The organism is Cellulomonas phragmiteti (assembly GCF_016862775.1).
Classification (GTDB): domain Bacteria; phylum Actinomycetota; class Actinomycetes; order Actinomycetales; family Cellulomonadaceae; genus Cellulomonas; species Cellulomonas phragmiteti.
Window position 1 is genome coordinate 1 of record NZ_BONP01000010.1, and the last position, 113,497, is coordinate 113,497.

Sequence of the window (113,497 nt, forward strand, 5' to 3'; positions counted from 1 at the left end):
CCCGTGCAACCTGCGGCTGCTCTACCAGGGTCGTGACCCCAGCTCGGGTGGCGACTACGGCCGCCTGCCGTACCGGCCCGGCCTGCTGACGATGCAGCGCTAGTCCGCTCGGGCCGGCCTGCCCGGCCCGAGGACGCACGTCGGTCCGGCCGTCGCCCCCGGTGGGTGGCGGCCGGACCGACGGGACCGGGAACTCGGACCCGGGAGGGCCGGGCGGTGCGGGGGGCCGCCCGGTCCGACCCCTGCCCGGCGGCCCGGTGCCCGGGTCGCGCGCCCCGCCCGACGGGCGGGGGACGGCACCGTGAATCCTCGATGAACGTCCTGCCGGGATCACCCGGCCCGGGCCCGCGCCCCGGCCGCGGGCGCCACGATGGCCCCCGTGACCGACCGTCCGCTGCACCGCACCCCACCCGTCGCGCCTGCCGCCGCAGGCACCACCCGGGCAGCGGGGGACGTCCGATGAGCGAGCTCGCCGCCACGGTCGACGCCCCCGGGGCCCTGGGCGCAGGGGCCGGCACCGGCGCGGTGCCGGCGGTCGTCCCGCAGCGGCTGGGCGACGTCGCGGTCCCCGTGCGCTCCGTGGGGGCCGAGGACGCGATGGCCGACGTCGAGGTCCTGTTCCGTGCGTCGGCCTGCACGTCGATCGCGGTCCGGGACGACGGGCCCGGCCGGGTGGGGCTGCTCACGCGGCACCGCTTCACCGAGGCGATGAGCGGGCGGCTCGGCTACGGGCGCGCCATGCTGACCCACCGGCCCGCGGGCCAGGTCACCGACTGGACCCCGCTCGTGCTGGACGCGTCGACGACGGTCGTCGACGCCGCCCGTGTGGCCATGGCGCGTCCGGCGGACGTGCGGCACGACGACGTGCTGGTGCCCGGGCCGTCGTGGTCCGCCGTCAGCACCGCCGACCTCGTCTCCGCCCTGACCGCCGCGGTCGCCCACCGCGCCACGTGCGACCCGCTGACGGGCCTGCTGAGCCGGCCGCACCTGGTCGCGGCGGCCGCGCACTGGGCGGCGCAGGCGCTGCCCGGCACGCGGCGGCGGCTGCTGCTGGCCGCCGTCGACGTCGTGGGCATGGCCGACCTCAACGCGTCCTACGGCCTGGACTCCGGGGACGCGCTGCTGCGCGAGCTCGCGCGCCGGGTGGCGGGCACCGCGCCCCACGGGGCGGTCGTCGCCCGGCTCGACGGGGACGCGTTCGCGGTCCTCATGCTGCTGCCCGCCGTGTCCGAGGAGCGTGCGCAGGAGATCGTCGCGAGCGTCCGGGACCGGGTGCGCGGCGCGTGCGACGGGCTCGGTGCGGCGGTGCGCGTCGCTGTCACGGCCTCGATCGCGGGCTGGGCCGACACGGGCCTGCTGCTGCTCGAGGTGGAGCGGGAGCTGCGGGGCACGCGCTCAGCGCGGCCCGCCCCCGAGGCCGCGGCGCTGCGCTCCCGGCGCTGACGCGCCGACGTCAGGCGGGCCGGCCGCCGACCACGTCGGGCAGCGCCTCCGCGAGCGCCTGCGTGTCCGGGTGCTGCGGGTGCTGCAGGAGGTCGCGCAGCGGCCCTGACTCGACGATGGTGCCCTCGGCCAGGACGAGCACGTGGTCCGTGAGCCGCTCCAGGAGGCGGACGTCGTGGGACGCGACGAGCAGCCCGATGCCGTCGGTGCGCACGAGCGCGCGGATGTCGTCGGCGATCTCCTCGCGCATCGTCTGGTCGACGGCCGTCAGCGGCTCGTCGAGCAGCAGGAGGTCCGGGCGCGTGGCCAGGGCGCGGGCGATGGCGATGCGCTGGCGCTCGCCGCCGGACAGCGTCCCGACGCGCCGCGTGACGAACCGGATGGGCAGCCCGACCACGCCGAGCGCCGCCTCGACGTCGTTGTCGGTGGTCCGGCCGGCCTTGCGGGCCTCCTTGAACGCGTCGAGGATCGTCTCCTCCACGGTCCGCTGGATGTCGACGCCGGCGATGCCGTTCTGGTGCACGGTCCGCAGGCGGGCCTTGACGTCCTTGCGCCGCCGGCGGGGGGTCTTGCCGACGGGCACGCCGTCCAGGGTGACGTGCCCCTGACCGGGGCGCATGCCCCCGCCGAGGATCTCGACGAACGTCGACTTGCCGACGCCCGAGCGGCCGAGCAGGCCGATCGCGTCGCCGGGGCGCAGCGTGAGGTCGACACCCGCGAGCACGGGGGGTCCGCCGTACCCGGCCCAGACGTCGGTGGCCTCGAGGACTGCGGGGGTGCTGCTCATGCGTGCTCGTCTCGTCTCGTCGTGGGCGCCGTCCGGCGCTGCTGCGTGTCCCAACGTACGGGCAGGCCGGTCGGATCCCATGATCCGCTCCCGACGTGCGGGCCTGCCCTGTTAGCGTTCACACGCAACCCTTGAGCCCCGACGTCGTCGCGTCGGCGGGCCGCGGGGGTCGGGCGACGACGCCGGCACGGCTCGCCGCCCACCCGCGGTGCGCCGCGCCCCAGGAGGACCCCACCGTGCGAAGCGACACCCCGATCCGCTACGGCGGCGACTACAACCCCGAGCAGTGGCCGCAGGACGTGTGGGACGAGGACGTGCGCCTCATGCGCACCGCCCGCGTCACGACGGCCACGGTCGGGGTGTTCTCGTGGTCGCGCCTCGAGCCGCGGCCCGGCGAGTACGACTTCGCGTGGCTGGACGACGTGCTCGCCCGGCTGCACGCCGGGGGCGTCCGCGTCGTCCTGGCGACCGCGACCGCCTCGCCGCCGGCGTGGTTCTCCCAGCGGTACCCGGACTCGCTGCCGATCACGCAGGACGGCGTGCGCCTGGCCTTCGGGTCGCGGCAGCACTACTCGCCGTCGTCGCCCGACTACCTGCGGCACGCCCTGGCGCTCGTCGAGCAGGTCGCGTCCCGCTACGCGGACCACCCGGCGCTGGAGATGTGGCACGTCAACAACGAGTACGGCTGCCAGGTGTCGCGCTCGTACGACGCTCACAGCGCGGCCGCGTTCCGCACCTGGCTCGCGCGCCGGTACGGCGACGTCGAGGAGCTGAACCGCGCGTGGGGCACGGAGTTCTGGTCGCAGCGCTACGGGTCGTTCGACGAGGTCGGCGTGCCGTCCGCCGCGCCGGCGACCCGCAACCCGACGCAGGTGCTCGACTTCCACCGCTTCAGCTCGGACGCGATGCTCGCGCTGCACCGTGCGGAGGTCGAGGTCATCCGCCGGTACAGCCCCGACGTGCCGATCACCACCAACTTCATGGGCTTCTTCGAGGGTGCGGACTACTGGGCGTGGGCGCCGTACGTCGACGTCGTCAGCGACGACGCCTACCCCGACCCGGCCGACCCGGGCGCCTACGTGCGTCTCGCCGCGGAGCGTGACCTCGTGCGCGGGCTCGGCCAGGGGCGGCCCTGGCTGCTCATGGAGCAGTCGACCAGCGCGGTCAACTGGCGCGCCCGCAACGCGCCGCGTCCCCGCGGGCAGCACCGTGCGCAGTCCCTGCAGGCCGTCGGTCGCGGCGCGGACGGCGTCCTGCACTTCCAGTGGCGGCAGTCCGCGTCGGGCGCCGAGCGCTTCCACTCCGCGATGGTGCCGCACGCCGGGCCGGACTCGCGGGTCTTCCGGGACGTCGTCGCGCTGGGGGAGGAGCTGGCGGGGCTGACGGACCTGGTGGGCGCGCCGGTCCCGGCCCGGGTCGCGGTCGTCATGGACTGGGACTCCTGGTGGGCGCTCGAGCAGGGGGCGCTGCCCACCCGCGTGGAGTACGTCGAGCGGTTCTGCGACTGGTACGCCCCGTTCCTGCGCCGCGGGGTCACGGTCGACGTCGTCCGCGCGGGTGCCGACGTCACCGGCTACGACCTCGTCGTCGTGCCGGTGCAGCACGTGGCGCGCCGGGAGCACCTCGAGGCGCTCGACGCCTACGTCCGCGGGGGCGGTCACCTCGTCGTCACGTACGCGTCGGCCGTCGTCGACGAGGACCTGCGCATCTACCTGGGCGGGTACCTCGGCCCGCTGCAGGCCACGCTGGGCGTGCGCGTCGAGGAGCTCGCGCCGACCGCCGGCCCGGGCGGGTCGCCCGGGGGCGGGCTGCGCCTGGCAGGTGACCTGGTCGGCGACGCGACGCTGTGGCAGGACGTGCTGGTCGTGGACGACGCGCAGGTCGTCGCGACCTTCGCCGACGGGTACGCCGCCGGGGGTGCGGCGGTGACCCGGCGCGAGCACGGCCACGGGGTCGCCTGGTACGTCGGCACGCAGCCGTCGGCCGCGGTGCTGGACGCGCTCGCCGACCGTCTGCTGACGGAGGCGGGCGTGCCCGCGCTGCTCGCGGAGCCGGTCGTGGGGGTCGAGGCCGTCCGCCGCGGGGACCGCCTGGTCGTCGTCAACCACACCGACGCCCCGGTGACGCTCGACGTCGCGGGGCGGACGGTCGAGCTGGGCCCGCACGACGCCCGCGTGCTGCCCGCGACCTGACCGGCGACGGACGTGCGGGGGTGCCGTCGGCAGGCGACGGCACCCCCCGCACGGTCCGGGCGTCAGCGGCGGCGGGCCACCAGGACCGCGTCGCGGACCGTGACCTCCGCGCCGTCGTGGACGATCGCGCGCTCCAGGGTGCGCGGCTCGATCGACGCCCACTGCGCGGGGTCGAGGTCGGCCGCGATCTGCTCGGGCGTGTAGCCGAGCCGCGCGAGGTGCGGACGGGGGACCGGCCCGTCGAGGTCGGACAGGTCGTGGCCGACGACGAGCAGCGTGCCACCCGGCGCGACGGCGTCCGCGAGCCACCCCCAGCCGCGCCCGCTCTCGGCGTGCAGGTAGTGCGACGTGACCAGGTCGTACCGCGCGGGCGGGTCCCACGTCCGCAGGTCCGCCTCGACCCACGTCGCGACCAGGCCCCGGCGTGCGGCCTCCGCCGCGCCGCGGTCCAGCGCGGTCCGCGAGGCGTCGACGGCCGTCACCGTCCAGCCGCGCTCGGCGAGCCACACCGCGTCCCCGCCCTCGCCCGCGCCGGCGTCGAGCGCCGTGCCGGGGGTCAGGTGCGACGCGAGCTCGACGAGCGAGGCGTTGACCCGCCCGCTCCACAGCTGGTCGTGCGCGCGGTACCGCTGCTCCCACCAGGCCGGGTCGAGCTCGGCGTCGGCGGGGACGGTGTCGGTGCGGTGCTGGTGGTCGTGCACGTCGGTCTCCTGGTGGGGTGGGAGGGGCTGCTGCGGGGTGCTCAGGCGCCGGCGCGCGCGGCGGCGACGTCGGCGAGGACGAGGGCGGCGTTGACGTGGGCCCCGGCGAGGGACCCGGCGGCGATGCTCGAGGGCAGCGCGTGCTGCGGGCCGGTGACGTTGCCGGCGGCCCAGACGCCCGGCACGGACGTCACGCCGGTCGGGTCGACGGCGACGGCGCGGCCGACGTCCTCGCCCAGGAACTCCAGCGGGGTGGTCGCCAGGCCGAGACCGTCGACGACGACGTCGTCGAGCACCGCCCGCGAGCCGACGAACACCGCGTCGCAGGGCACCACGTCGCCGTCGGCCAGGACGAGCCCCGTCAGGGCGTCGTCCGCGGTCCGGACCTGCGCGACACGGCCGGCGACGACGCGCACGCCGCGGGCCGCGAGGTCGGCGTGCTCCTCGGTGCCCGGCTCGAGCGCGTCGTTCAGCAGGAGCGTGACGTCGGCGCTGAGCTGGCGGACCAGCAGCGCCATGTGGACGGCGCGGGGGCCGGTCGCGAGCACGGCGAGCGCCCGGTCCCGGACCTCCCAGCCGTGGCAGTAGGGGCAGTGCAGCGCGTCGCGTCCCCAGCGGTCGGCGAGCCCGGCCACGTCCGGCAGCGCGTCGCGCATGCCGGTCGCCAGCACGAGCCGGCGCGCCCGGTGGGTGCGGCCGTCGGCGGTGTCGACCTCGAACGCGGGCTCGTGCGGGGCGTCGTCCGTGCCGCCGGCGCCCACGGCGCGCGCCGCGACGACGCGCGCGTCGGCGACCTCCACGCCGTAGCGGGCGACCTCCGCGCGGCCGGTGGAGAGCAGCTCGCCGGGCGGGGTCCCGTCGCGCGTCAGCAGGTTGTGGGCGTGGGGGGAGGTGGCGTTGCGGGGCTCGCCCGCGTCGAGGACGCGCACGGTGCGGCGCGAGCGTCCCAGGCTCATCGCGGCGGCGAGCCCGGCGGCTCCCCCGCCGAGGACGAGGACGTCGACGGGCTCGGGGTCCACAGGGGTGATCGGCATGGTCCGAGCGTGCGCGATGTCGTGCCGTCTTGACAAGGGAGGTTGCCGCCATGGCAAATGGAGGCATGGACGACGACCTCGGTGCCGTGCTCGACACGGTCGGGCCTCGGCTGCGGGCGCTGCGCGAGCAGCGGGGGGCGACGCTCGCCGACGTGGGCGACGCCACCGGCATCTCCGTCAGCACGCTCTCGCGCCTCGAGTCGGGGCTGCGGCGCCCGACGCTGGAGCTGCTGCTGCCCCTGGCGCGGTTCCACGAGGTGACGATCGACGAGCTGGTCGACGTCCCGGTGGGCGACGACCCGCGCGTCCCGGCGCACCCGACCGTCCGGCACGGTGTCACGTACGTGCCACTGAGCCGACGTGGCGAGGGGCCGCGCGCGTTCCGGATGGTCTACCCGCCGCGCACCCCCGCCGAGGTCGGCGAGCCGCGGGTCCACGACGGGTACGAGTGGCTCTACGTCCTGAGCGGCACCCTGCGGCTGGTGCTCGGCGGGCGCACCCTCGACCTCGTCGGCGGCGAGGCGGCGGAGTTCGACACGCGCGTCCCGCACTGGCTGGGCAACGTCTCCGACGCCCCGGCCGAGGTGCTCGCGCTCTACGGCCCCCAGGGCGAGCGGATGCACGTGCGCGCGCGTCCGCGGCGGCGCGACGCCTGACCGCGCAGCCGGAGCAACCGGAGGGTTGCGCAGAACGCCGTCGCGTGCCAGGCTCATCTGCAACAACAGAGTTGCACCAAGGGAGATCGACATGAGCCACCACCAGAGCTCCGCCGTCGTCGTCGACGCCACCTCGAGCGTGACCCGCACCGTCCACGTCGCGGCGAGCCCCGCCCGCGTGTTCGAGGTCCTCACCCGGGACGACCTCGTCGCGCAGTGGTTCGGGCAGCGCGCCTCGCTGCCCGACCTGCGCGTCGGCGGCACCGGCACGCTGGGGTGGGACGGCCACGACGACGTCCCGCTGCGGATCGAGGCGTACGACCCGCCACGCCGCTTCGCGTTCGCCTGGCCGGGCTGCGGCGGTGAGCTGCGCGACGGCACCGACCTCACCGTGACGTTCACGCTCGAGCCCGACGGGGCCGGGACGGCGCTCACCGTCGTCGAGACCGGGTTCGAGCAGCTGGGCGACGACCGGCTGCGCGAGCTGGAGGACCACCGCGGCGGCTGGACCGCCGAGCTCGACGAGCTCGTCGAGCTGGTCGCCGGCGGGGTGGCGGTGTGACGTCGACGACCGGGACGGCGCAGGTGGTCGCGGTGTGCGCCGCCCTGGGCGACGCGACCCGGTGGCAGGTGCTCACCGAGGTCGGGCGCGGCGAGGCGTCCGCGTCGGCGCTCGCGGACCGGCTGCCGGTGAGCCGCCAGGCGATCGCCAAGCACCTCGCCGTGCTGGCCGAGGTCGGTCTGGTCGAGCCCGTGCGGGTCGGCCGCGAGGTGCGGTACCGGGCTGTCGGGGCGCGGCTCGGGCTGCTGGCCCGGACGCTCGACGCCGTCGGCGCCCGCTGGGACGAGCGCCTGGCTGCGATCGCCCGCCTCGCCGAGGCCGCGGACGACTGAGCCGCCGACGACTGACCCGGCGGCGGCGGGAGACCGCGTCGCGGCGTCGGCCCACCCCGCCGTCACGGCCTCGCCGGGGTGGGCCCGTGGGTGGTCCGTCCGGGATGTCCGGTCGCGACACGCGACGGTGACCTGGGCGTCGTCCGTGCGGCGTCGGCGGCAACCCGCGGGCAACGGCCGCGAAACGTCGCGCTGCGAACCTGCTCGGGCGCAGGGGGCGCCTGTCTCGGTCGCACCGGTCCGCCGGTGCGTGCCGTCCGCCCGGAAGGAACCACCGCCCCATGCGCGACCGCACCCCCGGGTCGGGACTGCCACGACGTGCCCTGCACGTCGTCGCCGCCGTCCTCGGCCTCACCCTCCTGACCGCGGCACCCGCCGCCGCCGCACCGTCCGTGGGCGAGGTCGCGCTCGGGGCGCCCGCGGGCCCCGTCGCCGCCGGGGCGACCGTGGACGTCCGGCTGGACCTGCGCGCGGTCGTCGACCTCTACGCGTACGAGGCCACCCTGACGTTCGACCCCGCGCTGCTCGCCTTCGAGGCCGTCACGTCCACGCCGGACGGCGGGTTCGACGACGTCGTCGCCGGCTCCGGGTCCGTCACGGTGCGGCACAGCCGCCTCGGCACGTCGCCCGGCCTCGACGGCGACGTCGCCCCCACCACGGTGCGCCTGCGCGCGCTCGCCGGCGGGACCGCGACCGTCACGCTGTCCGGGCTGACGCTCGTCGGTGCCGACGGGGTCACGGACGCCGCCGCGGACGTGACGTCCGTGGCCGTCGTGGTCACGCCCGCCCCGACGCCCACGCCCACCATACCCGCGCCGACCACACCCGCGCCGACCACACCCGCGCCGACCGCCACGCCCACCGCGGCCCCCACGACGTCGCCGGACCCGACCGCGACGCCCTCGGGCGGCGCGACGGCCGCTCCTGCCCCGACGCCCTCGCCGACGGCCGGCGCCGCTGCCCCGGGGACCGGTGCGCTCAGCGCGACCGGCGCCCAGGTCGGCGCGCTGCTCGCCGTGGCCCTCGGCGCGGTGGCGCTCGGCGCGTTCCTCGTGCGTCGCCGGACGGCGGCGACCCGATGAGCCGCGCAGGCGCCGCCCCGACCACCCCGACCCGCAGGAGCCGACCCGTGGACCGACCGCAGCTGCGCCGCAGCGTCACCGCCGTCACGGTGACGGGCGCCCTCGCCCTCGCCGGAGCCGTCGCGACGCCCGCGACGGCCACCCCGACCGCCCTGGCACGCACCGCCCCCGCGGCGGCGGGCGCCGCGTTCCTCACGCCGTACCTCACCGAGCTCGACCTCACGGGCGACCGTCAGGTCACCAACTCCGACCTCGACGTCGTCGCCGCGCACCTCGGGGCCACGTCCGGCTCGGCCGGGTGGTCGCAGGTCGCCGTCGCGGACGTGGACGGCGACGGCACGCTGACCCTGGCGGACCTCGTGGCGGTCTCCCAGCGCATGGTCTACGACGACGGGCCCTTCGAGCTGGTCGAGGCGAGCGTCCTGGACATGCAGGCCGCCATGAACGCGGGTGTCACGACGTCCGTCGCGCTCACCCAGGCCTACCTCGACCGCATCGCGGCCTACGACGACGCGCTCGTCGACACCGCGGCCGGCGGTCGCCCGCTGAGCTCGATCATCGCGGTGAGCGACGTCGCGCTCGCCGCCGCGGCCGCGGCGGACGCCGAGCGGGCCGCGCACGGCATGACGAGCCCGCTGCTGGGCGTGCCCGTGGCCGTGAAGGACAACTACGACACCGTCGACATGCCCACGACCGGCGGGTGCGGCTGCTGGCAGGACAACCGGACCACCACCGACGCGACGATGGTGGCGGGCCTGCGGGAGGCCGGCGCGGTCGTCCTCGCCAAGGCGGGGCTCGACGAGTTCGCGTACGGGTTCGTCTCGGAGTACTCGGCGGGCCTGCCCGTCGGCGCGACCGTGCGGATCGCCAGCCCCTACGCCACGTCGCGCAGCGCGGGCGGGTCCAGCGGCGGCACGGGTGCCGCGATCGCCGCGAACCTCGCGGGCATCGGGTTCGGGACCGACACCGGAGGCTCGATCCGGGTGCCGTCGTCGTACAACCAGCTCGTGGGCGTGCGGCCCACCGTCGGCCTCGCGAGCCGCGACGGGATCATCCCGCTCGCGCTCAGCCAGGACACCGGCGGGCCGATGACCCGCTCGGTGCTCGACGCGGCGGTCGCGCTCGACGCCGTCGTGGGCGTCGACGAGGCGGACCCGGTGACGTCCACCCAGGCCGGGCAGGTCCCCGAGTCGTACACGGCGTCGCTCGACGCCGACGCGCTGGACGGCGCCCGCATCGGGTACGTGCCCTCGATGATCGGCACCAACCGCACCACCGTGCGGCTGTGGGCGCAGACCCGTGCCGCGCTCGAGGCCCGCGGTGCCACGCTCGTCGAGGTGTCGTCGTCCCCGGCGTTCGAGGCCGTGCTGGCCGAGCCGAGCGGGAGCACCAACGAGTTCCGCCGGGACCTGGCCGCGTACGTCGAGCGGCACCTGGCCCCGCAGGTGCAGGCGCGCACCATCGAGGACATCCTCGCCGGCGGCCACTACGTGACGTCGCGCCGCAGCGTCTACGTGCAGCGGGCGGCCGTCACCGACGCGCAGTACGAGGCGTGGGCCGGCCCCGAGGGCTCGCACACGCGGGCGCTGGCGACCGGGCGCACCCTGGTCACGCAGCTGCTCGACGACCTCGACCTCGACGCGCTGGCCTACCCCAGCGGCACGCCCTACGGCACGCACAGCACCAACATGCGGCTGAGCCCCAACTCGGGCCTGCCGGCCGTCACCGTGCCGATGGGTCAGGCGACCGCCGAGGACGCGACGATCACGGGCGCCGGGGTCAACCTCGAGCTCGTCGGCCGCGCGTTCGACGAGGGCACGCTGCTGGGCCTCGCGTACGACTTCGAGCAGACCACGCGGGCCCGCACGTCGCCCGCGCTGTACGGCCCGCTCGGCTGACACCCCGCATTACCCCGCAGTACCACGCGGTACCACGCAGGACCACGCAGGACCACGACGACCCCCGACCGGGCACCCGGTCGGGGGTCGTCGTGCGAGCGGCGGCGGACCACAGTGCGGACGGGCCGGGGCGCGCCGTGCGGTCGCGCTAGGGTCGGCGGCGTCGTGACACGGGGTGCCGCATCCGCGGCTGAGATCACACCCGTCGAACCTGATCTAGGTCGCTCTAGCGAAGGGATGTCGCGCATGTCTCCCATGCGTCTGCCGCTGCACGCCCACCCGCACCGACGCCGGGGGCCCCTGCCCACCTGACGTCGCCGCGCCGCAGGACCCGCCCGTCGCGGCGCGTCCTCGACGCCGACCCCGCCCACCTCCCGGTCGCCCGCCGCGCCCGGTGCACCCGCACGCCTCCGGGCGGTCCGGTGCGCCGGTGTGCTGCCGACGCGCGCCCGGACCCCGGGCCGCCACCGCGCGCCCGCAACCCCGCGCCCGCCACCCCGCGCCCGCCACCCGGCGCCCCACCCCAGGAGATCCCGTGCCCCGCACCCGCCCGGCCCTCGCGGCCGTCCTGCTCACCACCCTCGCCCTCGCGGCCTGCGCCGACGGCCCCGGCACCGCTGCGGCGGACGAGCGGCCCGTCGTCCGGTTCGCGCTCGACTGGACCCCCAACACCAACCACACGGGCCTGGAGGTCGCGCTCGCGAAGGGCTGGTTCGACGACGCTGGGATCGACGTGCAGGTCCTGCCGTACACCGAGGCGCAGCCCGACGCGCTGATCGACGCCGGCGCCGCCGAGGCCGGCATCAGCTTCCACGACGCGTCGGTCCTCGCGCAGGCCGCCGGCGCCGACGTGGTCGCCGTGATGGCGCCGCTGCAGCACTGGGCGACGGCCATCGGGGTGCGCGCCGACGACCCGACGATCACCCGCCCGCGCGACCTCGACGGCCGCGTCTACGCGGGGTTCGGCGGCGTCGCCGAGGTGCCGCTCCTGCAGGAGGTCATCCGGGCCGACGGCGGGACGGGCGACTTCACGTCCGTGACCCTGGGGACCAGCGCCTACGCCGCGCTGTACGCCGGCGAGGCCGACTTCACCATCCCGTTCGTGGCGTGGGAGGGGCTCGAGGCCGAGCACGCCGGCACACCCCTGCGGTACTTCCGGTACACGGACCACGGCTTCCCCGACGCGTACGCGGTCCTCGTCGACGCGCGACGCTCGTGGGTCGAGGAGCAGCCGGACGTCGCCGCGGCCTTCGTCGACGCGCTGCGCCGCGGGTACGCGTACGCGGCCGACCACCCCGACGAGGCCGCGCAGCTGCTCCTCGACGCGCACCCGGACGCCTTCGCGGACGCCGCGATGGTGCGCGAGAGCCAGCGGCTGCTCGCCGCGGAGTACCTGCGGGCCGACGACGGCACGGTGGGCGGGATCGACGCGGCGCGCTTCGCCGGCTACGCCGACTTCCTGTTCGAGAGGGGTCTGCTGACCGGCCCGGACGGCGACCCCGTGACGGAGCGCCCCGACTGGGCGACGTTCCACACCGACCCGGGCACCGGCGGGACGCGGTGACGCGGGGTCCGGGGCGGGCGCTGCCCGTCGTCGCGGGGGCCGCCGCTCTGCTGGTGCTGTGGCAGGTGGTCGTCGCGGTCGGCGGGATCGCCCCCCGGCTGCTGCCGTCCCCCGCGCGCGTCGCGCAGCAGGCGTGGGCGCACCGGGAGGTGCTCGCGGCCCACGCGGGCGCGACGCTCACCGTGACCCTCGTCGGGTTCTCGGTGTCCGTGGCGGTCGCCGGCGTGCTGGCGGTCACGCTCGACCGGCTGCCGCGCCTGCGGGCGGGCGTGGTGCCGCTGCTCGTCGCGTCGCAGACCGTCCCCGTGCTCGTCGTCGCGCCGCTGCTGGTGCTGTGGTTCGGGTTCGGCCTGGCGCCCAAGGTGCTCGTGGTGACGCTCGTGACGTTCTTCCCGGTCGCGCTCGGGCTCGTCGAGGGGTTCGCCGCGGCCGGGCCGGGGGCGTCGGCGCTGCTGGCGACCATGGGGGCGAGCCGCTGGCAGGAGTTCGCGTACGTGCGGCTGCCCGCCGCGATGCCCCGGTTCTTCACCGCGCTGCGCATCGGTGTGACGTACGCGGTGGTCGGGGCCGTCGTCGCGGAGTACGCCGGCGCCGTGCACGGCCTGGGGACGTACATGACGATGCAGCGCGCCGCGTTCCGCACGGACCTCGTCCTGGCCGCCGTCGGGGTGTGCGCGGCGCTGACGCTCACGCTCTACGCGCTGACGTGCCTGGCCGAGCGGGTCGTCGTCCCCTGGGCCCGGCCGCGGCAGGTGCGTCATGGGTGACGCGCTGCTGGAGGTCCGCGACATGCACCTGGCCCTGCCCGCGCCCGGCGGGCCGAGGTCCGTGCTCGCGGGTGCCGACCTCGCGGTGCCGCGCGGCGCGTTCACGTGCGTCGTCGGGCCGTCCGGGTGCGGCAAGAGCACGCTGCTGGGCGTCGTGGCGGGGCTGCGCCGTCCGGACCGTGGGGCGGTGCTGCTCGACGGGCGCGACGTCACCGGCACCACCGGGCACGCCGCGTGGATGGCGCAGGACGACCTGCTGCTCGAGTGGCGCACCGTGCTCGACAACGTCGCGCTGGGCCTGCAGGTGCAGGGCGTGCGCCGCCGCGAGGCCCGCGCCCGGGTCCGGGACCTGCTCGACGAGTTCGGGCTCGCCGGCCACGTCGACGCCCGCCCGTCGGAGCTGTCCGGCGGGCTGCGGCAGCGCGCCGCGCTGGCCCGCACGGTCGCGCAGGGGCGGGAGCTGCTGCTGCTCGACGAGCCGTTCGGTGCGCTCGACGCGCTGACGCGTCTGCACCTGCAGCGCTGGCTCGCGGCGACGTGGGCGGCGCACCGGTGGACGGTCGTCATGGTGACGCACGACGTGCGCGAGGCCGTGACCCTCGCCGACGAGGTCGTGCGCCTGTCCGGGCAGCCTGCGCAGATCGCCGCGCGGTACCGCGTCGACGAGCCGCACCCGCGGCACCCCGCCGGGCTCGGTCCGGCGACGCGCCGGGTCGAGCAGGACGTGCTCACGGGCCTGGGCGTGCTCGGTGCCCCCGACGACGCGCCGGTGCCGGTCCCGTGACGGCGACGCACGGGGTGACGCGGCGCGCGCCGGCCGGGGCGGACCCGGTGGCCGCCGTCGCGGGCACCGCCGGGCGGTCGCGCGGGCGGCGCGACGGGTGGCGCGACGGGTGGCGGGGGTGGTGGAGCCTCGGGCTCGTCGTCGTCGCGTGGACCGTGGCCACGTCCGCCGGTGCCGTCGCGCCGCAGGTGCTGCCCGGCCCGGCCGCCGTGGCGCGGGCCGGCGCCGAGCTCGTCACCGCCGGGACGCTGCTGCCCGCGCTGGCGGTGAGCGTGGGGCGGCTCGCGGTCGGTGCGCTCCTCGGCACCGGTCTCGGCCTCGCGCTGGGGCTGCTGGCCGGGCTGACGCGCACCGGGCACGACGTCGTCGACCGGCCCGTCCAGGCGGTGCGCGCCGTGCCGTTCACGGCGCTGACCCCGCTGCTGGTCGTGTGGTGCGGGCTCGGCGAGACGCCCAAGGTGCTGCTCGTCGTCATCGCGACCGTCGTGCCCGTGTACGTCGCCACCGTGCAGGGCGTGCAGGGAGTCGACCCGCGCCTGCGGGAGCTCGCCGTCGCGCAGCACCTCGGACGCGGCGCGACACTGCGGCGCGTCGTGCTGCCCGGCGCGCTTCCCTCCGTGCTGGCCGGCGTGCGCCTCGCGCTCGGCACGGGCTGGGTCGCCGTGATCGTCGCGGAGCAGGTCGCGACCGACCGCGGCGTCGGCGCCCTGCTGGCCGACGCCCGCACGTGGGCGCGCACCGACGTCGTCCTGCTGTGCGTCGCCCTGTACGCCGTCCTCGGCCTGCTCACCGACGCCCTTATCCGCGCCACCGAGCAGCACGCCCTGCGCTGGCGCACCCCGCCCGCCCACCCCTGCCTCCCGAAGGAGCCCGCATGACCCCCACCCCCCGCACCCCCCGCACTCCCCGCACCCCCCGCGCCCCCCGCGTCGATCCCGCCGATCGTGCGGGGTTGCCGTCGCCGGACGACGGCAACCCCGCACGGTCCGCCCGTGCGAGCCGCCTGCGGCGGCGCGCGGGGGTCGTCGGTGCCGTCGTCGTCGCGCTCGCGGGGTGCGCCGCCGGCGGGAGCGCGTCGTCCGGCCCGGCCGACGCTCCCGGCACGGCCGACGCGCCGGGCGTGACCCTGCGCGTGGGGCCGCTGTCGACGCAGAACCTGCTGACCCTCGCCGTCGACGACGGCCTGGCGGCGGAGCACGTCGCCGCCGCCGGTGCGACCCTCGACGTGTCCGCGCCCTTCCCCGCGTTCGCGCCCGCCGCCGAGGCCCTGGCCGCCGGGCACGTCGACGTCGTCAGCGGCTCGACCACCGCGGTCGTCGCCGCGCTCGCGGGCGACCCGGACCTCGTCGTCGTGGCCGTCGAGCACGACGCCGGCGACACCCAGGGCATCGTCGCGCACGGTGCCGTCGCGGGCGACCTCGCCGACCTCGCCGGGCGGTCCGTCGCGGTGAACAAGGGCGGGACGGGGGAGTACCTGCTGCGGCTCGCGCTGCGCCGCGCGGGCCTGACCCCGGCGGACGTCCGCATCGAGTACCTGGGCCCGCCGGACGCCGCGAGCGCGTTCGCCGCCGGGCAGGTCGACGCGTGGGCGACGTGGGACCAGTACCTCGTCGGCGCGCAGGCGCTGCCCGGCGTGCGGACGCTCGCGCTGGCCCGTGACCTCGCGTCGGACAACCGGACCGTGCACGTGACGACCCGCGACGTGCTCGAGCGGCACCCGGCGGCCGTCGCCGCGCTGTACGCCGCGCTGGTTGCCGAGGCCGAGGCGCTGGCGGCCGACCCGGGCCGACGGGTCGCGGCCTACCGCGACGCGGGTGCGAGCGACGCGGTCGCGGCGGCCCTGGGCGAGCTGGCGCCGCCCACGGTCGGGCCCGCCGACGCGACGTTCGCCGCCGAGCTCGCGCGGGTCGCCGACCTGTACGCGGCCGAGGGGATGGTCCCGGCGCCGGTCGACGTGTCGGGTGCGGCCGTCGACGTCATGACGCTGCCCGCGGCCACGCCCGCCGCCCGGACGCGGCCCGCCGGGTGAGCGTGCGCGTGCGCGGCCTGCGCCGCGCGTTCGGGACCCGTGAGGTCCTCGGCGGCCTCGACCTCGATGTCGCCGCCGGGGCGTGCGTCGCCGTCGTCGGGCGCAGCGGCGGGGGCAAGTCCACCCTGCTGCGCGCGCTCGCGGGTCTCGACCCGCACGCGTCCGCGGACGTGCTCGACGTCGCGGGGCCGGCGGGCGTCGTGTTCCAGGAGCCGCGCCTGCTGCCGTGGGAGCCCGTCTGGCGCAACGTGCTGCTCGGTCCCGGCCCGCACCCCCGCAGGTCCGACCGCCCGCGCGCGGTCGAGGCGCTCGCCGAGGTCGGGCTGGTCGACCATGCCGACGCCTGGCCGCTGACCCTGTCCGGGGGAGAGGCGCAGCGCGTCGCGCTGGCCCGTGCGCTGGTGCGCCGGCCGCGGGTGCTGCTGCTCGACGAGCCGTTCGGCGCGCTGGACGCGCTGACGCGGCTCGCGGCGCACGCGCTGCTGCGCGACGTGCGGGCGGCTCGCCCCGTCGCGACGGTGCTGGTGACGCACGACGTCGACGAGGCGCTCGCGCTGGCGGACGAGGTCCGCGTGCTCGACGGCGGCCGGCTGGCGGCCGCCGTCGAGCCGGGCACGGCCGACGCGCGGGAGGTGCTGCTGGAGCGGCTCGGGGTGCCGCCCGGGATCAGAGGCCGGAGTCGCGCATCGTCCCGGTGACGCCGCCGTCGAGGTGCACGACGAGGCACTGCACGACGTCGTCGCCCTGCGCCCAGCCCTCCTCGGTGGGGGCCAGGTAGGAGTAGTCGAGCGCGGACTCCTCGTAGCTCATGCCGACGAAGGTCGCGAAGCCGTCGTAGCAGAACTGGTCGGCGTGCGTCGGGGTCTCGGTGTCGCCGGACTCCGCGAGCGCCAGGTCGGCCTGGTACTGCTCCTCGGTGAGGGTCGTCTCGGCGTAGATCTCCGCGTCGTGCAGCTCGCTGCAGGGGACGGTCGGCAGGGAGGAGAACTCCGACGCGTCCTCCGACGTCTCGAGGTAGTTGAGGCAGTCGCCAACCTGCAGCGAGAACACGTCCGCCTCGGCCGACGCGGTGATCTCACCGCCCGGCTCGTCGCGCTGCGCGGGCTCGGGGGTGTCACCGAGGACGGAGTCGAGGAGGGAGCCGCAGCCGGCGAGGGTCACCGCGAGGGTGACGGCCAGGGCGGGGGCGGCGAGGAGGCGGCGGGTGCGCAGGTTCACGGCGAGCAGTGAACCAGCACGGGGGGTCCCCGCGGGACCGTTTTGCGGCGACCTGGGGATGAAGACCTGTGAACGGGCTGTGTGGTGCGTCACCCCGGCCCCGGGCGTCAGCGTGCGGCGGGCTCCGGGGCCAGGTCGCGCAGCGCGGAGGCCACCTCGTCCCGGAACCCCGTCGACGACGCGACGGGCTCCGGGACGACGTCACGCATCGCGAACAGCCGGTCGACCGCGTCGGCGCCGGCGACCGCCTCCGCCAGGCGGTCGGCCAGCGGGTCGTCCAGCGCCACGGTGCGCCCGGCCACGACCAGCTCGCCCGCGGCCGCCGCCCGCACGTACGCGACCCACCCCGCCAGCGCGCGCGCCGCCGCGAGCGGCACCACACCGGCCGCGAGCCGGTCCGCGACCGTGCCCAGCAGCCGCACGGGCAGCTTCTGCGACCCGTCCGCCGCGACCTGCACGGTCGTGTGCCCGGTGCGCGGGTTGGCGAAGCGGTGGAGCACCTCGTCGCGGTACGCGGGAAGCTCCATGCCGTCCGGCGCCACGAGCGTGGGCAGCACGTCCTCGTCGACGAGCGCACGGGCCAGCGCCTCGAGGTCCGGGTCGGCGACGGCCTGCGCGATCGTCGCGTACCCGCGCAGCGCGCCGTGGTACGCCAGCGTCGAGTGCGTCGCGTTGAGCACGCGCAGCTTGGCGCGCTCGAACGGCGCGACGTCGTCGGTGAACGTCGCGCCCGCGCGCTCCCACGCCGGCCGCGGGCCGGCGAAGGAGTCCTCGACCACCCACTGGAGGAACGGCTCGCCGACGACCAGCCCGTCGTCGTGCAGGCCCAGCAGCGCGGCAGCCTCGGCGCGGTGCGCGTCGGTCGTGGCGGGCACGATGCGGTCGACCATCGTCGACGGGAACCGCACGCACGCCGCGACCCAGGCCGCGACGCCGTCGGACCCCGGCACCGCCGCGAGGGCGTCCTGCACGAGGCCGGCCAGCACCGCGCCGTTGTCGGTGAGGTTGTCGCAGCACACGACCGTCAGCGGCTCGCGCGACGTCCGGTGCCGGCGCACGAGCCCGCGCACGAGCATGCCGATGGGCGTGCGGGCGGCGGTGCCGTCGTCGCGGGTGAGCTCGGTGGTCGCGGCGCCGAGGTCGGCCGCCACGTCCGCGGCGGTGGTGTCGAGCCCGCCGCCGGGGGTGCGGCGGTACCCCTTCTCGGTCACGGTGAGGGTCACGACGTGCGTGGTGGGCGCGGCGAGCACGTCGAGCACGCGCGCGGTGTCGCGCCCGGGGAACGCGACGTCCCGCACCGAGCCGACGACGCGCAGCGACGAGGCCTCCGCGCCCGTCGTCAGCACGCCGTACAGGCCGTCCTGCGGCCCCAGCTGCTCGACCACGCGCGGGCTGCGCTGCGTCACGCCGAGCAGCCCCCACCCGGTGTCGCCGGCCGCCGCGGCGGCGTCCTCGGTGCACACGGCCTGGTGGGCGCGGTGGAAGGCGCCGATGCCGAGGTGCACCTGCCCGATCGTCAGGGCGGCCGGGTCGACCGCGGGCCCGCGGACCTCGGCGGGCAGACCGCGCGCGGCACGCTGCGCCCACGTGGCGGCGGACAGGCGGGGCAGGGTCATCGTGGCTCCGAGGTCTCGGGGGGCGGCGCGGTGGTGCCGCGCACCACGAGCTCGACGGGCAGGACGCTGTGGGGGACCTCGCCGCCCCGGGGGGCCAGGAGGAGGTCGACGGCGGTGCGCCCGAGCCGTGCCAGCGGCATCGCGACCGTCGTCAGCGACGGCGTCACGAGCGTGGCGACGGGGGCGTCGTCGAAGCCGACGACGGACAGGTCCGCGGGCACCCGGACGCCGCGCGTGCGCAGCCGGTCGAGCATCCCGAGCGCCATGAGGTCGTTGTGGGTGAGCACGGCGGTCGCGCCGCTGGCGACGGCGAGGTCCGCGGCCCCGACCCCGCCCGCGAACACGGGGGCGTGGGCGCCCAGGTCGACGACCTCGACGTCGAGGTCGAGGGCAGCCAGGCCGTCACGGCGCCGCGCGTCGGACCACGAGCCGCTCGGCCCGCCGGCGTACGCGACGCGCCGGTGCCCGAGCGCGTGCAGGTGCCGCACGGCCTGCCGCACCCCGTCGCGGTTGTCGACGACGACCGACGGCAGCCCGGCGCCCTCACGGTTGACCAGCAGCACGGGGCGCCCGTCGGCGGCCACGGCCGCGAGGTCGTCGCCGGACATGCGGGGCGAGCACAGCAGGACGCCGTCGGCCTGCCCGCCGAGCTGCGCGACGAGCTCCGCCTCGAGCACCGGGTCCTCCTCGGCGTCGGCGACGACGACCGCGTGCCCGGTGGCGCGGGCGCGGGCCTGCACGGCCTTGGCGACGGCCGAGAAGAACGGGTTGCCGAGGTCCGGCACGACGAGGCAGAGGTGGCCGCTGCGGCCGGTGATGAGCTCGCGCGCCGCGCGGTTGGGCCGGTAGCCGAGCTCGCGCGCCACGCGCCGGACGAGCTCGCGGCGCTCGGGGGCGACGAGGTCGGGTGCGGACAGGGCGCGCGACGCGGTGGCGGCGGACACGCCGGCGGCACGGGCGACGTCGCGCAGCGTGACGGCCATCGGTGCTCCTCGCCTCGGGGTGCCGGCGCGGTGGCGTCGGTGCCGGCCCGCCGCCCGGTCGGGAGTCCGACGAGCCCGTCGCGAGCATGCGATGAAAGCGATTTCAGCACGCTGCCGGCGTGCGGCGCAAGCGTCCCCGGGCGGCCTTGCATCCCTGCGGCCCGGGTGGCAGGGTCGCCCTGCAAACGTATTCACCGTGGTGGGCGACGTCGGTCGTCCGCACTGCGGGGGCGCACCGCAGCGCCGCCGCGGCCCGGCGCTGGAGGACTCCCATGCCCGACCCCGCAGCCGCTGCTCCCCGCTGGGCGCTGCACCCCGACCGTGCCCTGCCCGCCGACCCCGTGACGCGCCCGGTCGCCCGGCAGATCCTCGAGGCGACGCGGGACCTGCCGATCGTGTCGATGCACGGCCACGTCGACGCGGGCCTGCTCGCCCGCGACGAGCCCTTCGGCGACCCGGCCTCGCTGCTCGTCGTCCCCGACCACTACCTGGTCCGGATGCTCGTCTCGCAGGGCGTCCCGCACGACGCGCTCGGCGTCCCGCGGCGCGACGGGGGCGCGGTGGAGAGCGACCCGCGCGCCATCTGGCGGACGTTCGCGGCGCACTGGCACCTGTTCCGCGGGACGCCGACCCGCTTCTGGATGGAGCACGTGCTCGTCGAGGTGTTCGGCGTGACGCAGCGGCTGTCCGCGGCCACCGCGGACGCGGCGTACGACACGATCGCCGCGCGCCTGGCCGAGCCGGGCTTCCGCCCCCTCGCGCTGCTGGACCGCTTCGGCATCGAGATCATCGCCACGACGGACCCGGCGTCGGCCGACCTGGCCGACCACGCGGACCTGGCCGGGCGGGGCTGGGGCGAGCGCGTCGTGCCCACGTTCCGGCCCGACGCCGTGCTCCACGTCGACCGCCCCGGGTGGGCGCGGGACGTGGCGCTCCTGGGCGAGCGCGCCGGTGTGGAGATCGGCTCCTACCGGGACTTCGTGCAGGCCCTGGAGGCGCGCCGGTGGGCGTTCGTCACGGCCGGTGCCCGCGCGACGGACCACGGCCACGTGCTCGCCGACACCACGCCGCTGAGCGAGGCCGACGCGACCGCCGTCTTCGCCGCGGCGCTGCGCGGCGACGTCGAGCCCGCCGCGGCCCGCGCGTTCTCGGCGCACATGCTGTTCGAGATGGCGCGCATGTCCACGCAGGACGGCCTGGTCATGCAGCTGCACCCGGGCGCGCTGCGCGACCACGACCCGCACGTGGCGGCCTCGCGGGGGCACGACGTGGGCTACGACATCCCCGTCGTGACCGAGTACGTGCACGCGCTGCGCCCGCTCCTGGCGGCGTTCGGTCACCACCCCGGCCTGCGGCTGGTGCTGTTCACGCTCGACGAGGACACCTTCAGCCGTGAGCTCGCGCCGCTGGCCGGCGTCTACCCCGCCGTGCGCCTGGGCGCGCCGTGGTGGTTCCTCGACACCCCGGACGGCATGCGGCGCTTCCGCGAGGCGGTGACCGACACCGCGGGGTTCGCGAACACCACGGGGTTCGTCGACGACACGCGGGCGTTCTTCTCGATCCCGGCGCGGCACGAGCTGTCGCGACGGGTCGACGCGGGCTTCCTCGCGCGCCTCGTGGTCGAGCACCGGCTGGACCTCGACGAGGCGCTCGAGACGGCCGTCGACCTGGCCTACGGGCTGCCCCGCCGCGCGTACGCCCGGCCGGACGCCCGCGCCGCGCAGCAGGCGCCCGCCCCCGTCCGCCAGGAGGTCCGGCCGTGACCGACCACCCCACCGGCGCGACGAGCGTGCTCGACCGGCTCGCCGCCCACCGGCTCGTGCCCGTCGTGGTCATCGACGACGCCCAGGACGCCGACGCGCTCGGTGCCGCGCTCGTCGCGGGCGGGCTGCCCGTCGCCGAGGTCACGTTCCGCACCCCCGCTGCGGCCGACGCGATCCGCGTCCTGCGCGCCCGCGGGGACGTCCTGGTGGGCGCCGGCACCGTGCTGACGGCCGCGCAGGTCGACCAGGCCGTCGCGGCCGGCGCCGACTACGTCGTCTCGCCGGGCACCTCGCGCGCCGTCGTGGAGCGCTGCGCCGAGCACGGCGTCCTCGCGCTGCCCGGTGCGGTCACCGCGACCGAGGTGCAGGCCGCCCTCGAGCTCGGCGTCACGACCGTCAAGTTCTTCCCCGCCGGGGCGTCGGGCGGGGCGGCGGCCGTCGCCGCGCTCGCGGCCCCGTTCGGTGGCGTGCGCTTCGTCCCGACGGGTGGGATCGGTCCGGCGGACCTCGCCGACTACCTCGCCCTGCCGGCGGTCGCCGCCGTCGGGGGGTCGTGGATGGTCCCGCGCGACCTGGTGCGCGCGGGCGGCACCGCGGCGGTACGCACCCTCGTCGCCGACGCCGTCACCCTCGCCACGTCCCTGCGCCCCTGACACCCCCCGCAGCCCAGGCCCGCCCCCTAGGCCCCCGCCCCCTAGGCCCCCGCCCCCTAGGCCCCCGGGCCCGCCACCCCCGCAGCCCGTGAGAGTGCGATCCAGCCCCGTCCCGAGGAGCCCGCGATGCCCGACCTGGTGATCCGCCCCGCCACCGAGTGCCGCTACGACGCGGTCGCCCTCGGCGAGGTCATGCTGCGGCTCGACCCGGGGGAGGGACGCATCCGCACCGCCCGGCAGTTCCGCGCGTGGGAGGGCGGCGGCGAGTACAACGTCGCCCGCGGCCTGCGACGCGCCTTCGGGCTGCGGGCCGCGATCGTCACCGCGCTGGCCGACAACGAGATCGGCCTGCTCGTCGAGGACCTCATGCTGCAGGGCGGGCTCGACACGTCGTTCGTGCGCTGGGTGCCGTACGACGGCATCGGGCGCGAGGTCCGCAACGGCCTGAACTTCACCGAGCGCGGCTTCGGGGTGCGCGGGGCGATCGGGGTGTCCGACCGCGGGCACACCGCCGCGTCGCAGCTCGCGCCCGGCGACGTCGACTGGGAGCACCTGTTCGGCGAGCTGGGCGTGCGGTGGTTCCACACGGGCGGCATCTTCGCCGCGCTCTCGGACACCGCCGCCGCGACCGTGCTCGAGGCCGTCACCGTCGCCCGCCGGCACGGCGCCGTCGTCTCGTACGACCTCAACTACCGGCCCTCCCTCTGGAAGGCGACCGGCGGGCAGGCGCGCGCGCAGGAGGTCAACCGGGCGATCGCCCCGCACGTCGACGTCATGATCGGCAACGAGGAGGACTTCACGGCCTCGCTGGGCTTCGAGGTCGAGGGCGTCGACGAGCACCTCACCGACCTCGAGGTCGGCACGTTCGCCGCCATGATCGAGCGCGTCGCCGCCGCCTACCCGAACTTCCAGGTCATCGCGACGACGATGCGCACGGTCCGCTCCGCGTCGGTCAACGACTGGGGCGCCCTCGCGTGGTCCCGCGCGTCCGGCCTGGTCCAGGCCACCCACCGCCCCGGCCTGGAGATCCTCGACCGCGTCGGCGGCGGCGACTCGTTCGCGTCCGGCCTCGCCTACGGCCTGCTCGACGGGCAGCCGCTGGCCACCGCGGTCGAGTACGGGGCCGCGCACGGCGCGCTGGCCATGACGACCCCCGGCGACACGACCACCGCCACGCGTGCCGAGGTCCTGCGGCTCGCCGGCGGGGGAGGCGCCCGCGTCGACCGCTGACGCCGGGTGCGCCGGCCCGGCGGGCATGTCGTCCCACGGCTCCGGCGGCAGCGTGTGCAAGCATCGGCGACCATGCCGATCCACCCGCTGCTCGCCGACCTGCTGCCGACCGTGACGGACTGGGACTCGTGGGCCGCCGGGCTCGCACCGCTGACCGCCGGGTACCGGCTCCCGGACGTCCACGTCGAGGACCTCGCCGTCGACGGCCCGCACGGACCCGTCGCCGTCCGGCTGTACCGTCCGGCGCGCCGGCCGGAGTCGGGGGCGGGGCTGGTGTGGGCCCACGGCGGCGGGTTCGCCTACGGCGACCTCGACATGGCGGAGGCGCACGTGGTGTCCGCGGAGCTCGCGGCCCGGCACGGGATCGTCGTGGCGTCCGTCGGGTACCGCCTGGCGACGCCCGGCGCGGGCTACCCGATCCCGCTCGACGACGTGCACGCGGCGTGGACGTGGTGCGTCGACGCCGCCCCGTCCCTCGGGCTGGACCGCATCGGCATCGGCGGGGCGTCCGCGGGGGCCGCCCTCACCGGCGGCGTGGCCGTCCGGGTCCGGGACCGGGGCACGCGCGCCCCCGACGCCCTGCTGCTGGCCTACCCCGGCATGCACTTCCCGTCGCCCGCGCTGCCCGACGAGCAGGTCGACGACCTGCGGCGCCTGCCGCGCGGCATCCGGTTCCTGCCGGACGCGATGCTGTCCCTGACGCGCACGTACCTGGGCCGCCTGTCCGGGTTCCCCGCCGAGGCGATGGCGGGCAACGGCGACGTCGCAGGGCTGCCTCCGACGTCCGTGGTGCTCAGCGAGGTCGACGACCTGCGGCCCTCGGGGGAGGTGTTCGTGCTGCAGCTGCAGGACGCGGGCGTCCCCACGCGGGTGATGGTCGCGGCCGGCATGCTGCACGGCCACCTCGACATCCCGCCCGTCCCGGCGCTGCCGGCGGTCGGGGAGTCGATCGACTTCCTCGCGGCGGCGCTCGTCGACGGCTGACGGGCAGGGGGCCTCCCGCCGGCGGGTGGCGGCGTGCGACCCTCGGGCATGGCAGCAGCAGGGCTCGGGTACGGGCGCAGGGCCGCCGGGCGCCGGGCGATCGCGCTGGTCACGGCCGTGCTCGTGCTGGCGGGCTGCGGCGACGGCGGCGCCGGGCCCGTGCCGCCGGCCGTGATGACGCCGGGCCCGCTGCCGTCGTCCGTCGTGCTCGAGGTCGAGGTGGCCCAGGCGCGCACCGACCGCGTGGCGCGGGTCGTCGAGCTCCAGGTGCGCAACACCGGCCCCGTGGACGTGACCGTGACCCGGGCGCGCCTGACCAGCGACGTCGTCGCCGGGGTGTCCGCGGCGGGGCGGGAGGTCCCGGCCGGGCGCATGCGGCGGCTGCGCGTGCCGCTGGGGGCGGCGGTGTGCGCGGGCGGGACGGACGTGGACCCGCGGGCCCGCGTCGAGCTCGACGTGTCGACGGCGGACGGGGCCGGCGGCACCGTGGTCGTCACCCCGACCGACGAGACCGACGACCTGCGGCGCATCCACGGCGAGGACTGCGCCGCCGCCGCGGTCGGTGCCGGCCTGCGGGTCGCGCTCGCGGACGACCTGGCCGTGCGGGAGGTCGACGGGGTGCCCGTCGCGGACGTGACGCTGGTCCTCGAGGCCGTGCCCGGCGGGCCGCACGTGCGGCTGGTGTCGGTGCGGGCCACGACGCTGCTGCGGCCGTGGGGCGGCACCGGCCAGTGGGCCGTCGACGTGGGCTCGGCCGCGCTGCCGCCGGACGGCCGGCTCGTGCTGCCGACCGTGCCCGCGCGGTGCGACCTGCACGCGATCGCGGAGGACAAGCGCGGCACGGTGCTGGGCGTGCAGGCCGTGGTCGACGGCGCCGAGCAGCCGCTGTTCCACGTCGCGGCGTCCGACGCGCTGCGCGGCGCGCTGCACGCGTACGTCCTGGCGGCGTGCGGTCTGCCGGACGACGCGCGGACGGGCTGACGTCCCGGCGGGCGGTGCTCAGCGGGCGGGCGCGGTCTCGGCGAGGTTGCGGCGGCGCGGGCTGGGGCCGTCGGTGCTGGTGGTCGCCAGGAGGTCCTCGACGCCGACCATGTGCATGGCCATCCGCAGCCGCGCGCGGTCGGGGTCGCGTGCGGTGATCGCCGCGAGGATCGCGTCGTGCTCCTCGAAGGTGCGGTCGCCCGCGAGCTCGCGCATGTCGTCCCACACGCGGCGGCGCGCGTGCTTGCCGGCGAGCGCGTCGAGCAGCGCCGCGAGCACCGCGTTGCCCGAGGCGTCCGCGACCGCGCGGTGGAACGCGAGGTCGGCGGCGGCGAGGCGCGCCGGGTCGGTGCGGGGCTCGACGAGCGCCCGGGCCATGTCGTCCAGGGCGGCGCGGGCGCGCGCGACGTGTCCGTCGGCCAGGTGCAGGGCCGCGAGCCCGGCGGCCTCGGTCTCCAGCGTCGCGCGCACGGCGTGCAGCGAGGAGTGGTCGCCGGGCAGGTCCGCGAGGAACGCGACGGGGGTGAGCAGCGTCGAGGGGTCCAGGTCCGTCACGTACGTGCCGTCGCCGTGCCGGGCCTCGAGGATGCCGAGGACGACGAGGGCGCGCACGCCCTCGCGCAGGGAGCCGCGCGAGACGCCGAGCTCGGACGCCAGCTCCTTCTCGGCCGGCAGCCGGTCGCCCGGGCGCAGCCCGCCGTCGAGGATGAGGCGCTGGACGTCCTCGACGACGTCCTGGGTGCGTGACACGTGCTCGTCTCCGTCGTCGTCCGCGGCTGCGGTCGGGCTGGGGCGTGGCGGGTGTCAGCGCTCGGGGACGAGCGGCGGGATGCCGTAGGTCTCGACCGCGGTGCGCCCCATGACGCGGGCGACGGCGACCTCGTCCAGGCCGTCCAGGGTCGCGCGCAGCCCGCCCCAGACCTCGTGCCAGGACCCGTGCGCGTCGAGGGACGTCGGCCAGTCGCTGCCGGCCATCAGGCGGTCGGGGCCGAAGGTCGCCAGCGCGTGGTCGACGGCAGGGCGCACGTCGTCCACGGTCCAGCCGGGACCGGCGGCGCGTCCGAGGCCCGCGAGCTTCGCGACGACGTTGGGGGCCTCGGCGGCCGCGTCGAGCGCGTCGGTCCACGCCCGCCAGGTGGTGGTGTCGCCGGCGCGCAGCGCGGCGAGCGGCGGGGAGCCGAGGTGGTCGACGACGACCGTCAGCTTGGGGTGCCGGTCCGCGACGGTCGCGACGTGCCGGAGCAGCTCGGGGGTCGTGGCGGGCAGGTCGAGCACCAGGCGGCGCTCGGTGAGCAGCGTGAGGCCCTCGTCGACGCCGTCGCGGAGCAGCCACCGGGAGTCGGTCTCGCGGTCGACGTGGTGGCTCACGCCGACGATCGGCTCGACGCGCCAGTGGTCGAGCTGGACCGCGGCCTCGTCCGGGGTGTCCAGCGGCACCCAGGCCACCACGCCGAGCACGTGGGGCGAGCACAGCGCCTGGAAGAGCAGGTGCTCGCTGTCCGCGCGGTTGTCGGCGGACTGGACGAGCACCACGCCGTCCACGTGGTGCTCGTCCAGTGCGCCGCCGACGTCACGGACTCGGTAGGTGCGGTGCAGGAGGGAGGGGTCCTGCGACATCCACGGGTAATGGACCGACTCCGGGTCCCACACCTGCAGATGCGCATCCACGACGTCGTAGGGCATGTGACCGAAGGTAGCGGTGATCCGATGTCTGAATCGTCCTGGCGGTCATTCCCTCATAGAACCCTCATGAAGACGCCCGTGACAGAACCAGACATCGGATGTCTGTTTCGTCCAGATGTCCTGCGTTCACCGGAGAGTCACGGTCGCGCGGGCCCGCTGTGACCCCGCAGGTCACAGCGGGTACACCCGGGGGTCACAGGATGTCAGGGGTCAGTCATCGCCCGACGGCGTACCCCTGCTGCCCCCGCGCGTTGGCCGCCGCGCACAACCACCCGTTCGGCCCAACGCCGGCGGCGCTCAACCGGCCGAGGGCCCAGGGGCCGGCGTCCACGACGGCGTGACCGCGACCCGCGAGCGCCGCCAGCACGGCCGGCCCCAGCCGCGACTCGGCCACCAGGCCGCGCGGCGTGTGCGTGCGCGGGTGGAACGACTGGTGCACGTGCGACGTGTGCCACGCCGGCGCGTCGATCGCCGCCTGCAGGTCGAGCCCGCCGACGAGGTGGCGCAGCAGGAACGGCACCGTCCACTGGTCCTGCTGGTCGCCGCCCGGCGTGCCGAACGCGAACCCGTGCCCGGCCCCCAGCACCAGGCCGGGGCTCAGCGTCGTCCGGGGCCGGCGGCCCGGGACCAGGCTCGCGGGCAGCCCGTCCTGCACCCAGCACATCTGCGCGCGCGTCGGCAGCGCGAACCCCAGCCCGGGGACCACCGGGCTGGACTGCAGCCACCCGCCCGACGGCGTCGCGGACACCTGGTTGCCCCAGCGGTCCACCACGTCGACGTGGCACGTGTCGCCCGGGCTCAGGCCGATCGGGGACACGGTCGGCTCACCCAGCCCCGCGCCCGGGGCGCCGCGTCCCGCGTCGCCGTGTCCCGCGTCGGCGGCCGCCCGTGCCGCGACCAGCGCCCGGGCGAGCCGCGGCGCCCGTCCCTGCGGCGCGCCCGGGCGGAACCCGTCGTCGGCGACGTCCCCGACCAGACGCGCCCTCTCGGCCGCGTACCCGACCGACAGCAGCGCGTCGAGCGGCACGTCCCCGCTGTCGCCGTACCAGGCGTCGCGGTCCGCGAACGCGAGCTTGGCGACCTCGACGACGACGTGGACGAGCTCCGCGGCCGCCGCGTCGTGGTCCGCGGCGTCGCGCACGAGGTCCTCGACGCCCAGCTGCTCCAGCAGCCGCAGCTGCTGCAGCAGCACCGGGCCCTGCCCCCACGCCCCCGTCTTGTGCACCTCGACGCCCGCGAACGGCACCGCCACGGTCGGCTCCTCCGTGGCCCGCCACGCGGCGAGGTCGTCCCCGCGCAGGAACCCGGTGTGCGCGCGGCCCGTCGCGTCGAGCACGGGCGTCCCGGCGACGAACGTGTCGACGGCCTGCGCCACGAACCCCTCGTAGAACGCGCGCCGCGCCCCCTCGAGCTGCGCCTCCCGGTCCGGCCCCGCGGCCGACGCCGCGGCCAGCAGGCGCTCGAACGTGCGCGCGAGGTCCGGGTTGCGGAACCGGTCGCCCGCCGCGGGGACCGCGCCGCCGGGCAGGTACACCTGCGCGCTCGTCGGCCAGTGCGCGCGGAACATGTCCGCCACCGTCGCGATCGTGCGCGCGGCCGCCGGCGCCAGGGGGTGGCCGTCGCGCGCGTACCCGAGCGCGGGGCCGAGCACGTCGGCCAGCGGCAGCGTGCCGTACCGCGCCAGCAGGTCCAGCCACGCGCCGAACGCCCCGGGGACGACCGCGGCCAGGTGCCCGGTGCCCGGGACCTCGTCGACGCCGAGGTCGCGGAACGCGTCCGTCGTCGCCAGCGCCGGGACCACGCCCTGCCCGCAGACGACGAACGTGCGCCCGTCCGCGGCGCGGTGCCCGATGACCGGGGCGTCGCCGCCGGGCCCGTTGAGGTGCGGCTCGACGACCGACAGCGTGAACCCGGCCGCCGCGGCCGCGTCGAACGCGTTCCCGCCGGCCTCGAGCGTGCGCATGCCGACCGCGCTCGCGAGCCAGTGCGTCGAGGCGACCATGCCGAACGTGCCGGTGAGCACCGGCCGGGTGGTGAACATGAGCCGATGCTCCCAGCGCGCGGCCCCGGCGTCCTGGCGGCTCAGACCCCGCCGGGGAACCCGAGCGCGTGCCACGCCTCGTACGTCGCGACCGACGCGGCGTTCGACAGGTTCATCGACCGGCGCCCGGGCAGCATCGGGATCCGCAGCCGGTCGCTCACGCGCGGGTGCGCCACGACCTCGGGCGGCAGGCCGGTGGGCTCGGGGCCGAACAGCAGGACGTCGTCGTCGCGCCAGTCCACGTCGGTGTACCAGCGGGTGGCCTGCGTCGTGAACGCGAGGACGCGCGAGGTGGGCAGCGCGCCCAGCAGTGCCTCGAGGTGGGGGTGCACGACCACGTGCGCGAGGTCGTGGTAGTCCAGGCCGGCGCGACGCAGCCGCGCCTCGGACATCTCGAACCCGAGGGGCTCGACGAGGTGCAGGGTCGCGCCGGTGCCCGCGCACATGCGGATGGCGGCGCCGGTGTTGCCGGGGATCCGCGGTTCGAAGAAGGCGACGTGCACCGGACGATCCTGCCACCGCGCCCGGCCGGCGGTGTGGTGGGGTAGGGGTCGTGGTGGACGACGACGTGGACCGGACCGGTGGCGACGGGGCGCACGGGCGCGACCCGGAGCCCGGCGCACCGCTGCTGCTGCGCCTCGACGAGCCGGCGCGCACCTGGACCGACGCGTTCCCGGTGGGCAACGGGCGGCTGGGCGCGATGGTGCACGGTGGGACCGCGCACGAGCGGCTGCAGGTCAACGACGACACCTGCTGGTCGGGCGCGCCGCTCACGGGCCCGGTCGAGCCCGTCGGGCCGCTCGGGGACGACGGTGCCCCGGGCGTCGTGCGGCGCGCGCGGGCGCTGCTGGCCGCCGACGACCCGCTCGCGGCCGAGGCCGAGCTCGCCCGCCTGCAGAGCGGCTGGGTCCAGGCCTACCAGCCGCTCGTCGACGTGCTCGTCGAGCAGCCCGGGGCCGCCGGGGACGCGGGCTACCGCCGCACCCTCGACCTGGGCCGGGGCGTCGCCACGACGACGTGGCGGTCCGCCGGCGGTGCCGGGTGGCGCCAGGACGTGCTGGTGAGCCACCCGGACCAGGCGCTGCTGCTCGAGCGGACGCTCGACGCCCGTGAACCTGACGGTGACGGCGGCGAGGCGTGGGTGCGGCTCACCTCGCCCCACCCGTGGGCCGCGCCACCGGCGCGCGCGGGTGCGCCCGGCGACGGCCCGGCGGTCGTGGTCGCGACGCTCGACCTGCCGTCCCACGTGCTGCCCGACTGGGTCGCCGACCCGGAGCCCGTGCGCTACGGGGGTCGTGCGGTGCATGCGGCCGTCGCGCTCGCGGTGCTCGCGGACGGTGCCGGGGCGTCCGTGCAGGTCGTCGACGGCGCGGTCCGCGTCCGGGGCGCGCGGCGGCTGCGCGTCGTCCTGACGTCCGCGACCGACCACGACGTCGCCGCCGGTGCGCTGCACGGCGACCGGGACCGCGTCGTCGCCGACGCGCTCGCCGGCTGCCGGCGCGCGGTCGCCGGGGTCGACGGCCTGGCCGCCCGGCACGTCGCCGACCACGCGGCGCTCCTGGGGCGCGTCGACCTCGACCTCGGTGCGCCCGCCCCGGACCTGCCGCTCGACGCCCGCCTGGTCCGCCACGCCGCGGGCGAGCCGGACCCGCACCTGGCCGTCCTGGCGTTCCAGCACGGCCGCTACCTGACGGTCGCGGGCTCGCGTCCCGGCACGCTGCCGCTGAACCTGCAGGGCATCTGGAACGACCGGGTGCGGCCACCGTGGAGCTCCAACTACACGATCAACATCAACACCGAGATGAACTACTGGCCCACGCTCGTCGGCGACCTCGCGGAGTGCCACGAGCCGCTGCTGGGGTGGCTCGACCGGCTCGCGGTGGCCGGCGGGAGCACCGCGCGCACGCTCTACGGCGTGCGCGGCTGGGTCGCCCACCACAACAGCGACCCCTGGTGCTTCACGGGGCCCACGGGCCGCGGCCACGACTCCGCGAGCTGGTCGAGCTGGCCGCTGGGCGGCGCGTGGCTGGCCCGGCACGTCGTGGACCACCACGACTGGACCGGGGACGTCGACGCGCTGCGCCGGCACTGGCCCGTGGTGCGCGGCGCGGCCCTGGCGGTGCTCGACCTGCTCGTCGAGCTGCCCGACGGCAGCCTCGGGACGTCGCCCGCCACCAGCCCGGAGAACCTCTACCTGCTGCCCGACGGGCGACCCGCGTCGGTCGCGGTGTCGACGACGTCCGACCTCGCGATCGTCCGCGACCTGCTGGAGCACGTGCGCCGCCTCGCCCCGGCGGCGGGGGACCACGACGAGCACCTGCGCGCCGCCGTCGACGGCGCGCTCGAGCGCCTGCCGACCGAGCGGGTCGCGCCCGACGGGCGCCTCGCGGAGTGGCGCACGGACGTGCCCGACGCCGAGCCGGAGCACCGCCACCAGTCGCACCTCTACCGGGTGTTCCCCGGCACGTCGATCGACCCCGACACCTCCCCGGCGCTCGCGGCCGCGGCCGCCCGCACGCTGGACGCGCGCGGCCCCGACTCCACGGGGTGGTCGCTCGCGTGGCGCCTCGCGCTGCGTGCCCGCCTGCGGGACCCCGAGGGCGTCGACGCGCTGGTCAGGGCGTTCCTGCACCCCGTCGACGCGGGTCCCGCCGAGCCCGGCCCGCAGCGCGGCGGGGTGTACCGCTCGCTGCTGTGCGCGCACCCGCCGTTCCAGATCGACGGGAACCTGGGCTTCACGGCCGGGGTCGCCGAGGCGCTCGTGCAGGCGCACCACCGCGGTCCGGACGGCGTGCGCGAGGTGCACCTGCTGCCCGCGCTGCCCACCGCGTGGCCCGCGGGGCGCGTGCGGGGGCTGCGCCTGCGCGGCGGCCTGCGACTGGCGGACCTGGTGTGGCGCGACGGGCGCGTCGTGCGCGCGGTCCTGGAGTCGGACCGCCCGGTCGTCGTCGACGTCCGGGAGCGCGGGGCCGACGCGCGGCGTCAGGTGGCCGTGCGCCCGGGGTGCCCGGGTCTCGTCGAGCCGGTGCCGCGCGGCTGAGCGGTGCGCCGGCAGCCGGCCCCGGTCTCAGGACCCGCCGAGCTCGCTGGCGAGCTCCTCCTCCTCGGCCTGCGACAGCGACGTCTGCAGGACCTCGCCGCCGTGGGGCGCGAGCGCGGCGAAGAACTTGTCCTCCGTGAGCTTGCTGGCCATGATCACCAGCGCCGCGCGGCCGGGGGTGAGCAGCCCGGTCACCCGCTCGCGGAAGGCGCTGTCGATGCCCGACTGCCCGAGCCTGCCCGTGAGGGCGCCGAGCACCCCTCCGAGGACCAGCCCCACGCCGGGGACGAGGAACAGCAGGCCGAAGATCGCGCCCCACAGCGCGCCGGACGCGGCAGACGCGCCGACGATCCGCGCGGGGGTCTCGACGTGCTGCTTGCCGTCGTCGTCCACCGAGACCAGGGCCAGGCCCGTGAGCTGGACGACGAAGTCCCGCTGCGCGGACTGCACCTCCTCGTACGCGGCCCTGGCCGTGTCGTGGTCGGCGTACCCGATGATGATCAGCTCGGACACGGGGTGCTCCTGTCGTGGGGCCGCACCGGTCGCGGGCCGTGCACGGCGTGCTGCGGGTGACGGCGGGTCGATCCGAATCTAGCCCCGGACGCGGGCGCGGGCGCCTCCCGGGGACTGCCCCTTCGGGCAGGTGCCGCGGGGGGCTGCGGGCGCCCCCGGCGCGGCGTGGGCGACCATGATGGACAGGGTGTGCGGGTGCCCGTGGTCGTGGACGGCGACGTGGTCCGGGCGCGCCGGTGCACGGCGGCGCCGGGCCCGGCTCTCGGCCGGTCCCGCGTGACGGCGACGGGGGCCGGCGTGGTGACGACCGGGCACGAGCCGCCGCCGCGCCCGGTCGTGGCGGCGGCCGTCGTCGACGTCCTCGTCTACGTGGTGGTGCTCAACCTGGTCGTCGAGCACCTGCCGCAGGTGCTCAGCGAGAGCTTCACCCTGACGCTGCTGACCGCCGTGCTGCTCAAGGTCGTGCTCGAGGTGGTGGTCGTCGCGAAGGATCGTGCCAAGCGACGGTTCCGGCAGGCCGACGGTCCGGCGGGCAGGGTCGTCGGTGCGCTGCTGCTGTGGCTCGTGCTGGTCGGGAGCAAGTTCGTCGTGCTGGAGGCCGTCGACCTGGTCGTCGGCCCCCGGGTCAGCCTCGGGGGCTTCTTCTCGGTGACGCTGCTCGTCGTCGTGCTGCTGCTGGCCCGCACCGGGGTGCGGCGCCTGGTGGCGGCCCGCGCGGGCTAGACGGTCCCGGCCGGTGCCGGCGCCGTCGACTCGCGGACGACCAGCTCGGTCGCGAGGTCGATCCGCAGGTTGGGGGGCTGCTGGCCGGCGGCGAGGCTGAGCACCATCTCCGTGGCGGTGCCCGCCATCTCCCGCAGCGGCTGCCGCACGGTCGTCAGGGACGGGCCCAGCCACTGCGCGAGCGGGATGTCGTCGTACCCGACGACCGAGACGTCCTCGGGGATCGACAGGCCGAGCTCGCGCACCGCGCGCATGACTCCCAGGCTCTGGTAGTCCGAGCCGGCGAAGATGGCGGTGGGACGGTCCGGGCGCGACAGCAGCTCCAGCCCGTGGTTGTACCCGCCGTCGACGTGGAAGTCGCCCCAGCGCACGAGCGACGGGTCGGGGCGGATCCCCGCCTCCTCCAGCGCGCTGCGGTAGCCGTCGACGCGGGCGCGGGAGCACAGCACGTCGGCCGGGCCGGCGATGACGGCGATGCGCCGGTGCCCCAGCGACAGCAGGTGCCGGGTGGCGATGAGGCCGCCGTTCCAGTTGTTGGACCCGACCGTGGGCACCCCGGCGGGCGGCTCGCCCCACGTGTCGACGACGACGAACGGGATGGACCGCGACTCGAGCTGGTGCCGCTGCGTCGCGTCCAGGCTCGACAGCACCAGCAGGACGCCGAGCGGCCGGCGGGCGAGGATGTCGTCGATGAGCTCCTGCTGGGGGCGGTGGGCGCCCCCGAGCTCGGACAGGACGACGCCGACGCGGTGTGCCGCGGCGGCGTCCTCGACGCCCTTGATGACCTCCTGGGCCCACGCGTTGTCGATGTGGTGGAACACCAGGTCGATGAGGTTCGGGTCGCCCGAGCCGCGCCCGCGACGGCGGCGGTAGCTGTGCTCCTCGAGGATCGCCTCGACCCGTGCGCGCGTGCCCGCGGCGACGTCGGCCCGGCCGTTCAGCACCTTCGAGACGGTGGGGACCGAGACGCCGGCGAGCGCCGCGATCTCGGCGATCGTCACCGTCCGCGGGCTGTCGGGGGGCGTGGCCACGGGGCCTCCTCTGACCGGGGCCCGCCGCGCGGCCGGGGTGCCCGGCAGCGCGCCCGGGACGGGCTCGCAAGTTTCGACACCGACGGTAGCACCCGCGCCCCCGTCTGCTCGCCCGCCCGGTCGGACAGGTGTCCGGGAGGCGCGTCGGACGGTCGTCCGGTCTCGGTTCGGTCACGCGGGTTGACTCACCGCAAACGTTTGCCTAACGTGGCGGCCGTCACCTCGACGGAACGGACCGTCGACACATATCGGCCACGAGGGCGTGGAGATCGATGCAGGCGCAGCAGCAGGACGTGCACCCGGTGCCACCCGGTCCGCCGCCGCACGGCCACGACCGTCACCACCTGAGCACCGCCGGGGTGCTCCTCAGCTCCGAAGGGTGGTGACCGGATGTCCACGGACGGTGTGACCGTCGGCGGGGGCGCGCCCCAGGCCGCGCTCGCCCACGACCCCGTGCCTGCCGTCGCCGCACGCGGCGCCGTCGACGCGCCGCAGGGTCCGGGAGGTCGAGCGGCCCGCAAGCGCCGCGACGGCCACATGACGTGGCGGCGTGCGCTGCGTCGCGACTGGCAGCTGTACTCCCTGCTGGTCCTGCCGCTGCTGTTCTTCGCGGTCTTCCGCTACGTGCCGATGGCGGGGAACGTCATCGCGTTCCGCCGCTTCCGCCCCGGCGGGTCGATCTTCGGCGAGGAGTGGGTCGGTCTGCACTACGTGCGGATGTTCATCAACGACCCGACGTTCTGGAACGTCTTCCAGAACACGCTGGTGCTCGGCATCCTGAGCCTGGTCATCATCTTCCCGCTGCCCATCGTGCTCGCGCTCATGCTCAACGAGCTGCGCTCGCAGCGCTTCAAGCGGATCATCCAGACGATCTCGTACCTGCCGCACTTCATGTCCATCGTCATCGTTGCGGGCCTGGTCTTCCAGCTCACCGCGATGCGCGGCACGGTGAACCAGATCATCACGGCGGTCGGCGGGGCGCCGATCGGGTTCATGCAGCTGCCGGAGTGGTTCCGCACCGTCTACATCTCCTCGGAGATCTGGCAGACCGTCGGCTGGGGCACGATCCTCTACCTGGCCGCGCTGTCGACCATCGACCCGCAGCTGTACGAGGCCGCGCGTATCGACGGCGCCAACCGCTGGCGCCAGACCTGGCACGTGACCCTGCCGGGCATCCGGCCGACCATGGTCGTCCTGCTGATCCTCAACATCGGGTCCTTCATGGCGGTCGGGTTCGAGAAGATCCTGCTCCTGTACAACCCCCTGCTGTACCCGACCGCGGACGTCATCGCGACGTACCTGTACCGCGTCGGCATCGGGTCCAGCCAGTTCTCCTACGCGACGGCCATCGGCCTGTTCGAGGCGATCATCGGCCTGACCCTCGTCCTGTCCGCCAACGCGATCTCGCGCCGAGTGGTCGGAGCCTCCCTGTGGTGACCGCCGAGAACGTCACGCACCTCGACGAGCAGCTGTCGAAGCCGACCGTCCACGCCACCCGCACCGTCAAGGACACCCCCGGCTACCGGGTGTTCCGCGTGGTCAACGCGACGCTGCTGGTGATCATCGCGGGCGTGACGCTGTACCCCTTCGTCAACCTCGTGGCGCAGGCCTTCAGCTCCGAGGCGTTCATCAACGCCGGCCAGGTCAACCTGTGGCCCAAGGGCTTCAACGTCACGACGTTCAACCTGGTCATGGGCGACTCGATGTTCTGGCGCAACTATCAGAACACGGTCTACTACACGGTCGTGGCGACGCTCGTCGCGATGGTGCTGACGACGACCTTCGCCTACGCGATCTCCAAGTACCACCTCAAGGGACGCAAGGTCTTCATCGGCATCGCCGTGTTCACGATGTTCTTCAACGGCGGCCTCATCCCCAACTACGTGCTCGTCAACGAGCTCGGGCTGCGCAACTCGGTGTGGGCGATCGCGCTGCCCAACGCCATCAGCGTGTTCAACCTGCTCGTCATGAAGTCGTTCTTCGAGAACTTCTCCACCGAGCTCGAGGAGGCCGCGGAGATCGACGGCCTGAGCACGTACGGCAAGCTCTGGCGCATCGTGCTCCCGCTGAGCAAGGCCGTCATCGCGACGATGGTGCTCTTCTACTCGGTCTCGTTCTGGAACTCGTGGTTCGCCGCGTTCCTCTACATGGACCACCGCGAGCTGTACCCGGTGACCGTCTACCTGCGGAACCTCATCGCGGGTGCCACCAGCGTCGACGGGGCCGCCGGCTCGGCCGAGGCGACGCAGATCGCGGCCAACGTGAAGGCGGTGACGATGCTGCTCACCGTCCTGCCCATCGTGTGCCTCTACCCGTTCGTGCAGAGGTACTTCGTGTCGGGCGTGATGCTCGGCTCGGTCAAGCAGTGACGCCCCAGCCCCCGCGGCCCCTCGTGGACGGCGGTGCACCTCCCCGGATGCAGGACGACGACGTTCGACCAGAAGGAGAATCATGAGGACCACGAAGAGGCGGCCCCTCGCGACCGCCGTGACCGCCGCGAGCCTTGCGCTGGCCCTGGCGGCCTGCTCGGGCGGTTCCAGCGACGGGGGCGACGCCCCGGAGGCCGGCGAGCTGGGCCAGGTCGGTGCCATGGAGGACTACGGCGTCGGCACGACGTTCGTGGCGACCGAGCCCGTGAGCTTCGGCCTGATGTACCGCGACCACCCGAACTACCCGATCAAGGACGACTGGGACATCCTCACCAAGCTCGAGGAGAACCAGAAGGTCACCTTCGACATCCAGACGGCACCGCTGTCCGACTGGCAGCAGGCGCAGTCGATCGCGATCGGCGCGGGCAACGCCCCGGACATCATCTCCGTGACGTACCCCGGTCAGGAGTCGGCCTTCGTCGCCGGCGGGGCGATCCTGCCCGTCAGCGACTACGTCGAGCACATGCCGAACTTCCTCGACAAGGTCGAGAGGTGGGGCCTCGAGGCCGACATCGACCGCATGCGCCAGGAGGACGGAAAGTACTACCTCCTGCCGGGTCTGCGGGAGTCGGTGCGGCCGTCGTACTCGTACGCCGTGCGCAAGGACATCTGGGAGCAGCTCGGCCTGAGCCTCGAGCCGGAGACGTTCGAGGACTTCGCCGCGGACCTGGCGACGGTCAAGGCGGCCTACCCCGACCTCTACCCGCTGTCCGACCGCTGGTCGGCCAACGGCCCGCTCGAGGCCTCGCTCAACGTGGCCGCGTCCAACTTCGGCACCGCCGCCGGGTGGGGCTACGGCGAGGGCACCTGGTGGGACGAGGACGCCGAGGAGTTCGTGTACACCGGCGCCATGGACGAGTACCGCGAGCTGCTCGAGTACTACCACGGGCTCGTCGCGGACGGCCTCATGGACCCGGAGAGCCTCACGCAGGACGACGACCAGGCCCAGCAGAAGCTCGCCTCGGGCCAGACGTTCGCCCAGCTCACCAACGACCAGGAGATCCTCAAGGTCCGCACGGCGATGACCGAGGTCGGCACGGACGGTGAGGTCGTCATGATCCGGGTGCCCGCCGGCCCCGCGGGCGACATCCTCGCCGGCTCGCGTCTCGTCAGCGGCCTCATGCTCGCGTCGTCGGCCGCCGAGGAGGACGACTTCCTGGCGATGCTGCAGTTCATCGACTGGCTGTACTACTCCGACGAGGGCCTCGAGTTCGCCAAGTGGGGCGTCGAGGGTGAGACCTTCACGCGGGACGGCGACACGCGCGTCCTCGCCGACGACATCGACCAGAACGGCCTGAACCCGGGTGCGCCCAAGGCCCTCAACGTCGACTACGGCTACCACAACGGCGTGTGGATGCTCGAGCACGGCTCGTCCGACGAGCTCGACCGCTCGATGCTGCGCCCCGAGGTCGTGGAGTTCGTCGAGTCGATGAGCGACAAGGAGCTCGCCCCGGTCGCGCCCCCGGCGCCGCTGGACGAGCTCGAGCGCGAGCAGGTCTCGCTGTGGCAGACGGCCCTGCGGGACCACGTCTACCAGAACACGGCGGCGTTCATCCTGGGCCAGCGCCCGCTGTCCGAGTGGGACGCCTACGTGTCCGAGCTCGAGGGCAAGAACATGCAGCAGTACCTCGACGTCGTGAACGGCGCGCAGCAGCGCTACGCCGAGGCCAACGGCTGACAGGATCAGGCCCGGCCCCACGTCGTCCGTCGGCGAGGTGGCCGGGCCTTCCCGTTCCCGGGCGCGCACCGTCGCCCGTCCGTCCGTCCATCAGGAGCCGCAGTGCGTACCGTCGTCCCCACCCAGCCCACCGGACCGCTGCCCGACGCCTGGCGCGCGTGCGTCGGCACCGGCCGCATGAACCTGGCGCTGCGCGCCGACTACCGCGACTCGCTCGCGCAGGTGCAGCGCGACATCGGGTTCCGGCACATCCGCGGGCACGGGCTGCTGTCGGACGACATGGGGCTGCTGCGCACCGACGAGGTCGACGGTCGCACGCACACGCGGTACTCGTTCACGTACGTCGACCAGGTGCACGACTTCTTCCTCGACGTGGGCATCCGGCCGTTCATCGAGCTGGGCTTCATGCCCTCGCAGCTCGCGTCGGGCGACCAGACCGTGTTCTGGTGGAAGGGCAACGTCACCCCGCCCCGCGACCACGGCGAGTGGGTCGCGCTGGTGCAGGCGCTCCTGCGGCACCAGATCGACCGGTACGGCATCGACGAGGTGCGGCGCTGGCCCATCGAGGTGTGGAACGAGCCCAACCTCGCGGGGTTCTGGAAGGACGCCGACCAGCCCGCGTACTTCCGCCTGTTCGAGGAGACGGCCCGCGCGATCAAGGACGTCGACGCCGAGCTGCAGGTCGGCGGGCCCGCGATCTGCGGGGGGTCCGACGACGAGTGGTGGGCGCCGTTCTCGGACTTCGTGACCAGCCGCGACGTGCCGATCGACTTCGTCACCCGGCACGCGTACTCTTCCGGGCCCGTGCAGCAGATCCCGTTCGGCACGTACCAGACCCAGATGCCGCCGCAGGACCTGCTCGAGCAGTTCGACGCGCCGCGCCGGTACCTGGCCGGCACGCGCCTGGCCGGCCTGCCCGTGCACATCACGGAGTTCAACACCTCCTACCGCCCCGACAACCCGGTCCACGACACGGCGTACAACGCCGCGTTCCTGGCCCCGGTGCTCGCCGGTGGCGGCGACGTCGTCGACTCGTTCTCCTACTGGACGTTCTGCGACGTCTTCGAGGAGGCGAACGTCCCGACCTCCTTCTTCCACGGCGGGTTCGGCATGCTGACCCACCGGCAGGTCGCCAAGCCGACCTACCACCTCTACGCGTTCATGGCCCGGATGGGCCGTGACGTGCTCGCCCGCGGCGAGGACCACCTGGTGTGCGCCGACCCCGACGGTCGGGTCACGGTGCTGGCGTGGCAGCCGGTCGGGGGCACCGACGGGGGCGACGCTGACGGGCACCGGGTCGAGCTGTCGCTGCCCGTGCGCGGCGACGCCGCGTTCGTGCTGCGCGAGCGCGTCAACGAGCACGACGGCAACGCGTTCGCCGCGTGGCGCGAGCTCGGGCGGCCCATGTCGCCGACGTCGCGCGAGCTGGACCTGCTGCGCGCGTGCGCGCGGCCGGCGGTGCAGCACGACGTGCTGCGCGCCGCCGACGGCCGCGTCGACCTCGACCTGGACCTGGGGAGGCACGAGGTGACGTTCGTCGAGATCACGCCCGTGACGCCGACGCACCACGAGGGCCTCGACGACCGGCGGATCCTCGGCGCGCAGGACGACCGGCTCGTGGCGCGGCACGAGCGCGGGAGGGCGTGACGGTGTCCCGCCCCGGTGACCTGGACGAGGTGGGGGACGGCCCGCTGTCCCGCGGCGCCACGCTGGTGCAGTGGGTCATGGTGATCTGCGGCTTCACGGTGCTGACCGGGGGCCTGCCGCTCATCCTCGTGCCGTTCCTCAGCGACGACGCCTCCAACCTGTGGCTGACGGCGCTGCTGGCCCTGCCGATGGGTCCCGCGCTGGCGGCCGCGATGTTCGCGTGGCGGCGCTACGTCGCGGAGCCCGACCTGCAGGCCGTGAGCCACTTCTGGCGCGGGTACCGGCTCAACGCGTTCGACGTGCTGCGCTGGTGGACGCCGATGGTGCTGGCGCTCGCCGTCATCGGGTTCTCGCTCGCGTACCTCGACGCGGCGGCCGTCCCCTCGGGGTACGGCGTCGTGCTCGTCGTCATCGCGGTGGCCATCATGCTGTGGGCGGTGGTCGCGCTCGCGCTGTCCTCGCGCCTGAGCCTGCGCACGCGTGACGTGGCGCGCCTCGCCACGTACTACCTGGCTGCGAAGCCGCTGGTCACGCTCGGGGCGTTCTCGTTGCTGGTGCTCAGCGCCGGGATCGTGCTGGTGGTGTCCGACTGGGCGCTGGTCCTGGCGTCCGGCCTGCTCGCCTTCGCCGTCGTCACGACCACCCAGCCCGTGGTGGACGACGCGACCGCGCGCTTCACCGCCTGACCCGCCGCGACCAGCGCGAGGTCGTCGGGGCACGGGACCTTCGTCGCACCTTCATCCGGCGGTGGTGTTGACACGGTTTCGACGCGCTGCTTAATGTGTGCACGTTCACACAATCTCGACGGCGAGATCGCGTGGCGCAGTGTGTGCACGTGCACACACACGGCGCGACGGCTCCCGGCGAACCCGACGGGCAGGGAGCTCATGACACCGCCGACCACCGATCTCCGCACCGGGGACGCCACCACGCGCGGCATCGCGTACGGGTGCGACTACAACCCCGAGCAGTGGGACCGCGACGTCTGGCGCGAGGACGTCGCGCTCATGCGTGAGGCCGGGGTCGACCTGGTGGCCGTCAACATCTTCGGCTGGTCGCACGTCGAGCCGGCGCCGGGCGCGTACGACTGGTCCGGTCTCGACGAGGTCGTCGACCTGCTCCACGCCCACGGCATCCGCGTCAACCTGGGCACCGGCACGTCGTCGCCGCCGCCGTGGCTGACCACGCTGCACCCCGAGATCCTGCCCGTCGTGGCGGACGGCACCACCCGCTGGCCGGGCGGGCGCCAGGCCTGGTGCCCCAGCTCGGCCGAGTTCCGGCGCCGCGCCCTCGCGCTCGTCGAGCAGGTCGCGCAGCGCTACGGCCGGCACCCGGGCCTCGCGCTGTGGCACGTGTCCAACGAGCTCGGCTGCCACAACGCGCTGTGCTACTGCGACGAGTCCGCCGCGGCCTTCCGCGTCTGGCTCGAGCGCCGCTACGGCACGGTCGACGCGCTCAACGCCGCGTGGGGCACGGCGTTCTGGAGCCAGCGCTACACGGACTGGGACCAGGTGCTGCCGCCGCGGGCCAACCTCTCGCTCGGCAACCCCACCCAGGCCGTCGACTTCCACCGCTTCAGCTCCGACGCGCTGCTCGAGCACCACCGCGCCGAGGCCGCGGTCCTGCGCCGGCACTCCGAGGCGCCGGTGACCACCAACTTCATGGTCACCGCGCACATCCGCAACCTCGACTACTGGTCCTGGGCCCCGCACGTCGACGTCGTCGCCAACGACCACTACCTCGACCACCGCCTGGACGACCCGCGCTCCGAGCTGGTGTTCGCCGCCGACCTGACCCGCGGCCTGGCCGGGGGAGCGCCGTGGCTGCTCATGGAGCAGTCGACGAGCGCCGTCAACTGGCAGCCCGTCAACCTGGCCAAGGAGCCGGGCCAGATGACCCGCAACTCCCTGACGCACGTCGCCCGCGGCGCCGACGCCGTCTGCTTCTTCCAGTGGCGCGCCTCGGCCCAGGGCTCGGAGAAGTTCCACTCAGCACTGGTGCCGCATGCCGGCACCGACACCGAGGTCTGGCGCGAGGTCGTCGCGCTCGGCGCCACCCTCGACCGGCTCGACGAGGTCGCGGGCACGCGCGTCGTCGCCGACACGGCCCTGGTGTTCAGCTGGGAGTCGTGGTGGGCCGCCGACGGCGAGGCGCGCCCGTCCCAGGCCGTGCGGTACCTCGACCAGGTGCACGCCGCCCACCGCGCGCTGCACCAGCTGGGCGTCACCGTCGACGTGGTCGGCCCCGACGCCGACCTGTCCGGCTACCGGCTGGTGGTCGTGCCCGCGCTGCACATGGTCACCGACGCGCAGGCGGCCGCCGTCGCGGCCCACGCGGAGGCGGGCGGGCACGTGCTGGTCACCTTCAACTCCGGCATCGTCGACCAGGACGACCGCGTGCGGCTCGGCGGGTACCCCGGCGCGTTCCGCGACCTGCTGGGCGTGACGTCCGAGGAGATCGTCCCGCTGCTGCCCGGCACGCGCGTGGCCCTCGACTCCGGCGCGCACGCCTCGCTGTGGACCGAGCGCCTGCGGACCACCGACGCGTCCGTCGTCGCGTCCTACGCCGACGGGCCGCTGGCCGGGATCCCCGCCGTCACCCGCGTCGACCGCGGCGCCGGGGCGGCGTGGTACGTCGCGACCGCGCTCGACGCCCCCGACCTGCGGGACCTCGTGCGCACGGTGGTGCGCGACGCCGGCGTGACCCCGACGGGTCCCGAGGGCGACGGCTCGGTCGAGGTCGTGCGCCGCGCCGGGGACGGCCGCAGCTACCTCTTCGTCGTCAACCACTCGCAGCAGGACCACGAGCACCCCGTCACGGGGCACGAGCTCGTCACCGACCGGCGGGCCGCCGGCCACGTCCACGTCCCCGCCGGCACCGTGCGGGTCGTCCGGGAGGACACGCCATGACGCGCACCGCGACCCCACCCCCCGCGCCGACGTTCGGCGCACGGCGACGGCGCGTCCCCGTGCCGCACAAGCGGGCCATCGCGTTCTTCGTCCTGCCGTTCGGCACGCTCTTCGCGCTGTTCTACGCCCTGCCCGTCGGGTACGCGGTGTGGCAGTCGCTGCTCGTCGTCGAGCGCGAGGGCACGTTCGGCCCGGCTCGCGAGGTGTTCGGCGGGCTCACCCAGTACGCGCAGGTGGTCCAGAACGGGCCGTTCTGGGCGTCGGTCGGGCGCGTGCTGCTCTTCGGGGTCGTGCAGGTGCCGGTCATGCTCGCGCTCGCGCTGGTGTTCGCGCTGCTGCTGGACTCCCCGCTGCTGCGCGGCAAGCGGTTCTTCCGGCTCGCGTTCTTCGTGCCGTACGCGGTGCCGGGCGTGGTCGCGGCGATCATGTGGGGCTTCCTGTACTCGCCCCGGCTGTCGCCGTTCGCCGCCGTCACCTCGCGCGTCGACCTGCTCTCGGCCGACGTCGTCCTGTGGGCCATCGCCAACGTCGTGACCTGGGTCTACGTCGGCTACAACATGCTCATCATCTACTCCTCGCTGCTCGCGATCCCGACCGAGGTGCACGAGGCCGCACGGCTCGACGGCGCGGGGCAGGTGCGCATCGCGTGGTCCGTGAAGATCCCGCTCGTGATGCCGGCGATCGTGCTCACCACGGTGTTCTCGATCATCGGGACGCTGCAGCTGCTGGCCGAGCCCCAGGTGTTCCGGTCCTTCAGCTCGGCCGTGACCAGCACGTTCACGCCCAACCTCACCGTCTACTCGACGTCGTCGGTGCCGAACTTCCACCTGGCGGCGGCGTTCTCCGTCGTGCTCGCGGTCGCCACGTTCGTGCTCTCGTTCACGTTCCTCAAGCTGACCCAGAAGAAGGGCGTCCAGTGAGCGCCGCCACCCGCACCCGCCCCGCTCCCGCCTCGACCCGGACCGCCGGCGGGGTGCGGGAGAGCCCCCTCTCGCGGGCCGCCGCGATGCTCGTCATGGGCGTGTTCACGCTGTACTTCCTCGTGCCGATCTGGTGGCTGCTGGTCTCGGCCACCAAGGACCGTGGGCAGTTCACCAGCACGAACCCGCTGTGGTTCGCCGACATGAACCTCGTCGAGAACGTCTCCGCGCTGCTGCGCTACGACGGCGGCATCTTCGTGCGGTGGATGGGCAACTCCGTCGCCTACACCGCCGGCGGCGCGTTCCTCGCCACCCTGCTCGCCGCGATGTGCGGCTACGCGCTCGCCAAGTACCGGTTCCTCGGCCGCGAGGCCGTGTTCAACGTGGTCCTCGGCGGCGTCCTCGTGCCGGCCACCGCCCTGGCGCTGCCGCTGTTCCTCATCTTCAGCCAGGTGAACCTCACCAACACGTTCTGGGCCGTGTTCCTGCCCAGCCTGGTGAGCCCGTTCGGCGTGTACCTGACCCGCATCTTCGCCGCCGCGAGCGTGCCCGACGAGCTGCTCGAGGCCGCGCGCCTCGACGGGTCGAGCGAGGTCCGCACGTTCTTCACGGTGTCCGTCCGGCTGATGTTCCCGGCGCTCGTGACGGTGTTCCTCTTCCAGTTCGTCGCGATCTGGAACAACTTCTTCCTCCCGCTCATCATGCTCCGCGACGAGGCCGTGTTCCCCGTGACGCTGGGCCTGTACTCCTGGAACACCCAGGTGAACCAGATCCCCGAGCTGCGCGGCTACGTGCTCGTCGGGGCGCTCCTGTCGATCGTCCCGCTCATCGTCACCTTCCTGCTCCTGCAGCGCTTCTGGCGCAACGGACTGGGTGCGGGCGCGGTGAAGTGACCCCCCGACGACCGACCCCTCCACGCCCGGCGTCCCCCCGCCGAGCAGTCCCCCCAGAGAGAAGGACCACCATGCGTGTCACCACTGCCGCCGCCGGCGTCGGCACCCTCACGGCGCTCGCCCTGCTGGTCGCCGGGTGCTCGTCGTCACCCGACAGCGCTGCACCCGGCGGCGACGCCGCGGGTGCCTGCGAGCCGTCCGGAGGGGCCGTCGAGCTCACCTTCACGACCTGGATCCCCGGCATCGAGGAGGTCGTCGACGTCTGGAACGCGGCCAACCCCGACATCCAGGTGACCGTGCAGACCGGGCCCAACGGCAACGGCGGCACGTACCAGAACTTCTTCAACCAGCTCAGGGCCGGCAACGCGCCCGACCTCGGCCAGATCGAGTACGACGCGCTGCCGAACTTCCGCGTGCAGGACGGCCTGACGGACCTGGGGGCGTGCGAGGAGGTCATGGCCGCGCAGGACCTCTTCGTCGACTGGACCTGGGACCAGGTGAGCTTCGGCGAGGAGGGGCACGCGTACGCGGTCCCGCAGGACGCCGGCCCGATGGCGCTCTTCTACCGCCAGGACCTGTTCGAGGCGAACGGCATCCCCGTGCCCACGACGTGGGCCGAGTACGCGGCGGCCGCCGAGCAGGTCAGGGCCGCCGGCGGGTACATCACCAACTTCTCGCAGAGCGACGTCAACCAGTTCGCCGGGCTCGTCTGGCAGGCCGGGGGCACGTGGTTCGCCAACGACGGCGAGGAGTGGAGCGTCGACCTCGCCGGCCCCGAGTCCACGCAGGTGGCCGAGTACTGGCAGGACCTGGTGGACCGGGACCTCGTCTCGAGCGTCCCGCCGTGGACGAGCGAGTGGGACAACGCGTACAACACCGGTGCCGCGTGGACCTGGGTGTCCGCCGTCTGGGGGGCCAACTCGATCGCCAGCGGCGCCCCCGACACGGCCGGAGCGTGGGCCGTCGCGCCCATGCCCCAGTGGGAGGCGGGCGACGCGGTCGCCGGCAACTGGGGAGGGTCCTCGACCGCCGTGTTCCGCGGCACGGAGCACCCGTACGAGGCGGCGAAGTTCGCGCTGTGGCTCAACACGTCCGACGAGGCGCTCACGCTGCTCAACCAGGGCGCGAACCTCTACCCGGCGACGACCGCCGGCGCCGACCTGCCGGCCCTCGCCGACGGCGTCGAGTTCTACGGCGGGCAGGCGATCTACGACGTGTTCGCCGAGGCGTCGACCCAGGTCCCGGCCGGCTTCACGTGGGGGCCGACCATGACGCAGGTCTACGCGGACGTCTCCGACGGCTTCAAGGGTGCGGTCTCCGGGCGGGGCACCCTGCTGGAGGCGCTGGAGGCCGCGCAGGAGTCGACCGTCTCGACGCTGAGGTCGCAGTCCATCCCGGTCGCCGGGTGACCGTGTGATCCTGCACCTGCGGGCCGCGGGCTCGAGCCTCGTGCTCGACGTCCCGGTGCAGGACGGCGGGGGCCTCCCCGCCGTCCTGCACTGGGGGCGCGACCTCGGCCCCCTCGACGACGACGCCCTCGCCGCGCTCGCGGCCGCCCTCGTGCCGGCCGTCCCCCCGAGCGCGGTCGACACGCCCCTGCGCCTGTCGGTGCTGCCGACCCGGGAGCAGGGCTGGACGGGCCGGCCGGGCGTCGAGGGGTTCTGGTCGGGCACCGGCGCCCCGGCGGCACCGCTCGTGCCCGTCGGCGCCGACCGGGTGGGGGAGCGTGCCGTGCGGCTGACGGCCGACGCCGGCCCGGTGCGGGTCACCACCGACCTCGAGCTGACGGAGCACGGGGTGCTGCGGGTCCGGCACGCCGCCGAGAACCGCGGCGACGACACGTTCGTCCTCGGTGCGCTGGACGCCACGCTGCCCGTCCCGGACCGCGCCCGCGAGGTGCTCGACTTCACGGGCCTGTGGGCGCACGAGCGGCGCCCCCAGCGCACGGTGCTGGGCCACGGCGCCTGGACGCGCGAGACCCGGCACGGGCGGCCGGGGCACGACGACCCGTTCCTCGTCGTCGCCGGCACCCCCGGCTTCGGGTTCGGCACCGGGGAGGTCTGGGCGACGCACGTGGCCTGGAGCGGCGACAAGCGGCAGTGGGCCGAGCGGCAGGCGCTCGGGCGCGCCGTGCTGGGCGGCGGCGAGCTGCTCGCGCCCGGCGAGGTCCGGCTGGCGCCGGGCGAGCGGTACACGGCGCCGTGGCTCGTCGCCGCGTGGTCCGGCACCGGGCTGGACGGGCTGTCCGACCGCTTCCACCCGTGGGTGCGGTCGTGGGCGACGGGGCGGCGGCCGCGCCGCGTCGTGCTCAACACCTGGGAGGCCGTCTACTTCGACCACGACCGCGCGACGCTCGACCGGCTCGTCGACGTCGCGGCCGAGGTCGGCGTCGAGCGGTTCGTGCTCGACGACGGCTGGTTCACCGGGCGCACCGACGCGACCCGGGCCCTCGGGGACTGGACCGTCGACGCCGACGCGTGGCCGGCGGGCCTGCACCCGCTGGTCGAGCGCGTCCACGCCCGCGGCATGGACCTCGGCCTGTGGGTCGAGCCCGAGATGGTCAGCCCCGACTCCGACCTCGCGCGCGCCCACCCCGAGTGGGTCGTCGGCGGGGGCCGCCTGCCGACGTGGCGCGACCAGTGGACGCTGGACCTCGGCCACCCGGACGCGTACGCGCACGTCCGGGACGCGCTCGTCGCGCTGCTCGAGGAGTACCCGGTCGCGTCCCTCAAGTGGGACCACAACCGGGACCTGCTGCACGGCTCCGCGCACCGCCAGACGACCGCGCTGTACCGGCTGCTGGACGAGCTGCGCGCCCGCTTCCCCGCGCTCGAGATCGAGTCGTGCGCCTCCGGCGGGGCGCGCATCGACCTCGGGATCCTCCCGCGGGTCGACCGCGTGTGGACGTCCGACACCAACGACCCGCTCGAGCGCCAGACGATCCAGCGCTGGACGGGGGTGCTCGTGCCGCCCGAGTACCTCGGGGGGCACCTCGGTGCACCGCGGGCGCACACCACGGGCCGGGTCGCGAGCACCGCCTTCCGGTGCGCGACGGCGCTGCTCGGCAGCGCCGGCATCGAGTGGGACCTCACGCGCGCGAGCGCCGACGAGATCGTCGAGGTGCGCGCCTGGGTCGCCGACCACGTGGCGCGGCGCGGGCTCCTGCACACCGGGCGCGTGGTCCGGGTGGACGGCGCCGACCCGGCCGTCCTCGTGCACGGCGTCGTCGCGCACGACCAGCGGGAGGCGCTGTTCGCGGTGGTCGCGCTCGCGTCGGCCGAGGCGGCGCTGCCCGCACCGGTCCGCCTCGCCGGCCTCGACCCGCAGCAGGCGTACCGCGTCCGGACGGTCGGGGCGTCACCGCTGCAGATCCAGGCCGCGCCGCCGCCGTGGCTCGCGGCCGGCGGGACCACGCTGCCGGGCCGCGTGCTGCTCGACGTCGGGCTCGCCGCACCGCTCCTGGCCCCGCAGAACGCGCTGCTGCTCGCCGTCGAGGCCGTGGACGCGGACGACGCGGCTAGATTCACCCCATGACTCCTCCGGGCCGGCGACGTGCCACGATCCACGACGTCGCCGCCGAGGCCGGTGTCTCGCGCGGCACCGTGTCCCGCCTGCTCAACGGCACGTCGTACGTCTCCTCGGAGGCGCGCGAGGCGATCGAGCGGGCCATCGCCAAGGTCGGGTACGTGCAGAACACGGCGGCCCGCAACCTCGTGACGCAGCGCTCGCGGGCCGTCGGGTTCGTGGTCCACGAGCCGCACGAGCTGTTCCTCGACGACCCGAACATCGGGGCGATCCTGCTGGGCGCCAACGAGGTCGTCTCCGAGGCGGACTTCCAGCTCGTCGTGCTCGTGCTCGACTCCGAGCGCGACAGCCAGCGCGTCGCCGACTACCTGCGCGGCGGGTTCGTCGACGGGGCCGTCCTGGTGTCCGCGCGCCAGCACGACACGATCGCGGGCGCGGTCGAGCGGCTCGGCCTGCCCGCCGTGTTCATCGGGCACCCGCCCGGCCACCCGGCGATCCCGTACGTCGGCATCGACAACCGCTCGGCGGCCTGCGCCGTGACACGGCGGCTGCTCGACACCGGGCGGCGCACCGTCGCGATGGTCGCCAGCGCGCTCGACCGGGACTCGGGTGCCGACCGCCTCGCGGGGTTCCGCGACGCGCTCGGCGAGCGCTTCGACCCGCGGCTCGTCGTCGACCACCCCCTGTACTCGTACGCCAGCGGCCTCGAGGGCGCGCGCGAGCTGCTGCGCCGCGAGCCCGGCATCGACGGCATCGTCGCGGCGTCGGACGCCGTCGCCGCGGGGGTGCTGGAGGCGCTGCGGCAGGCCGGGCGCGCGGTGCCCGACGACGTCGGCGTGGTCGGCTTCGACGACAGCGCCTGGGCGCTGCGCTGCGTGCCCGCCCTGTCGACGGTGCGCCAGCCCGCGCGCCTCATGGGCCGGCGCGCCGCCGAGATGGTGCTGGCGCAGGTGCAGGGGGCCGAGACCCGGCCCGGCGGGACCCTGCTCGACACCGAGGTGGTGTGGCGCGCGTCCGCCTGACGCCCGCGCTGCGGAAGTTCGCCCGCATGGCGGAACGGACATGTCGGACGCGGTGGCTAGGCTCTGCGGGCGGGTCGAGCACGGTGCCAGCGGGGCGCCGGGCCGCCAGGGCCCGCGACACGCACCCGACCGGGGAGATCATGGGCTTCTTCACCAAGGACACGTCCGGACCGACGACGCCGGCACCGCCGGCGCTCGGCCCGCTCAGCCGCGACCGCGTCACCGCCGCGCTCGACAGCCGCGACATGCGGTACGGCATCGACGACGACGGCGACGTCGGCGGGTACTGGGACGGTCACCTCTTCTACTTCTTCCTCATGGGCCAGCACGAGGAGTACCTGCAGGTGCGCGGCCGCTGGAACCGCAAGGTCGGCGTCGACCAGCTCCCGGCGGTCCTGGAGATCGTCAACGAGTGGAACGCGTCGCACCTGTGGCCCAAGGGGTACGTGCGCGCGGAGGACGACGTCGTGGGCGTGTACGCCGAGCACACCGTCGACTACGAGCACGGCGTGGCCGACGAGCAGGTCGACCTGCAGCTCGCGTGCGGCATCTCCACCGGTCTGCAGCTCTTCGAGCACCTCGACGAGGCGTACCCGGAGCAGGCCGCCGCCGCGAAGGCGGAGCAGGAGCAGGACTGAACGTGAGCGAGGAGACCGGCGGGTCGGGCCGGGCCTTCCAGGTCGACCTGCGCGGCGTCGTCGACCTGCTGGCCCGGCACCTGTACTCGGGGCCGCGCGTCTACGTGCGTGAGCTGCTGCAGAACGGCGTCGACGCGATCACCGCCCGCCGCGCCGTCGACCCGGACGCACCCGCCACCGTGCGGCTGCGTCCGGGTGCCGACGGCACCCTCGAGGTGACCGACACCGGCGTCGGGCTCACGCCCGCGCAGGCCGAGGAGCTGCTCGCCACGGTCGGCCGGTCGTCCAAGCGCGACCTGGACCTGGGCCTGGGGCGCGAGGAGTTCCTCGGGCAGTTCGGCATCGGGCTGCTCTCGGCGTTCATGGTGGCCGACGAGATCGAGCTGGTCTCGCGGTCCGCGGTCGACCCGCAGGCGCCGCCCGTGCGCTGGGTCGGGTACGCCGACGGCCGGTACGACCTCGAGGTCCTGCCGGTCGGCACCCCCGTCGAGCCCGGCAGCACGGTGCGCCTGCGGGCCCGCCGGGACATGGAGCACTGGCTCGCGGCGGAGACCGTGGTGGCGCTCGCCCAGGACTTCGGGTCGCTGCTGCCCGTCGACGTCGCGGTGGAGGTCCCGCTGCCCGGCGCCGCGGACGTCGCGTGGCGGCGCGTCAGCGAGCCGGTGCTGCCGTGGCGGGCGTCGTACCCCGACGAGGGGGCGCGCACCGCGGCCCTGACCGCCTACTGCGAGCGGACGCTGGGCTTCACGCCGCTCGCGCACATCGACCTCGAGGTGCCGCTGGCGGGGTTGTCGGGCGTCGCGTACGTGCTGCCCACGGCGGTGCCGCCGGGTGCCGGGTCGCGGCACCGGGTCTACCTCAAGCGCATGCTGCTCGGCACCCAGGTCGAGGACCTGCTGCCCGACTGGGCGTTCTTCGTGCGGTGCGTCGTCGACACGAGCGTGCTGCGCCCCACCGCGTCCCGCGAGCAGCTCTACACGGACGACACCCTGCTGGCCGCCCAGGAGGCGCTGGCCGCGCAGGTGCGCGCGTGGGCCGTCGGCACGCTCACATCGTCGTCGGTGCGCAGCCGTCAGGTCGTCTCGACCCACCACCTCGCGCTGCGTTCGCTGGCCGTCGCGGACGACGAGGTGCTCGACCTCGTCGCGCAGGTGCTGCCCTTCGAGACCACCGACGGGATGCAGACGCTCGCGGCGGTCCGGGACGCGCACGGCGAGGTGCTGCACACCACCCGCGTCGAGGACTACCGCCGGGTCGCGCCCGTCGCCCGGGCGCAGGGGATGACGGTCGTCAACGCCGGGTACGTCTACGACGCCGACCTGCTCGAGCGGCTCGCGCGCCGCCCGGGCTGGCGGGTGCGGGAGCTGGCGGCGCGGGACGTCGCGCAGGTCCTCGAGCCGCTCGAGCCGCACCGGGAGCTCGCGGTGCTCGACCAGGTGCAGGCCGCGCGGGCCGTGGTCCGCCCGCTCGACTGCGACCTCGTCGTCCGTCGCTTCGCCCCCGAGCAGGTGCCCGCCGTGCTCCTCGAGGACCGCGACGGGCGGCACGCGAGCGACGTGCGGCGGACGGTCGCCGAGGCCGACGACCTGTGGGGCGGGGTCCTCGCGGGGTTCGCGGGCGGGACCGACGAGCCCGCCCGCCGGCTCGTGCTCAACGACGACAACCCGACGGTGCGGCGCCTGCTCGCGGCCGCGCCCGACGCCCCGGTGCTCGCCGCGGGCGTGCGGTCGCTGTACGTCACGGCCGTGCTGCTGGCCGGTGAGCCGCTGCGCGTGCGCGAGGCCGAGCTGATGAACGACGCCATGGGTGTGCTGCTCGAGGCCGGGCTCGCGCCCGGCGGGTCGCGCGTGCCCGACGAGACCCAGGAGGACGTGTGACCCGCTCGCTCGACGAGGCGAACCGTGAGATCTCGCGCGTGCGGGCCCTGCCCTACGGGGTGGCGCGCACGCAGGCGGCGGAGCAGCAGGTGCGGCTCGTCGAGGCCGAGGGCCCCGACCGGGCCCGTGCGTTCGCCCTGCTGGTGCTGGTCGAGTCGCTCGTGTGGTCCGGCGAGGTGCAGCGGGCGTACCTGCCGTTCACCCAGGCGGTCCGCTGGTACGACCAGCACCCCGAGCACCTCGACGACATGGACGTGCAGGGCCTGTTCTGGTCCTTCAAGTGGATGGTCGGGCACCTGGCGGACTTCCCCGACGTCCCCGCGGCCCAGATCGACGCGACCCTGGACGACATGGAGCGGCGCTACGCGGTCGCGGGCCTGGGCCGCGACGCCGTGGCCTACGAGCGGTTCTCGTGGGCGCGCCGGCGGGGCGCACCCGACACGGACGCACTGTTCGAGGAGTGGGTGCGCACCCCCCGCGACGACTACTCGCAGTGCGAGGTGTGCGACCCGGGCGACCGGGCCTCGTACCTCGCCCAGCGGGGTGACGTCGACGGAGCCGTCCGCCTGATCCAGCAGACCCTGGAGACCGGGGCGACGTGCGCGACCGAGCCGGCGGACATGCTCGCGAACCTCGCCGTGCTGCACCTCGACGCGGGCCGCGCCGACGCGGCGGTCGCGACGCACCGCCGCGCGGTCGCGGCGCTGGCCGACGCGCAGTCGGACATGGCCGGCGCCCGCGGGCTGCGGTTCGTGCTCCTGGCCCGCGGTGGCCAGCCCACGCGGGCGCTGCGGGCGCTCGCCTCCGACGCGCACCTGATGCTGCGCGCCGACACCCCCGACGACCGGTTCTGGTTCCTCGTGGACGTGGTCGCCGGGACCGCCGCCCTGCTGCCCGAGCACGCGGACGCCCAGGTGGACCTGGACGGCGTGCCCGTGAGCGACGTCGCCGGCCTGCGGGCCTGGGCCGACGCGCAGGCCGCCGAGCTCGCGCAGGCGTTCGACGCCCGCAACGGCACGGACCGCTACGCACGGCGCCTCGCGCAGGCGCGGCTGGCGCGGCCCGCCGGGGTGCGCCTCGAGCTGGACGTCATCCCCGCGGGCGGTGCCGGTGCTCCCGTCGCCGGCGGGGACGTCGGTCAGGTGCCGCCGGCGGCACCGTCGTCCGGGGCCGGGCCGGACGACGAGACGGCGGCCGACCGGGCCGAGCGGCTCGCCACCGCGGGCGACCTGGTCGCGGCAGCCGCCGCCTGGCTCGAGGCGGCCGCGCAGGCCGAGTCCTCGGGCCTGCTCGCCGACGCGGGCTTCGCGCTGGCCGAGGCCGCGCGGTGCGCGCAGGAGGCGGGCGACGACGACGGCGCGGCCGCGACCTACCCGGGCGCGGTGGCCCGGATGCGCGCCGGCGGTGTCCCCGTCCCGCACATCGTCCCCGTGGTGGTCGCGTGGGCGCCCGTCGCGGTGACGACCGGCACGGGGGCGGACGTCGTGGACGTCGTGGACGCGCTGCTCGGCGGGCTCGCGGACCCGCCTGCGGGAGACGGTCCCGACGCGGCCGACACCGGTGCCGACCCGGCCGGCGCCGACCTCGACGAGCGGCTGTCCCACGCACGTCGACGCGCCCGCGCCGACCTGCACGACACGGCCGCGCGCGTCCTCGCCTCCATGGGTGGGGCCCACGCGGCCGACGCCGCCCGTCGGGCCTCGAGGGCCGCCGAAGGCTACGCCGGCGTCGACGCAGTCGGCGACGCCGCGCACGCGTTCTGGCTCGCGGGTCGGCTGCACGCCGCGCTGGGCGCGACCGACGACGCGATCTGGCACCTGGAGTCCGCTGTCGAGGGGTTCACGGTGGCGCGTCAGCCGCAGCCCCGCAGCGACGCGGCCTCCGCGCTCGTCGACGTGCTGCGCGCCGCGGGCCGTGACGACCAGGCGGACGAGGTGCTGCGCGCGCTGACGCGCTGACGCGTGGGCGTCCTCACCGGACGAGCAGCACGCTGACCCCGCGGACGTGCGCGCCGACGAGCCGACGGTCCGCGGTGAGGAGGGGTGCGTCGAGCGCGGCGGCGAGCGCGACGTACTGCGCGTCGGCGATGCGGACGCGACCACGAAGGCCCCACACGTGTCGCACCAGCCGGGTCGTGTCGAGCCGGTCGCAGGGGAACTCGTCCCAGGCGTCGAGCGCAGCGTCGGCGGCTGCGGTCGTCAGGGCGCCGCCGCGTTCGAGCCGCGCCAGCGCCGACATGACCTCGGTGTCGATGAGCGCCGGGGCCACGGGCGTCGTCCCGGACAGCCGACGCCGCGCCGCACCCGCGAGCGCCCCGTGGGTGACGACGTGCACCGCGACGCTCGCGTCCAGCACGACCCTCACGGGGCAGGGGCGACGACGTCCGGGGCGTACTCGGCGCGCACGTCGTCGAGCACGGCGCGCACGTCGATCTGCGGGCCCGAAGCGGGCAGCGGGTGGGCGGCGAGCCACTCGTCGACCGTGGGCCGGCCGAGATCACGCTCGAGGAGGCGCGTCACGTAGTCCGACATTGTCGTCCCCGCCTGCCGCGCGCGCTCCGCCAGCTGCGCGTGCAGGGCGTCCGGGAGGTTCTTCACCTGCAGGGTTGCCACGAGCATGAAGATAGCATGCTTGAAGCATGCTCTTTCCACGACGTGGCCTGGAGCGACCCGACGACGAGGAGTACGCATGCCCGTGCTCGACACGGCCGAGTCTGCGCGGAACGCGCACGAGGTCGGTGACGGCGACGGCGCGACGTGTCCCCGGGCTGTCGCCCGCACGTGGGCCGGTAGTGGGCTGCCGACCGACGTCGTGCCGGTCGTGGTCGAGTGGAGCACGGTCGCGGTCACCACCGACACGGACGCCGGTGTCCGTGATCCTGGGCACGACCCGAGGAGTGCAATGACGAACGTGGCCGAGGTACCCCCACCGGTTCTGCGCCTCTCGGGCCTCACCGTGGTCGCGCCGGGACGGAGGGCGCCGCTCGTGGACGGTCTCGACGTCGACGTCCCCACGGGAGGTGCGGCGTGCCTCGTGGGGCGCAGCGGCTCGGGGAAGTCGTCCGTGCTGCGCGTGGCTGCCGGTCTCGACCGGCCGGCCTCCGGGACGGTGCGGTGGTCCGGGGAGGACGTCGCCGGCCTCGGTCCGCGCGAGCGTGACCGGTGGCGCGCCACGAACCTGGGCTATCTGGACCAGGAGTCGGCGATGCTCGAGGAGCTCACGTTGTTGGAGAACGTCGTGCTCCCGTCCGACCGGACCACGGCTGACGCGGTCGCGCTGCGGGCACGCGACCTGGTCCACGCGCTCGGGTTGACCGACCACGTGGGACGCCGTCCGGCGCAGGTGTCGGTGGGGGAGCGGCAGCGCGCCGCGCTGGCCCGCGCCCTCGTGACGGCACCACGTCTGCTCGTCCTCGACGAGCCGACCGCCAGCCTCGACGAGGACGCCGCGCGGCGCGTCGTGGCGGTCCTCGACGAGGCGCGCAGCCGGGGGTGCGCGGTGCTGCTCGCCTCTCACGACCCGATCCTCGTCGAGTGGGTGGACCGGGTGGTGGACCTCGCGAACCCGGCGTGAGCGCCGCGTGCCGCCCGCGCCCGACCTCGTCACACGGGCCGAGTGCCGCGGCTCCCGGTGATGCCGTCGTGCGTCGTTAGCCTGGTGGCTCCCCCACCCGCGAGGAGTGACGATGCCCAGCCTCGACCCGTACCGTGCCGCCGACGACCGGTACGCGACCATGTCCTACCGCCGCACGGGCCGCTCGGGCCTGGACCTGCCGGCCCTGTCCCTGGGGCTCTGGCACAACTTCGGCGACGAGACGCCGTTCGGCACGCAGCGTGACATCCTGCGGCGCGCGTTCGACCTGGGCATCACGCACCTCGACCTCGCGAACAACTACGGCCCGCGGCCGGGCGCGGCCGAGGAGAACTTCGGCCGGCACCTCGCGGCGGACCTGCGCCCGTACCGCGACGAGCTCGTCATCTCGACCAAGGCGGGCTACGACATGTGGTCCGGCCCGTACCAGGACGGCGGTTCGCGCAAGTACCTGCTGGCGTCGCTCGACGCGTCGCTGCGGCGCACGGGCCTGGACTACGTGGACATCTTCTACCACCACCGTCCGGACCCCTCGACACCGATCGAGGAGACCATGGGTGCGCTGGCGCAGGCGGTGCGCAGCGGCAAGGCGCTGTACGTCGGGGTCTCCAACTACTCGCCGTCGCAGACCCGCGAGGCGCACGCGGTCCTCGCGGAGATGGGCGTGCGGCTGCTCATCCACCAGCCGAGCTACTCGATGTTCAACCGGCACGTCGAGCAAATGGGGGAGGGCCAGCGCGAGTCGCTGCTGGACGCCGTGGGCGACCTGGGCGTCGGCATGATCGTGTTCTCGCCGCTCGCGCAGGGCCTGCTCACCGGGAGGTACCTCGGCGGGGAGGCTCCGGCCGGGTCGCGCGCGGCGGGTGCGAGCCCGTTCCTGTCGGACCGCTCGCTGTCGCCGACGTACCTGGCGCGGGCCCGCGCACTGAACGCGATCGCCGAGGACCGCGGGCAGAGCCTCGCGCAGCTCGCGCTGTCGTGGGTGCTGCGCGACGACCGCGTGACGTCGGCGCTCGTCGGCGCGAGCTCGGTGGCCCAGCTCGAGGACAACGTCGCCGCCCTGACGGCACCGCCGCTCACGGACGACGAGCTCGCGGCCATCGACGAGCACGCGGTCGACGGCACGGGTCGCTGAGCGCACGAGCGTGAGGGGCTGCCGTCGCCAGGCGACGGCAACCCCTCACGATCAGCGGATCGTGCCGTCGGGCGACGGTCCGCGGGGCGTCGACGCTCAGTCGGCGGGCCCCAGCCGCTCGCGCAGCAAGTGTGCGTCGGCCAGGTGGCGCGTCATGACCTCGGCGGCGCGGTCCCCGTCGTGCTGCGCGAACGCGTCGAGCAGCTCGCGGTGCTCGCGCGCGCTCTTCTCGCGGTCGCCGCCCTGCGCGCGCACGAGGGCCGCGAGGTAGAAGCTGCTGATCTGCCGCAGGTTGCGCAGCACCTCGCCGAGCCGCGGTGAGCGGGCGTACGCGATGACCTCGAGGTGGAAGCGGCGGTTCAGCTCGAGCCACGTCGCGTGGTCCGGCGCCGCCTCCATCTCGTGCTCGGCGCGCCGCAGCGCCGCGAGCTCCGGTTCCGTGATGCGCTCGGCGGCGCGACGGGCCGCGAGGGGCTCGAGCAGCAGGCGCATCTCGTTGATCTCGACGGCCTCGTCGAGGTCGACGTCCCGCACCGTCGCGGCGCGCTGCGGGTGGACCTCGATGAGCCCGTCGTTGGCGAGGTCCCGCATGGCCTCGCGCACGGGGGTGACGCTCGTGCCGAACCGGTCGGCGATCTCGCCCTGCACGAGCCGCGCTCCGGGTGCGTAGACGCCCGAGAAGATCGCCTCGCGGATGCGCTCGCGGACCCAGACGTGGGCCGTGACGGGGGCGTCGGCGCGGGTCACGTCGCTGGGGCTCACGGCGGACATGCTCGCACGTGCCGCGCGCTCGCGGGCGGGCCCCGGGGGTCGGGCCCGCGTCGTCGGCAGTGCCATGGTCGACCTCCGTTACAGCGCCTTTACACACGGCGCGTTCCACCGAAACGAGCCCGGCGTAGAACATCTATAGATTATAGAACCGACGACGAAGGAGCTCACGTGACCACCACCCTGGCACCGGCCCCGAGCGGGGCGGGCACCGGCACGACGAGCGAGCCGCAGCTCGTCGTCGAGCACGTGCACCGCAGGTTCCCCAGCCCCGAGGGCGGCACGGTCGACGCGCTCGTCGACGCCGACCTCACGGTGCGGCCCGGCGAGTTCATCTCGCTCATCGGCCCGAGCGGCTGCGGCAAGAGCACGCTGTTCAACCTCATCGCCGGGCTCGACACCCCGACCGAGGGGCGGATCCTCATCGACGGGGTCGACCGCTCCGGCCAGCAGGGCCTCGTCGGCTACATGCTGCAGAAGGACCTGCTCCTGCCGTGGCGCACGGTCCTGGAGAACGTGGTCCTCGGCCTGGAGATCGGGGGCGTGCGGCGCAAGGCCGCCCAGGCCATCGCGCGACCGCTGCTGAGCACCTACGGACTGGGAGGGTTCGAGGGTCGCTACCCGGCCCAGCTGTCGGGTGGCATGCGCCAGCGCGTCGCGCTGCTGCGCACGATCCTGTTCAACCGCGACGTCATCCTGCTCGACGAGCCCTTCGGCGCGCTCGACGCGCAGACGCGCGAGCAGATGCAGGAGTGGCTCCTGGACCTGTGGGACGACTTCCAGAAGACCGTCCTGTTCGTCACGCACGACATCGACGAGGCGATCTACCTGTCGGACCGCGTCGTGGTGATGTCGGCCCGCCCCGGCCGGATCGTCGCGAGCTTCGACGTCCCGCTCGACCGACCCCGCAAGCCGTCGGTCGTCACGAGCGCCGAGTTCGTCCGCCTCAAGGCCGACGCCCGCGAGCTGCTCAACGGCGCCCACCGGACCCACGACGTGCAGGAGACCCGATGACCGCCACGGCCGACGCCCCCGTCGTCAGCACCGGGCCGACGCCGGCCGGCGCCGCGCAGGACTCCCTGCGGGAGCTCGGGCGCCTGCGCGCGAGCATGCTGCCGGTCGTCCGGCGCCGCCGCGGCACGGCCGAGCCCAGCTCCTGGAGCGTCAACCTGCTGCGCGTCGGCGTGGTCGTCGCGGTGCTCGCGGGCTGGGAGACCGGCGTGCGGGCCGGCTGGATCGACCCGTTCTTCTGGAGCCAGCCCTCGCGCATCTGGGACACCGCCGTCGTCGCGTTCACGCAGGGCGGGATCCTCGCCGACGTCCGGTTCACCTTCACGTCGACCGTCCTCGGCTTCGTCATCGGCGTCACCGGCGGTGTCGCGCTCGGGCTGTCGTTCTGGTGGTCCCGGCGCTACGCGCTGGTCGCCGAGCCGCTGGTCATCGCGTTCGAGGCCATGCCCAAGCTCGCGCTGGCGCCCATCGTCGTCCTCGTGCTCGGCCTGGGCATGGGGTCGAAGGTCGCGATGGCGACCGCGCTCGTCATCGTCATCCAGACGCTCAACACGTACGCGGCCGTCCGGTCGGTCGACCAGGACCTCACGACCCTGCTGTACTCGCTCGGCGCGTCGCGCTGGCAGGTGTTCCGCAAGGTCGTCGTCCCCTCGACCCTGCCGTGGATCGCCTCGAGCCTGCGGGTCGGGATCGGGCTCGCGCTCACCGGCGCGATCGTCGGGGAGTACATCGGCTCCAACGCCGGTCTCGGTCGGATGATCCACTACGCCGGCTCGACGTACGACATCGCGCTGATCTGGGTCGGCGTCTTCACGCTCGCGATCCTGTCGATGCTGCTCTACGTCGTCGTCTCCTGGCTCGAGCGCCGCCTGCTCAAGGGCCTCGCCCACACCCGCTGAGCCGCCCGCCGAGCCACCCGCGCGGCCACCCGCCGAGCGTCCCCCGCGCAGCCCCCCCACCACCCCCGCGTCACCCCACCCCCGGAGGAACGTCCGTGAAGACCCTCGCCCGTGCTGCCCTCGTCCCCGCCGCCGCCGCCCTGGCCCTCGCCCTCGCGGCGTGCAGCCCCGGCTCCGGCACCACCACCGCCGCGGCCGCCGGCGACGACCTCACGTCCCTGACCCTCGCCGAGCCCGTGCACGGCGTCGGCTACCTCCCGCTGTACGCGGCGCAGGACCTCGGCTACTTCGCGGACGCCGGGCTCGACGTCGAGGTCACGACCCTCACCGGCGGCGGGCACGTCAACGCGACCCTCGCGGGCGAGGTCTTCGGGTTCATCGGCGGTCCCGAGTCGGGCGCCGTCGCCAACGTCAAGGGCGCCGACCTCGTGGCCGTCGCCAACGTCGTCAACCGCGGCAACGTGTACGTCGTCGCCGCGACCGGCCACGAGCCCGAGCCGGGCGCCGACATGGGGGAGTACCTCGCGGGCAAGACGATCGCGGGCGGCCGCTACGGCGGGACGCCCAACGCGATCCTGCGGCACGTCCTGATCACCGAGGGGCTGGACCCTGCGACCGACGTGACGCTCCTCGAGATCGAGGACTCGAGCGCCATCCCGTCCGCCGTGCAGGCGGGGCAGGCCCAGGTCGCGGTCGTCGCGGAGCCCCAGCTGGGCCTCGGCATCCAGCAGGGCCTGTGGGGCGAGCCGATCATCAACCCGCTGCAGCTGCTCGGCCCGTACGCGTACTCCTCGATCGTCGTGCCGCGCGCGACCGTCGAGGAGGACCCCGAGCTCGTCCAGGCCTTCGTCGACGCCCTGGCCAAGGGCCAGCAGCGCATCGAGGAGGACCGGGAGTACGCCGAGAAGCTGGCCGCCGCACAGTTCCCGACCATGGAGCCCGCGGTCCTCACCGCGACCCTCGACCGCGCGTACGCGGACGGCCTGTGGGGCGGCAGCGTCCTGACCGAGGAGGCCGTCGAGACCGCGCTGGAGGTCGCCCGCAGCGGCGAGATCCTCGACGACTCCGCGACGCCCCAGACGTTCGACGTGATCGCCGACACCCGCTTCGTCCAGGACTGACCCGCACCCCCACCGGAAGGACCGTCCCATGACCTACCCCACCCCGCGCTTCGCCCCGGGCACCGCCGCCGTCGTGGTGGTCGACGTCCAGAACGACTTCTGCGACCCGGCCGGCGCCTGCGCGCAGCGCGGCAGCGACGTGACCGGCGCGGTCGCGATGGTGCCGCGGCTCGAGGCGTTCCTCGACGCGGCCCGCGCGGCCGGCGTGCTCGTCGTGTTCATCCAGACGACGCACGACGAGACGACCAACTCGCCGGCGTGGCTCGCGCGCCGCGGCGACCCGGTCGAGGGCGGCCCGACGCCCGTCGCGACGTGCGCGACCGGCACGTGGGGCGCCGAGTTCTACCGCGTCGCGCCACAGCCCGGCGAGCCCGTGGTGATCAAGCACCGGTACTCGGCGTTCGCGGGCACCAACCTCGACGTCGTGCTGCGCAGCGCGGGCATCGACTCGCTGCTCCTCACGGGTGTCTCGACCAACGTCTGCGTCGAGTCGACCCTGCGCGACGGGCTGTTCGCGGAGTACCGCGTGACGCTCGTCGAGGACTGTGCGGCGAGCTTCGAGGAGGACGCGCACGCGGCCACGGTCGCGAACGTCGAGAAGTACTTCGGCGTCGTCGCCACGAGCGAGGAGATCGGCGCGACGTGGTCGACGCTCTCCCGGGCCGCGTGAGCACCGACCGGCCGGCGCGCCCCCCGCGCGCCGGCCGGTCGGCCACCGTGCTGCTCGCGGTGCTGGGCGTGACGTACTGGGCGGCGCACACCATGCTGCGACCGCTGATCGGCCCCTACGTGCTGGCGGACGGCGGCAGCGAGCAGCAGGCCAGCCTCGCGCTCGCGTCCTTCGCGATCCTGCCGACCCTCCTGGCGATCCCGCTCGGGGCGCTGACCGACCGGTGGGGCGTGCGCTCGCTGCTCGTGGGCGGTGGCGCGACCATGGCGGTCGGCGGCGGGGTGCTGCTCCTGCCGCTCGGCCTGGCCGGGGTCGTGGCGAGCCAGGCCGTGATCGGGGTGGGGACGCTCGCGGTCTGGGTGAGCCTGCAGACCGTCGCGACGCTGCCGCAGGCGGCCGACGAGCCGCCGCGGTCGCGCAACGCACGGCTCGCGACGTTCTCGCTCTTCCTCGCCGCGGGGCAGGCGATCGGGCCGGCACTCGGGACGGGGGTCGCCGAGGTGGGCGGCTACGCCGCGAGCTTCGCGCTCTACACGGCGCTCTCGCTCGTGCTCGTCGGCCTGGGCCTGGCCGTCCGCGTCCAGCGACCGGTACGCCCGGCGGTGCCCGTGCCCGTCCTGCGCTCGTTCCGGGACGCCGGCGCGATGATGCGCGTGCCGGCCGTCGCGACGACGCTCGCCGTGAGCTTCACGGCGCTCGTCGTGCTCGACATCCGCACGGCGTACCACCCGCTCGTGCTGGGGCAGGCGGGCGTGCCGCAGTGGCAGGTGGGCCTGCTGCTGTCGGTCGCGGCGGCCGCTGCGTTCGTGTCGCGCCCGTTCTTCCCCGTCGCGATGGCACGGCTGCGCGAGTCGACGACGGTCGGGCTGGTGCTCGTCGTGTCGTCGGTGTCGGTCGTCGCCGTCGCGTTCGTGCCGCCGCAGCCGTGGCTGCTGTGCGCGCTGGCCGCGGTCAACGGGTTCGCGCTCGGGTTCGCGCAGCCGCTGACGCTCGCGCTCATGGCGGACCACACGCCCGCGGACCGCCGGGGGCTGGCGTCCGGGCTGCGCTCGACGGCCAACCGCGGCGCCCAGCTCGCCAACCCCGCGGCGTTCGGCCTGCTCAGCGGCGTCCTGCCGCTCGTCGGGGCGTTCGGCGTGGTGGGTGGTGCGCTGCTGGTCACGTCGGTGCTCAGCACGTGGGCGCTGCGCCGCACGGCGCGCGCCGCGCCCGAGCCCGCGCTCACCGCGCGCCGCTGACGGCGCGAGCGTGAGGGGTTGCCGTCGCCAGGCGACGGCAACCCCTCACGCTCAGTAGATCGGGCGGCCGCTGGCGTCCGGGACGCCGGACTTGCGGAAGAAGTACGTGCGGACCTGGTCGCGCCACTCGGTGGCGGAGCGCACCTGCTCCGTCAGGCGCTCGGCGACGCGCGCGTGCAGGCGGTCGTCGACGAGCCCGCGCAGGGCCTCCCAGCGCGGCACCCACGACTCGACCAGCTCGACCGCGTCGGCCCGCGTGTCGTAGACGTGCTGGATCACCGTCGTGCCGCTGTGCAGCACGTGGCCGTACGGCACGTGGTGGAAGAACAGCAGCAGCTCGTCCGGGCACGTCGCCAGGTCCTCGTACACGTCGCGCCACGGCGCCGGGTACTGGCCGGTGTACCCCGTGCCCGTGGCGACGGTCCGGTCGACGCCGATGCCGTCCCGGTCGGCGAAGTGGTACGTGCCCCACTTGGAGTACTCGTACCCGTCGACGTTGGGCCCGTAGTGGCCCCGCAGCGGGTCGACCATGAAGCACACGCCCAGCGGGGCGGTGTACGCCTCGTACGTGAGCCACGAGCGGTCCATGAGCCCGTGCAGCGTCTCGCGCACGCGCGGGTCCGCCCCGGGGAAGGTCAGGCCGATCCACTCGTCGAGCAGCGCGACCGGGTCCGCCGCCGGGTCCCACGCGAGGCGCCCGTACGCGTACAGGTTGGCCTGCGCGAGCGGGTGGCCGGTCCAGAACTCGTCGTCGCCGACGTTGGACACGGCCGTGATGCCACCGGCGCGCAGGTCGGCGTCCTCGGGCGTCCCCGGACCGGGCGCGCCCGAGGCGATCGACGCGACCGTGCGCGTCGCGTTCTCCGCGAGCGGGAAGCCCAGCACGTCCGACCACAGCGGGCCCAGGTAGCACACGTGCTTCTGGTGGCCGGTGTACTCCTGCGTGACCTGCAGCTCCACCGCGACGCGCGTGCGCGGCACCGCCGCGATGACGGGCGAGACCGGCTCGCGCACCTGGAAGTCCAGCGGCCCGTACTTCACCTGCAGCACGACGTTGTCGTCGAACCGGCCGTCGAGCGGCGCGAAGTGGTCGTACGCGGCCCGGGCGCGGTCGGTGCGCCGGTCGCGCCAGTCCTGCTCGTGGTTGTAGACGAACGCGCGCCAGAACACCGTGCCACCGTGCGGGGCGACGGCACGGGCCAGCAGGTTGGCGCCGTCGGCGTGGTCGCGGCCGTACGCGAACGGCCCCGGCTGCCCCTCGGAGTCGGCCTTGACGACGAACCCGCCGAAGTCGGGGATCGTCGCCCACACGCGGTCGGCCGTCGCGGCCCACCACGCCTGCACGTCGGGGTCCAGCGGGTCGTTGGTCGCGAGCCCGCCCAGGCGCATCGGCGACCCGAACGACACCGACAGGTACGTGCGCACGCCGTGGGGCCGGAAGACGTCGGCGACGCGCGCCACGTCCGCGAGGCCGTCGGTGAGCAGCCGCGCCTCGGTGGCGTGCACGTTGACGTTGTTGATCGCGACCGCGTTGATCCCGACCGACCCGAGCATCCGCGCGTAGGCGGCGACGCGCGACAGGTCCTCGCGCACGCGTCCGTCGGCGTAGAAGATCGACCCGCCGGCGTACCCGCGCTCGACCTGCCCCATCACGGGGTGGACGTCGATGTTGTCCCAGTGGTCGAGCATCCGCACGGGCGCGAGGGGCCGGGAGACGACCGGCGGGTGGTCGGCGCCGAACGCCGCCTCGCCCGCGCGGACCACGTCGTGCAGGCCGTGCAGCAGACCGGTGGCGTCGCCGGCGACGACGACGGTGACACCACCGGTCCGCAGTCGGGTGAACCCGGTGTCCGGGCCGTCGGGTGCCACGCGGAGCACCAGGTCGTGGTCGTCGGCCGACGCGAGGTCGGCGACGGTGAGGGTGCCGCCGTGCGTGGTGACCGCGCGCCGGACCTCGTCGACGACGGTCGCGCCGACAGGACCGGCGTCGGGTCCCGTCACGACGAGCACGCGGCGCGACCCGAGCGGCGCGAACGCCGCGTCGGGCAGCCACGCGGGGTGGACGGGGGGAGTCTGCGTCGTGTCGCTCACCAGTCGTGCACCGTGCCGTCCTTGAGTCGGTTGAACGGCAGGTACGCCGCCTGGTACGGGTGCCGGGACGCCGCGTCGTCGTCGTACGTGACGCCCAGGCCCGGCTGGTCGCCGGGGTGCAGGTAGCCGTCGGCGAACGTGAACGACGTGCGGAACACCTCGTCGGTGGTCGCCGAGTGCGTCATGTACTCCTGGATGCCGAAGTTGTGGATGGCGAGGTCCAGGTGCAGCGCGGCGGCCATGCCGACGGGCGAGATGTCGGTGGGCCCGTGGATGCCGGACTTGATCTGGTACTGCGCCGCGAAGTCGAGGATCCGGCGCAGCGCCGTGATCCCGCCGGTGTGGGTGACGGCCGAGCGGACGTAGTCGATGAGCTGCTCGCGGATGAGCGTCTGGTAGTCCCACACGGTGTTGAACACCTCGCCGATCGCCAGCGGCGTGACGGTGTGCTGCCGGACCAGGCGCAGCGCGTCCTGGTTCTCGGCGGGCGTGCAGTCCTCGAGCCAGAACAGGTCGTACGGCTCGAGGTCCTTGCCGAGGCGCGCGGCCTGGATGGGCGTCATGCGGTGGTGGCCGTCGTGCAGCAGCGGCAGCTCGGGGCCGAACTCGTTGCGCACGGCCTCGAAGACCCGGGGGATGTGCCGCAGGTACGCGCGGGTGTCCCAGTCCTCCTCGGCCGGCAGGGGTGCGCGCTGGGCGGGCTCGTAGTCGTACCGCCCCGACGACGACGGCTGCGCGGCGACCCCGTAGACGGCGTCGACGCCGGGCACGGACGTCTGGACGCGGATGGAGCGGAAGCCCTCGTCGAGGTGCTGGCGGATCGAGTCGAAGAGCTCGGGCAGGTCGCGCCCCGACGCGTGCCCGTACGCCATGATCCCGTTCCGGGACGCGCCCCCGAGCAGCTGGTAGAGCGGCATGCCGGCGAGCTTGGCCTTGATGTCCCACAGCGCGACGTCGACGGCGGCGATCGCGGCCATGGTCACGGGTCCGCGGCGCCAGTACGCGCTGCGGTAGAGGAACTGCCAGGTGTCCTCGATCTTGTGCGCGTCCCTGCCGATGAGGAGGGGGACGACGTGGTCGGTGAGGTAGCTGGCGACGGAGAGCTCGCGCCCGTTGAGGGTGGCGTCGCCCAGGCCCTCGACGCCGTCCTCGGTGACGACGCGGAGCGTGACGAAGTTGCGGCCAGGACTGGAGACCAGTACCTCGGCCGTGCGGATCGCAGTGCCGGACATCGTGACATGCTCCTTCCGCCCGGTCGCGACGTCGCGAGGGGCACTGGTGAGACTAGGCAGGGACACGCTAGGCTGGCAATCGTTTGCCAGCAAGATCGGTCCGACGCACCGTCGCGTCGGGTCGTGACGAGCCGACCGGGAGGGTGCATGGCCGTCAGGCGACAGCCCACGCTGCGCGACGTCGCAGCAGCGGCAGGGGTGGCCGTGTCGACCGCGTCGCGGGCGCTCACGCGGCCCGGTCGCGTCAACGCCGACACGGCCGACCGCGTCGTGGCGGTCGCCAAGGAGCTCGGGTACATCCCCAGCGCCTCGGCCCGTGCGCTGCTCTCGGGCCGCACCGCGACCGTCGCGCTCGTGCTCCCCGACGTCACCAACCCGTTCTTCTTCGGCCTCGTGCGCGGCACGGGGGCCCGCCTGCGCGAGTCCGGGTACGTGCAGGTGCTCGCGGACACCGAGGAGTCCGCCGAGGTCGAGCTCGACACGCTGCGCAAGCTGCGCGGGCAGGTCGACGGCGCCGTCCTCGCCGCCTCGCGGCTGTCCGACGAGCAGATCGCCGGTGCGGCCGCGGACCTCGCCCTCGTCGTGGTCAACCGGACCATCCCCGGCACGCCCGGCGTGCTGCTCGACACCGCCGGCGGCATGGTGCAGGCCCTCGAGCACCTGGCCGGGCTGGGGCACACCCGCGTCGTCTACGCCTCGGGACCCGTGACGTCGTGGTCCGACCGCCGGCGCCGCGAGGCGCTCGAGCCCGCGGCCGCCCGGCTCGGCGTCGAGCTCGTCGTGCTCGGTCCGTACGCGCCCGTGCGCTCGTCCGGCGCGCAGGCCGCCGACGCGGCCCTGGAGGCGGGGGCCACCGCCGTGATCACGTTCAACGACCTGCTCGCGTTCGGGGTCCTCGAGCGCCTCGACGCGCGGGACGTCCCCGTGCCCGGGGGGATGAGCGTCATCGGGTGCGACGACATCTTCGGCGCCGACCTGGTGCGTCCCGCGCTGACGACCGTCGAGTCACCCGTCGAGCGCGCCGGTCGCATGGCCGCCGACCTGCTCCTCGCGCGCCTCGAGGGCGACCGCCCGGGCGACGAGGACGACCTCGGCGGCGATCCCGACGACGAGCCCGCCGTGGTCGCCCGTGGCGCCGCCGACCCCGTGCTGCTGCCGACGCACCTGGTGGTCCGGTCGTCCACGGGGCCGGTGGACTGAGCGCCTGCGTCGAGCAGCGCCGGCCGGGCCGCCGGGCGCCGTGCCGGACGTCAGTCCCCGTCGCCCGCCAACGTCGCCAGCACCCCGTCGGCGTAGCGGTCGAGCTTGGCCGCGCCGACGCCGCTGATCGTGCCCAGCTCCGCCCGTGACGTCGGCCGGCGCGTCGCGATCTCGCGCAGCGTCGCGTCGTGGAAGACGACGTACGCGGGCACGCCCTGCTCCTTGGCGGCGCCCGCCCGCCAGGCGCGCAGCGCCTCGAACAGCGCGGCGTCGTCCCCGCTGAGGTCGGCGGCGGCCGCCGGCGTGCGCCCCGCCCCCCGCCGCTCGCGCGTCGCGCGGCCCGTGCGCTCGGGCTCCCGGCGCAGCCGCACCTCGCGCGCGCCGCGCAGCACGTCGGCCGACGCGGGCAGCAGGCGGATCGTTCCGTAGCCCTCGGAGTCGACGGCCAGCAGCTCGGCCGCGAGGAGCTGGCGGACGACGCCGCGCCACTCGCCGTCCGAGAGGTCCTGCCCGATCCCGAACGTCGACAGCTGGTCGTGGCCCAGCTGCTGCACGCGCGGCGTCGCCTTGCCCCGCAGGATGTCCACCAGGTGCCCCACGCCGTAGCGCTGCCCGCGCTGGTCGAGCCGCACCACGGTCGACAGCAGCTTCTGCGCCGGCACCGTGCCGTCCCACGACTGCGGCGGCTCGAGGCACGTGTCGCAGTTGCCGCACGGCCCGCCCGACTCCTGGCCGAAGTACGCGAGCAGCTGGGTGCGCCGGCAGTCGACGGTCTCGCACAGCGCGAGCATCGCGTCGAGGTGCTGCGTGAGCCGCCGCTTGTGCGCGGCGTCGCCCTCGGAGGTGTCGATCATGCGGCGCTGCTGCACCACGTCGGCCAGGCCGTACGCGAGCCACGCCGTCGACGGCAGCCCGTCCCGTCCGGCGCGTCCCGTCTCCTGGTAGTAGCCCTCGACGGACTTCGGCAGGTCCAGGTGCGCGACGAACCGCACGTCGGGCTTGTCGATGCCCATGCCGAACGCGATGGTCGCGACCATCACGACGCCGTCGTCGCGCAGGAACCGGGACTGGTTGGCGGCGCGGACCCGCCGGTCGAGCCCCGCGTGGTACGGCAGCGCGTCGATTCCCTCCTTGCGCAGCGCCTCGGCCGTCTGCTCGACCGACGCGCGTGACAGGCAGTACACGATGCCGGCGTCGCCCGCGTGCTCGGTGCGCAGCAGGTGCAGCAGCTGCGCGCGCGGGTTGTCCTTCGGCACGATCCGGTACCGGATGTTCGGGCGGTCGAAGCTCGCGACGAACTGCGCGGCGTCCGTGAGCTGCAGCCGCTCGCCGATCTCCCGGTGCGTCGCGTGCGTCGCCGTGGCCGTCAGCGCGATGCGCGGCACGCCCGGCCAGCGCTCGTGCAGCAGCGACAGGGCCAGGTAGTCGGGGCGGAAGTCGTGACCCCACTGCGACACGCAGTGGGCCTCGTCGATCGCGAACAGCGCGACGTGCCCGCGGTCCAGCAGGTCCAGGGTCTCGGGCACCCGCAGACGCTCCGGCGCGAGGTAGAGCAGGTCGAGCTCGCCGGCGAGGAACGCGTCCTCGACCGCGCGGCGCTGGCCCCGCTCCTGCGTGGAGTTGAGGAACCCCGCGCGCACGCCCAGGGCGGACAGCGCGTCCACCTGGTCCTGCATGAGCGCGATCAGCGGCGACACCACCACACCGGTGCCCTCGCGGACCAGCGCGGGCACCTGGTAGCACAGGGACTTGCCGCCGCCGGTCGGCATGAGGACGACCGCGTCGCCGCCGGCGACCACGGTGTCGACGATCGCCGCCTGGTCGCCGCGGAACGCGTCGTAGCCCCACACGCGGTGCAGCACGTTGGCCGGGGTGCCGTGCGAGGGCGCGGGCGTCCCCACCGCGGTGCTGCGGGGCGCGTCGGGCCGGCGCGCGCTCGTGCGTCCGCCCGCGTCCGGCGGTCCCCACGGGTCCTCGGCCCACGCGTCGGCGGGGGGAGCGTCGTCCGGCGGGGGCGGCGCCTCGTCCCACCACGGCTCGGCGGGGGCGTCGTCCCACGACGCGACGTCCGGCTGCGGTGCGTCGTCGAGGTGGCCCGTCGACCGTGGTCGGCGGGCCTGCGGAACGGCGGGGTCCGGCTGCACGCGCCCACCCTACGAGCCGCGGGCGACGGCGCGAGCCGCCGCGGTCGGTCCTGTGGACGGACCGGCCCCCGCTCAGCCCTCGTCGGGCCCGCCGGACCCCGTCGGCTCGGTGGCGCGGGCCTGCAGCGCGGCACCCGCGCCGTCGCTGAGCAGCGCACCGGCCGCCGCCTGGCCCCGGGCGAGCACCGAGCGCACGACGACCTTCTCGTCGCCCTTCAGCAGCCCGTCGACGGCCTGCCGGGCGACGTCCGCCGGGTCGTCCTTGCGGCTGTGCGCCACCCGCGTGTCCTGCATGCCGGCCCGCTCGAAGAAGTCGGTGTCCGTGGGGCCGGGCAGCAGCGCCGTCACGGTGACCCCGGTGTCCCGCAGCTCGTACCGCAGGGCCTCGGCGAAGGACAGGTCGAACGCCTTCGCCGCCGCGTACGTGGAGTAGTACGGACCCGGCATGAGCGCCGCGACCGACGACGTCACCAGCACCCGTCCCGCGCCGCGCGCCACCATCGCCGGCAGGAGCGCGTGCGCCAGGCGGACGGGCGCGACCACGTCGACCTCGATCGTGGCCAGGTGGTCCTCGAGCGGGACCTCGAGGAACGGCCCGCCCGCCCCCGTGCCGGCGTTGAGCACCAGCAGGTCCAGGGGGCGTCCGGTGCCGACCACGTCGACCACCAGCGCCTCCACGTCCTCCGGCCGTCGCAGGTCGGCGCGCACCGCCCGCACCGCCCGGCCGTGCTGCCGCAGACCGTCGGCCGCGAGCGCGAGCCCGTCGTCCTCGGCCGTGACGACGAGGTCGTGGCCCGTCTCCGCCAGGCGCAGGGCGATCTCCAGCCCGATGCCGCTCGATGCGCCCGTGACCAGGGCCAGGGGTGCGGGGACCATCTCGGGCTCCGTGCTCACGGTGCTCACCTCCGTGTCGGCGTGGACGCTCCACGCTACGGGTGGGTGCGTCGACCCGCACGAGGGGGACGGCACGTGCCCGGAACGCGCGGGCGCGGCGCGGCCGCTGTCCGTAGGGTGAGCCGCATGGGTACCGCACTGGTCACCGGCGCGAGCGCCGGCCTGGGTCTGGAGTTCGCCTGGCAGCTCGCCACGGCGCGGCACGACGTCGTCCTCGTGGCGCGCGACGAGGGCCGGCTCACCCGGCTCGCGGGGCAGCTCGAGGCGGCCGCGGGCGTCCGGGCGGAGGTGCTGCCCGCCGACCTCACCGACCACGCCGACGTGGCGCGCGTCGCCGACCGTCTGCGCAGCGACGAGCGGCCCGTCGGGCTGCTCGTCAACAACGCCGGTCTCGGGCTCAACCAGGGGTTCGTCGACGGCGACGTGGCGGCCGAGGAGCGCGCGCTCGAGCTCATGGTCCGCACCGTCATGGTGCTCTCGCACGCCGCGGCCGGCGCGATGACGGCGCGCGGGCGGGGCGCGATCCTCAACGTCGGGTCCGTGGCCGGGCTGACCGCGACGGGCACGTACGCGGCGCACAAGGCGTGGGTGCGGGTGTTCACAGAGGCGCTCGCGCGCGAGCTGAAGGGCACCGGTGTCACCGCCACGGTCGTGGCGCCGGGGTTCACCCACACGGAGTTCCACGAGCGCGGGCGCATCGACACGGGCCACTACCCGGCCGCGGCCTGGCTCGACGCGGAGGACGTGGTCGCCGCCGCCCTGGCGGACGTCCGGCGCGGTGCCGTCCTGTCGACCCCGAGCCTGCGCTACAAGGCCGTCTCGGCGCTGCTGCGCGTCGCGCCGCGGTCCGCCGTCCGGGCCTTCGGCGGGTACCGGCGTCCGCTCGAGGACGCACCGGCCACCGACGCCTGAGCCGACGACCTCCGACCCCGGGCGTGCGTCCGGTGCGTCCGGTTCGTCCCCGCACGGTAGCGTCGGGACCGACCCCGACCGTCCCGGAGGACCCCGCATGCGTCTGCCCGCCCGTCTTGCCCTGCGCCGTGCCGCGGTCGCCCTGGTGGCCGTCGCGGTGGTCGCGCTGACGTCGGCCTGCACCGGCGGCACGGACGACCCGACCCCCGGCACGACGACGAGCGGCGCGGCCGCGCCCGGCGACGCGACGGAGCAGGCCGCGCCCGTCGACGACGTCGCCACCCGCGTGATGGCCGAGCAGACGGTCGACACCCCCGCGGGGTCCGAGGTCGCCGGCGGCGAGATCACCCTGACCCTGCGCGACGTCCGCGTCGACGAGGGCGTGCTCACGGTGCGGTGGGCGCTGCGCTGGGACGCGCCAGAGCGCGGCGACGACGAGGAGATGAGCCTGTTCGACCTGGGCATCGACCCGGCGCCGCTGGTCACGGACACCACGCACCTGCAGGCGTTCATGCCGCTGTGCACCAAGGGCGACTGGAACGGCGACGGCGCCGACCGCCAGCTCTGCGGCGCGACGATGCTCGCCTCCCCGCTCAACCACCTCACCACGAGCCTGCGGAACCACACGACGCTCGAGGGCTGGGCCGCGCTCCCCGCCCCGGACAACGCCGGGGGCACGCTCGACGTGCTCATCGCCGACGGGCTGCCGGTGTTCTCCGGGGTCACCGCGCGCCAGGGCTCGTGAGGCCGCCGGTGCCGGGGCCGGCGCACCGGGTCGTCGCGCTCGCGGCGGCGCTGCCGCTCGTGCTGGGTGCGGCGGCGTGGCCCGTCGCCCCGGCCGCCGCGCCCGGCGACGAGCCGCCGTGGGCCGAGCTCGCCGCCACCCCGGTGACGCCGGACATGGTCGAGCGCGCCACGCTGCGGCTGACCGGGGGCCCGCTGCAGCTCATCGGCGCGCCGCTGGCGCTCGTCCGCGAGAAGTCCGTGCGCGAGCTGGCGCGCGAGGCCGACGGCGTGACGACGCTGACGTCGGACCTGCTCTTCGGGTTCGACAGCGCCGAGCTCGCCCCCGGCGCGCGCGAGGCGGTCGGCGCGATCGCGGCCACGCTGCCGCAGGGCGCCGCCGTGACGGTCGACGGGCACACCGACGGCCTCGGCGGCGACGGCGTCAACGTCCCGCTCTCGCAGGCCCGCGCGCAGGCCGTCGCCGACGCGCTGAGCGCCGCACGCCCCGACCTCGCCCTGACCGTCACCGGGCACGGCAGCTCCCGGCCCGTCGCCGAGGAGCGCGCCGGCGGGAGTGACGACCCCGCGGGCCGTGCGCTCAACCGGCGCGTCGAGGTGCGTGTCACCGGCTGACCGCAGCAGCCCCGGCGGCGGACGCGGCCGGTACCCTCGGGCCGTGACCGACGCCCCCGCCGCAACGCCCCGCGACCAGCTCGTCGCCCTCGTCCGTGACCTCGCCGTCGTGCACGGCACGGTCACGCTGTCGTCCGGTCGGCAGGCCGAGTACTACGTCGACCTGCGCCGCGCGACCCTGCACCACCGGGCGGCGCCGCTCATCGGGCACCTGATGCTCGACATGCTCGAGGAGGCCGGGCTCGGCACGGCCGAGATCGACGCGGTCGGCGGGCTCACCCTGGGGGCCGACCCCGTCGCGGCGGCGCTGCTGCACGCCGCGGCCTCGCGCGGGCAGGACCTCGACGCGTTCGTCGTGCGCAAGGAGGCCAAGACCCACGGCATGCAGCGCCGCATCGAGGGCCCCGACGTGGCCGGCCGTCGGGTCGTCGTGGTCGAGGACACCTCGACCACGGGCGGCTCGCCGATCGCCGCCGTGCAGGCGGTGCGGGAGGCGGGCGGCGAGGTCGTGGCCGTCGCGACGATCGTGGACCGCGGCACGGGCGCGCGCGAGGCGATCGAGGCGCTCGGCGTGTCCTACCACCACCTCCTCGACCTGACCGACCTCGGCCTGGCCTGAGCCGGGGCCGTCGTGCGACGAGGGGTGCAGGTCGGCGCGGTCGTCGTGCTCGGGCTGCTCGGCCTGACGGTTGCCGCGGCCTCGTCGGGGGCGGGCCACCCCTCGGGCGGGATCGTCGTGCTGATGGTGCTCGTCGTGGTGCTGGTCGCGGTCGGCGGCTGGTGGCTGGAGCGTCGCCGCCGCGAGCACCTCGCGGCGTGGGCGCACGCCTCGGGGTGGACGTACACGCCGCGCGACCCCGGGCTCGGGCTGGCGACCCTGCAGACGGGCACGCCGTACGGGCAGGGGCACAGCCGCACCGTGACGGAGGTCCTCACCGGCACCTACGAGGGCCGCACCGCCGTGTCGTTCACCTACGGGTGGACCACGGGCAGCGGCAAGGAGCGGCGCGAGCACCGTGCGCACGTCGTCGCGATCGCGCTGCCGGCCTACCTGCCCGTCCTCGAGGTGACCCCCGAGGGCTTCGGGGCCCGGGTCGCCAAGGCCTTCGGTGCACGGGACCTGCAGCTCGAGTCCGCGGCGTTCAACGCGGCCTACCGCGTCGACGCCCGCGACGCGCGCACGGGGCACGCGATCCTGCACCCGCGCCTGCTGGAGCGCCTGCTGCGGCCCGACGCGCTGGGCACGAGCTGGCGCATCGAGGGCACGTGGCTGCTGTCGTGGGCGTCCGGCCCGACCAGCACGGCGAGCATCGCGCCCCGCCTGGGCGTCCTGGCGGCCGTGGTGCGCGGCGTCCCGCGGCACGTCTGGCTGGACCACGGCTACGACCCGGCTGCTCGGTAGGATCGCGGCAGTACCGACCCTAGGAGTCCTCGTGACCGGTGGCACCCTCGCCCTCGTCGTCGTGATCGCCGTCGTCGTCCTCGTCCTGCTGTGGGGGGTGGCGCAGTACAACGGGTTCGTCCGGCTGCGGAACCTCGTGCAGGAGTCGTGGCGGCAGATCGACGTCGAGCTGCACCGCCGGCACGACCTCATCCCCAACCTGGTGGAGACCGTCAAGGGCTACGCCGCCCACGAGCGCGGCGTCTTCGACGAGGTCACGCGGGCCCGCGCGGCGGCCGCCGGGCCGGGCGCCGGGCCCGCCGAGCAGGCGGTGCAGGAGAGCGCGCTGAACTCCGCGCTGGGCCGGCTCCTCGCCGTCGCGGAGAACTACCCAGTGCTGCGCGCGAGCGAGAACTTCCAGCAGCTGCAGGCCGAGCTGGCGAACACGGAGGACCGCATCGCGGCGGGCCGGCGCTTCTACAACGCGAACGTCCGCGAGCTCAACACCAAGGTCGAGACGTTCCCGCCCAACCTCGTCGCGAGCATGTTCGGGTTCACCCGCGCCGAGTACTTCGAGGTCGACGATCCGCAGGTCCGGCAGGCGCCCGCCGTCGGCTTCTGACGCAGCCGCCCGACGCCCGGCCCGGACGCCGGGCGCACCGGGCGCTCAGTGGGAGAACGTCGCGATGTGCTCGTCGGACGGCGGCGTGTGACGCCCGGGGGCGACGAGGGCGGGCAGCCGGTGCAGGAGCGGGTCGACCAGGCCGCGGCGCGGGTCGAGGACCTGGGCCTGCTCCAGGCGCTCGAGCAGCAGGGCGACCTCGGACGTGCTGAGGTCGAGCCTGCGTGCCAGCGGCTCGGGCTCGACGAACCTGTCGGCCGTCGCGCACACCGCGTCGAGCAGCACGTCGAGCGGGCAGCGCTCCTCGCCCCGGCACACGTCGAGGTGCAGCCCGGACGCGATCCGGGCGACGAACTCCGCGCTCACGTCGCCCAGGTCGCGGTGCTCGCCGACGGCCCGGGGAAGGCCGCCGTGGCGCAGGTACGCCGCGCGCACGTCGCCCGTCCCCGCCCCGGGGCGCGCCAGCAGCAGCTCGGACATGCTCGACGGGTGCAGGTGGCGGACCGTCACGGTCCCGGCCGGCGCCGCGGCCTCGAGCGCGGCCACGTCGGCCGGGTCGAGGACGGACGTGGTGGCGACGACCTGGTCGCCGCGCCGGCAGGCGTCGGCGAGCACGCGCGGCCAGCCGTCGACCGCCCCGACCTCGTCGACGACGAGCACCCGCGGGCCGTCGCAGGCGGGCGCGCCCGTCCGGGTGGGCGTGCGCACCGTCGTCGCCAGGTCGGCCGGCGCGAGGCAGGTGATGGCGCCCGTCGCGTCCTCGCGCTGCGCGGGCACGAGCACGACGCGCCGGGGGTCGGTCGCGGGGTCCGACACGAGGTGGGCCACGACGTCCTTGACGGCGGTGGTCTTGCCGACACCGCGCAGCCCGACCACGAGGGTGAGGGTGCGGGGCAGGGGGCGCTGCGCGAGCGTGGACAGCTCGGCGCGTGCGGCGCTCGTGGCGGGCGCCCACTCGTGGCGGGCGCGCGTGGCGAGGTCGGCGTCGTCGAGCACCCAGGACGCGCGGCGGCGACGCGACCACCAGGGGTTGGCCGCGCGCAGCACCTGGGCGAGCTCGCTGTTGCGCATGCCCCAGGGTCGTCCCTGCGGGGGACCCGTGGTCGGGACGAACGGCCCCGGCGGCTCGCTGGACGGCGACGACGCGCCGAGCGGCGCCGCCGCGTCGCTCAGATGAGCTCGATGAGGTCCTGCACGGAGTCCAGGACCGCGGTCGGGCGGAACGGGAACCGGTGGACGTCCTCCGCGCGCGTCGAGCCCGTGAGCACGAGGTAGGTCCGCAGGCCGGCCTCGATGCCGGCGACGACGTCGGTGTCCATGCGGTCGCCGACCATCACGGTCGTCTCGGAGTGCGCGTCGATCCGGTTGAGCGCCGAGCGGATCATCATGGGGTTGGGCTTGCCCACGAAGTACGGTTCGCGACCCGTGGCGGCGGAGATCATCGCCGCCACGGCACCCGTCGCGGGCAGGTCGCCCTCGGCGGTGGGCCCGGTGACGTCCGGGTTGGTGGCGATGAACCGGGCCCCGCCCTGGATGAGCCGGACGGCCTGGGTGATCGCCTCGAACGAGTACGTGCGCGTCTCGCCCAGCACGACGAAGTCGGGGCGTGCCGCCGTCAGCGTGTAGCCGGCCTCGTACAGCGCGGTGGTCAGGCCGGCCTCGCCGATGACGTAGGCGGAGCCGCCGGGCATCTGGTCGGTGAGGAACTGCGCCGTGGCCAGCGCCGACGTCCAGATCGCCGCCTCGGGCACGTCGAGACCCGTCGCGGCGAGCCGTGCGCGCAGGTCGCGCGGCGTGAAGATCGAGTTGTTGGTGAGGATGAGGAAGGGCCGGTCCGCGGCCTTCAAGGCGTCGATGAACTCCACCGCGCCGGGCAGCGCGGTGCCCTCGTGCACGAGGACGCCGTCCATGTCGGACAGCCACGAGGCGATCTTCCGTTCGGTCACGTCCTCAGGGTAGCCGGGGGTGGCTACGCTTCCCGGGTGACCCGAGACGCCACCCGCGACACCGCCGCACCCCCCGCCACCGCGCCTCCCCGGCGCTCGTGGCGCCGCGCACCCCTGGACGCGGTCCGCGGTGGTCTCATCGGTGCGGCCGAGTCGGTGCCCGGCATCTCGGGCGGCACGATCGCCCTGGTGGTGGGCCTGTACGACGAGCTGGTGACCGCCGCCGGGCACCTCGTGCACGCGGTCCGGGCGCTGGTCACGGGGGTCGTGCGGCGGCGGGGCGTCGGTGACGCGCTTGCCGCCCTGCGGCAGGTGGACTGGCGCCTGCTGGTGCCGGTGCTCGGCGGGATGGTCGTGGTGCTGCTCGTCTCGCTGCGCACGCTCGCGCCGCTGCTGGAGAGCCACCCGGTGCCGACGCGGGCCGTGTTCTTCGGCATGATCCTCGCGTCCGTGGCCGTGCCGCTGGGCATGCTGCCCGGGCGGCTGCGGGTCCGCGACGTGGTGCTGCTGGCCCTGGGCGTCGTCGTCGCGTTCGGACTGACGGGCCTGGCGCCCGTCGAGGTCGCGGACCCCTCGCTCTGGTACGTGTTCCTCGGCGCGGCCGTGGCGATCAACGCCCTCGTCCTGCCCGGCGTGTCCGGCTCCGCGCTGCTCGTCGTCCTCGGCCTGTACGTGCCCGTGCAGGCGGCCGTGGAGAACCTCGACCTGGCGTTCGTCGGGGCCTTCGCGCTCGGGGCGGTCGTCGGGCTCGGGTCCTTCGTCAAGCTGCTGCAGTGGCTGCTGCGCGAGCGCCGCCAGGCGACGATGGCGGTGCTCGCCGGGCTCATGGTCGGCTCGCTGCGGGCGCTGTGGCCGTGGCAGGACGGCGAGCGCGGCCTGCTGGCCCCGTCGGGCGACGTCGGCGTGCCGGTGCTGCTGGCCGTCGCCGGTGCCGCGGTCGTCGCGACGCTCGTCGTCTGGGAGCGGCGACGCATCCGGCGCGAGCTCGACGCGGCCGCCGCCCCCGAGCCGGAGGCGTGAGCGGCGCCACCGACGGCGACGAGGTCGGCGTCGGGCCGTGGCCGGGCGGCCCCGCCGCGTGGCCCGACGACCCCCGGTACGACCCCGAGCTGCTCGCGCACGGCGACCGGCGCAACGTCGTGGACGCCTACCGGTACTGGACGGTCGAGGCGATCGTGGCCGACCTCGACACGCGGCGGCACCCGTTCCACGTCGCGATCGAGAACTGGTCGCACGACCTCAACATCGGGTCGGTCGTGCGCACGGCCAACGCGTTCAACAGCGCGGGCGTGCACGTCGTGGGCCGCCGTCGCTGGAACCGCCGGGGTGCGATGGTCACCGATCGCTACCTGCACGTGCACCACCACCCCGACGCCGCGGCGCTGGCGACGTGGGCCGCCGGCGCCGGCCCGGGCGGCACTCGCCTGCCGATGGTCGGGATCGACAACGTGCCCGGCTCCGTGCCGATCGAGGGCCACCCGCTGCCCCGTGCGTGCGTGCTCCTGCTCGGGCAGGAGTCGACGGGCCTGACGCAGGCGGCGCAGGCGGTGTGCGACGTCGTCCTGCACATCACGCAGCACGGCAGCACGCGCTCGCTCAACGCAGGCGCGGCCGCCGCGATCGCCCTGCACACGTGGGTCCTGCAGCACGCCTGACGGTCCCGGTGGACGTCCCGGAACGCCACGGGCCGGGTGGTGGCAGACTCGTGTCGTACCGCTCCCCGAGCCATCAGGAGATTCTGCGATGCCCATCGCCACCCCCGAGGTCTACGCCGAGATGATCGACCGGGCGAAGGCCGGCAAGTTCGCCTACCCTGCCGTGAACATCACGTCGTCCCAGACCGTCACCGCCGCCATCCAGGGCTTCGCGGAGGCCGAGTCGGACGGCATCATCCAGGTCTCCGTCGGCGGCGCTGAGTACGCGTCCGGCTCGACGATCAAGAACCGCGTCAGCGGCACGCTCGCGCTCGCGGCGTACGCGACCGAGGTCGCCACGCACTACGGCGTGACGATCGCCCTGCACACCGACCACTGCGTCAAGAAGAACCTCGACTCGTGGGTCCGCCCGCTGCTCGAGCTCGAGGCCGAGCAGGTCAAGCGCGGCGAGAACCCGACGTTCCAGTCGCACATGTTCGACGGCTCGGACATCCCGCTCGACGAGAACCTCGTCATCGCCGCGGAGCTGCTCGAGATGTCGCGCGCCGCCCGCACGATCCTCGAGATCGAGGTCGGCGTCGTCGGTGGCGAGGAGGACGGCCACGAGGCCGAGATCAACGAGAAGCTCTACACGACGGCGGAGGACGGTCTGAAGACCGTCGAGGCCCTCGGTGCGGGCGAGAAGGGCCGCTACCTGACGGCCCTGACGTTCGGCAACGTGCACGGCGTGTACAAGCCGGGCGCGGTCAAGCTGCGCCCGTCGATCCTCGCGGACATCCAGCGCGAGGTCGGCCTGAAGATCGGCAAGGAGTCGCCGTTCGACCTCGTCTTCCACGGCGGGTCCGGCTCGACGGCCGAGGAGATCGCCGAGGCGGTCGACAACGGCGTCATCAAGATGAACATCGACACCGACACGCAGTACGCGTTCACGCGTCCCGTCGTCACGCACATGTTCACCAACTACGACGGCGTGCTGAAGGTCGACGGCGAGGTCGGCAACAAGAAGGCGTACGACCCGCGCGCCTGGGGCAAGCTCGCCGAGGCGGGCATGGCCGCGCGCATCGTCGAGGCGTGCCAGCAGCTGCGCTCGGCGGGCACCCGGCTCGCCTGAGTCCCCGCACCGACGTGCGACGGCCCCGGTCCCCCGCGAGGGGGCCGGGGCCGTCGGCCGTCACGGGCCGCCCGGTGCGGGACCGGGAGCCGGTTCGCCTGGCGGTCAGCCCGCCGTGTCGACCGGCTCGAACGGGGCGGCGTCCTCGTCCCCGTCGTCGACGACGTCGAGCAGCTCGCCGATCCGCGTGACCTCGAGGAGGAAGCGCACGGTGGGGGGCACCCGCAGCAGACGCACGCGGTGCTCGCTGCGGATCGACAGCCGGGCGAGGAACGCGACACCCGACGAGTCCATGAACGTCACGTGGTGCGCGTCCACCTCGATGGGCAGACCGCGCTGCTCGGCCTCCGCGGTGGCCTCCTGCAGCTCGGGACCGAGGTCGGCGTCGACCTCTCCCGAGAGCACGATGCGGGTGCGGTCGGTCCCCACGATGACCTGCACGGCGCCGGGCTCCCCGACGGTCGTGGCCTCCGTCGCGTCCGACGTGGCGGCGTCCTGGTCGGTGGAAGGACTGTTAACGTCTCGCACGATGCTCCTTCCGGGCGCTGGCGGGGCTCGCCGGGGTGGTCGAGCCGTCCGTCCGTTCGGCACGCTAGACGATCGGAGGTGGTGGTGGTCAACTCCCACACCGCCGAACCGATCCCCGAGCCTACGCCCGCCGGGTCGCAGCACGGCACCGACCCGCTGTCCGGGACGCCGTCCGCGGCCCTGGCCGCGGCCCTGGCCGCGACGCACGTCCCGATGGCGCTGCTGCACCGGCGCCTGGATGTGATCCGCGTCACCTGGGTCAACGACGCGCTCGCGCGGGCCGTCGGGCACGCACCCGAGGACGTCGTCGGCGTCGACGTGCTGACGGACCCCCGCGTCCGCCCCTCGGACCCCGACGCCGTGCGGGTGGCCGCGCGCGGTCCGGCGACCCACCCCGTCGTGCTGCGCCGCGCGGACGGGACCGACGTGCGGTGCGTGGTGCACGTGTCCCCCGTGCCCCCCGGGCCGGGGGTGCCGGTCGGGACGTTCGTCGCCGCCGTGCAGGACCTCACCGCCGAGCTCACGGCGTCCGCGGAGCAGGCGGCGCTCGTCGCCGAGGAGCGCCGCGAGCGGCGCAGCCTGTCGCTCGTCGCCCGCGTCTCGGACCTGCTGGTCGACGTCGACGAGCCGCAGGGCCTGCGGGAGATCGCCGACCTGCTCGAGTCCCACGTCGTGGAGCGTGCGCACTTCTTCCTGTTCGACCACGGGCTGTGGGCGGCCGACGGCCTCGCGCCCGCGCACGGCGTGCGCGAGCGGCACCACGGCCCCGCGGGCCGGGTGGTGTCGCACTGCCCGCGCGACGCCGTGGGGCACCTGCTGGCGGGGACGCGCGAGGGCGTCGTCGAGCTCGACCTGGACGCGGAGCACCCCGACGGCACGTACATGCAGTGGCTGGCCCACCGGCTGGGGCCGGGGACGGACGCCGGCACCGGGGACCGTCGGCTCGTCGTGCAGGCCGTCCCGGGGCGTCGCCGCGCGGTCGGTCTGCTCGTGGTGCGGCCCCACGGCGGCGGGGGCGTCGCCGCCCTCGGGCCGTCCGAGCGGACGGTGGTCGAGCTCGTCGCGCGCCGCGTGGGACTGTCCGTGGACAACGTGCGGCTCTACGACCGCGAGCACCGGCTGGCGGAGACGCTGCAGCGCGCGATGCTGCCGGAGCAGGCCGAGGTCGACGGCCTGGACGTGTGGACGTACTACTCGCCCAGCGCGGACGATGCGCAGGTGGGCGGCGACTGGTACGACGTCCTGCAGATCGACCCGGAGACGGTCAGCGTCGTCATCGGCGACGTGGTGGGGCACGACGTGGAGGCCGCGGCCACGATGGGCCAGCTGCGCTCGGTGGTCCGGTCGTACGCGTTCGACATCACCACGCCCGGGCCCGTGCTGGACCGCGTGGACCAGCTCTTCGGTGGCATGCGGATCCCGCGCGCCGCGAGCATGGTCTACTCCACGCTGCGACGCGACGGGGCCGGCGGGTGGACGCTGCAGTACTCCCGGGCCGGCCACCTCCCGCTGCTGCTGGTGCGCGACGGGCACGCCCGCCAGCTGCGGGGCACGGGCGGCCGGCTGGTGGGTTTCGGCTCCGGCGGGCGGGCCACGGACGAGGTCACGCTGGTGCCCGGGGACGTCGTCGTCTACTACACCGACGGTCTCGTCGAGCGTCGCGACCGCAGCCTGCGCGACGGCCTGACCGTCCTCGAGACCGTCGCGGCGGGCATCACGGCCCGGGACGCCGCGGGCATCGGGGAGGACCTGCTCTCGCGGCTCGCCGACCACCCCGAGGACGACGTGGCGGTCGTCGTGCTGCGGGTGCCCGGGCCCGACGACCACCTGGCCGGCGCCGTCAGCCCGCGGCGGCGGCGGTGGGCGCTGCCGAGCGAGCCCGCGTCGATCGGCCGTGCGCGGCACGCGGTGCTGCGCACGTGCGAGGCCTGGGACCTCGGGGACGCGTCGAACGCCGAGCTCATCGTCTCCGAGCTGGTCGCCAACGCCGTGCTGCACGGCTGGGGCCACGTCGCGCTGCAGCTGTACGACACGGGTGACGGGCTGCGCATCGAGGTCGAGGACGACAACCCCACGCCGCCCGTGACGACCGACGGGCACCCCGGTCGGGTCGGGGGGTTCGGGATGCAGATCGTCGAGCGGCTGGCGGACTGGGGCTGGCGGCAGTCGCGCGGCGGCAAGGTCGTGTGGGCCAAGGTGCGCCCCGGGGCGCTACCCGCGTCGGCGCAGCAGGCGTAGGCGTCGGCAGGTCCGTCGTCAGGCGGGGGTGGGTGCGCCCTCGGGGGTGCTCGACGCCTCGGCCTCGAGCTCGCAGCGGTGGTCCGCGTCGATGCGGAACAGCTCGAGCGCCCCGCAGATCTCCAGGACGAACAGGTCGCGGTCGTCGGCGCCGCGCAGCACGGTCGCGCCGCCGCGGCGCCGGCCGGAGTCGGCCAGCGAGATGAGGAACGCGGCGCCGGTGGAGTCCATGAAGGTCACCCGGCACATGTCGATGACGAGCAGCTGACGCCGCAGGCCGACGACGCGCGCGGTCACCTCGGGGAACTGCTCACGCTCGGCGAGGTCGAGGTCACCTGCGACGAGGAGCGTCGTGGTGGTGGACGACGTCGAGATCTCGATCATGGCTGTCCTGTGCTCCGTGCCGACCGGGGGGAGGGGGCCGTGGGGAGGGTGCTGGTCGGCCGTTCGACTGTAACGGCGGTGTCCAGGGCGGGCGACCGCTGGTCGGGTCACGCCACCCCTCCGCCGGACGACCCGCGGGCACCGCGGTGCGAGACTGGCGCCATGACCCACGAGAACCTGCTCGACGGCCCCGCCCCGACGCTGCTGCCCGCCGACGGCCCCGACGCGGCCGCGCGCGCCGCCCTCGCCGGTGGCGCGGACCCGCGGGACGCCGTCCCGGCGGCGCCCGCCGCGTCGCTGGTGTGGGCGCTGCTCGCCGAGCGGTCCGAGGACCCGGTCGCGGCGTACGCGTACGCGCGGACGGGCTACCACCGCGGGCTGGACGCCCTGCGCGGTGCGGGCTGGCGGGGTCGTGGCCCGGTGCCCGCCGCGCACGAGCCGAACCAGGGGTTCCTGCGGGCGCTGCTGGCCCTGGCCACGGCGGCCGAGGCGATCGGGGAGACGGCGGAGGCCGAGCGGTGCCGGCAGTTCCTGCGGGACTGCGGGACGTCGGCGGACGAGGTGGCCGCGCTGCGCTGACGTGCCGGGCGGCGACGCCGTCGGGCGCGCGCGGTGGACGGCCCGCGGGGTCCCGGGCGGCGCTCCGGTACCCTTCCGGGTGGTACGCGTCACTGCCGCGCGTCCTCGGGTCCCCCGCGCCGCGAGCCCGCTCGCGCCCGTCTGCGGGCGGAGCCGCACCGCAGGCAGCCTGGGAGTGGTGATCGTCATGCCGGCCGTCGTGGTGCTCGGTGCGCAGTGGGGCGACGAGGGCAAGGGGAAGGCGACCGACCAGCTCGGTGACCGCACGGACGTCGTCGTGAAGTTCAACGGCGGCAACAACGCGGGGCACACGGTCGTCATCGAGGGCGAGAAGTACGCCCTGCACCTGCTGCCGTCGGGGATCCTCACGCCCGGTGTCGTCCCGGTGATCGCCAACGGTGTCGTCATCGACACCGAGGTGCTGTTCGAGGAGATCGACGCGCTCGAGGCGCGCGGCGTCGACACGTCGCGGCTGCTGGTGTCGTCGGCGGCCCACGTCATCGCGCCGTACAACCGGACGATGGACAAGGTGGCCGAGCGCTTCCTGGGCAAGCGCAAGATCGGCACGACGGGCCGCGGCATCGGCCCCACGTACGCCGACAAGATCAACCGCATCGGGATCCGCGTCCAGGACCTGTTCGACGAGGGGATCCTGCGGCAGAAGGTCGAGGGCGCCCTCGACCAGAAGAACCACCTGCTGGTCAAGGTCTACAACCGGCGTGCGATCACGGTGGAGGAGACGCTCGACGATTTGCTGCGCCACGCGGAGCGGCTGCGCCCCTTCGTCGCCGACACCCCGCAGTACCTCAACCGCGCGCTGGACGAGGGCCGCACGCTGGTGTTCGAGGCCGGGCAGGCGACGATGCTCGACGTCGACCACGGCACGTACCCGTTCGTGACGTCGTCCGCGTGCACCGCCGGCGGGGCCTGCACCGGCTCCGGGGTCGGGCCGACGCGCATCGACCGCGTGGTCGCGGTCGCCAAGGCGTACACGACGCGCGTCGGTGAGGGCCCGTTCCCGACGGAGCTGCTCGACGCGGACGGTGAGTGGCTGCGGCAGACGGGCGGGGAGTTCGGCACCACGACCGGCCGCCCGCGCCGCACCGGCTGGTACGACGCGGTAGTGGTGCGCTACGCCTCGCTGGTCAACGGCCTGACGGACCTCGTCGTCACCAAGCTCGACGTGCTGACGGGCCGGGAGCGGGTCCCGGTGTGCGTGGCGTACGACGTCGACGGCCGGCGGGTCGAGGACATGCCGATCGACCAGAGCGACTTCCACCACGCGCGTCCGGTGTACGAGTACCTGGACGGGTGGAGCGAGGACATCTCCGGTGCCCGCGACTTCGACGACCTGCCGAAGGCCGCGCAGCGCTACCTGCAGTACCTGGAGGACGTGTCCGGGACGCGGATCTCCTCGGTCGGCGTCGGTCCGGGCCGCGAGGCCACGATCATCCGCCACGAGCTCCTGGTCTGATCGCGGACTGCTGGCCCGGTCGTGCGGACCCGCCCCCGGTCGGGGGCGGGTCCGTCCGCGTCAGGCGGCCGGGGACTCCTGCGGCAGCTCGTGGGCATCGACGTCGCGCTGCCGCAGCACCGTCCCGACGGCGGCCACGGCCGCCACGCTCAGGGCCGCGGCCCCGAGGAGCACCGGCGCCAGCCCGTGGCGCCCCGCGAGCACGCCGGCGGTGACGGCGCCCAGCGGCATGAGGCCGTAGGCCAGCGTGCGCGACGCCCCGCCGACGCGGCCCAGCAGGCGGGCCGGGACGAGTCGCTGGCGGACGGTCTCGCTGATGACGTTGCCGACGGTGCTGAGCGCACCGAGCGGCACGAGGACGACGACCAGCGCCGGGACCCGCGGCACCAGCACGGGGACGACGAGGAGCGAGAACGAGACGGCCCAGCAGCCGACCATGAGCCGCACCTCGCCGATCCGGCGGGCCAGGGCCTCGCCGGCCACGGAGCCGGCCACCGCCCCGGCGGCGAGGCCGAGCATGAGCAGCGGGTAGGTCTGCTCGGTCATGCCGACGCGGGAGCCGGGGCCGACGACCCAGAGCACGAAGACCGCGAAGTAGGCGGCACTGGCCATGTTGAGCACGGCGGCCGTGAGGACGACCGGGCGCAGCACGGGGTGCCGGGTGATGAAGCGCAGCCCCTCGCGCACGTCGGCCCACGCCCGCGGTGCGCCCGGCGCCGGCGCGTCGCCGGCGCCGGAGGTCGGGTCGGGCCCGGGTGAGGGTGCGTCGGTCCGGGCGTGCCGGTAGCGCCCGGGGACGCCGCGCCACAGCACCGCGACCGCGGCGACGGCCAGGGCGGCCGGCACACCGAGCACCCAGCCGGTGCCCAGCGTGAGCAGCGCGCCGGCGAGGGGCGCGCCCAGGAACGCGTTGGCGACCTGCTGGACGGCCACGACGCGCCCGTTGGCGGCGGGCAGGCGCTCGCGGGGGACCAGGTCGGGGATCATCGCGGTCGACCCCAGGTCGACGACGACCTCGGTGACGCCGTACGCGAGCACGAGCCCGACGAGCACGGGCAGGGTCAGGGCGCCGGTGACGGCCAGCCAGGCGCCTGCGGCCAGCAGGAGCGCACGCGCCCCGAGGCCGACCATCTGGACGCGGCGGCGGTCGCTGCGGTCGACGAGGACGCCGGCGGTGATGCCGAGCAGCAGCCACGGCAGCCACGTCGCGGCCGAGAGCAGCGCGATCTGCTCGGGCGAGCGGGTCAGGCCGAGGGCGACGAGCGGCACGCCGACGGCGATCACGCCGTCGCCGAGGTTCGCGGCCCCGGCGGCGGCGAGCAGTGCGGTGAAGCGGCGCCCGAGGCGGGGGGCCGCGGGGCGGGGGACAGGCGGTGCCGAGGGCGCGGCCATGGGGACCTCACGTCGGGTTAGGGTGGGAGAGAGCTTTGCAGAGGAACTCTGCAAAGAGAACTCTGCAAAGGTATCTCTGCGAATGACGGATGACAAGACCCCGACCGCGGACACGCGCGCCGTCGAGCCCGAGGCGCTCAAGGCGTTCGCCCACCCGCTGCGCATGGCCATGTACTCCGCCCTGCGCAACGAGGGCCCGGCCACCGCCACGATGCTCGGCCAGCGCCTCGGCGAGTCGAGCGGCCAGACCAGCTACCACCTGCGCCAGCTCGAGAAGCACGGGTTCGTCGAGGACGACCCCGACCGCTCGCGCGGACGCGAACGGTGGTGGCGCGCCGTCGGCTTCCGCATGGACCGGCTGGACATGCTCGAGGACCCCACGTCCGCGACGGCGGTACGCGCCGTGCTGCAGGCGGTCATCGCGGAGCGCGCGCAGACCCTGACGGCCTGGGCCGCCGCGCTGGAGGAGCGCCACGGCGACTGGAGCGCGCAGATGGCCTCCAACATCACCCTCGACCTCACGGAGGACGAGACGTCCGAGCTCATCGAGCGGCTCACCGCCGTCGTCGACGACCTCGGTGCGCGCAGCGGCGCGGCGGGCATCGACGGGCGCCGACGCGTCCGCGTCTACCTGGACGTCCTCCCGCTGCCCGACACCGCGGCGCGCTGACGCCGGACGCCCGCGCCCGCCGCGGCCGGTAGGGTCGGGCGCCGTGGAGATCCTCGTCGTCGGCACCGGTGCCCGTGAGCACGCCCTGGCCCGCACGCTGTCCCTCGACCCGGCGGTGACCCGCGTGCACGCGGCCCCGGGCAACCCGGGGATCGCGCAGCGCGCGACGCTGCACGCGGTCGACCCGCTCGACGGTGCGGCGGTCGCTGACCTCGCGCGGTCGCTCGGCGTCGGCCTGGTCGTCGTCGGTCCCGAGGCGCCGCTCGTCGCCGGTGTCGCCGACGCCGTGCGGGCGGCCGGCATCCCCGTCTTCGGGCCGTCTGCGCAGGCCGCCCGGCTCGAGGGGTCCAAGGCGTTCGCCAAGGAGGTCATGGCGGCTGCCGGGGTGCCGACGGCCGCCGCGCGCGTCGCGACCACGCTCGACGAGGTCGCCGCCGCGCTCGATGAGTTCGGCGCGCCGCACGTCGTCAAGGAGGACGGCCTCGCCGCGGGCAAGGGCGTCGTCGTCACCGACGACCGCGACGCGGCGCTCGCGCACGCGGGCGCGTGCCTGGCCAAGGAGGGCGGCCGCGTCGTCGTCGAGGAGTACCTCGACGGCCCGGAGGTCTCGCTGTTCGTGCTGTGCGACGGCACCGACGTCGTCCCGCTCGTGCCCGCGCAGGACTTCAAGCGGGCGCTCGACGGCGACCAGGGGGCCAACACCGGCGGCATGGGCGCGTACTCGCCGCTGCCGTGGGCGCCCGAGGGGCTGGTCGACGAGGTCGTCGAGACCGTCGCGCGGCCGACCGTGGCCGAGATGGCCCGTCGCGGCACGCCCTTCATCGGGGTCCTCTACTGCGGCCTGGCGCTGACGAGCCGCGGCGTGCGGGTCGTGGAGTTCAACGCGCGGTTCGGCGACCCCGAGACGCAGGTCGTGCTGGCGCGGCTCGCGTCCCCGCTCGCGGGGGTGCTGCTGGCCGCGGCGCAGGGCCGGCTCGCGCAGGTCGAGCCGCTGCACTGGCGCGCCGACGCGGCCGTCACGGTGGTCGTCGCCTCGCACGGCTACCCGGGCCAGGTCCGCACCGGCGACCCGATCACCGGTCTCGACGCCGCCGGCACCGTGCCCGGCGTCCACGTGCTGCACGCCGGCACGGCGGTGCGCACCACCGAGGACGACCCGGAGAACCCGCTCAACGACCCGCTGCTCGTGTCCGACGGCGGCCGGGTCCTGTCGGTCGTCGGCGTGGGGGAGACCCTCGCCGCGGCCCGGCGGGCGGCCTACGTCGCGGTCGACCAGGTCAACCTCGCCGGCTCCCACCACCGCACGGACATCGCGCTGGCCGTCAGCGAGGGCACCGAGGTGCAGGCGTGAGCGACGCCGCCCTCACGCTGCCCGGCTGGCGGCACGTCTACTCCGGCAAGGTCCGGGACCTGTATGAGCCGGACGCGTCCGCCGCGGGCGTGGCGCTGCGGGAGCGGCACGGTGACGTCGTCCTGGTCGTGGCCTCGGACCGCGTGTCCGCGTACGACCACGTGCTGTCCCCGGGCGTCCCCGGCAAGGGCGTGGTGCTCACGCAGCTCAGCCTGTGGTGGTTCGAGCAGCTCGCCGACCTCGTCCCGAACCACGTCGTGTCGACCGACGTGCCCGGCGCCGTCGCGGGCCGCGCGATGGTGTGCCGGCGCCTCGACATGTTCCCGGTCGAGTGCGTCGCCCGCGGCTACCTCACCGGGTCCGGTCTCGCGGAGTACCGCCAGAACGGCGAGGTCACGGGCATCGCGCTGCCTGCCGGGCTCGTCGACGGGTCGCGCCTGCCGGAGCCGGTCTTCACGCCCGCGACCAAGGCCGAGCTGGGCGAGCACGACGAGAACGTGCGGTTCTCCGTGGTCGTCGACACCGTCGGCCCCGAGACGGCCGAGACGCTGCGCGACCTCACGCTCGCCGTGTACGCGCGGGCCGAGCGCGTCGCGCGCGAGCGTGGCGTGATCCTCGCGGACACCAAGCTGGAGTTCGGCACCGACCCCGTGACGGGTGCGGTGACGCTGGGCGACGAGGTGCTCACCCCCGACTCCTCGCGCTTCTGGCCCGTCGACGGCTGGGAGCCCGGCCGCGCGCAGCCGAGCTTCGACAAGCAGTTCGTCCGTGACTGGCTCACGTCGTCGGCGTCGGGCTGGGACCGCGCGTCCGACACGCCCCCGCCCCCGCTGCCGGCCGACGTGGTCGAGCGCACCCGGGCCCGCTACATCGAGGCGTTCGAGCGACTCACGGGGCGCACGCCCGACCTGTGACCCGGCGCGCCTCGGGGTACCGGCGTGCGTCACGTGCCGAGGTCGACCTCCGGCAGCGCGTGCAGCTCGCGCCACGCGATCGCCTGCGGCGCCGTCACGGCCAGGACGTCGGCCCCCGCCAGCGGCCCCAGGTCGAGGCCCGTGAGCTCGGCGACGTCCGCGACCGGCACCTGGAACGTGCGGAACGGCCCCAGGGGCGGGGGCTCGTCGGCGGCCGCTGCCGCGTGGGTGCGCGCCGCGAGCTCGGTCGCGGGCAGCAGCGGTGTCTGGTCGAGCACGAAGGCCGCAGCGGCCAGCCGGTCGGCGTCGAGCGCCCACGCGGCGACCTTCCAGAACCGGCGCGGCAGCAGGACGTCCCGATAGAGCGGGTCGTCGCCCGCGAGCACAGGGCCCGTCAGCACCGACAGGCGCAGGCGGTGCACGCGGGCGTGCTCGAGCACGTGGTCCTCGAGACCCAGCCACAGCGCGCGGCTCTGGTTGAAGCCGGACGCCTGCGGCGCCGCGTTGGGGTAGGCGAACGTCTCGCGGTTGGCCTGGGCCGCGACGCCCGGTGCGCCCCACACCGGGTCGCGCCGACGCACGAGGTGCCCGCGGTCGAGGTCGTTGCGCGCGTAGAGCTCGGGGCCCGTCTGATCGGCGGCGGGCACGCGCGGGTCGAGGTACCAGGCGTCGTCCCGCGGCACGTCGCGCAGCGAGCGGCCGTCGACGTTGACCGCGGTGGCGGCCGCCAGCCGGCGCACCGGGTCCAGCAGGACCGTGAAGTGCGTGGCCGGCAGCTCGCGCACCGCCTGCGCCGCCACCGGCAGCGGGACCTGCGGCCCCAGGAACGTCGGGTCGTACCCCATGTGCCACCCCTGCCCACGAGCGGACTGCCGGACGTGACCCACCGTACCGACGCACCGCGGCGTGCGCGGGTGGCCCGGCGCCCGGCGGCGTAGTGTCCCGAGACGTTCTCGTCCCGTCCCACCTCCGGAGGCCCGGTGGACGTCCCCCGTCCCCTCGTCCTGCACCGCGCGCGCCTGCTCGGGCGGGACGCCCCCGTCGACCTGGTGCTGCGCGACGGGCGGCTCGCCGCTGTCGCGCCGTCGTCCTCCGGCCCCCGCGCGCACGGCGCCCCGGACGGCGACGTCGTCGACCTCGACGGCCGGCTCGTCGTGCCCGGCCTGTGGGACCAGCACACCCACCTCACCCAGTGGGCGCTCGCGCGCGGGCGGCTCGACGTGTCCGGGGCGACGTCGGCCGCGCAGGCAGCCGCGCTCGTGGCCGCGCGGCTGCGGACCGACCCGCCGCCCGCCGGCCGGCCGCTCGTCGGCATCGGGTTCCGGGACGGCACGTGGCCCGACGCGCCGTCCGCGGCGGTCCTCGACGCGGTCGCCGGCGAGGTGCCGGTGGTGCTGGTCTCCGGCGACCTGCACTGCGCGTGGGTGTCGACCGCGGGCCTGCGGCTGTTCGGGGTCGCGCACCACCCGACGGGCGTGCTGCGCGAGACCGAGTGGATGCCGCTCATGGGGGCGCTGGACCACGTGCCCGACGACGTGCAGGACGCCCTCGTGGCCGACGCGCTGCGGGCCGCCGCCGCGCGGGGCGTCGTCGGCGTCGTCGACCTGGAGATCGCCGACAACGTGGCCGTGTGGCGCCGCCGGGTGACCACGGGTGACCCGGTCGTGCGCGTGCGCGCCGGCGTGTGGCCCGCGTACCTCGAGCGCGTCGTGCACGACGACCTGCACAGCGGTGACCGCGTCGCGGGCCCGCGCGTCACGCAGGGGCCGCTCAAGGTCATCGTCGACGGCTCGCTCAACACCCGCACCGCCTGGTGCCACGCGCCCTACCCGGGCGTCGAGGGGGCCCTCGCGCACGGCGTGCTCAACGTGCCCGCGGACGAGCTGGTGCCGCTGCTGCGGCACGCGCACGCGCACGGGCTGCGCTGCGCCGTCCACGCCATCGGCGACGCGGCCAACGCGCTGGTCCTCGACGCGTTCGCGACGACCGGTGCGCACGGCTCGGTCGAGCACGCCCAGCTGCTCGCGGTGGCCGACGTCGCGCGGTTCGCGCAGCTGGGGCTGACGGCCAGCGTGCAGCCCGCCCACCTGCCGGACGACCGCGACGTCGCCGACCGGCACTGGGCCGGCCGCACGGACCGCGCCTTCCCGCTGGCCGACCTGCACGCCGCGGGCGTCCCGCTGGCCCTCGGGTCCGACGCGCCCGTCGCGCCGCTGGACCCGTGGCTCGCGCTGGACGCCGCCGTGTGGCGCACCGGCGACGAGCGCCTGCCGTGGCACCCCGAGCAGGCGGTCGACGCGGTCACGGCCCTCGCCTCGTCCGTCGACGGGCGCCCGCTGGGACTGCGCGTCGGGGATCCGGCGGACCTGGCGGTGCTCGACGACGACCCGCTCGCGCTCGCGGGCACGCCGGGTGCCGTGCGGTCCACCCGGGTCGCCGCCACGCTCGTCGCCGGCGCCTGGACCCACGCGGCCCTGTGAGCCCGCCCGCGGTGCGGGCGCGGCCCGGGGAGTGGGACGGCGGCGGGGTGCGTCGCGGCGCGCCGTAGGATCTGCTGCGAAACCCCGTCGCGCACACCTGGGAGCACCCGTGGGACGAGTCGTCGTCGACGTCATGCCGAAGCCCGAGATCCTCGACCCGCAGGGCAAGGCCGTCGCCAACGCGCTGCCGCGCCTCGGGTTCGGCCAGTTCACCGCCGTCCGTCAGGGCAAGCGGTTCGAGCTCGAGGTGGACGGGCCGGTGACGCCCGAGGTCCTCGAGGCCGCCGCGGCCGCCGCCGAGCAGGTGCTGTCGAACCCGGTGATCGAGGACGTCGTGCGCGTCGCCGACATCGAGGCCGACGCCGCCGCGACCGTCGCGTCGCAGGGTCTGGCCTGATGGGTCGGATCGGCGTCGTCACGTTCCCCGGGACGCTCGACGACCGGGACGCCGCACGCGCCGTGCGCCTGGCCGGCGGCGAGCCCGTCGCGCTGTGGCACGCGGACGCGGACCTCCAGGGCGTCGACGCCGTCGTGCTGCCCGGCGGGTTCTCCTACGGCGACTATCTGCGGGCCGGGGCGATCAGCCGGTTCGCGCCCGTCATGGGCGAGGTCGTCGACGCCGCGGGCAAAGGGCTGCCCGTGCTGGGGATCTGCAACGGCTTCCAGGTCCTCACCGAGGCGCACCTGCTGCCGGGGTCGATGATCAAGAACGACCACCTGCACTTCGTGTGCCGCGAGCAGGTCCTCGTCGTGGAGAACGCCGGCACCGCGTGGACCAACGCGTACACGGCCGGCGAGCGGATCACGATCCCGCTGAAGAACCAGGACGGCCAGTACGTCGCCGACGAGCGCACCCTCGACGAGCTCGAGGGCGAGGGCCGCGTCGTGTTCCGCTACGAGGGGACCAACCCCAACGGGTCGCGCCGGGGCATCGCAGGCGTGAGCAACGCCGCGGGCAACGTCGTGGGGCTCATGCCGCACCCCGAGCACGCGGTCGAGTCCGGGTTCGGCCCCGACGGCGCCGCCGGTCCGCGCTCCGGGACCGACGGGCTGCGGTTCTTCACGTCGGTCCTGCACGCCCTCGTCGGCTGACCCGGGTGACGGAGCGGCCGCAGCCGCGCGTCGAGCGCGTGGCCTGGGACGACCCAGCCGCGGCCGCGCTGCGCGTCGCGCAGCAGGTCGAGCTGCGCGCCCGCTACGGCGACGACGACACGGGCCACGCCCTCACCGGCGACGGGATCGTCGCCACGGTGGTGCTGCGGCTCGGCGACGACGCGGTGGCGTGCGGTGCGCTGCGGGACGTGTCCGCCACGCTCGGGGCGGGCACCGGCGAGCTCAAGCGCATGTTCGTGCGCCCGGACGCCCGTGGTCGTGGCCTGTCCCGCCAGGTGCTGTCCGAGCTCGAGCACGCCGCCGCCGAGCACGGCCTCGACCGGCTCGTCCTGGAGACCGGGGTGCTCCAGCCGGAGGCGATCGGGCTGTACCTGGCGGCCGGGTACGGGCCCGTCGAGAACTACGGCGAGTGGGTCGGCGTGACCGACTCCCGCTGCTTCGCCAAGGACCTGCGCGCAGCCGCCGGCAGCCCTGTCGTCGGGCCCGCCGGCGCGGCACGCGCGGCCGCGGCGCCGGACGTCGTCGTCGAGGCCGTCCCGTGGGACCACCCGGACGCGTCCGCGCTGCGCCGCGACATGGTCACCGAGCTCGCCCCCCTCTACCCGGAGCACGCGTTCACCGCGCCCGACGGGTTCGAGCGCCTGGACGCCGCCCACGGCCGCGACGCCGTCACCACGTTCCTCGTGCGGCGCGCGGGCGCACCCGTCGCCTGCGCCACGCACCGGCGGGCCACCGGGTGGCGCGCCGACGACGCCGAGCTCAAGCGGCTCTACGTCGCCCCGTCCGCCCGCGGGCTCGGGCTGGCCCGGCGGCTCGTCGCGCTCGTCGAGGGGGACGCCCGCACCCACGGCGCCCGCCGCGTCGTGCTGGACACCGGCATCCGCCAGCCCGAGGCGATCGCCCTGTACCGCCGCCTCGGCTACCGGGCCGTCGAGCCGCCCGCCGGCGCGTGGGTGGAGCTGCCCGTGTCCCTGTGGTTCGCGCGCGACCTGTGACCTGACGCTCCGCCGTGCGCGCGACGGACGGGCCGGGGGAATTCACGGGCCCGGGCTGAGCGGTCCTTCCGTGCTCGCCCTCAGGCCGTGCGCCGCTCGTGCCGATGCCTCCTCGACGCCGCGTCCCGCGGTGCGCGACGAGGAGCGCCTCATGAACCCGAGACCGCAGCGTGCACCGCGGCCGACCGGCCCGCTGCCGAGCACGCCGCGACCGCACCCGACGGCGCCGCGCAGCCCCGACGGCGCCTGGTGGTGGGACGGCACGCGGTGGTGGCCGACGGGCGACGCCCCGGCGACCGCGGCGGCCCGTCCGCGCCGGGGCTGGCTGATCGTGCTCCTCTGCGTGCTGGTCGTGGTCGTCAACGGGGGGCTCGCGGCGCTCGCGATCCCCGTGTACCGGCAGGAGCGGGCCCGCTCGGTGGAGACGGCCCTGCGCCTCGCGGCGGGAGCGCAGGAGCGCGCCTGGGTGGACGAGCTCACGTACACGACGGACGCCGAGTTGCTGGAGGCCTACGGGTACGCCCCCGACGGCGTCGTCGACGTCACCGTCGTCAGCGCCACGGCGGACGACTTCTGCCTCGCCGCGGCGCTGGACGACCATGACCCCCGGTGGTGGTACGCCCACGACACCGGCCCGTCCGCGGTGCCCTGCGACTGACGCCGTCCTGGTGCGCACCGCCGCCGTCCGCGAGACCGTACGGGGGTGACGATCCGCATCGGCACGTCGGGGTGGTCCTACGACCACTGGGACGGTGTGCTGTACCGGCCGGGCCTGCCCGCGCGGGACCGGCTGGCCCGGTACGTCGAGGCGTTCGACACCGTCGAGCTCAACGCGAGCTTCTACCGCTGGCCGCGGGAGGCGGCGTTCGCGTCGTGGCGTCGCCGCCTGCCCGACGGCTTCACGATGTCGGTGAAGGCGCCGCGCGGGCTGACGCACGCGAAGCGGCTGTACGGGCCGGAGGTGTGGGCCGAGCGCATCGCGCGCTCGTGGCACGAGCTGGGGGACCGGCGCGAGGCGCTGCTGGTGCAGCTGCGGCCGGACCAGGAGCGTGACGACGCCCGGCTCGACTGGTTCCTGGGGACGCTGCCGGACTGGGTGCAGGTCGCCGTCGAGCTGCGGCACCCGTCGTGGCAGACCGACGCGGTGCTCGACCTGCTCGCGCGGCACGGTGCGGCGTCCTGCGTGGTGTCGGGCGCGGGCCTGCCGTGCGTGCTGCGGGCGACGTCGCGCCTGGTGTACGTGCGGCTGCACGGCCCCGACCACCAGCACCTGTACGCCGGCTCGTACTCCGACGACGACCTGCGGTGGTGGGCCGACCGGATCCGCGAGTGGGACGGCACCGGGCACGACGTCGTCGCGTACTTCAACAACGACGGCGGCGGCAACGCGGTCCGCAACGCCTGGACGCTGCGCGAGCTCCTCGGGGCGTGACACCGGGGGCTGGTCCTCGGCCGGGTCGGGCGGGTACGGTGTCGCCCATGTCCTCGACCCGGGTGTGTTGTCGCTGATCCAGTGACCCCGCGCGCCTGCGGCTCCGCCCTCGCTGCGCACCCCGATCGACCCGAGGACACACCCCGTGGCCCAGCACGTCCTCACGCCCGCCCGCGTGACCTCCCACCCCCGTCCCACGTCCGCCCCCGGCGGTGCGCCGCGCGTCGAGGTCGCCGGCCGCCCGCGGCCCGGCACGGTCGAGTTCCTCCTCGACGCGGACGCCCTCGACCCCACGACGCTCGCGCTCGCCGCCGCCCGCGCCGACGTCGTGCGGGTCGTCCACTCCGCCGCCCTGCCGACCGAGGCGGCCGTGCGCGCACTGGTCAGCGTCCTGGAGGACGAGGTCGCGGCCGTCGGGCGGGACCGCCGTGACGTCCGGCTCGTCCTCGAGGTCGAGGCGGTCGTCGCGGCCGACGACGCGGACGTCGCCCGGCGCCGCACCGCGATCGCCTACGCCGAGGCGTTCGCGGCGCTGACGTGGTCGCCGTCGGCGACGTGGCTCGTCGCGCCCCTCGACCGGCTGTCGTCCGACGCCGCCGCCCTCGCGGCGCGCACCGGGGTCGACGCGGTCGCTCTCGCGCTCGTCGGGGAGTCCCGTCGGCACGCGTCGGCCGTCGTGGCCTGAGCGCGCCCGCCCGGGTGCGGGTGGCGCCGGCCGTCCCTAGGGTGGCCGGGGCGGGTGACCCGCCCACGACGACGGACGGAGCGACCATGACGAGCACGACGTGGCAGGAGCAGGACGAGCCGACGCACGCCGAGGCCGTCGCCAAGGTGCGCGAGCTGCTGGCCGACCACCACGTGGCGATGCTGACGACCGTGGACGCGGACGGTGCGCTGGTGAGCCGCCCGATGGGCGTCCAGGACGTCGAGTTCGACGGCGACCTGTGGTTCTTCACGTCGCTCACGAGCCACAAGGTCGCCGAGATCGGCGCGGGCAGCGCCGCCAACGCCGCCTTCGCCGGGTCGTCGTCCTGGCTGTCGCTGGCCGGGACGGCCGAGGTCGTGCGGGACCGGGCGAAGATCGACGAGCTGTGGAGCCCCGTCGCGGAGGCGTGGTTCCCGGACGGGCCGTCGACCCCCGACCTGGCGCTGATCCGGCTGCGGGCGCAGAGCGCCGAGTACTGGGACAGCCCCGGCGGCCGGCTGGCGACCGTCATCAGCCTGGTGAAGGCCAAGGTCACCGGGCAGGCGTACGACGGCGGGGAGAACGCGTCCGTCGACCTGTGAGGGCGGTGCCCGGATCGTCCCGGTTCGCCCTTGTGGTGGACGGGGGTGACGCGGTCACAGGTCGCTGCGCTACCGTCCCGGCCATGCGGATCCGACGACGCCTCGCAGCGGCCCCCTTCCTCCTGCTCGCGCTCGCCGCGTGCTCCGACGACGCGGCGACGACGCCCGACGCGGACGCGGACGCGCCGGAGGACAACCTGTCCCTCCCGCCCATCACCGGGGAGGGCAGGGGTTCCACCGAGCTGCCGGCCCTCGAGGACCAGACCGGCGCTCTCGAGGCGTCGGGCGGTGGGCCGGCCGCGCTGGCCGCGACGATCGCCGCGGGCGCGACCGAGGCCGGGCAGGTCGCCGAGGCCGCGGCCGGGTCGTACACGCTGCGGGTGGCCTGCACGTCGTCCGACGGCGCGCCGCTGACCATCACCGTCAGCGCGGCGGGCAGCGACCTGACGCAGTACCAGGCGCCGTGCACCCCGGTGTTCCAGGGCGGCACGACCATGGCGGACAGCGACCCGTTCCAGGTGCCCGGCGGGCCGCTCGAGCTGGGCGTCGTCGCCGCGTCGGACTCCGCGGTCGCGGTCGGCCTGGTCCCGGCGGGCTGACCCGCCGCGTCAGGAGTCCAGCGCCGCCAGCGCCTGCGCGAGGTCCTCGCGCAGGTCCTCGACGTCCTCGAGCCCGACCGAGAGCCGGACCGTGGCCTCCCCGATCCCCACGGCCGCCCGGCCGGCGAGGCCGAGCCTGCGGTGCGTCGTCGTCGCGGGGTGCGTGACGATGGACTTCGCGTCGCCGAGGTTGTTGGAGATGTCGACGACGCGCAGCGCGTCGAGGACCGTGAACGCGGCCTGCTTGGCGGCCCCCGGGCCCGCGTCGCCCGGCACCGCGAGGTCGAACGTCACGACGGTGCCGCCGCCGGTCTGCTGGGTGCGCGCGAGGTCGTGCTGCGGGTGGGACTCGAGGTAGGGGTAGCGCACCTGCGCGACGCCCGGCTGGTCCTGCAGCCACCGGGCCAGGCTGAGCGCGGACGCCGCCTGGTGGCGGACCCGCACGCTCAGCGTCTCCAGGCCCTTGAGCAGGACCCACGCGTTGAACGGGGACAGCGACGGGCCGGTGTGGCGCAGCATGGTCTGCACGGGGCCGCGCACGTAGTCCGACGAGCCGAGGATCGCCCCGCCGAGCACGCGGCCCTGCCCGTCGATGTGCTTGGTCGCCGAGTACACGACGACGTCCGCGCCGTGCTCGAGCGGGCGGGAGAAGACCGGGGTGGCGAACACGTTGTCGACGACGACCGTCGCGCCCGCGGCGTGCGCGAGGCGGCTGACCGCGGCGATGTCGACGAGGTCCTGCATGGGGTTGGACGGCGTCTCGAAGAAGACGACGTCCGCGGGCGTCGCGAGCGCCTGCTCCCACTGCGCCGGCACGTGGCCGTCGACGTAGTCGGTCCGGACGCCCCACTTGGCGAGGATCTCGTCGAGGATCACCACCGTGGACCCGAACAGCGCGCGCGCCGCGACGACGCGCGAGCCGGAGCGCACGAGGGCCGCGAGCGCCGTGAAGACCGCGGACATGCCCGTCGCGGTGGCGTAGCAGGCCTCGGCGCCCTCGAGCAGGCGCAGCCGCTCCTCGAACGTCGTGACCGTCGGGTTGCCGTAGCGCGAGTACAGGAACCGGTCGACGTCGCCGGCAAACCCGGCCTCGGCCTGCGCGGCCGACGCGTACGTGTAGCCCTGGGTGAGGTACACCGCCTCGGACATCTCGCCGAACCCGCTGCGCACCAGGCCGCCGCGGACCGCGAGGGTGTCGGGTCGCAGGGCCGCGCGGTCGAGCCGGTGGTCGTCCCAGTCGCCCGGGCCGGGCGCGGGCGTGCTCACGGCTGGACCCAGGGCAGCCCGTCGGCGCGCCAGCCCGTGTGACCGCGGTGGCCGTCGGGGCCCGTCGCGCCCTCGAACCCGTCGAGGACGTTGTACGCCGGGCCGTACCCGGCCGCGGTCGCGGCCTGCGCGGCGCCGATCGAGCGCTGTCCGGAGCGGCACAGGAAGACGACGGGGCGACCGTCGCCCGGGGTGACGCCCGTCGCGGCGAGCTGCTCGACGAACCGCGCGTTGGGCTGCCCGGAGGGGTAGGAGACCCACTCGACGAGGGCCGCCTGACGGCCGAGCCGGCGCAGGTCCGGCACGCCCACGTAGCGCCACTCGGCGTCGGTGCGCACGTCGACGAGCACGGCGTCGTCGCGCTCGGTCAGCAGGTCCCACGCCTGGGTCGGCGTGATGTCCCCGGCGTACCCGGGGGCGGGGCGCGGCTGCACGCTCATGGTCCTCCCATCGTCTCTGGCGGTAGCACCCTCGGCCACGGTCTCCCGTGCGGGTTGCTGCGGCGTCGTCGAGCCAGATCTCTCGGCCGCTCTGGATGGTCGCCGAGGATGCTACGCCACGACCGGCGCCGGTGTCCGGGCCGTCTCAGATCGGCCGCGCCCGTGCGGTCGCACCCGGCCGCGTGCCAGGCTGGTCGTCGATGGATGCCCTCGAGGACCTCGTGCTGCGACCCGTGACCGCCACCGACGTGCCCGCGCTGACGCTGCTGCTGCACGACGCGTACGCCGACCTCGCGGCCGACGGGCTGAACTTCACCGGCGCGTCCCAGGACGAGGTCACCACCGCGAGCCGGACCCTGGGGGTCGGGGCGTCGTGGGTGCTCACCGGCCCGGCGGGGCAGCTGCTGGGGACCATCACGGCGACCAGCCCGCCGGGGCGCGGCATCCGGGCGCTGACCAGCCTGGCCCTGGAGCCGGACCGCGTGTGGCTCAACCAGCTCGCCGTGCACCCCGACGCGCGGGGGCGGGGACTGGCCAAGGTGCTCTGGGGAACGGTGCGGGACTGGTCGCTCGCCCACGGCATGCGGTCCGTGGGGCTCGACACCGCCGAGCCCGCGGCGGCCCTGCGGCAGATGTACCGCCGGTGGGGGTTCGTCGACGCGGACACCGTGCAGTGGCCGGGCAAGACCTACCGCAGCGTCGTCATGCTCCACGACCTGCGGCGTCCGCACGTCGCCTGACGACGTCCGCGCCCGAGCCCTCCGGAGTCCGTCGCGCGAGACGCCGCGTCTCGCATGATGAGCCGCCACGTTGACACGCACGCGGCGCGCGCCCGATCCTCGTCGCAGGTCATGAGCGCCAGCGTCAAGCCCCGGCTCGCTGGCCGGCAACCCTCCTCCGCGGTGGGGTGCCCCGGGTGACGACCAGGCCGTGCACCGTTCGGTGCCGGCAAGCGCGGGACCTCACGGGTCCCCGGACCGTTCCCGGAGGAGCACCATGACCACGATCACCGAGCTGTTCTCGTGTGCCGACGAGGTCACGGGCACCGCGACCTCGGCCCCGCTGCCGCGCCCGGGCGAGGCGCCGCTGCTGCCCGTCGTGGGCGCGTCGACCACCGTGCCGCTCGTCGACGGCACCAGCCGCACGTACGCCAACCTGGACTGCGCGGCGAGCGCGCCCGCCCTCGAGGCCGTCACGGCCCGCCTCACCGAGGTGCTGCCCCTCTACGCGTCCGTGCACCGCGGCGCCGGCTACCTCTCGCAGGTGTCCACCGCGCTCTACGAGGCGTCGCGCGACGCGATCGCACGGTTCGTCGGGGCACGTCCCGACGACGTCACGGTCATCACCCGCAACACCACGGACTCCCTCAACCTCCTCGCGGGCGTCGTGCCTCCTGGCGGGGCCGTCCTGGTCCTGGACGTCGAGCACCACGCGAACCTGCTGCCGTGGGTCCAGCGCAGCGGCGGCGCGCACGCCGGCACGGGGCGCATCGCCACGATCCTGCCGCTCGAGCCGACCGTCGCCGCGACGCTCGACGCGCTGCGTGCCGAGCTCGCCCGGCGCCCCTACGCGCTGCTCACGCTCACCGGCGCGTCGAACGTCACGGGCGAGGCGCTGCCGCTCGACCGCGTCGTCGAGATCGCGCACGCGGCGGGCACGCGCGTGGCCGTGGACGGTGCCCAGCTCGTGCCGCACCGCGGGTTCTCCCTCGCCTCCACCGACGTCGACTACGTCGCCTTCTCCGGGCACAAGACGTACGCGCCGTTCGGGGCCGGGGCCCTCGTGGGCCGCCGGGACTGGCTCGACACGGGCACGCCGTACCTCGCAGGGGGAGGTGCGGTGCGCGACGTGCGGACCGACCGGACCGTCTGGCAGCCCGCCCCGGCCCGGCACGAGGCCGGGTCGCCCAACGTGCTGGGCGCGATCGCGCTCGCGCAGGCCTGCGACACCCTCGCGTCGCTGCCCGCGGGAGCGCTGGAGGAGCACGAGCAGGCGCTGCGCACGCGCCTCGTCGCCGGGCTCGAGGCGCTCGACGGCGTGCGGGTCGCGCGGATCTGGCCCGACTCCGCGGACCCGGTCGGGGTCGTGACGTTCACGGTCGGGGACCTCAACCCGGGCCTGGTCGCCGCGTACCTGTCCGCCGAGCACGGGATCGGGGTGCGTGACGGCCGCTTCTGCGCCCACCCGCTGCTCGCCCACCTCGGGGCGTCGCACGGCGCCGTCCGGGCGTCCGTCGGGGTCGGCACGACGGCCGAGCACGTGGACCGGCTCGTCGACGCGCTCGCCGCGCTGCTGCGCCGCGGCGCCCAGGCCGAGTACGAGGTCGTCGACGGCTGCTGGTCGGTCGTCGACGACACCCGCCCGCTCATCGAGGTGCGCGGCCTGGACCACCTGGCCGCGACGGCGGCCGCCGCCTGCGGACCGGCGCTCGACGACTGACCGGACCCGCCGCGTGAGACGCGGGGGCGTGCGGGGGCGGGGACCGGCGACCATGGGCGCGTGCTGCACGATCTGATGCTCGAGGGTCATGGTGTCCGGCTCGTCCCGCTCACGGACGAGCACGCCGAGGCGCTGGCCGGGTTCGTCGACGACCGGGTGTGGGCCGGCATGACCTCCCCGACGCCGCGGGGCGTCGAGGACGTGCGCGCCGTCGTCGCCGCCGCGTCGTCGACGCCCGGGCGGTACGGGTTCGCCGTGCTCGTCGACGGCGAGGTCGTCGGGTCCACGTCCTTCTACGACGTCGACCTGGCGATGGGCCGCCTGGAGATCGGGCACACCTTCTACGACCCCCGGGTGTGGGGCACCCACGTCAACCCCGCGTGCAAGCTGCTGCTGATGTCCCACGCGTTCGAGGCGTGGGGCGTGGCGCGCGTCGCCTACCGCATCGAGGCCCGCAACGCCCGGTCCGTCGCGGCCGTCACCAAGCTCGGGGCGCGTCCCGAGGGGCGCCTGCGCGGGCACCGCGTCGCCGCCGACGGCACCCGGCAGGACTCGCTGTACTTCTCGGTCCTCGCCGACGAGTGGCCGCACGCCCGGGCGCGGCTGGAGGCCCGGCTCGCCGGGCAGGGCGCCGCCGACGAGCGCACGTCGGTGCTGCTGATCGGCGGCCGCTCGGGCGTCGGCAAGTCGACCGTCGCGGCTGCGGTCCACGACCTGCTCGTCGCGCGGGACGTGCCGCACGCCGTCGTCGAGGGCGACGCGCTCGACCTCGCGCACCCCGCCCCGTGGGAGCACGGCGTCGCGGCCGCGAACCTCGCGGACGTGTGGCGGCGCTACCGGGCGCTGGGTCACCGGCGGCTGGTCTACACCAACACGGTGTCCGTGCTGGAGGCGCACGCGCTGGCCGACGCCGTCGGCGACCGGCCGCACGTGACGTCGGTGCTGCTCACGGCGTCGGACGCCACCGCGCGCGACCGCCTGGGGCGGCGCGAGCACGGGGCGTCGTACGACGCGCACGTGACCCGCTCGGACGCGGCCGCCGCGCGGCTCGAGGTCGCGGCGGGCGAGGGTGTGCACCGGGTGAGCACCGACGGGCGGTCGCCGGCCGAGATCGCCGCGGAGGTCGTCGCCCTCGCGGGGTGGTGAGCGTCGCGGGGTGGTGAGCGGGGTCAGTCGTCGACGACCAGCCCCACGTGGTGCGCGAGCAGCGGCGCGAGATCCAGGAGCTGGTCCCGGGTGACCTTGGCGCCGCCGAGCCCGCCGACGCCCTCGAGGACGCGCAGCCGGGCACCGCGCAGGTCGCAGTCGGCGAGCCGCGCCGCGGTCGTGTCCAGCCGGCGCACGTCGCAGTCGACGACCACGAGGCGCTGCACGCGCGCGTGGCTGAGGTCGAGGTCGCCGAGCGTGACGTTCTCGAGCCGCAGCTCCTCCACCGTGGACTCGCGCAGGTCGAGGTAGTCGATCTTGCCGCCGGTCACCGTCACCCGGGTCCACGTCGAGGCGAACGCGGTGAACGCCCCGATGCGCAGGTCCGTCATGGTCGCGTCGCGCCACGTGGACGACGGGGCCCGCAACGCCCCGGCCCGCACGCCCGTCCACGACGTGTCGAGGACGCGCGCGCCGTCGAGCACGACGCCCTCCAGGTCGCAGTCGTCGAGCGTGCAGTCGAGGAACCGCGCGCGCGACGCGTCACGCTGCGTCAGGTCCAGACCACGGAAGGCCAACCCGTCGAGGTCGGCGTCGGGTTCGAGGTCGTAGGCGTCACCGCTGAGCACCCCCCGAGCCTGCCACCACCCCCCGACACCCGTGGGGTGGCGAGAGCGCATTCCAGCCCCCGGGGGTGGTGAGAGTGCGATCCAGCCCCTGGGGTGGTGAGAGCGCATTCCAGCAACCCCTTGGGGGGTGAGAGGGCAATCCAGCAACCCCCTGGGGTGGCGAGAGCGCATTCCAGCCCTCTGGGGTGGTGAGAGTGCAATCCAGCAACCCCCTGGGGTGGTGAGAGCGCATTCCAGCCCTCTGGGGTGGTGAGAGTGCGATCCAGCAACCCCCTGGGGTGGCGAGAGCGCATTCCAGCAACCCCTGAGGTGGTGAGAGTGCAATCCAGCCCACCTGCGGTGGCGAGAGTGCCATCCGACCGTCCACTGGATTGCCCGCGCCGCGGGTGGGCTGGATTGCTTTCTCGCGCGCGCGGATGGGGCGGGTGCTCGCTCGCGCGCGGAGGGCTGGATTGCTCTCTCGGCGCGGGGGGGTGGGGGTCAGGGGTGGAGCGGGGTGACCGTGCCGGCGAGGTGGAGGCGGCCCGAGCGCGGGTGCCACGCCGTGAACGCGAAGCCGTCGGCCTCGGGCACCACGCGGACGTCGGGCGTCGCGGGCAGCAGCACGGGCGCCGCGAACTCCACCGCCCACGTGAACGCGTCGCCCCGCGCCGCGCCGACGTCGGCGAGCGCGCGCGAAGCCGTGTACATGCCGTGGGCGATGGCACGCGGGAACCCCAGCGCGCGCGCCGTCACCGGGGACAGGTGGATGGGGTTGCGGTCACCGGAGACGGCCGCGTAGCGCCGGCCGACGTCCGCGGGCAGCTCCCAGCGACCCGTCCGCACGGGCGGGGTGAACGCGGGACGCTCCGCGTCGTCGCGGGGCGCGTCCGGCAGGCGCACGCCCTTGGCGAGGTACGTCGAGACGCCCAGCCACGCGACCGCCCCCGCGGTGCTCACCTCGGTGACCAGGTCGACCTGCGTCCCCGAGCGGTGCGGGCGCAGGTCCCGGGCCCACGCGCGCACCGAGAGCCGGTCGCCGAGCGTCAGGGCCTGCCGCTGCTCGACCCGGTTGGCCACGTGGACCATGCCGAGCAGCGGCAGCGGGAAGTCCGGCCGGACCATCAGCGCCATCGCCACGGGGAACCCGAGGACGTGCACGTACCCCGCGGGCAGGGCGTCCGTCGCCGGCTCGTGCAGCAGGTGCTGGTAGGTGGTCAGGTGGTCCGGCTCGGCGCGGACGTCGTCGACGACGTACGTGACGTCAGGCAGGGCGGGGGACGGGGTCCGCGTGCCGCGCGCGGCCGCGAGCCGCGCCGCCGCCCACGCCCCGCGCCCGTACAGGCCACCCAGACCCGGCACGCGCGGCAGCGCGACCTGCGTCGCCGGCGACGTCACCGGCCCACCATGTTCTGCCCGCAGACCCGCAGGGTCCGGCCGAGGATCCCGCCGGCCGCCGGCGACGCGAGGAACGCGATCGCCTCGGCGACGTCCACGGGCTGTCCGCCCTGCTGCAACGAGTTCAGGCGACGCGCGACCTGCCGCGTGACCGCGGGGATCCGCGCGGTCATCTCGGTCTCGATGAACCCGGGCGCCACGGCGTTGGCGGTGCCGCCGAACGGCGCGAGCAGCGGCGCGGTCGCGCGGACCATGCCGATGACGCCGCCCTTGGACGCCGCGTAGTTGGTCTGGCCGCGGTTGCCCGCGATGCCCGACGTCGAGGCGAGCGACACGATGCGCGGCTCGTCGGCGAAGTCGCCGGACGTCAGCAGGGCCTCGTTGATGCGCAGCTGGGCGGCGATGTTGACGGCCAGCACGGACGCCCACCTGTCGTCGCTCATGTTGGCCAGCAGCTTGTCCCGCGTGATGCCGGCGTTGTGGACCACCACGTCGAGCCGGCCGTGGCGCGCCTTGGCGTGCGCGATGATGCGGTCGCCGGCGTCCGGCGCCGTCACGTCCAGCTGCAGCGCGGTGCCGCGCACCCGGTTGGCCACCTGCGCGAGCTGCTCGCCGGCGGCGGGCACGTCGACGGCCACGACGCTCGCGCCGTCGCGTGCCAGGACGTCGGCGATCGCGGCGCCGATGCCGCGGGCGGCGCCCGTGACGACCGCGACCTTGCCGGCCAGCGGCTTCTCCCAGTCGGTCGGCAGCTCGCCGGCGGCGGAGTCCACCTCGAGCAGCTGGCCGTCGACGAACGCCGAGCGCGCCGACAGGAAGAACCGCAGCGCCGCGACGACGCTCGGTGCGCTGACGGGCACGCCCGGCGCGACGACGACCCCGTTGCCCGTGGCGCCCTGGCGCAGCTCCTTGGCCAGGGACCGCAGGAACCCGTCGACGCCCTGCCGTGCCGCGGCGACCGCCGGGGCGTCGGAGTCGAGCGCGGGGTGCGACAGCGTCACGACGCGGCCGCCCGGGCGCAGGCGCTTGAGGGTCGACGCCGCGGCGAGCACCGGGGCCGTCAGGTCGTCGGGGTGCTCGACGCCCGTCAGGACGAGGACGACGGCGGCGTAGCGCACGTCCGGCGTGGCGTGCCGGTGCACCTCGACGTCCCAGCCGTCGAGGACGGCAGGGGTCTCGCCGGTCGTCGGGGCGCCCCCGGCGGGCGAGGACAGCAGGCGGGCGACGAGGTCGGCGTCGGGGCCGGTGCCGAGCACGAGCGCCGGGCCGTCGAGCAGGGGGCGCCCGGGGCGGTGGCGCCGCAGGACGGCGGGGCGGGGCAGGCCGAGCTGCTGCGCGAGCTTCTGGGTGAGCCCGCTGTTGACGAGCTCGAGGTAGCGGTCGGTCATCACGACTCCTGCGTCGTCGGGTGCGGGGCTGGATCGCTCTCTCGCGGGGGAGAGGGCGGCTGGATCGTCCTCTCGCGGGGGAGAGGGGGGCTGGATCGTCCTCTCGCGGGGGAGGGGGGCGGCTGGATCGCTCTCTCGCGGTGAGGGGGTGATCCAGCCGCTGGTCAGGCGGCTTCGAGGAGGGCGGTGAGGCCCAGGCCCCCGGCGGCGCAGACCGAGACCAGCGCGCGGACGGGGGAGTCGTCGCCGGCCGCGACCTGGGAGGCGCGCCGGGCGTGCAGCTCCTTGGCGATGGTCGCCACGATGCGTCCGCCGGTGGCGGCGAACGGGTGCCCGGCGGCCAGCGACGACCCGTGCACGTTGAGGCGTGCGGGGTCGACGGTGCCGAATGCGCCGTCCAGTCCCAGGCGCTCGCGGCCGAACTCCTCGGACCCCCACGCGGCGAGCGTGGTGAGCACGGTCGAGGCGAACGCCTCGTGGATCTCGACGTACTCGAGGTCCTCCAGGCGCAGGCCGTGGCGGGCCAGCAGGCGCGGCACCGCGAAGACCGGTGCCATGAGCAGGCCGTCGACGCCGTGCACGAAGTCGACGGCGCCGGCCTCGGCGTCGACGACCGCGGCGAGCGGGGTGAGGTCGTGCGCGGCCGCCCAGTCGGCGGAACCCAGCAGCACGGTCGACGCGCCGTCGGTGAGCGGCGTGGAGTTGCCGGCGGTCATGGTCGCGGGGGCGTCCAGGCCGAGGCCGAAGGTCGGCTTGAGCTTCGCGAGCTTCTCCAGCGAGGTGTCGGCGCGCAGGTTCGCGTCGCGCGTCAGCCCGCGGTAGGGAGTGACGAGGTCGTCGAAGAACCCGTCGTCGTACGCGGCTGCCAGGCGCTGGTGGCTGCGCAGCGCGACCTCGTCCTGGGCCTCGCGCGTGATCTCCCACTGGGCCGTCGTCAGGGCCTGGTGCTCGCCCATCGACAGGTGCGTGCGGGGCTCGGACGTGCGCGGCGTGGCGGGGGCCAGGTCCTTCGGGCGGAGGCGGGCCAGTGCCTGGAGGCGCTGCTGCGGGGTCTTCGCGTGCGAGACGTCGAGCAGCACGCGGCGCAGCTTCTCGCTGACGGCGATCGGGGCGTCGGACGTGGTGTCGACGCCGCCGGCGATCGCGGACTCGAGCTGGCCGAGGCGGATCTTGTTGGACAGCGAGACCACGGTCTCCAAGCCCGTCGCGCAGGCCTGCTGCACGTCGTACGCCGGCGTCGTGGGGGCCAGGGCCGAGCCGAGCACGGCCTCGCGCGTGAGGTTGAAGTCGCGGCTGTGCTTGAGGACGGCGCCCGCGGCGACCTCGCCGATGGACTCGCCCTGCAGGCCGTACCGGGCGACGAGCCCGTCGAGGGCGGCCGTGAGCATGTCCTGGTTGGACGCCTGCGCGTACTTCCCGCCGGCGCGGGCGAAGGGGATCCGGTTGCCCCCCAGGACGTACGCGGCGCGGGGGGTCGGGGACGTGCTGGGGGTGCGGGTGGCCATGTGGCGCTCCCTCTCGCATCGGCGTCGATGACGGGCTCTACCGGACGACCACCCCTCGGAGGAGGGACGTTCGTCCCGAACTGGTGTCCGCAACCCACAGTACCTGATACCTTCGGTTGCGTGAGCCCCGTCACTCCGGGAACGTCGACGACGACCTCCCCGCACCGCGCGAGCGACGACGGACCGGACCGGACCGTCGTCCGGCGCCTCGCGCCCGCCGCCCCGCCCCTCGCGACGGGGGCCCTGCCCGCGCCGGGCGAGGACGCACCGGTCGACGGCCGATCCACCCGCTGGGCCGACCACCGCGAGGCGCGCCGCGCGGAGCTCGTCCGCGTCGCCCGGCGTACCGTCCACCACGGCGGGCCCGACGTCTCGATGGAGGAGATCGCGGCGGCCGCGGGGACCTCCAAGTCGATCGTCTACCGCTACTTCAGCGACAAGACCGGGCTGCAGATCGCGGTCGCCGAGATGGTGGTGGCGCAGATCCAGGGCGCCCTGGAGGGTGTCCTGCGCGTCGCTCCCACCCCGCGCGAGGGCCTGCGCGCGATGGTCGCCGTGTACCTGGAGATGATCGAGTCCTCGCCGCACGTCTACGCGTTCGTGACCCGCGACGGCTCGGTGGAGTCCGGCGGCCCGCTCGGCCACTTCCTCGACTCCGTCACCGCGCTCGTCGCCGCGCCGTTCGCGCGCGGCCTCACCGAGGACCGTGACGGCAGCCGCGTCGCCCGCCGCCCCGGCGCGGACGACGGCGCCCTCGACCCGACGGCCGCGGCGCTCGCCGAGTCCTGGGCCGCGGGCGCCGTCGGGTTCGTCCGCGGCGCCGGCGAGTGGTGGCTGGCGCACCGCGGCGAGCCCGGCACGCCCGACCGCGAGGCGCTGACCGCGCAGGTCGCGGCCTGGCTGTGGGCCGGCCCCGTCGGTCTGCTCGCCCGCGAGCACCCCCGCACCACCACCCCGACCACCGCACCCGCCCACCCGGCGGACCCGCACCCCACCGGCGGCGACGAGGCCGCCCCCACCCCCAGGGAGCAGCGATGACGACGACGACCGAACGCCCCACCACCGGTGCCACGTCCCGCGACAGGGCCCCCCGCGTCGACGTCGCCGCCCTGGAGGAGACGCTGCTGGGCACGTACGCGCAGCTGCGGCGCGAGGCGCGTGCCATCACCGCCGACCCCGAGTTCCAGAAGATCGAGGGCCAGTCCATGGCCGAGCACCGCGAGCGCGTGCTCGGCCAGCTGCGGCGCCTCGAGGCCGAGCACGACGTGCTGCGCGCCTTCCCCGCGCACCTCGGCGGCGCCGACGACCACGGCGGGTCCCTCGCGCGGTTCGAGGAGCTGGTCGCCGCCGACCCGTCGCTGCAGATCAAGGCGGGCGTGCAGTGGGGGCTGTTCGCGTCCGCGATCCTGCACCTGGGCACCGAGCACCACCACGAGACGCTCCTGCCCGACGCGATGCACCTGCGCGTCCCGGGGGCGTTCGCGATGACCGAGGCGGGCCACGGCTCGGACGTCGCCTCGATCGGGACCACCGCGGAGTACGACCCCGAGGCGCAGGAGTTCGTCCTGCACACCCCGTTCCGCGCGGCGTGGAAGGACTACCTGGGCAATGCGGCCGTCCACGGCACCGCCGCCGTCGTGTTCGCGCAGCTCATCACCGCCGCCCCCGGCCAGGCGCGGGTCAACCACGGCGTGCACGCCTTCTACGTGCCGCTGCGCGACCCCGCGACGCACGAGTTCCTGCCCGGCATCGGCGGCGAGGACGACGGGGTCAAGGGCGGGCTCAACGGGATCGACAACGGGCGCCTGCACTTCACGCACGTCCGCGTGCCGCGCACGAACCTGCTCAACCGGTACGGCGACGTCGCCCCCGACGGCACGTACTCCTCGCCCATCGCGAGCCCCGGTCGCCGGTTCTTCACGATGCTCGGCACGCTCGTGCAGGGTCGCGTCTCGCTCGACGGCGCGGCGGCCAACGCCAGCAAGATCGCGCTGGCCATCGCCGTGACCTACGCCAACCAGCGCCGCCAGTTCGCCGGCGGCAGCGGCGAGGAGGTCGTGCTGCTCGACTACGGCCAGCACCAGCGCCGGCTGCTGCCCCTGCTCGCCGACGCGTACGCCACGTCTTTCGCGCACGAGGAGCTGCTCGCCGCGTTCGACGAGGTGTTCTCGGGGCGCGGCGACACCCCGGAGAACCGCGAGGACCTCGAGACGCTCGCGGCCGCGCTGAAGCCGACGTCGACGTGGAACGCGCTGGCGACGCTGCAGGCGTGCCGCGAGGCGTGCGGCGGTGCGGGCTTCATGGCCGAGAACCGGCTGACGGGCCTGCACGCGGACCTCGACGTCTACGTGACGTTCGAGGGCGACAACACGGTGCTCTACCAGCTCGTCGCCAAGCGGCTGCTCGGCGACTACGCGACGTCGCTCACGGCGCTGCAGGCCGACCGCGGCGACCTGGCCCGGTTCGTCGTCGACCGCGTCACCGACGCCGCGCTGCACCGCACGCCGCTCGTGCGCGCCGTGCAGACGCTCGGCGACCGGGGCGACGCACGCCGGTCCGTGGGGCAGCTGCGCGACACCGACACCCAGCGCGACCTGCTGACCGACCGCGTGGAGACGATGGTCGCGCAGGTCGCCCAGGCCTTGGCACCGGCCCGCAAGATGAGCCCCGAGCGCGCCGCGGAGCTGTTCAACGCCCACCAGCACGAGCTCATCGAGACGGCGCGCGCGCACGCCGAGCGCGTCCAGTGGGAGGCGTTCACGCGGGCCGTGGAGCGCATCGAGGACCCGGGCACGCGTCAGGTGCTGACGTGGGTGCGCGACCTGTTCGGCCTCACGCTCGTCGAGCGGAACCTCGCGTGGTACCTGGTGAACGGGCGCCTGTCCGCCGGGCGCGCGCGCACCGTGACGTCGTACATCGAGCGGCTGCTGGCGCGGCTGCGGCCGCACGCGCAGGACCTGGTCGACGCGTTCGGCTACGGCCCGGAGCACCTGCGGGCGCCGATCGCGTCGGGGCAGGAGCGGGCGCGGCAGGACGAGGCGCGCGCGTACTACCGCGCGCAGCGGGCCAGCGGCGACGCGCCGATCCCGGAGAAGCACCACCGGAGGTGACGGGAGTACGGGTCGGCATGACCCTCGTCCAGCTCGCGCAGGCCACGGGTGTCACGGTGGCAGACCTCAGTGTGCTGAAGAACGGGCGGGCGAGGGTGGTGCGGTACAGCACGCTGACGGCCGTCCGCGACGCGCTCGGCTGTCAGCCGGGCGACCTCCTGGTGGTCGAACCCGCCGCTGACGCTCCCCCCGGAGTGAGGCGGGCCGTCAGCCTTCGCGTTCCCGGGCTCCACGGCTCCCTGCGGACGGCGCGCAGTGGCCGCGACGGCGACCGGCCCCCGCAGGGGCCCGGGCCTCACCCGCGCACCTGACCGAGGACGGCCATGTCGGCGGGGCAGTGTTCCGGCAGCCAGTGGTCCGCATCGAGGTCGACCCGCGTGAACGGTGAATCGACGCGCCGGACCGTCGCGGCGACCGACGCGGGCGCGAGGAACGGGTCGCGGCGTGCCGAGACGTACGTCGTCGGGACGCGCACCGCCCGAGGACCGTGTCCCGTGGCGGGGGCCGCGTCCACGCCGCGGCCGCGCACGTCGAAGCGCAGGCCGTCACGCGTGCAGCCCTGCATGCCCGCAGCACCAGCAAGGCGGCGGTCGACGGGCGAACGCAAGGGCGGAGCGGGCGAAAGTCCTAGTGAACGCAAACAAGAATCGTTATCATGAGACCATGAGACACCGCCGCGTTGCACCCGGGTGCCGTCCGGGAGTGCTCGAGCGCACGCCGCCCTCGGGTCGCGGCCGGCCGTCGGTACCCGCAGCCACGATGGACCCCGGGGTGGGTGCGCCGTGACCGGGGTGCTGGACGCCGCCGTCGCGGCCGAGTGGGTCGAGTCGTGGGACCGGCAGCAGGAGCGGTACGCGGTCGCACGCGACGAGCGCTTCGCGGTCGTCTGCGAGGTCGTCGCCGCCGTCACGCGATCCGAGCCGACGCCCGTCGTGGTCGACCTGGGCTGCGGCCCGGGCTCGCTCACGGTGCGGGTGGCGCGCCGGGTCCCGCGGGCGCGCACGCTCGGGGTCGACGCCGACCCGCTGCTGCTGGCCCTCGGTCGTGCCGCCTCGCCGGACGTGGAGCTGGTCGAGGCCGTCGTCGGCGCGCCGGGGTGGACGGACGTGCTGCCTGCCCGGCTCGACGCCGTCGTGTCCTCGACCGCCCTGCACTATCTGCCGCCCGATGCGCTCGGCACGGTGTACGCCGACCTCGCCGTGCGCCTGCGTCCGGGAGGGGTCCTGGTCAACGCGGACCACCTGCCGGCCGACGACGTCGTGCTGGACGTGCTCGGGCGGGCTGTGGCTCGGCGCAGGACGTCGGTACTCGCCACGCCGGCCCCGGACGCCCTCGACTGGTCGGGCTGGTGGGAGGCCGTCGCGCGCGATCCCCGCCTGCACGCTCTACGGGCGCAACGCGTCCCGCAGCCGGCGGTCGCCGGCGAGCACGTCGTGCCCGTCGGCGTCCACAACCGCCTGCTGCTCGCCGGCGGCTTCAGCCGTTGCGGGGTGGTCTGGCGGGACGGCCCGAGCGCGGTGCTCGTCGCCGTCCGCTGAGCAGCACCCCATCCCCGATGCCGGCCCGCCCGGCACCCGCACCCGCCCTCCGGGGCCATGAGAGGACGACCTCCTGTGAACCGCTCACGCACGACCGCCCGCCGGCTCGCGCCCCTCGCGCTCGCCTGCGCCGCCGTGACCGCCCTCGCCGCCTGCGCGCAGTCCGGCCCCGCGCCGGCCGCCGCGGACGAGCCCGGTGGCACCCGCGTCATCGTCGACCACTGGGACCGCGAGGTCGTCGTCCCCGAGGTCGTCGACCGGGCCGTCGTCATGGAGTGGGAAGGGCTGGTCGCCAAGTCGATGATGATCTTCGGCATCGAGGACCGGATCGTCGCCGTGGACACGGCCACCAAGAAGCAGTCGTTCCGCAACGAGCTCGTCCCGGCGCTCCAGGACGCGGTCGACGTGGGTTCCGCGTGGAGCGGGGTCGACTACGAGCAGATCGCGGCGCTCGACGCCGACGTCGTGTTCCTCGAGGCGTGGGTCGCCAGCGAGGAGAACCGCACGATGCACGCCGACGAGATCGAGAAGATCGAGGCCCTCGGCATCCCCGTGATCGTGTTCGTGTCACCGTCGAACTTCGCCGAGCCTGACATCGCGACAGCGTGGGAGTACGTCGAGATCGTCGGCGAGGTGTTCGACAAGCAGGACGAGGCCACGGCGCTCGTCGAGCGGCTCGAGAGCGAGCTCGACGTCATCCGGGAGCGGACGGCCGACATCGCCCCGGAGGACAGGGCCGACGTACTGATGTTCGCGACGGTCGACAACGTCATGGGGGAGAAGAGCATCCAGTCGTACTTCCTCACCGAGATCCTGAACGCGAACAACATCGCCGGGCCGGGAACGTTCATCACGGTCGCCGAGGAGCAGATGCTCGCCCTGGACCCGGACGTCCTGCTGGTGCTCGGGCACGACGGTTATCTCGACCCCGAGCGGATCTACGCCGGTGAGAGCGTGGGGCTGAACTGGGCGAACCTGCAGCGCATGCGCGCCATCGCCGAGCGGAGGGTGGCCTCGGTCGGGTACGACGAGTGGCGAGCGACCGTCGAGACGCCGATCGGGCTGCTCAAGATGGCCGCCGCGGTCTACCCGGAGCGGTTCGCCGACATCGACCTGGTCGCCGCCGAGCAGTCCTTCTACGAGGACGTCTACGGGTTGGCCGCCGGCGACGCACGGACGGCGATCGACGCCCAGCACTACCTCGGGGAGCTGGCGAACCGGTGACCATGCCATCCGCCGACGTGGCCGGGCGGGGGACCGGGCGCCTCGTGCGCCCGGCCCTGCCGCGCCGCCGGTCCCGTCGCAAGGTCGCGGTGCTGGTCCTGGCGGGCGTGGCGCTCGTCGCCGCCGGCCTGTTCTCGGTCACGACCGGCGCGTACGCGGTGCCCGTGGCGGACGTCCTGTCCGTGCTCTCCGCCCGCCTGGGCCTGCGCGAGGGTGGCGCGAGCGTGCACGACACGGTCGTGTGGGACATCCGGCTCACCCGCATCCTCATCGCGATCGCGGTCGGAGCCGCCCTGGCGACCAGCGGTGCGGTCTACCAGGGGGTCTTCCGCAACCCGCTCGTCGAGCCGTACGTGCTCGGGGTGTCGTCCGGTGCCGCGTTCGGCGCCGGGCTGGCCGTGCTGACCGCGTTCGCGCTCTCCGTGCAGGTCCTCGCGTTCGTGTTCGGCATGGTCGCGGTCCTGGCCACCTACGGGCTCTCGCGCGTCCGCGGCCAGACGCCGACCGTCACGATCGTGCTGGCGGGGGTGGTGATCGGCTCGGTGTTCATGGCGGGCTTCTCGCTCTTCCAGTACCTGGGCACCGAGGAGCAACTGCGCCGGCTGGTGTTCTGGATCATGGGCGGGCTGCACCGCTCGACCTGGTCGGACGTCGCGGTGGTCCTGCCGATCGTCCTCGTCGGTTGCGCGATCGTCTGGACGTACGGGTGGAAGCTCAACGTCTTGACGCTCGGGGACGAGGAGGCGTCGTCGCTCGGGATCCGCGCGGAGCGGACGAAGCGCGTCCTCATCGTGCTCGCGACGGCCATCACGGCGATCGCCGTCTCCGTGTCCGGGATCATCGCCTGGGTCGGCCTGATGGTCCCGCACGCCGCGCGCCTCATCATCGGGCCCGACCACCGGTACCTGCTGCCGCTGTCCGCGATGCTCGGGGCGATGTTCGTCATCGTGTGCGACACCATCGCGCGGACGATCACCACCGGCGAGGTGCCGATCGGGATCATCACGTCGATCCTCGGCGCCCCGTACCTCATCTACCTGCTGCGCACGCGCCTCGACTACTTCTCCGGGAGGGGCTGATGCTGGACGTCCGCGACGTGTCCTTCGCCTACGGCAGCACGCCCGTGCTCGACGGGGTGAGCTTCGGCCTCGTCCCGGGGGAGCTGTGCGCGCTCTTCGGTCCCAACGGCAC

Annotated in this window: 109 protein-coding genes and 3 riboswitches (1 of these 112 cut by a window edge); of the genes, 77 read left to right on the forward strand and 32 right to left on the reverse strand. The window is 75.3% G+C overall.

Annotated features, from left to right (window positions below; genetic code table 11):
• The first annotated feature begins 10 nt into the window (after positions 1-10).
• Together Cph01nite_RS19400 and Cph01nite_RS09855 are read left to right on the forward strand one after the other, a co-directional pair.
• Positions 11-103 carry a non-reducing end alpha-L-arabinofuranosidase family hydrolase gene (locus tag Cph01nite_RS19400; protein ID WP_505661172.1) on the forward strand — a complete coding sequence of 31 codons (93 nt, stop codon included), beginning with the start codon at positions 11-13 and terminating at the stop codon, positions 101-103.
• 356 nt (positions 104-459) lie between these two features.
• On the forward strand, positions 460-1,443 hold the full coding sequence (locus Cph01nite_RS09855) for a diguanylate cyclase domain-containing protein (RefSeq protein ID WP_203673716.1): 984 nt from the start codon (positions 460-462) through the stop codon (positions 1,441-1,443).
• A gap of 10 nt (positions 1,444-1,453) precedes the next feature.
• Here the strand turns inward: Cph01nite_RS09855 and Cph01nite_RS09860 are convergent, their stop codons facing one another.
• Positions 1,454-2,230 carry an ATP-binding cassette domain-containing protein gene (locus tag Cph01nite_RS09860; protein ID WP_203673718.1) on the reverse strand — a complete coding sequence of 259 codons (777 nt, stop codon included), beginning with the start codon at positions 2,228-2,230 and terminating at the stop codon, positions 1,454-1,456.
• Positions 2,231-2,466: 236 nt separating this feature from the next.
• On the opposite strand from Cph01nite_RS09860, the gene Cph01nite_RS09865 reads away from it, so the two are divergent.
• Positions 2,467-4,422: a beta-galactosidase gene (locus Cph01nite_RS09865; protein WP_203673720.1), complete on the forward strand. Its 1,956-nt coding sequence runs from the start codon at positions 2,467-2,469 to the stop codon at positions 4,420-4,422.
• Between the two features lie 62 nt (positions 4,423-4,484).
• Here Cph01nite_RS09865 and Cph01nite_RS09870 read toward each other — a convergent pair whose 3' ends face one another.
• On the reverse strand, positions 4,485-5,123 hold the full coding sequence (locus Cph01nite_RS09870) for a class I SAM-dependent methyltransferase (protein ID WP_203673722.1): 639 nt from the start codon (positions 5,121-5,123) through the stop codon (positions 4,485-4,487).
• Positions 5,124-5,164: 41 nt separating this feature from the next.
• Complete coding sequence (locus tag Cph01nite_RS09875) at positions 5,165-6,157, reverse strand: NAD(P)/FAD-dependent oxidoreductase (protein ID WP_203673724.1); 993 nt, start codon at positions 6,155-6,157, stop codon at positions 5,165-5,167.
• A gap of 65 nt (positions 6,158-6,222) precedes the next feature.
• On the opposite strand from Cph01nite_RS09875, the gene Cph01nite_RS09880 reads away from it, so the two are divergent.
• From Cph01nite_RS09880 to Cph01nite_RS09930, 11 genes are all read left to right on the forward strand, one after another.
• Complete coding sequence (locus tag Cph01nite_RS09880) at positions 6,223-6,813, forward strand: helix-turn-helix domain-containing protein (protein ID WP_203673726.1); 591 nt, start codon at positions 6,223-6,225, stop codon at positions 6,811-6,813.
• Positions 6,814-6,904: 91 nt separating this feature from the next.
• The gene (locus Cph01nite_RS09885; RefSeq protein ID WP_203673728.1) at positions 6,905-7,375 is read left to right on the forward strand and encodes an SRPBCC domain-containing protein; all 471 of its coding nucleotides are present in this window, start codon (positions 6,905-6,907) and stop codon (positions 7,373-7,375) included.
• Positions 7,372-7,707: an ArsR/SmtB family transcription factor gene (locus Cph01nite_RS09890; RefSeq protein ID WP_239069173.1), complete on the forward strand. Its 336-nt coding sequence runs from the start codon at positions 7,372-7,374 to the stop codon at positions 7,705-7,707. The genes Cph01nite_RS09885 and Cph01nite_RS09890 overlap by 4 nt, the downstream gene beginning before the upstream one ends.
• A 281-nt stretch (positions 7,708-7,988) precedes the next feature.
• Complete coding sequence (locus Cph01nite_RS09895; RefSeq protein WP_203673730.1) at positions 7,989-8,789, forward strand: cohesin domain-containing protein; 801 nt, start codon at positions 7,989-7,991, stop codon at positions 8,787-8,789.
• A gap of 47 nt (positions 8,790-8,836) precedes the next feature.
• A complete protein-coding gene (locus Cph01nite_RS09900) occupies positions 8,837-10,687 on the forward strand; it encodes an amidase family protein (protein ID WP_239069174.1) in 1,851 nt (616 codons plus the stop codon).
• Positions 10,688-10,848: 161 nt separating this feature from the next.
• Positions 10,849-10,942: riboswitch (TPP riboswitch) on the forward strand.
• A gap of 280 nt (positions 10,943-11,222) precedes the next feature.
• Positions 11,223-12,251, forward strand: a complete 1,029-nt coding sequence (locus Cph01nite_RS09905; RefSeq protein WP_203673734.1) for an ABC transporter substrate-binding protein — start codon at positions 11,223-11,225, stop codon at positions 12,249-12,251.
• Entirely contained in the window at positions 12,248-13,018 is a 771-nt protein-coding gene (locus Cph01nite_RS09910) for an ABC transporter permease (protein ID WP_203673736.1), read from the forward strand. The genes Cph01nite_RS09905 and Cph01nite_RS09910 overlap by 4 nt, the downstream gene beginning before the upstream one ends.
• On the forward strand, positions 13,011-13,802 hold the full coding sequence (locus Cph01nite_RS09915) for an ABC transporter ATP-binding protein (protein WP_203673738.1): 792 nt from the start codon (positions 13,011-13,013) through the stop codon (positions 13,800-13,802). The genes Cph01nite_RS09910 and Cph01nite_RS09915 overlap by 8 nt, the downstream gene beginning before the upstream one ends.
• The gene (locus Cph01nite_RS19230) at positions 13,799-14,680 is read left to right on the forward strand and encodes an ABC transporter permease (RefSeq protein ID WP_203673740.1); all 882 of its coding nucleotides are present in this window, start codon (positions 13,799-13,801) and stop codon (positions 14,678-14,680) included. Before Cph01nite_RS09915 ends, Cph01nite_RS19230 begins: the two co-directional genes overlap by 4 nt.
• Positions 14,677-15,831, forward strand: a complete 1,155-nt coding sequence (locus tag Cph01nite_RS09925) for an ABC transporter substrate-binding protein (protein WP_203673742.1) — start codon at positions 14,677-14,679, stop codon at positions 15,829-15,831. Before Cph01nite_RS19230 ends, Cph01nite_RS09925 begins: the two co-directional genes overlap by 4 nt.
• The gene (locus Cph01nite_RS09930) at positions 15,828-16,529 is read left to right on the forward strand and encodes an ABC transporter ATP-binding protein (RefSeq protein ID WP_203673744.1); all 702 of its coding nucleotides are present in this window, start codon (positions 15,828-15,830) and stop codon (positions 16,527-16,529) included. Before Cph01nite_RS09925 ends, Cph01nite_RS09930 begins: the two co-directional genes overlap by 4 nt.
• Here the strand turns inward: Cph01nite_RS09930 and Cph01nite_RS09935 are convergent.
• The 3 genes from Cph01nite_RS09935 to Cph01nite_RS09945 form a co-directional block, all read right to left on the reverse strand.
• Complete coding sequence (locus Cph01nite_RS09935) at positions 16,498-17,049, reverse strand: septum formation family protein (protein WP_203673745.1); 552 nt, start codon at positions 17,047-17,049, stop codon at positions 16,498-16,500. The two genes, Cph01nite_RS09930 and Cph01nite_RS09935, sit on opposite strands and share 32 nt — an antisense overlap.
• A 107-nt stretch (positions 17,050-17,156) precedes the next feature.
• Positions 17,157-18,665 (reverse strand): mannitol dehydrogenase family protein, encoded by a 1,509-nt coding sequence (locus Cph01nite_RS09940; protein ID WP_203673747.1) that lies wholly within the window; start codon positions 18,663-18,665, stop codon positions 17,157-17,159.
• Positions 18,662-19,648: a LacI family DNA-binding transcriptional regulator gene (locus tag Cph01nite_RS09945; protein ID WP_203673749.1), complete on the reverse strand. Its 987-nt coding sequence runs from the start codon at positions 19,646-19,648 to the stop codon at positions 18,662-18,664. Before Cph01nite_RS09945 ends, Cph01nite_RS09940 begins: the two co-directional genes overlap by 4 nt.
• A gap of 272 nt (positions 19,649-19,920) precedes the next feature.
• On the opposite strand from Cph01nite_RS09945, the gene uxaC reads away from it, so the two are divergent.
• The 5 genes from uxaC (at position 19,921) to Cph01nite_RS09970 (ending at position 25,259) form a co-directional block, all read left to right on the forward strand.
• Positions 19,921-21,411 carry a glucuronate isomerase gene (uxaC, locus tag Cph01nite_RS09950; protein WP_203673751.1) on the forward strand — a complete coding sequence of 497 codons (1,491 nt, stop codon included), beginning with the start codon at positions 19,921-19,923 and terminating at the stop codon, positions 21,409-21,411.
• Positions 21,408-22,064 carry a bifunctional 4-hydroxy-2-oxoglutarate aldolase/2-dehydro-3-deoxy-phosphogluconate aldolase gene (gene eda / locus Cph01nite_RS09955; protein WP_203673753.1) on the forward strand — a complete coding sequence of 219 codons (657 nt, stop codon included), beginning with the start codon at positions 21,408-21,410 and terminating at the stop codon, positions 22,062-22,064. Before uxaC ends, eda begins: the two co-directional genes overlap by 4 nt.
• 126 nt (positions 22,065-22,190) lie before the next feature.
• Positions 22,191-23,294, forward strand: coding sequence for a sugar kinase (locus Cph01nite_RS09960; protein WP_203673754.1), 1,104 nt, complete (start codon positions 22,191-22,193; stop codon positions 23,292-23,294).
• Between the two features lie 72 nt (positions 23,295-23,366).
• A complete protein-coding gene (locus Cph01nite_RS09965) occupies positions 23,367-24,278 on the forward strand; it encodes an alpha/beta hydrolase (RefSeq protein WP_203673755.1) in 912 nt (303 codons plus the stop codon).
• Positions 24,279-24,326: 48 nt separating this feature from the next.
• Positions 24,327-25,259, forward strand: coding sequence for a hypothetical protein (locus tag Cph01nite_RS09970; protein ID WP_203673756.1), 933 nt, complete (start codon positions 24,327-24,329; stop codon positions 25,257-25,259).
• 18 nt (positions 25,260-25,277) lie between these two features.
• On the opposite strand, the gene Cph01nite_RS09975 is transcribed toward Cph01nite_RS09970, so the two are convergent.
• From Cph01nite_RS09975 to Cph01nite_RS09990, 4 genes are all read right to left on the reverse strand, one after another.
• Positions 25,278-26,009 carry a FadR/GntR family transcriptional regulator gene (locus tag Cph01nite_RS09975; protein WP_203673757.1) on the reverse strand — a complete coding sequence of 244 codons (732 nt, stop codon included), beginning with the start codon at positions 26,007-26,009 and terminating at the stop codon, positions 25,278-25,280.
• Between the two features lie 54 nt (positions 26,010-26,063).
• Complete coding sequence (locus tag Cph01nite_RS09980) at positions 26,064-26,942, reverse strand: amidohydrolase family protein (RefSeq protein ID WP_203673758.1); 879 nt, start codon at positions 26,940-26,942, stop codon at positions 26,064-26,066.
• Between the two features lie 214 nt (positions 26,943-27,156).
• Positions 27,157-28,983, reverse strand: a complete 1,827-nt coding sequence (locus tag Cph01nite_RS09985; protein ID WP_203673759.1) for a gamma-glutamyltransferase family protein — start codon at positions 28,981-28,983, stop codon at positions 27,157-27,159.
• A gap of 41 nt (positions 28,984-29,024) precedes the next feature.
• Positions 29,025-29,486 carry a tRNA (cytidine(34)-2'-O)-methyltransferase gene (locus Cph01nite_RS09990; RefSeq protein WP_203673761.1) on the reverse strand — a complete coding sequence of 154 codons (462 nt, stop codon included), beginning with the start codon at positions 29,484-29,486 and terminating at the stop codon, positions 29,025-29,027.
• Positions 29,487-29,536: 50 nt separating this feature from the next.
• On the opposite strand from Cph01nite_RS09990, the gene Cph01nite_RS09995 reads away from it, so the two are divergent.
• Positions 29,537-32,023, forward strand: coding sequence for a glycoside hydrolase family 95 protein (locus Cph01nite_RS09995; RefSeq protein WP_203673763.1), 2,487 nt, complete (start codon positions 29,537-29,539; stop codon positions 32,021-32,023).
• Between the two features lie 27 nt (positions 32,024-32,050).
• Here the strand turns inward: Cph01nite_RS09995 and Cph01nite_RS10000 are convergent, their stop codons facing one another.
• Entirely contained in the window at positions 32,051-32,536 is a 486-nt protein-coding gene (locus tag Cph01nite_RS10000; RefSeq protein ID WP_203673765.1) for a DUF1269 domain-containing protein, read from the reverse strand.
• Positions 32,537-32,731: 195 nt separating this feature from the next.
• Between Cph01nite_RS10000 and Cph01nite_RS10005 the strand changes: the two genes are divergently transcribed.
• Entirely contained in the window at positions 32,732-33,259 is a 528-nt protein-coding gene (locus Cph01nite_RS10005) for a hypothetical protein (protein WP_239069175.1), read from the forward strand.
• On the opposite strand, the gene Cph01nite_RS10010 is transcribed toward Cph01nite_RS10005, so the two are convergent.
• On the reverse strand, positions 33,256-34,290 hold the full coding sequence (locus Cph01nite_RS10010) for a LacI family DNA-binding transcriptional regulator (protein WP_203673767.1): 1,035 nt from the start codon (positions 34,288-34,290) through the stop codon (positions 33,256-33,258). The genes Cph01nite_RS10005 and Cph01nite_RS10010 overlap by 4 nt on opposite strands.
• Before the next feature lie 390 nt (positions 34,291-34,680).
• On the opposite strand from Cph01nite_RS10010, the gene Cph01nite_RS10015 reads away from it, so the two are divergent.
• The 14 genes from Cph01nite_RS10015 to Cph01nite_RS10080 all read left to right on the forward strand — a co-directional run bounded on the left by Cph01nite_RS10015 (position 34,681) and on the right by Cph01nite_RS10080 (position 53,786).
• Positions 34,681-35,727, forward strand: a complete 1,047-nt coding sequence (locus Cph01nite_RS10015) for an ABC transporter permease (RefSeq protein WP_373307559.1) — start codon at positions 34,681-34,683, stop codon at positions 35,725-35,727.
• A gap of 32 nt (positions 35,728-35,759) precedes the next feature.
• Complete coding sequence (locus Cph01nite_RS10020; protein ID WP_203673953.1) at positions 35,760-36,659, forward strand: carbohydrate ABC transporter permease; 900 nt, start codon at positions 35,760-35,762, stop codon at positions 36,657-36,659.
• An 82-nt stretch (positions 36,660-36,741) separates the two neighbouring features.
• The gene (locus Cph01nite_RS10025) at positions 36,742-38,397 is read left to right on the forward strand and encodes an ABC transporter substrate-binding protein (RefSeq protein WP_203673769.1); all 1,656 of its coding nucleotides are present in this window, start codon (positions 36,742-36,744) and stop codon (positions 38,395-38,397) included.
• A 102-nt stretch (positions 38,398-38,499) separates the two neighbouring features.
• On the forward strand, positions 38,500-40,044 hold the full coding sequence (locus Cph01nite_RS10030; protein ID WP_203673771.1) for a GH39 family glycosyl hydrolase: 1,545 nt from the start codon (positions 38,500-38,502) through the stop codon (positions 40,042-40,044).
• Complete coding sequence (locus tag Cph01nite_RS10035; RefSeq protein WP_239069177.1) at positions 40,041-40,730, forward strand: glycosyl transferase; 690 nt, start codon at positions 40,041-40,043, stop codon at positions 40,728-40,730. The genes Cph01nite_RS10030 and Cph01nite_RS10035 overlap by 4 nt, the downstream gene beginning before the upstream one ends.
• Positions 40,731-40,931: 201 nt before the next feature.
• The gene (locus tag Cph01nite_RS10040) at positions 40,932-42,953 is read left to right on the forward strand and encodes a beta-galactosidase (protein ID WP_203673773.1); all 2,022 of its coding nucleotides are present in this window, start codon (positions 40,932-40,934) and stop codon (positions 42,951-42,953) included.
• The gene (locus Cph01nite_RS10045; RefSeq protein WP_203673774.1) at positions 42,950-43,873 is read left to right on the forward strand and encodes a carbohydrate ABC transporter permease; all 924 of its coding nucleotides are present in this window, start codon (positions 42,950-42,952) and stop codon (positions 43,871-43,873) included. The genes Cph01nite_RS10040 and Cph01nite_RS10045 overlap by 4 nt, the downstream gene beginning before the upstream one ends.
• Positions 43,870-44,766: a carbohydrate ABC transporter permease gene (locus tag Cph01nite_RS10050; protein WP_239069178.1), complete on the forward strand. Its 897-nt coding sequence runs from the start codon at positions 43,870-43,872 to the stop codon at positions 44,764-44,766. Before Cph01nite_RS10045 ends, Cph01nite_RS10050 begins: the two co-directional genes overlap by 4 nt.
• A 71-nt stretch (positions 44,767-44,837) precedes the next feature.
• A complete protein-coding gene (locus tag Cph01nite_RS10055; protein WP_203673775.1) occupies positions 44,838-46,175 on the forward strand; it encodes an ABC transporter substrate-binding protein in 1,338 nt (445 codons plus the stop codon).
• Between the two features lie 4 nt (positions 46,176-46,179).
• Complete coding sequence (locus Cph01nite_RS10060) at positions 46,180-48,300, forward strand: alpha-galactosidase (protein WP_203673776.1); 2,121 nt, start codon at positions 46,180-46,182, stop codon at positions 48,298-48,300.
• Positions 48,297-49,313, forward strand: a complete 1,017-nt coding sequence (locus Cph01nite_RS10065; protein WP_203673777.1) for a LacI family DNA-binding transcriptional regulator — start codon at positions 48,297-48,299, stop codon at positions 49,311-49,313. The genes Cph01nite_RS10060 and Cph01nite_RS10065 overlap by 4 nt, the downstream gene beginning before the upstream one ends.
• A gap of 83 nt (positions 49,314-49,396) precedes the next feature.
• A complete protein-coding gene (locus Cph01nite_RS10070; protein ID WP_239069179.1) occupies positions 49,397-49,951 on the forward strand; it encodes a type III secretion system chaperone family protein in 555 nt (184 codons plus the stop codon).
• 2 nt (positions 49,952-49,953) lie between these two features.
• Positions 49,954-51,828, forward strand: coding sequence for an HSP90 family protein (locus Cph01nite_RS10075; protein WP_203673778.1), 1,875 nt, complete (start codon positions 49,954-49,956; stop codon positions 51,826-51,828).
• Positions 51,825-53,786, forward strand: coding sequence for a hypothetical protein (locus Cph01nite_RS10080; RefSeq protein WP_203673780.1), 1,962 nt, complete (start codon positions 51,825-51,827; stop codon positions 53,784-53,786). The genes Cph01nite_RS10075 and Cph01nite_RS10080 overlap by 4 nt, the downstream gene beginning before the upstream one ends.
• Positions 53,787-53,799: 13 nt before the next feature.
• On the opposite strand, the gene Cph01nite_RS10085 is transcribed toward Cph01nite_RS10080, so the two are convergent.
• On the reverse strand, positions 53,800-54,192 hold the full coding sequence (locus Cph01nite_RS10085; protein ID WP_203673782.1) for a type II toxin-antitoxin system VapC family toxin: 393 nt from the start codon (positions 54,190-54,192) through the stop codon (positions 53,800-53,802).
• Entirely contained in the window at positions 54,189-54,446 is a 258-nt protein-coding gene (locus Cph01nite_RS10090; protein WP_239069180.1) for a FitA-like ribbon-helix-helix domain-containing protein, read from the reverse strand. Before Cph01nite_RS10090 ends, Cph01nite_RS10085 begins: the two co-directional genes overlap by 4 nt.
• A 70-nt stretch (positions 54,447-54,516) precedes the next feature.
• Here Cph01nite_RS10090 and Cph01nite_RS10095 point away from each other — a divergent pair, with 70 nt between their 5' ends.
• A complete protein-coding gene (locus Cph01nite_RS10095; RefSeq protein ID WP_203673784.1) occupies positions 54,517-55,401 on the forward strand; it encodes an ABC transporter ATP-binding protein in 885 nt (294 codons plus the stop codon).
• 112 nt (positions 55,402-55,513) lie between these two features.
• Complete coding sequence (locus Cph01nite_RS10100; protein WP_203673786.1) at positions 55,514-56,554, forward strand: aldo/keto reductase; 1,041 nt, start codon at positions 55,514-55,516, stop codon at positions 56,552-56,554.
• 96 nt (positions 56,555-56,650) lie between these two features.
• On the opposite strand, the gene Cph01nite_RS10105 is transcribed toward Cph01nite_RS10100, so the two are convergent.
• Positions 56,651-57,316: a GntR family transcriptional regulator gene (locus tag Cph01nite_RS10105; RefSeq protein WP_203673787.1), complete on the reverse strand. Its 666-nt coding sequence runs from the start codon at positions 57,314-57,316 to the stop codon at positions 56,651-56,653.
• Between the two features lie 177 nt (positions 57,317-57,493).
• Here Cph01nite_RS10105 and Cph01nite_RS10110 point away from each other — a divergent pair, with 177 nt between their 5' ends.
• From Cph01nite_RS10110 to Cph01nite_RS10130, 5 genes are all read left to right on the forward strand, one after another.
• Positions 57,494-58,336, forward strand: a complete 843-nt coding sequence (locus Cph01nite_RS10110) for an ABC transporter ATP-binding protein (RefSeq protein WP_203673788.1) — start codon at positions 57,494-57,496, stop codon at positions 58,334-58,336.
• The gene (locus Cph01nite_RS10115; protein ID WP_203673789.1) at positions 58,333-59,232 is read left to right on the forward strand and encodes an ABC transporter permease; all 900 of its coding nucleotides are present in this window, start codon (positions 58,333-58,335) and stop codon (positions 59,230-59,232) included. The genes Cph01nite_RS10110 and Cph01nite_RS10115 overlap by 4 nt, the downstream gene beginning before the upstream one ends.
• A gap of 95 nt (positions 59,233-59,327) precedes the next feature.
• Positions 59,328-60,353: an ABC transporter substrate-binding protein gene (locus Cph01nite_RS10120; protein WP_203673790.1), complete on the forward strand. Its 1,026-nt coding sequence runs from the start codon at positions 59,328-59,330 to the stop codon at positions 60,351-60,353.
• A gap of 28 nt (positions 60,354-60,381) precedes the next feature.
• Entirely contained in the window at positions 60,382-61,023 is a 642-nt protein-coding gene (locus tag Cph01nite_RS10125; RefSeq protein ID WP_203673791.1) for a cysteine hydrolase family protein, read from the forward strand.
• Complete coding sequence (locus Cph01nite_RS10130) at positions 61,020-62,261, forward strand: MFS transporter (protein ID WP_203673792.1); 1,242 nt, start codon at positions 61,020-61,022, stop codon at positions 62,259-62,261. The genes Cph01nite_RS10125 and Cph01nite_RS10130 overlap by 4 nt, the downstream gene beginning before the upstream one ends.
• A 51-nt stretch (positions 62,262-62,312) precedes the next feature.
• On the opposite strand, the gene Cph01nite_RS10135 is transcribed toward Cph01nite_RS10130, so the two are convergent.
• Together Cph01nite_RS10135 and manD are read right to left on the reverse strand one after the other, a co-directional pair.
• A complete protein-coding gene (locus Cph01nite_RS10135) occupies positions 62,313-64,352 on the reverse strand; it encodes an alpha-glucuronidase (protein WP_203673794.1) in 2,040 nt (679 codons plus the stop codon).
• On the reverse strand, positions 64,349-65,584 hold the full coding sequence (manD, locus tag Cph01nite_RS10140) for a D-mannonate dehydratase ManD (RefSeq protein WP_203673796.1): 1,236 nt from the start codon (positions 65,582-65,584) through the stop codon (positions 64,349-64,351). Before manD ends, Cph01nite_RS10135 begins: the two co-directional genes overlap by 4 nt.
• A 147-nt stretch (positions 65,585-65,731) precedes the next feature.
• Between manD and Cph01nite_RS10145 the strand changes: the two genes are divergently transcribed.
• Positions 65,732-66,784 (forward strand): LacI family DNA-binding transcriptional regulator, encoded by a 1,053-nt coding sequence (locus tag Cph01nite_RS10145; RefSeq protein WP_203673798.1) that lies wholly within the window; start codon positions 65,732-65,734, stop codon positions 66,782-66,784.
• 50 nt (positions 66,785-66,834) lie between these two features.
• Here the strand turns inward: Cph01nite_RS10145 and recQ are convergent, their stop codons facing one another.
• Both recQ and Cph01nite_RS10155 read right to left on the reverse strand, forming a co-directional pair.
• Positions 66,835-68,928 carry a DNA helicase RecQ gene (gene recQ / locus Cph01nite_RS10150; protein ID WP_203673800.1) on the reverse strand — a complete coding sequence of 698 codons (2,094 nt, stop codon included), beginning with the start codon at positions 68,926-68,928 and terminating at the stop codon, positions 66,835-66,837.
• A 72-nt stretch (positions 68,929-69,000) separates the two neighbouring features.
• Complete coding sequence (locus tag Cph01nite_RS10155; protein ID WP_203673802.1) at positions 69,001-69,822, reverse strand: SDR family NAD(P)-dependent oxidoreductase; 822 nt, start codon at positions 69,820-69,822, stop codon at positions 69,001-69,003.
• Positions 69,823-69,948: 126 nt separating this feature from the next.
• Here Cph01nite_RS10155 and Cph01nite_RS10160 point away from each other — a divergent pair, with 126 nt between their 5' ends.
• The 6 genes from Cph01nite_RS10160 (at position 69,949) to Cph01nite_RS10185 (ending at position 74,096) form a co-directional block, all read left to right on the forward strand.
• The gene (locus Cph01nite_RS10160; RefSeq protein ID WP_203673804.1) at positions 69,949-70,734 is read left to right on the forward strand and encodes an SDR family NAD(P)-dependent oxidoreductase; all 786 of its coding nucleotides are present in this window, start codon (positions 69,949-69,951) and stop codon (positions 70,732-70,734) included.
• 97 nt (positions 70,735-70,831) lie between these two features.
• A complete protein-coding gene (locus Cph01nite_RS10165) occupies positions 70,832-71,479 on the forward strand; it encodes a hypothetical protein (RefSeq protein WP_203673806.1) in 648 nt (215 codons plus the stop codon).
• Complete coding sequence (locus Cph01nite_RS10170; protein ID WP_239069181.1) at positions 71,476-72,093, forward strand: OmpA family protein; 618 nt, start codon at positions 71,476-71,478, stop codon at positions 72,091-72,093. Before Cph01nite_RS10165 ends, Cph01nite_RS10170 begins: the two co-directional genes overlap by 4 nt.
• Positions 72,094-72,136: 43 nt before the next feature.
• A complete protein-coding gene (pyrE, locus tag Cph01nite_RS10175) occupies positions 72,137-72,712 on the forward strand; it encodes an orotate phosphoribosyltransferase (RefSeq protein ID WP_203673808.1) in 576 nt (191 codons plus the stop codon).
• Positions 72,713-72,724: 12 nt separating this feature from the next.
• Entirely contained in the window at positions 72,725-73,495 is a 771-nt protein-coding gene (locus Cph01nite_RS10180) for a hypothetical protein (protein WP_203673810.1), read from the forward strand.
• A 31-nt stretch (positions 73,496-73,526) separates the two neighbouring features.
• Positions 73,527-74,096, forward strand: a complete 570-nt coding sequence (locus tag Cph01nite_RS10185; protein WP_203673812.1) for a LemA family protein — start codon at positions 73,527-73,529, stop codon at positions 74,094-74,096.
• A gap of 45 nt (positions 74,097-74,141) precedes the next feature.
• Here Cph01nite_RS10185 and Cph01nite_RS10190 read toward each other — a convergent pair whose 3' ends face one another.
• Together Cph01nite_RS10190 and Cph01nite_RS10195 are read right to left on the reverse strand one after the other, a co-directional pair.
• Positions 74,142-75,167: an AAA family ATPase gene (locus tag Cph01nite_RS10190; RefSeq protein ID WP_203673814.1), complete on the reverse strand. Its 1,026-nt coding sequence runs from the start codon at positions 75,165-75,167 to the stop codon at positions 74,142-74,144.
• A 98-nt stretch (positions 75,168-75,265) separates the two neighbouring features.
• Positions 75,266-76,006 carry an HAD-IIA family hydrolase gene (locus tag Cph01nite_RS10195; protein WP_203673964.1) on the reverse strand — a complete coding sequence of 247 codons (741 nt, stop codon included), beginning with the start codon at positions 76,004-76,006 and terminating at the stop codon, positions 75,266-75,268.
• A 72-nt stretch (positions 76,007-76,078) separates the two neighbouring features.
• Between Cph01nite_RS10195 and Cph01nite_RS10200 the strand changes: the two genes are divergently transcribed.
• The 3 genes from Cph01nite_RS10200 (at position 76,079) to fbaA (ending at position 78,808) form a co-directional block, all read left to right on the forward strand.
• Positions 76,079-77,062: a DUF368 domain-containing protein gene (locus tag Cph01nite_RS10200; protein ID WP_203673816.1), complete on the forward strand. Its 984-nt coding sequence runs from the start codon at positions 76,079-76,081 to the stop codon at positions 77,060-77,062.
• Positions 77,059-77,697: a TrmH family RNA methyltransferase gene (locus tag Cph01nite_RS10205; protein ID WP_203673818.1), complete on the forward strand. Its 639-nt coding sequence runs from the start codon at positions 77,059-77,061 to the stop codon at positions 77,695-77,697. Before Cph01nite_RS10200 ends, Cph01nite_RS10205 begins: the two co-directional genes overlap by 4 nt.
• 88 nt (positions 77,698-77,785) lie before the next feature.
• Positions 77,786-78,808, forward strand: a complete 1,023-nt coding sequence (gene fbaA / locus Cph01nite_RS10210; protein WP_203673821.1) for a class II fructose-bisphosphate aldolase — start codon at positions 77,786-77,788, stop codon at positions 78,806-78,808.
• A gap of 105 nt (positions 78,809-78,913) precedes the next feature.
• Here fbaA and Cph01nite_RS10215 read toward each other — a convergent pair whose 3' ends face one another.
• Positions 78,914-79,336, reverse strand: a complete 423-nt coding sequence (locus Cph01nite_RS10215) for an STAS domain-containing protein (RefSeq protein ID WP_203673823.1) — start codon at positions 79,334-79,336, stop codon at positions 78,914-78,916.
• 81 nt (positions 79,337-79,417) lie between these two features.
• Between Cph01nite_RS10215 and Cph01nite_RS10220 the strand changes: the two genes are divergently transcribed.
• A complete protein-coding gene (locus Cph01nite_RS10220) occupies positions 79,418-81,574 on the forward strand; it encodes an ATP-binding SpoIIE family protein phosphatase (protein WP_308439435.1) in 2,157 nt (718 codons plus the stop codon).
• A gap of 18 nt (positions 81,575-81,592) precedes the next feature.
• On the opposite strand, the gene Cph01nite_RS10225 is transcribed toward Cph01nite_RS10220, so the two are convergent.
• Positions 81,593-81,958, reverse strand: a complete 366-nt coding sequence (locus Cph01nite_RS10225; RefSeq protein WP_203673825.1) for an STAS domain-containing protein — start codon at positions 81,956-81,958, stop codon at positions 81,593-81,595.
• A 162-nt stretch (positions 81,959-82,120) separates the two neighbouring features.
• Between Cph01nite_RS10225 and Cph01nite_RS10230 the strand changes: the two genes are divergently transcribed.
• A complete protein-coding gene (locus tag Cph01nite_RS10230; protein WP_203673827.1) occupies positions 82,121-82,537 on the forward strand; it encodes a DUF3151 domain-containing protein in 417 nt (138 codons plus the stop codon).
• A 187-nt stretch (positions 82,538-82,724) separates the two neighbouring features.
• Positions 82,725-84,011 carry an adenylosuccinate synthase gene (locus Cph01nite_RS10235; protein ID WP_203673968.1) on the forward strand — a complete coding sequence of 429 codons (1,287 nt, stop codon included), beginning with the start codon at positions 82,725-82,727 and terminating at the stop codon, positions 84,009-84,011.
• Positions 84,012-84,071: 60 nt separating this feature from the next.
• On the opposite strand, the gene Cph01nite_RS10240 is transcribed toward Cph01nite_RS10235, so the two are convergent.
• Entirely contained in the window at positions 84,072-85,403 is a 1,332-nt protein-coding gene (locus Cph01nite_RS10240; protein WP_203673829.1) for an MFS transporter, read from the reverse strand.
• An 82-nt stretch (positions 85,404-85,485) separates the two neighbouring features.
• Between Cph01nite_RS10240 and Cph01nite_RS10245 the strand changes: the two genes are divergently transcribed.
• The 3 genes from Cph01nite_RS10245 to Cph01nite_RS10255 are packed head-to-tail and all read left to right on the forward strand — an operon-like array spanning position 85,486 to position 88,338.
• Positions 85,486-86,073 carry a winged helix-turn-helix domain-containing protein gene (locus tag Cph01nite_RS10245; protein WP_203673831.1) on the forward strand — a complete coding sequence of 196 codons (588 nt, stop codon included), beginning with the start codon at positions 85,486-85,488 and terminating at the stop codon, positions 86,071-86,073.
• A gap of 43 nt (positions 86,074-86,116) precedes the next feature.
• Positions 86,117-87,424 carry a phosphoribosylamine--glycine ligase gene (purD, locus tag Cph01nite_RS10250; protein WP_203673833.1) on the forward strand — a complete coding sequence of 436 codons (1,308 nt, stop codon included), beginning with the start codon at positions 86,117-86,119 and terminating at the stop codon, positions 87,422-87,424.
• Positions 87,421-88,338, forward strand: coding sequence for a phosphoribosylaminoimidazolesuccinocarboxamide synthase (locus Cph01nite_RS10255; protein ID WP_203673835.1), 918 nt, complete (start codon positions 87,421-87,423; stop codon positions 88,336-88,338). The genes purD and Cph01nite_RS10255 overlap by 4 nt, the downstream gene beginning before the upstream one ends.
• 29 nt (positions 88,339-88,367) lie before the next feature.
• On the opposite strand, the gene Cph01nite_RS10260 is transcribed toward Cph01nite_RS10255, so the two are convergent.
• Positions 88,368-89,183: a DNA/RNA non-specific endonuclease gene (locus Cph01nite_RS10260; protein ID WP_203673837.1), complete on the reverse strand. Its 816-nt coding sequence runs from the start codon at positions 89,181-89,183 to the stop codon at positions 88,368-88,370.
• 135 nt (positions 89,184-89,318) lie between these two features.
• Between Cph01nite_RS10260 and Cph01nite_RS10265 the strand changes: the two genes are divergently transcribed.
• The 9 genes from Cph01nite_RS10265 to Cph01nite_RS10305 all read left to right on the forward strand — a co-directional run bounded on the left by Cph01nite_RS10265 (position 89,319) and on the right by Cph01nite_RS10305 (position 96,244).
• Positions 89,319-90,818, forward strand: coding sequence for an amidohydrolase (locus Cph01nite_RS10265; protein WP_203673839.1), 1,500 nt, complete (start codon positions 89,319-89,321; stop codon positions 90,816-90,818).
• Positions 90,819-90,927: 109 nt separating this feature from the next.
• The gene (gene purS, locus Cph01nite_RS10270) at positions 90,928-91,215 is read left to right on the forward strand and encodes a phosphoribosylformylglycinamidine synthase subunit PurS (protein ID WP_013118169.1); all 288 of its coding nucleotides are present in this window, start codon (positions 90,928-90,930) and stop codon (positions 91,213-91,215) included.
• Complete coding sequence (purQ, locus tag Cph01nite_RS10275) at positions 91,215-91,910, forward strand: phosphoribosylformylglycinamidine synthase subunit PurQ (protein WP_203673841.1); 696 nt, start codon at positions 91,215-91,217, stop codon at positions 91,908-91,910. Before purS ends, purQ begins: the two co-directional genes overlap by 1 nt.
• Before the next feature lie 5 nt (positions 91,911-91,915).
• Positions 91,916-92,926 carry a GNAT family N-acetyltransferase gene (locus tag Cph01nite_RS10280; RefSeq protein WP_203673843.1) on the forward strand — a complete coding sequence of 337 codons (1,011 nt, stop codon included), beginning with the start codon at positions 91,916-91,918 and terminating at the stop codon, positions 92,924-92,926.
• A 151-nt stretch (positions 92,927-93,077) separates the two neighbouring features.
• Entirely contained in the window at positions 93,078-93,584 is a 507-nt protein-coding gene (locus tag Cph01nite_RS10285; RefSeq protein ID WP_203673845.1) for a hypothetical protein, read from the forward strand.
• 45 nt (positions 93,585-93,629) lie between these two features.
• Positions 93,630-94,358: a DUF72 domain-containing protein gene (locus Cph01nite_RS10290; protein ID WP_203673847.1), complete on the forward strand. Its 729-nt coding sequence runs from the start codon at positions 93,630-93,632 to the stop codon at positions 94,356-94,358.
• A gap of 145 nt (positions 94,359-94,503) precedes the next feature.
• On the forward strand, positions 94,504-95,043 hold the full coding sequence (locus tag Cph01nite_RS10295; RefSeq protein WP_203673849.1) for a hypothetical protein: 540 nt from the start codon (positions 94,504-94,506) through the stop codon (positions 95,041-95,043).
• An 86-nt stretch (positions 95,044-95,129) separates the two neighbouring features.
• Entirely contained in the window at positions 95,130-95,645 is a 516-nt protein-coding gene (locus Cph01nite_RS10300; RefSeq protein WP_203673851.1) for a pyridoxamine 5'-phosphate oxidase family protein, read from the forward strand.
• 83 nt (positions 95,646-95,728) lie between these two features.
• Positions 95,729-96,244 (forward strand): hypothetical protein, encoded by a 516-nt coding sequence (locus Cph01nite_RS10305; protein ID WP_203673853.1) that lies wholly within the window; start codon positions 95,729-95,731, stop codon positions 96,242-96,244.
• A gap of 9 nt (positions 96,245-96,253) precedes the next feature.
• On the opposite strand, the gene Cph01nite_RS10310 is transcribed toward Cph01nite_RS10305, so the two are convergent.
• The gene (locus tag Cph01nite_RS10310) at positions 96,254-97,510 is read right to left on the reverse strand and encodes an O-succinylhomoserine sulfhydrylase (protein ID WP_203673855.1); all 1,257 of its coding nucleotides are present in this window, start codon (positions 97,508-97,510) and stop codon (positions 96,254-96,256) included.
• Complete coding sequence (locus tag Cph01nite_RS10315) at positions 97,507-97,950, reverse strand: rhodanese-like domain-containing protein (protein ID WP_203673857.1); 444 nt, start codon at positions 97,948-97,950, stop codon at positions 97,507-97,509. Before Cph01nite_RS10315 ends, Cph01nite_RS10310 begins: the two co-directional genes overlap by 4 nt.
• Before the next feature lie 4 nt (positions 97,951-97,954).
• A riboswitch (SAM riboswitch) is annotated at positions 97,955-98,052 on the reverse strand.
• Between the two features lie 98 nt (positions 98,053-98,150).
• On the opposite strand from Cph01nite_RS10315, the gene Cph01nite_RS10320 reads away from it, so the two are divergent.
• The 3 genes from Cph01nite_RS10320 to Cph01nite_RS19325 all read left to right on the forward strand — a co-directional run bounded on the left by Cph01nite_RS10320 (position 98,151) and on the right by Cph01nite_RS19325 (position 101,535).
• Positions 98,151-98,690 (forward strand): GNAT family N-acetyltransferase, encoded by a 540-nt coding sequence (locus tag Cph01nite_RS10320; RefSeq protein ID WP_203673859.1) that lies wholly within the window; start codon positions 98,151-98,153, stop codon positions 98,688-98,690.
• Between the two features lie 107 nt (positions 98,691-98,797).
• Positions 98,798-98,911, forward strand: a riboswitch (SAM riboswitch).
• Positions 98,912-98,946: 35 nt separating this feature from the next.
• Positions 98,947-100,389, forward strand: a complete 1,443-nt coding sequence (locus Cph01nite_RS10325; RefSeq protein WP_203673861.1) for an aminotransferase class V-fold PLP-dependent enzyme — start codon at positions 98,947-98,949, stop codon at positions 100,387-100,389.
• A 60-nt stretch (positions 100,390-100,449) separates the two neighbouring features.
• A complete protein-coding gene (locus tag Cph01nite_RS19325; protein WP_308439436.1) occupies positions 100,450-101,535 on the forward strand; it encodes a GNAT family N-acetyltransferase in 1,086 nt (361 codons plus the stop codon).
• A 23-nt stretch (positions 101,536-101,558) separates the two neighbouring features.
• Here the strand turns inward: Cph01nite_RS19325 and Cph01nite_RS10340 are convergent, their stop codons facing one another.
• The 4 genes from Cph01nite_RS10340 to Cph01nite_RS10355 form a co-directional block, all read right to left on the reverse strand.
• Positions 101,559-102,164 (reverse strand): pentapeptide repeat-containing protein, encoded by a 606-nt coding sequence (locus tag Cph01nite_RS10340; RefSeq protein WP_203673863.1) that lies wholly within the window; start codon positions 102,162-102,164, stop codon positions 101,559-101,561.
• A gap of 480 nt (positions 102,165-102,644) precedes the next feature.
• On the reverse strand, positions 102,645-103,541 hold the full coding sequence (locus Cph01nite_RS10345; RefSeq protein WP_203673865.1) for a MaoC/PaaZ C-terminal domain-containing protein: 897 nt from the start codon (positions 103,539-103,541) through the stop codon (positions 102,645-102,647).
• Entirely contained in the window at positions 103,538-104,929 is a 1,392-nt protein-coding gene (locus Cph01nite_RS10350; protein WP_203673867.1) for a 3-oxoacyl-ACP reductase, read from the reverse strand. The genes Cph01nite_RS10345 and Cph01nite_RS10350 overlap by 4 nt, the downstream gene beginning before the upstream one ends.
• Positions 104,930-105,093: 164 nt before the next feature.
• Positions 105,094-106,434 (reverse strand): acetyl-CoA C-acetyltransferase, encoded by a 1,341-nt coding sequence (locus Cph01nite_RS10355; RefSeq protein ID WP_203673869.1) that lies wholly within the window; start codon positions 106,432-106,434, stop codon positions 105,094-105,096.
• 120 nt (positions 106,435-106,554) lie between these two features.
• On the opposite strand from Cph01nite_RS10355, the gene Cph01nite_RS10360 reads away from it, so the two are divergent.
• Genes Cph01nite_RS10360 through Cph01nite_RS19330 form a run of 3 tightly spaced genes read left to right on the forward strand, consistent with a single transcriptional unit; the run spans position 106,555 to position 109,855 of the window.
• Entirely contained in the window at positions 106,555-107,472 is a 918-nt protein-coding gene (locus Cph01nite_RS10360; protein WP_203673871.1) for a TetR/AcrR family transcriptional regulator, read from the forward strand.
• Entirely contained in the window at positions 107,469-109,544 is a 2,076-nt protein-coding gene (locus tag Cph01nite_RS10365) for an acyl-CoA dehydrogenase family protein (RefSeq protein ID WP_203673873.1), read from the forward strand. Before Cph01nite_RS10360 ends, Cph01nite_RS10365 begins: the two co-directional genes overlap by 4 nt.
• Positions 109,545-109,561: 17 nt before the next feature.
• A complete protein-coding gene (locus Cph01nite_RS19330) occupies positions 109,562-109,855 on the forward strand; it encodes a helix-turn-helix domain-containing protein (RefSeq protein ID WP_203673874.1) in 294 nt (97 codons plus the stop codon).
• On the opposite strand, the gene Cph01nite_RS10375 is transcribed toward Cph01nite_RS19330, so the two are convergent.
• Positions 109,840-110,109, reverse strand: a complete 270-nt coding sequence (locus Cph01nite_RS10375) for a hypothetical protein (protein ID WP_203673876.1) — start codon at positions 110,107-110,109, stop codon at positions 109,840-109,842. The two genes, Cph01nite_RS19330 and Cph01nite_RS10375, sit on opposite strands and share 16 nt — an antisense overlap.
• Before the next feature lie 217 nt (positions 110,110-110,326).
• Between Cph01nite_RS10375 and Cph01nite_RS10380 the strand changes: the two genes are divergently transcribed.
• From Cph01nite_RS10380 to Cph01nite_RS10395, 4 genes are all read left to right on the forward strand, one after another.
• Positions 110,327-111,082 carry a class I SAM-dependent methyltransferase gene (locus tag Cph01nite_RS10380; RefSeq protein WP_203673878.1) on the forward strand — a complete coding sequence of 252 codons (756 nt, stop codon included), beginning with the start codon at positions 110,327-110,329 and terminating at the stop codon, positions 111,080-111,082.
• A 75-nt stretch (positions 111,083-111,157) separates the two neighbouring features.
• A complete protein-coding gene (locus Cph01nite_RS10385) occupies positions 111,158-112,306 on the forward strand; it encodes an ABC transporter substrate-binding protein (protein ID WP_203673880.1) in 1,149 nt (382 codons plus the stop codon).
• A gap of 2 nt (positions 112,307-112,308) precedes the next feature.
• A complete protein-coding gene (locus Cph01nite_RS10390; protein ID WP_239069187.1) occupies positions 112,309-113,385 on the forward strand; it encodes a FecCD family ABC transporter permease in 1,077 nt (358 codons plus the stop codon).
• Positions 113,385-113,497: the start of an ABC transporter ATP-binding protein gene (locus tag Cph01nite_RS10395; protein WP_203673884.1), read on the forward strand. The gene runs 718 nt beyond the window's last position; the window shows 113 of its 831 coding nt (coding positions 1-113); it begins with the start codon at positions 113,385-113,387; its stop codon lies off the right edge, out of view. The genes Cph01nite_RS10390 and Cph01nite_RS10395 overlap by 1 nt, the downstream gene beginning before the upstream one ends.

Coding starts and splice junctions, on each gene's coding strand:
- Cph01nite_RS10115 (WP_203673789.1), top strand. CDS start 58,333: ATGACCGCCACGGCCGACGCCCCCGTCGTCAGCACCGGGCCGACGCCG.
- Cph01nite_RS10235 (WP_203673968.1), top strand. CDS start 82,725: ATGCCGGCCGTCGTGGTGCTCGGTGCGCAGTGGGGCGACGAGGGCAAG.
- Cph01nite_RS09855 (WP_203673716.1), top strand. CDS start 460: ATGAGCGAGCTCGCCGCCACGGTCGACGCCCCCGGGGCCCTGGGCGCA.
- Cph01nite_RS10045 (WP_203673774.1), top strand. CDS start 42,950: ATGACGCGCACCGCGACCCCACCCCCCGCGCCGACGTTCGGCGCACGG.
- Cph01nite_RS09875 (WP_203673724.1), bottom strand. CDS start 6,157: ATGCCGATCACCCCTGTGGACCCCGAGCCCGTCGACGTCCTCGTCCTC.
- Cph01nite_RS10100 (WP_203673786.1), top strand. CDS start 55,514: ATGCCCAGCCTCGACCCGTACCGTGCCGCCGACGACCGGTACGCGACC.
- Cph01nite_RS09980 (WP_203673758.1), bottom strand. CDS start 26,942: ATGCCCTACGACGTCGTGGATGCGCATCTGCAGGTGTGGGACCCGGAG.
- Cph01nite_RS09915 (WP_203673738.1), top strand. CDS start 13,011: ATGGGTGACGCGCTGCTGGAGGTCCGCGACATGCACCTGGCCCTGCCC.
- Cph01nite_RS10055 (WP_203673775.1), top strand. CDS start 44,838: ATGCGTGTCACCACTGCCGCCGCCGGCGTCGGCACCCTCACGGCGCTC.
- Cph01nite_RS10390 (WP_239069187.1), top strand. CDS start 112,309: ATGCCATCCGCCGACGTGGCCGGGCGGGGGACCGGGCGCCTCGTGCGC.
- Cph01nite_RS09985 (WP_203673759.1), bottom strand. CDS start 28,983: ATGTTCACCACCCGGCCGGTGCTCACCGGCACGTTCGGCATGGTCGCC.
- Cph01nite_RS09965 (WP_203673755.1), top strand. CDS start 23,367: ATGCCGATCCACCCGCTGCTCGCCGACCTGCTGCCGACCGTGACGGAC.
- Cph01nite_RS10365 (WP_203673873.1), top strand. CDS start 107,469: ATGACGACGACGACCGAACGCCCCACCACCGGTGCCACGTCCCGCGAC.
- Cph01nite_RS09880 (WP_203673726.1), top strand. CDS start 6,223: ATGGACGACGACCTCGGTGCCGTGCTCGACACGGTCGGGCCTCGGCTG.
- Cph01nite_RS10190 (WP_203673814.1), bottom strand. CDS start 75,167: ATGCGCAACAGCGAGCTCGCCCAGGTGCTGCGCGCGGCCAACCCCTGG.
- Cph01nite_RS10375 (WP_203673876.1), bottom strand. CDS start 110,109: ATGCAGGGCTGCACGCGTGACGGCCTGCGCTTCGACGTGCGCGGCCGC.
- Cph01nite_RS10160 (WP_203673804.1), top strand. CDS start 69,949: ATGGGTACCGCACTGGTCACCGGCGCGAGCGCCGGCCTGGGTCTGGAG.
- Cph01nite_RS19330 (WP_203673874.1), top strand. CDS start 109,562: ATGACCCTCGTCCAGCTCGCGCAGGCCACGGGTGTCACGGTGGCAGAC.
- Cph01nite_RS10165 (WP_203673806.1), top strand. CDS start 70,832: ATGCGTCTGCCCGCCCGTCTTGCCCTGCGCCGTGCCGCGGTCGCCCTG.
- Cph01nite_RS10300 (WP_203673851.1), top strand. CDS start 95,130: ATGACGAGCACGACGTGGCAGGAGCAGGACGAGCCGACGCACGCCGAG.
- Cph01nite_RS10245 (WP_203673831.1), top strand. CDS start 85,486: ATGACGGATGACAAGACCCCGACCGCGGACACGCGCGCCGTCGAGCCC.
- Cph01nite_RS10065 (WP_203673777.1), top strand. CDS start 48,297: ATGACTCCTCCGGGCCGGCGACGTGCCACGATCCACGACGTCGCCGCC.
- Cph01nite_RS10240 (WP_203673829.1), bottom strand. CDS start 85,403: ATGGCCGCGCCCTCGGCACCGCCTGTCCCCCGCCCCGCGGCCCCCCGC.
- fbaA (WP_203673821.1), top strand. CDS start 77,786: ATGCCCATCGCCACCCCCGAGGTCTACGCCGAGATGATCGACCGGGCG.
- Cph01nite_RS10350 (WP_203673867.1), bottom strand. CDS start 104,929: ATGACCGACCGCTACCTCGAGCTCGTCAACAGCGGGCTCACCCAGAAG.
- Cph01nite_RS10090 (WP_239069180.1), bottom strand. CDS start 54,446: ATGCTCGTGGCAACCCTGCAGGTGAAGAACCTCCCGGACGCCCTGCAC.
- Cph01nite_RS09895 (WP_203673730.1), top strand. CDS start 7,989: ATGCGCGACCGCACCCCCGGGTCGGGACTGCCACGACGTGCCCTGCAC.
- Cph01nite_RS10305 (WP_203673853.1), top strand. CDS start 95,729: ATGCGGATCCGACGACGCCTCGCAGCGGCCCCCTTCCTCCTGCTCGCG.
- Cph01nite_RS10125 (WP_203673791.1), top strand. CDS start 60,382: ATGACCTACCCCACCCCGCGCTTCGCCCCGGGCACCGCCGCCGTCGTG.
- manD (WP_203673796.1), bottom strand. CDS start 65,584: ATGTCCGGCACTGCGATCCGCACGGCCGAGGTACTGGTCTCCAGTCCT.
- Cph01nite_RS10145 (WP_203673798.1), top strand. CDS start 65,732: ATGGCCGTCAGGCGACAGCCCACGCTGCGCGACGTCGCAGCAGCGGCA.
- purQ (WP_203673841.1), top strand. CDS start 91,215: ATGGGTCGGATCGGCGTCGTCACGTTCCCCGGGACGCTCGACGACCGG.
- Cph01nite_RS10025 (WP_203673769.1), top strand. CDS start 36,742: ATGAGGACCACGAAGAGGCGGCCCCTCGCGACCGCCGTGACCGCCGCG.
- Cph01nite_RS10320 (WP_203673859.1), top strand. CDS start 98,151: ATGGATGCCCTCGAGGACCTCGTGCTGCGACCCGTGACCGCCACCGAC.
- Cph01nite_RS09885 (WP_203673728.1), top strand. CDS start 6,905: ATGAGCCACCACCAGAGCTCCGCCGTCGTCGTCGACGCCACCTCGAGC.
- Cph01nite_RS10015 (WP_373307559.1), top strand. CDS start 34,681: ATGTCCACGGACGGTGTGACCGTCGGCGGGGGCGCGCCCCAGGCCGCG.
- Cph01nite_RS10285 (WP_203673845.1), top strand. CDS start 93,078: ATGAACCCGAGACCGCAGCGTGCACCGCGGCCGACCGGCCCGCTGCCG.
- Cph01nite_RS10315 (WP_203673857.1), bottom strand. CDS start 97,950: ATGAGCGTGCAGCCGCGCCCCGCCCCCGGGTACGCCGGGGACATCACG.
- Cph01nite_RS10325 (WP_203673861.1), top strand. CDS start 98,947: ATGACCACGATCACCGAGCTGTTCTCGTGTGCCGACGAGGTCACGGGC.
- Cph01nite_RS09860 (WP_203673718.1), bottom strand. CDS start 2,230: ATGAGCAGCACCCCCGCAGTCCTCGAGGCCACCGACGTCTGGGCCGGG.
- Cph01nite_RS10195 (WP_203673964.1), bottom strand. CDS start 76,006: ATGGACGGCGTCCTCGTGCACGAGGGCACCGCGCTGCCCGGCGCGGTG.
- Cph01nite_RS09970 (WP_203673756.1), top strand. CDS start 24,327: ATGGCAGCAGCAGGGCTCGGGTACGGGCGCAGGGCCGCCGGGCGCCGG.
- Cph01nite_RS09945 (WP_203673749.1), bottom strand. CDS start 19,648: ATGGCCGTCACGCTGCGCGACGTCGCCCGTGCCGCCGGCGTGTCCGCC.
- Cph01nite_RS10230 (WP_203673827.1), top strand. CDS start 82,121: ATGACCCACGAGAACCTGCTCGACGGCCCCGCCCCGACGCTGCTGCCC.
- Cph01nite_RS10095 (WP_203673784.1), top strand. CDS start 54,517: ATGCCCGTGCTCGACACGGCCGAGTCTGCGCGGAACGCGCACGAGGTC.
- Cph01nite_RS10260 (WP_203673837.1), bottom strand. CDS start 89,183: ATGGGGTACGACCCGACGTTCCTGGGGCCGCAGGTCCCGCTGCCGGTG.
- Cph01nite_RS10225 (WP_203673825.1), bottom strand. CDS start 81,958: ATGATCGAGATCTCGACGTCGTCCACCACCACGACGCTCCTCGTCGCA.
- Cph01nite_RS10355 (WP_203673869.1), bottom strand. CDS start 106,434: ATGGCCACCCGCACCCCCAGCACGTCCCCGACCCCCCGCGCCGCGTAC.
- Cph01nite_RS09925 (WP_203673742.1), top strand. CDS start 14,677: ATGACCCCCACCCCCCGCACCCCCCGCACTCCCCGCACCCCCCGCGCC.
- Cph01nite_RS10040 (WP_203673773.1), top strand. CDS start 40,932: ATGACACCGCCGACCACCGATCTCCGCACCGGGGACGCCACCACGCGC.
- Cph01nite_RS09960 (WP_203673754.1), top strand. CDS start 22,191: ATGCCCGACCTGGTGATCCGCCCCGCCACCGAGTGCCGCTACGACGCG.
- uxaC (WP_203673751.1), top strand. CDS start 19,921: ATGCCCGACCCCGCAGCCGCTGCTCCCCGCTGGGCGCTGCACCCCGAC.
- Cph01nite_RS09940 (WP_203673747.1), bottom strand. CDS start 18,665: ATGACCCTGCCCCGCCTGTCCGCCGCCACGTGGGCGCAGCGTGCCGCG.